Raw genomic sequence first — 115,070 nt, 5'->3', positions numbered from 1 at the left:
GCACACTAGTGAGCCCAGGGCGGTGTGATGGTGTTGCCGTCAGCCAGTTTGGCGGTGAGCCCGACACGTGTGGTGACCCACATGTGGGCGGGCTGGTCGGTGGTGTTGGCGACCGCCAGTTCGGAGCCTGCAGGTGCCACTGCCGCGTCACCTGCGCGGAGTTCGGCGCTCTCACCATCGATGGTGAGTCGGAGGCGACCGGAGAGGACGTAGAAGGTCTCCTCGTCGCTGATCGTGTGGGTCGGCCCCACCATTGCGGCCGGGATCTCGACGCGCCAGGCGGCGAGGTTCCGGCTGCCGGTGTCCGGACGGACGTAGGAAACGAAACGGCCGCCGTGAATGTCGTGTACGACGGCCTCGTCACTGCGGATGAACGGCATACCCCAGCCCTCCTTAGACAAGCTTCTTGTCTAGATAGACAAGCGGCTTGACGAGTTATAGTCAAGCCCATGGACGACGCCCTGGCCTTCTCCGCACTCGTGCTGGCACTCTCCGGACAGCTGGTGCAGGAAATCCACACCAGCGTGTCCCAGCAGGGATTCGAAGACCTACGACCCGCACACGGCTTCGCCTTCGCCCGCATCTCTGTAGGCGGTGCCACCACGGCCGACCTGGCCGAGCACCTGGGGGTGACCAAGCAGGCCGCCGCCCAGCTGGTCGAGGAGCTGGTCCGAAAGGGGTACGTGGAGCGGCATCCACACCCGCACGATGCCCGCGCCCGCCTCCTGGGACTGACCGAGACCGGCCGGGCCGCCACGCACGCCGCCGACCAGGCGGCCCGGGCTGCCGTCGCACCGTGGCGAGAAGTACTGGGCCAGGCGCGCTTCAGCGAACTCGTCGCCGACCTGACACTCCTTGCACCGCCGGGACCGATCCGCCCTGCCTGGTGAGCCGATGGCCCACCGCCCTGGAGACCGCCGGCCGTGAGCGAACCGTCCGCCAGGGCAACCGGCCAAGTGGAGGACGACACGCGAGCTGCCGTGCCGAGCCCTCCGCGGACCGGTGAACCTTCCCGGTCAGAGCACTCGCCGAGGGCTCGTGCCCCGTGGGCCGGGGTGGCGGCGGCCGGCAGCACGCCGGGGTGCGCCCGGCCCCGGATGGAGGAAGGCGTCACGCTCCGGAGCGTATGAGCAGGACAGCGGCTGCGCGACCGGTAGCCGGGGCCCTGGCGGGCGTACGCGGGGGGCTGGGTGCCCCGCTCGGGGTCGCTCTAGGAGGAAGGCCGGCGGCGGATCTTCGAGCCCAGCCAGACCAGCGGGTCGTACTTGCGGTCCACGGCCCGTTCCTTGAGGGGGATCAGCGCGTTGTCCGTGATCCTGATGCCCTCCGGGCAGACCTCCGTGCAGCACTTGGTGATGTTGCAGTAGCCGAGGCCGTGTTCGTCCTGGGCGGTCCTCTTGCGGTCCAGGCCGGACTCGGCCGCCGCGTCCAGCGGGTGCATGTCCAGTTCGGCCACCCGCATCAGGAACCGGGGACCCGCGAAGGCCTGCTTGTTCTCCTCGTGGTCGCGCACCACGTGGCAGGTGTCCTGGCACAGGAAGCACTCGATGCACTTGCGGAACTCCTGCGGCCGGTCGACGTCCTCCTGCATCATCCGGTACTCGCCCGGGCCCAGCCCGGCGGGCGGCACGAAGGCCGGGACCTGTCTGGCCTTGTCGTAGTTGAAGCCGACGTCCGTCACCAGGTCGCGGATCACCGGGAACGCGCGCAGCGGGGTGACCGTGATCGTCTCGGCCGGGTCGAACACGGACATGCGGGTCATGCACAGCAGCCGCGGCCGTCCGTTGATCTCGGCCGAGCACGAACCGCACTTGCCCGCCTTGCAGTTCCAGCGCACCGCGAGGTCGGGCGCCTGGGTGGCCTGGAGTCGGTGGATGATGTCGAGGACCACCTCGCCCTCGTTCACCTCGACGGAGAAGTCGGCCAGGCCGCCGCCGTCGGCGTCGCCCCGCCACACCCGGAAACGGGCCTCGTAGCCGCTCATTCGTACAGCTCCTCCTCGGCCAGGTACTTGACCAGCTCCTCCTTCTCGAAGAGGGCCAGCAGGTCCGGGCGGATGGGCTCGGTGGTCTCGCGGGTGAGGGTGATCCGGTCGGCGACCGGTTCCGCGGCGGCCAGGCCGGTCTCCTGCCCGGTGAGGCGGCACAGCAGGTTCACCCGGCGCCAGGCGCGGTCCATCGCGGGACAGTCCTCGCGGGTGTGCCCGCCCCGGGACTCGGTGCGCTCCAGCGCCGCCCGCGCCACGCACTCGCTGACCAGCAGCATGTTCCGCAGGTCCAGGGCGAGGTGCCAGCCCGGGTTGAACTGCCGGTGGCCCTCGACGCCCGCCCGCCCGGCCCGCTCCCGCAGCTCGGCCAGCTTCCGCAGCGCCTGTTCCATCTCCTCCCGGCGGCGGATGATGCCGACCAGGTCGTGCATCGTCTGCTGGAGTTCCTGGTGCAGGGTGTACGGGTTCTCCGGGGGCCGTCCGTCGTCCTGCGCCGTCTCCCGGCCCTCGGCGGAGAACGGCCGCAACGCCTCGGCCGCCGCCGTGGCGATCTCCTCGTCGGCCATCCGGGGGCGGGCCGCGGCCAGGCCCGCCGCGTACTCGGCCGCGTGCCGGCCGGCGCGGCGCCCGAAGACCAGCAGGTCCGAAAGAGAATTGCCGCCGAGGCGGTTCGAGCCGTGCATGCCGCCGGCCACCTCGCCCGCCGCGTACAGCCCCGGCACCCCGCGCGCCGCGGCCGTGTCGGACTCGACGGCGATGCCGCCCATCACGTAGTGGCAGGTCGGCCCGACCTCCATCGGCTCGGCCGTGATGTCGACGTCGGCCAGCTCCTTGAACTGGTGGTACATCGACGGCAGCCGCCGCTTGATCACCTCGGCGGGCATCCGGGTCGACACGTCCAGGAACACTCCGCCGTGCGGGGAGCCCCGGCCCTCCTTGACCTCCGTGTTGATCGCCCGCGCCACCTCGTCGCGGGGCAGCAGCTCGGGGGGACGCCGGTTGCGGTCCGGGTCGTCGTACCAGCGGTCGGCCTCGTCCTCGGACTCGGCGTACTTGTCCTTGAAGACGTCGGGGATGTAGTCGAACATGAACCGCTTGCCGTCGGAGTTGCGCAGCACGCCGCCGTCGCCGCGCACCGACTCCGTGACGAGGATGCCCTTCACGGACGGCGGCCAGACCATGCCCGTCGGGTGGAACTGCACGAACTCCATGTTCAGCAGGGGAGCACCCGCGAGCAGCGCCAGCGCGTGCCCGTCGCCGGTGTACTCCCACGAGTTCGACGTCACCTTGAATGACTTGCCGATGCCGCCGGTGGCGATGACGACGGCCGGTGCCTCGACGGCGAAGAACCGGCCGGACTCCCGCTCGTACCCGAAGACGCCCGAGACCCGGTCGCCGTCCTTGAGGACCCTGGTGACCGTGCACTCCTGGAAGACCTTCAGCCGGGACTCGTAGTCGCCGGTCTCCCGGTGGTCCTCCTGCTGGAGCGCGACGATCTTCTGCTGGAGGGTGCGGATCAGTTCCAGGCCCGTGCGGTCGCCGACGTGCGCGAGGCGCGGGTACTCGTGGCCGCCGAAGTTGCGCTGCGAGATCCGGCCGTCCCCGGTCCGGTCGAAGAGGGCGCCCCAGGTCTCCAGCTCCCACACCCGCTCGGGCGCCTCCCGGGCGTGCAGCTCGGCCATCCGCCACTGGTTGAGGAACTTCCCGCCGCGCATGGTGTCGCGGAAGTGGACCTGCCAGGTGTCGTGCTCGTTGGCGTTGGCCATGGCCGCGGCGATGCCGCCCTCGGCCATCACGGTGTGCGCCTTGCCGAACAGCGACTTGCAGATCACGGCCGTACGGGCGCCCCGCTCGCGTGCCTCGACGGCGGCCCGCAGTCCGGCGCCGCCCGCCCCGACCACGACGACGTCCCATTCCTGCCGGTCGACCACGGACATCACAAGGCCCCACTCATTCAGAAGAAGCGCGGATCGTCGAAGACCCCGGACGCGACCAGGTACACGTAGAGGTCGGCGAGCGCCACGCTCGCCAGCGACGTCCAGGCGAGCAGCATGTGCCGGCCGGTGAGCCGCCCCACCAGCTGCCACATGCGGTAGCGCACGGGATGCCGCGAGAAGTGCTTCAGCCTGCCGCCCACGATGTGCCGGCAGGAGTGGCAGGACAGCGTGTACGCCCAGATGAGCACGGCGTTCACCAGGAAGACGACGGTGCCCAGGCCCATGTGGCCCCACGCGTAGTGCTCGTCCCGGAAGGCGAGCACGGTGTCGTAGGTGAGGATCGCGGCGACGGGGAGCGCGGTGTAGAAGAAGTACCGGTGGAGGTTCTGCAGCACCAGCGGGAAGCGGGTCTCGCCGGTGTACTTCTTGTGCGGCTCGGCCACCGCGCAGGCCGGCGGGGACGCCCAGAAGCCCCGGTAGTAGGCCTTGCGGTAGTAGTAGCAGGTCAGCCGGAAGCCGAGCGGGAAGACCAGGATCAGCACGGCCGGGGACAGGCCCCACCAGCTGCCGAAGATCTCCCAGTTCGGGCCGGCCCGCATCGGCTCGCAGTTCTCCGCGAGGCACGGCGAGTAGAACGGCGACACGTACGGCGCCGCGTAGTAGTCGGCGTTGGCGAAGGCCCGCCAGGTCGAGTAGACGACGAAGACCAGCAGACCGGCCACGGTGGCGGCGGGCGCCAGCCACCAGCGGTCGGTCCGCAGGTGCGGGGCGGCGATCGCGGCACGCGCACCGCTGCGCACGCCGCCGCCCGGGGGATGGGGGTCTGTGGCGGGAGGTTGCGTCCCAGTGGCCACGTCTCGCCTCCGGTCGGGGTCGGGGTGCGTGCCGGTCGGGGTCAGGGAGCGCGCCGGTCGCGGGCGCCGAGACCCTCGTCGTCGGAGTCGGTCCACAGCGCCGGGTCGTACGGCGTGTCGGAGATGGTGACCAGCTCGGGCCGTTGCTGCGCGGCCGGGGAGGCCGCGACCGCCCGCAGCAGCGCGACGCTCTCGCGCAGGTGCTCGGCGTCGGTACGGACCCGGCGCATCTCCAGACCGCCACGGCCCAGCTGCTTCTCCAGGCGCCCCACGGACCGGTTCAGGTCGTCGAGGCAGCGCTGGACTGCTATCAGGTCGTCGTGCACGGACATGACTTGCCCTCACTTCCGCGGGTTCTTCCGACCCAAGGCGGCAACGTTCATGCGCCTGAAAGTGTCGCGCGTCACACCTGCCGGTGTGAAGGGACGCGTACGGATTGGCCGAGGCGCGTCCCCGCCGAGTGGCGCGCGCCGTACCCGACGCGCCCCGGGCCCGTTGCGCCGCACGGGTGGGCCTGGGCCCTTTCGCCGTCGTGTCGCCGCGAGCTGCTGAACCCTTTCCTCTTCAGTGGCCGCATACATCTGATGAGATCCATATACCGCCAAAAGTGATCATACCGCCCGCGGCCTCCCGGAGGTACCCAGAGATGTCCCACCACGGCGTCGGACCCAGGCCCTCTCGCCCAACCCCCGGTGGCCGCGCGGTGCCGCGCTCGGTCGCCCTTCTCACCGCGGGCGCCCTCGCGGTGCCCCTGCTGGCCGCCTGCAGCTCCGATGACACGGCCGGCAAGCCGCTCGCCGGGCAGGACATCGCGCCCGCCGCCCGCGCCGACCTCGCCGACGGGGGGATTCTGCGCTGGGCGGTCGACTCGGTGCCGCAGACCCTGAACACCTTCCAGTCGGACGCCGACGCCACCACCTCCCGGATCGCGCAGGCCGTCCTGCCGTCGATGTACCGGCTCGACGGCAACGGCCGCGCCGAGCGCCACCCCGGCTTCCTGGAATCGGCGAAGATCGTCGAGACCGAGCCCAAGCAGGTCGTGCTGTACAAGCTGAACCAGCAGGCCGTCTGGAGCGACGGCCGCGAGATCGGCGCCGCCGACTTCGCCGCCCAGTGGCGCGCCCTGTCCGGCAAGGACAGCGCCTACTGGACCGCCCGCAACGCCGGGTACGAGCGCATCGAGAAGATCCAGCGCGGCTCCGGCGACCTGGAGGTCAAGGTCACCTTCAGCCGTCCCTACGCCGACTGGAAGTCACTGTTCTCGCCGCTGTACCCCAAGGAGGTCATGGGCACCCCGGACGCCTTCAACGACGGGGCCCGCCGGAAACTGGCGGTCACCGCGGGACCGTTCACGGTGAACCGGGTTGACCGCGCGGACGGCCGGGTCACCCTGGTCCGCAACGCGCGCTGGTGGGGCGACCCGGCCAGGCTCTCCGCGATCGAGCTGCGCGCCGTGCCCCGCGACAGGCGCGCCGCCGCCCTGATCGCCGGCACGATCGACCTGGCCGACATCGACCCCGCCACGGCCCGCCGCATCACCGCCGCCGCCCGCGCGAAGACGGCCGGTGCGCCCGCGGCGGACCCCGGCGCCCCGCTGGCCGGCCCCGGCCTCGTGCCCGCCCCCGGACGACACCGCTCCGCCGCCGACGCGCTGCGCTCCTGGGCCGTCGCCCACGGCTCCGACGAGGAGGCCGCCGAGCGGGAGACGGAGGCCCGGCGCGCGCTGCGCGGGGCGGCCGGGAAGCGGGAACGGGGACAGCACGCGCTGCGCCGCTACGAGGTGCGCAAGTCCCTGGAGCCCGCCTACACGCAGCTCGCCCTCAACGGCTCCGGGGGCCCGCTCGCCGACGAGCGGGTCCGCCGGGCGGTGGCCCGCGCCCTGGACCGGGAGGAGATCGCCCGAGCCGTCCTCAAGCCCCTCGGCCTGCCCGCGGTGCCGGTCGGCAGCCACCTCGCGCTCTCCGGCCAGGCCGCCTACGCCGACGGCAGCGGCGCCCTCGGCGGCCAGGACACCAAGGAGGCGCAGGCCCTGCTCGCGGACGCGGGCTGGGAACGCGGTGGCCCCGTCAAGAAGCAGAAGGGCGAGAAGGCCGCCGGGGCCGAGGGCGGGAAGACCGGAAAGGACGCGAAGAAGGACGCCGGGCAGGACTCCGGGGACGACGACGGCACGTACATCGTCGGCGGGGGCGGCAGCGGCGACGGCAAGGCCGACCGCGACCGGCCGCCGCACGGCACGACCGACGAGGAGCGGAGCCGGGACAGCGCGTCCGGCGCCTACGCCCCCAAGGGCACCGCCGCGCCCGCCGCGGCCGGCCGGCTCGCCAAGGGCGGCAAGGCGCTCACCCTCCGCTTCGTCCTGCCGTCGGGCCCGGGCACCGAGTCCCTGCGCAGGGTGGCCGACCGGATCGTCCGCATGCTGGACCGCGTGGGCATCCGCACCACCGTGACCAAGGTGCCCGACGCGAGCTACTTCAAGGACCACATCGCGTCCGGCGAGTACGACCTCGCCCTGTACTCCTGGCCCGCGTCCGCCTTCCCCGCCACCGACGCCCGCCCGATCTTCGCCAAGCCCGTCCCGGCCGCCGACGGCTCGCTGAGCGTCGAGCAGAACTACACCCGCGTCGGCACCGACCAGGTGGACCAGCTGTTCGACCAGGCCGCGGCCACCCTGGACGAGGACGAGGCGCGCTCCCTGATCCGCAAGGCGGACTCCCGCATCTGGGCGGCAGCCGGCTCCATCCCCCTCTACCAGCGCCCCCAGCTGACGGCGGCCCGCAAGGACCTGGCCAACGCGGGAGCCTTCGGCTTCGAGACGCCGGTGTACGAGGACATGGGCTTCCTGAAGAACGACCGCTGAGCTGGAGAGGCCGGGCGGGCGCACCAGCCCGCCCGACGCTCGGGGACGGATCCGCCCGGGCCGGAGCGGGGACCCGGTGGCGGCAGCCCCGGGCGGGGTCGGCACCGGCGCCGAGGGCCGGGAAACCGGGCCGTATTCACCCGGCAGGCCCCAACGGCAGCGGCCCCGTACCATGGGGTGTGGCCGAGGCACGTTCAGCCCGGCAGGGCCCGCGCAACACAGACGTCCGCGCAGGGCATTCCTCACACTCCGGGAGTACGCCGCAATATGGCCACGCGCCACGACATCCGCAACGTCGCCATCGTCGCCCACGTAGACCACGGCAAGACCACCATCGTCGACGGCATGCTCAAGCAGGCGGGCGCCTTCGCCGCCCACCAGCTCGACTCCGTCGACGACCGCATGATGGACTCGAACGACCTGGAGCGTGAGAAGGGCATCACGATCCTCGCCAAGAACACCGCGGTGAAGTACCACCCGAAGGACGGCGGGGACCCGATCACCATCAACATCATCGACACCCCCGGCCACGCCGACTTCGGCGGCGAGGTCGAGCGCGGTCTGTCGATGGTCGACGGCGTGGTGCTCCTCGTGGACGCCTCCGAGGGCCCGCTCCCGCAGACCCGCTTCGTGCTGCGCAAGGCGCTCCAGGCCCGGCTGCCGATCATCCTGTGCATCAACAAGACGGACCGGCCCGACGCCCGTATCGACGAGGTCGTCAACGAGACGTACGACCTCTTCCTCGACCTGGACGCCGACGAGGAGCAGATCGAGTTCCCGATCGTCTACGCCTGCGGCCGGGACGGTGTCGCGTCGCTGACCAAGCCGGACGACGGCACGGTCCCGTCCGACTCCACCAGCCTGGAGCCGTTCTTCTCCACGATCCTGGAGCACATCCCGGCGCCGACGTACGACGAGACGGCCCCGCTCCAGGCGCACGTGACGAACCTGGACGCGGACAACTTCCTCGGCCGTATCGCGCTGCTGCGCGTCCACCAGGGCGAGCTGAAGAAGGGCCAGACCGTGGCCTGGATGAAGCGCGACGGTTCCGTGACCAACGTGCGCATCTCCGAGCTGATGATGACCGAGGCGCTCTCCCGCAAGCCCGCCGAGAAGGCGGGCCCGGGTGACATCTGCGCCGTCGCCGGCATCCCGGACATCATGATCGGCGAGACGCTGGCCGACCCGGAGAACCCGGTCGCGCTGCCGCTGATCACGGTCGACGAGCCCGCGATCTCGATGACCATCGGCACGAACACCTCGCCGCTGGTCGGCCGCGGCGGCACCGGCAAGGGCGCCGACGCCAAGGCCGCCGTCAAGGACCGCAAGGTGACCGCCCGCCAGGTCAAGGACCGCCTGGACCGCGAGCTGATCGGCAACGTCTCGCTGCGCGTCCTGGAGACCGACCGCCCGGACGCCTGGGAGGTGCAGGGCCGCGGTGAGCTGGCGCTGGCGATCCTGGTCGAGACGATGCGCCGCGAGGGCTTCGAGCTGACCATCGGCAAGCCGCAGGTCGTCACCAAGGAGGTCGACGGCAAGATCTACGAGCCCGTCGAGCGCATGACGATCGACGTGCCCGAGGAGCACATGGGCGCGGTCACGCAGCTGATGGGCGTCCGCAAGGGCCGGATGGACAACATGTCCAACCACGGCTCGGGCTGGGTCCGCATGGAGTTCGTCGTGCCGTCCCGCGGCCTGATCGGCTTCCGGACCGAGTTCCTCACCCAGACCCGCGGCACGGGCATCGCGCACTCCATCCACGAGGGGCACGAGCCGTGGTTCGGCCCGCTGCAGACCCGTAACAACGGCTCCCTGGTCGCCGACCGCGCCGGTGCCGTCACCGCGTTCGCGATGACGAACCTCCAGGAGCGCGGCGTGCTGTTCGTGGAGCCGGGCACCGAGGTGTACGAGGGCATGATCGTCGGCGAGAACTCCCGCTCCGACGACATGGACGTCAACATCACCAAGGAGAAGAAGCTCACCAACATGCGGTCGTCCACGGCCGACGTGTCGGAGTCGATCGTCCCGCCGCGCAAGCTGTCGCTGGAGCAGTCCCTGGAGTTCTGCCGCGACGACGAGTGCGTCGAGGTGACCCCGGAGGCCGTCCGGATCCGCAAGGTGAACCTGGACGCCCGGGAGCGCGCCCGCGCCGCGAGCCGCGCCAAGCACGGCTGACGCGTCCCGCACCGGCCTGACACCGGGCACCCCGCTCGTCGCGGGGTGCCCGGTGTCGTCGTAGCGGAGGGTGAAGCGGAGGGTAGGGAAAACCCTCTAATTGTTCGGGAGTCCCGGTGGGGCGTGCGCGCGGCCACTACCCTGCTGCGGAAAGTCACCCGTGTGCCGGTCACGCGGTGTGCGCGGCCGTCCCGAACCGTCCTTCCGCACCGGCGTGTTGAGCGTGTGACAGGTCACTGCGTGGACCGGCCGGCCGGCCGGAACGCCCCCTTGCACGCCGGGGCGTTACGCGCAATCGGTTTTTGCTCCCGTGCGTCCGGAATACGGACGGCTACTACCGATAGATGTGTAACAAGTCCGTTTCGCAGGGATCTTTCACCAAACCCTTTGTCCGGATTTTGGAAGATGTAGACCCTAGCTGTGATCGAACCGAGACCTCAGGAAGGTGGTTCGGTCCTGCCTCTTGGCAGATAGTTAGGCGCGTAGAGCTCGGATGAACGGGGCACGTGCTGCAGGCGGCACCGACTCACGAGCGCGGGGGCACCTGACTCTCTCCGAAACCGGCGACGGGCGGTTGACGGTGACGTGTCGCGTGCTCCCCTTTGCGGTGAACCAATGGACTCATGAGGAGGAACCCATGCGTGGTGCCAAGAGCGCCAAGTGGGTCGCGGGCGCAATAACCGTCGCTCTGGCAGCCACTGCCTGTGGCGGCAGCGACGGTGACAGCGAGGGACAGAAGAAGAAGGGCTCAGGGCTCGCAGGTTACGTCTCGATCGACGTCGGCGAGCCGCAGAAGCCGCTGATCCCGGCCGACACCAACGAGTCCAACGGCTCGTACGTCATTCAGTCCCTGTTCACGCAGCTGCTGGACTTCGACGCCAAGGGCGAGATCGTCTACACGAACGCCGAGTCGGTCGAGACCGAGGACTCGAAGACGTGGACGGTCAAGCTCAAGCAGGGCTGGAAGTTCCACAACGGCGAGGACGTGACGGCCAAGTCGTACGTCGACGCCTGGAACTGGTACGCCAACATCAAGAACAACCAGCAGAACTCGTTCTGGTTCGCGGACATCAAGGGCTACGACGACGTCCACCCGGAGAAGGGTGACCCGAAGGCCGACGCGATGTCCGGTCTGAAGGTCGTGGACGACCACACCTTCACGATCGAGCTGAAGGAACGCGTCCCCTACTTCAACTACAAGCTGGGCTACTCCACCTGGGCCCCGCTTCCCAAGGTCTTCTACGACGACCCGAAGGCCTTCGGCCAGAAGCCGGTCGGCAACGGTCCCTACCAGTTCGAGAAGTGGGACCACAAGAAGCTCATCCAGGTCAAGGCGTTCAAGGACTACAAGGGTCCGAACAAGGCCGCGAACAAGGGCCTGCAGTTCAAGAACTACTCGACCCTCGAGGCCGCCTACAAGGACGTCGTCTCCGGCAACCTGGACATCATCCGCCAGGTCGGCCCGACGGACCTGCCGAAGTACAAGGATGACCTCGGTGACGGCGCCATCGAGCAGCCGTACGCGGCCATCCAGTCGCTGGTGCCGGCGTTCTACAGCAAGACCTTCAAGGACATCGACCCCAAGGTGCTCCAGGGTCTGTCCATGGCGATCGACCGGGAAACGATCACCAAGACCGTCCTGAACAACACCCGCACGCCGGCGACGAGCTTCACCCCGCCGCAGGTCAAGGGCAACCAGGACCTGGGCACGGACGTGTTCACGTTCGACCCGGCGAAGGCCAAGAAGCTCGTCCAGGAGGGTGGCGGCGTCCCGGGCAACAAGTTCACCATCCAGTACAACAGCGACGGCGGCCACAAGGAGTGGGTGACCGCGGTCTGCGAGTCCATCCGCAAGGCCACCGGCGTCGACTGCGTCGGCGACCCGAAGCCCGACTTCGCCACGGACCTCGAGGCCCGTGACAACAACGAGGTCAAGGGCATGTACCGCGGTGGCTGGGTGGCGGACTACCCGGTCAACGTGAACTTCATCAAGGAGCTGTACCACACCAACGCCGAGTCCAACAACGGTCGCTTCTCCGACAAGGAGATCGACGCGCTGATGGCCGAGGGTGACAAGGCCGAGTCCCTGGAAGAGGCCGTGAAGGCCTACCAGGAGGTCGAGAAGAAGCTCCTCGAGAAGATGCCGGCCATCCCGCTCTGGTACTACCGCATCAACGGCGGCCACGGTGAAGCGGTCGACAACGTGAACGTCGACTTCCACGGTGACATCGAGCTCACCGAGGTCACCGTCAAGTAAGAGGTCATGGGCCTCAACGCACTCGGCCGTTGACCGCCGCCGCCCGGGAGGGCGGCGGCGGGAGGCCGATGGGGGCCGTTCCCTCGGGGACGGCCCCCCTTCGGCCGTAGCACACCCCTCACGGAGGCACGCATGGGGCGTTATGTCGCACGACGACTGCTCCAGATGATCCCGGTTTTCATCGGGTCAACCTTGTTGATCTTCCTCATGATGTACGCCCTGCCCGGTGACCCCGTCAGGGCCCTCATGGGAGATCAGGCGTTCGACCCGGCGGTCGTCGCGAACATCAGAAAGGACCTCGGCCTCGACCTGCCCATTTGGCAGCAGTACGCCAACTATCTGGGCGGTCTGGTGCAGGGCGACTTCGGCACGGAGATCGCCAGCCAGCGACCCGTCGCCGACATCATCGCCGACGCGTTCCCGGTCACCATCCGGCTCACGCTGTTCGCGTTCGCCTTCACGGTCCTCGTCGGTGTCGGCCTCGGCATCGTCGCCGGCCTGCGCCCCGACACGCTGCAGGACCGCGGCCTGCTCACGCTGACCCTGATCCTCATCTCGATGCCGTCCTTCGTGCTGGGCTTCCTGATGCAGTACCTGTTCGCCTTCCAGTGGGAACTCACCACGCCCACGGTGCGCGACTCCGAGAACTTCAGCGAACTCCTGCTGCCCGCCATCGTGCTGGGCTCCCTCTCCCTCGCCTACGTGGCGCGTCTGACGCGCACCTCGATGGCGGAGAACCTGCGCGCCGACTACATGCGCACGGCGGTGGCCAAGGGCCTGCCCAAGCGCCGCATCGTCGGCGTGCACCTGATGCGCAACTCCCTGATCCCCGTGGTCACCTTCCTCGGCACCGACATCGGCAACCTGATGACGGGCGCCATCGTCACCGAGGGCATCTTCAACGTGAAGGGCGTCGGCAACGCCATCTACGAGGCGCTCATCCGCCGCGAGGGCGCGACCGTCGTCGGCATCGCCTCCCTGATCGTCCTGGTCTACCTCGCCACCAGCCTGCTCGTCGACCTGCTGTACGCGGTCCTGGACCCGAGGATCCGGTATGCCTGAGAAGACCGCCGAACCCGAGAAGATGCTCACCGGCAAGCCGGTGACCGCCGGCGGCCCCGCACAGACGGCCGTCGCCGAGCCGGACGCCTCGTCCGCGAAGGCGCGCAGCCTGTGGACCGACGCCTGGTACGACCTGCGGCGCCGGCCCATGTTCCTGGTGTCCTCCGCGCTCATCGTGCTGCTGCTGGTCATGTCGATCGCGCCGGGCCTGTTCACCAGCGCCTCGCCGCGCGACGCCGACCTCGCGGCCCACTACCTCCAGCCACCGAACTGGAGCCACTTCTTCGCCGAGGACTGGCTGGGCTACGACGGCCAGGGCCGCTCGATCTACGCCCGCATCGTCTACGGCGCCCGCGCCTCGATCATGGTCGGCGTCGGCGTGACCATCCTGGTGGCCGTGCTCGGCACCGTCATCGGCATGATCGCCGGTTACTTCGGCGGCTGGCTCGACAGCCTGCTGTCCCGCATCACCGACGTCTTCTTCGGCATCCCCTTCCTGCTCGGCGCCCTGGTCGTCCTGACGACCTTCGAGAACCGCACCGTGTGGGTGGTGATCCTGGCGCTGGCCTTCCTCGGCTGGACCCAGATCGCCCGTGTCGCCCGCGGCGCGGTGATCACCGTCAAGCAGGCCGACTACGTCGTCGCCGCCAAGGCGCTCGGTGCCTCCACCAGCCGCATCATGTACCGGCACATCCTGCCGAACGCCCTCGCGCCGATCATCGTCGTCGCCACCATCGCCCTGGGCGGCTACATCGCGGCCGAGGCCACGCTGTCGTTCCTCGGCGTCGGCCTGGCCGAGCCGACGGTCTCGTGGGGCGTGGACGTGTCCACCGGCCGCGAGCAGCTGCGCAACGCGCCGTTCACGCTGATCATCCCGTCGGTGATGGTCTCGATCACGGTGCTCTCGTTCCTCATGTTCGGCGATGCGGTACGCAACGCCCTCGATCCCAAGCTGCGCTGAGGGAGGCGTACGTGACCATCATCGACGAAACGGCCGGCAGCCCCGCGCCGGACGGCGCGCAGGACGCGGACCGTCCACTCCTCGAAGTCCGCGACCTGCACGTCGAGTTCCACACGCGCGACGGTGTGGCCAAGGCCGTCAACGGGGTCAACTACTCGGTCGGCGCCGGTGAGACGCTCGCCGTGCTCGGCGAGTCCGGCTCCGGCAAGTCCGTGACCGCGCAGGCGGTCATGGGCATCCTCGACATGCCGCCCGGCCGCATCCCGAAGGGGGAGATCCTCTTTCGCGGCCAGGACATGCTGAAGATGTCCAACGAGGAGCGGCGCAGGCTCCGCGGCCGCAAGATCGCCATGATCTTCCAGGACGCGCTGTCCTCCCTCAACCCGGTGCTCTCGGTGGGCTACCAGCTCGGCGAGATGTTCCGCGTGCACCAGGGCCTGTCCAAGAAGGACGCCAAGGCCAAGGCCATCGAGATGATGGACCGGGTGAAGATCCCGGCCGCCGCGGCGCGGGTGAACGACTACCCGCACCAGTTCTCGGGCGGCATGCGCCAGCGCATCATGATCGCCATGGCGCTGGCCCTGGAGCCGGACCTGATCATCGCCGACGAGCCCACCACCGCCCTGGACGTGACGGTGCAGGCCCAGGTGATGGACCTGCTCGCGGAGCTCCAGCGCGAGTACCGCATGGGCCTGATCCTCATCACCCACGACCTCGGCGTGGTCGCCGACGTCGCCGACAAGATCGCGGTGATGTACGCGGGCCGCATCGTGGAGCATGCCCCGGTCCACGAGCTGTACAAGCGCCCGGCGCACCCGTACACCAAGGGCCTGCTGGAGTCGATCCCGCGCCTGGACCAGAAGGGCCAGGAGCTGTACGCGATCAAGGGCCTGCCGCCGAACCTGACGCGCATCCCGAGCGGCTGCGCCTTCAACCCGCGCTGCCCGATGGCCCAGGACATCTGCCGTACGGACATCCCGCCGCTGCACCCGGTCACCGAGCCGGACGGGGCCGAACTGGCCGGCCGCGCGTCGGCGTGCCACTTCTGGAAGGAGACGATCCATGGCTGAGCTGGGCAAGACCGGCGAGCCCGGGGACGCCACGCCGAACGTCTCCGAGGTGGAGGTCGTGGGCGCCGCGTCCGAGACCGATGCGGTCGCCGCGATCGAGGCGCCGGTGGAGCGCGGCGAGCCGATCCTCCAGGTGCGCAACCTGGTGAAGCACTTCCCGCTCACCCAGGGCATCCTCTTCAAGCGGCAGATCGGCGCGGTCAAGGCCGTCGACGGGATCTCCTTCGACCTGTACCAGGGCGAGACCCTGGGCATCGTGGGCGAGTCCGGCTGCGGCAAGTCGACGGTGGCCAAGCTCCTGATGAACCTGGAGCGGGCGACGGCCGGCGAGATCTTCTACAAGGGCCAGGACATCACCCGGCTGTCCGGGCGGGCCCTGAAGGCGGTCCGGCGCAACATCCAGATGGTGTTCCAGGACCCGTACACGTCGCTGAACCCGCGCATGACGGTCGGCGACATCATCGGGGAGCCCTTCGACATCCACCCCGAGGTGGCCCCGAAGGGCGAGCGCCGCAAGCGCGTCCAGGAGCTGCTGGACGTCGTGGGCCTGAACCCGGAGTACATCAACCGCTACCCGCACCAGTTCTCGGGCGGTCAGCGCCAGCGCATCGGCATCGCCCGCGGCCTGGCCCTGAACCCCGAGATCATCATCTGCGACGAGCCGGTCTCCGCGCTGGACGTGTCCGTGCAGGCGCAGGTGATCAACCTGATGGAACGGCTCCAGGACGAGTTCAACCTGTCGTACCTGTTCATCGCGCACGACCTGTCGATCGTCCGGCACATCTCGGACCGGGTGGGCGTGATGTACCTCGGCGCGATGGCCGAGATCGGCACGGACGAGCAGATCTACGACCACCCGACGCACCCCTACACCCAGGCGCTGCTGTCGGCGGTCCCCGTCCCGGACCCGGAGGCCCGCGACCACCGCGAGCGGATCATCCTCACCGGTGACGTGCCCTCCCCGGCGAACCCGCCGTCGGGCTGCCGCTTCCGCACCCGCTGCTGGAAGGCCGAGGCCAAGTGCGCCGAGGAGGTGCCGCTGCTGGCGGTGCCGGAGCGCTTCAAGGGCTCGGACTCCCCGGCGGCCCACGAGTCGGCCTGCCACTTCGCGGAGGAGAAGGACGTGGTCCACGCGGTCTGACGCCTCCTCACCCGCCCGGTTCCCGGCCTCCCTCGACGAGGGGCGCCGGGAACCGGCGTTTTCCCCCACGGCTCCCGGCGCGCCCGGCCGGGGGACCCCCCGTACGGCGGGAGTGCATGTGCGGTGTGCACCTTTTGGGTTGATATTGGCCGGAAAGGATCAGTGCTTCGGCGCTGGCGGCAGCACACCCGCACACGTACGAGGAGGCACTCCATGCGCGGAGCCACGCACGCCACATGGGTCGCTTGCGCGGCGGCCGCGGCCCTCGCGGCGACCGCCTGCGGCGGGGGAGGGGGCGGCGGTGCGGGCGACGCCGGGGCGGTGCTCTCCTCCTCCTGGGGCGACCCGCAGAACCCGCTGGAGCCGGCCAACACCAACGAGGTGCAGGGCGGCAAGGTCCTCGACATGATCTTCCGCGGCCTGAAGCGCTACGACCCGGAGACCGGCGAGGCGAAGAACATGCTCGCCGAGAAGATCGAGACGAAGGACTCGCAGACCTTCACCGTCACCGTCAAGGACGGCTGGACCTTCAGCAACGGCGAGAAGGTCACCGCCAGGTCCTTCGTGGACGCCTGGAACTACGGCGCGAGCCTGAGGAACAACCAGAAGAACGCCTACTTCTTCGGCTACATCGAGGGCTACGACAAGGTCCACCCCGAGGACGGGAGCAAGCAGACCGCCGAGACCCTGTCCGGCCTCGAGGTCACCGGTGAGCGCACCTTCACCGTCAGGCTCAGCCAGAAGTTCTCCACGTTCCCCGACACCCTCGGCTACAGCGCCTTCGCCCCCCTCCCGCGCGCCTTCTTCGAGGACCACGACGCCTGGATCAAGAAGCCTGTCGGCAACGGCCCGTACACCGTGCAGTCCTACGCCAGGGGCTCCCAGATGTCCCTGCGCGCGTGGGAGAAGTACCCCGGCAGCGACAAGGCGCGCAACGGCGGCGTCGACCTCAAGGTCTACACCGACAACAACACCGCCTACACCGACCTGATGGCCGGCAACCTCGACCTCGTCGACGACGTGCCCGCCGCGCAGCTGAAGAACGTCAAGAGCGACCTGGGCGACCGGTACATCAACTCGCCCGCCGGCCTCATCCAGACGCTCGCCTTCCCCCACTACGACAAGAACTGGGGCAGGAAGGGCATGGAGAAGGTCCGCCGCGGCCTGTCCATGGCGATCGACCGCGAGCAGATCACCAAGACGATCTACCACGGCACCCGCACCCCGGCCACCGACTGGACCTCCCCGGTCCTCGGCGAGGAGGGCGGCTACAAGGCAGGCCTGTGCGGCGAGGCCTGCGAGTACCGGCCCGCCGAGGCCAAGAAGCTGATCACGGAGGGCGGCGGCCTGCCCGGCGGCCAGGTCAGGATCACGTTCAACGCGGACGCCGGCTCCCACAAGGAGTGGGTCGACGCCGTCTGCAACTCCATCAACAACACCCTCGGCAACGACCGCGCCTGCGTCGGCGACCCCATCGGCACCTTCGCCGACTTCCGCAGCCGGATCACCGACCGGAAGCTGAGCGGCCCGTTCCGCGCCGGCTGGCAGATGGACTACCCGCTCATCCAGAACTTCCTCCAGCCGCTCTACTACACCGACGCCTCCTCCAACGACGGCAAGTGGAGCAACGAAAAGTTCGACAGGCTGGTCGACCGGGCCAACGCCGAGGCCGACACCGCCCGGGCCGTGAAGCTGTTCCAGCGGGCCGAGGAGGTCGTCCGCGACGACATGGCCGCCATCCCGCTGTGGTACCAGAACGGCAGCGCCGGCTACTCCGAGCGGCTGTCCGGCGTGAAGCTCAACCCCTTCAGCGTCCCGGTCTACGACCAGATCACGGTCGGCTGAGGCGGCGCCATGGGACGGTACGTCGTCCGGCGCCTGCTCCAGATGATCCCGGTGTTCGCCGGCGCCACCCTGCTGATCTTCCTGATGGTCAACGTCATGGGCGACCCGGTCGCCGGCCTGTGCGGCGACCGCGAGTGCGACCCGGCCACCGCCGCCCGGCTCCGCACGGAGTTCGGCCTCGACAAGCCCGTCTGGCAGCAATACCTGACCTACATGGCGAACGTCTTCACCGGCGACTTCGGCACCGCGTTCAACGGCCAGAAGGTCACCGAGCTGATGTCGACGGCGTTCCCCGTCACCATCCGCCTGACCCTCGTCGCCGTCGTCCTGGAAGTCGTCATCGGCATCACGCTCGGCGTCGTCACCGGCCTGCGCCGCGGCCGGCCGATCGACACGGCGGTCCTCGTGCTCACCCTCGTCGTGATCTCCGTGCCCACCTTCGTCACCGGCCTGCTGCTCCAACTGCTCCTCGGCGTCGAATGGGCGTGGATCAAGCCCTCGGTGTCCCCGCAGGCCACCGTCGGCGAGCTGATCGTCCCCGGCCTCGTCCTCGCCTCGGTGTCCCTCGCGTACGTGACCCGGCTGACCCGCACCTCCCTCGCCGAGAACCGCCGCTCCGACTACGTCCGCACCGCCGTCGCCAAGGGCCTGCCGCGCCGCCGCGTCGTCACCCGGCACCTGCTGCGCAACTCGCTCATCCCCGTCGTCACCTTCATCGGCACCGACGTGGGAGCCCTGATGGGCGGCGCGATCGTCACCGAGCGGATCTTCAACATCCACGGCGTCGGCTACCAGCTCTACCAGGGCATCCTGCGCCAGAACACCCAGACCGTCGTCGGCTTCGTGACCGTCCTCGTCCTCGTCTTCCTCCTCGCCAACCTCCTCGTCGACCTGCTGTACGCCGTACTCGACCCGAGGATCCGCTATGCCTGAGCCCTACGAGCCGGAACGCGCCATCGCCGGGACGGGCATGGGCGGCGCCATGGACCTCGCCGCGAGCGAGGCGGAGACCCTGGAACGGCAGCCGGCGGCCGCCCCCGGCGGCGGGGCCCCGGGCGGCCCCGAGGGCCCCGGGCAGCGGGACAGGCCGCGCAGCCTGTGGTCCGACGCCTGGCACGACCTGCGCCGCAACCCCGTCTTCCTCGTCTCGGGCCTGCTGATCGTCTTCCTCGTCGTCATCTCCCTGTGGCCCTCGCTGATCGCCTCCGGCAACCCCCTCACGTGCGACCTGGCCAAGGCCCAGGAGGGCTCCCAGCCGGGCCACCCCTTCGGCTTCGACGGCCAGGGCTGCGACGTCTACACCCGCACCGTCCACGGCGCCCGCACGTCCGTCACGGTCGGCGTCCTGGCCACGCTCGGCGTCACCGTCCTCGGCGGCGTCCTCGGCGGCCTCGCCGGGTACTTCGGCGGGGCGTGGGACGCGATCCTGTCCCGGATCACCGACGTGTTCTTCGCGATCCCCGTCGTGCTCGGCGGCCTGGTCCTGCTGTCCGTGGTCACCAGCAGCACCGTCTGGCCCGTCATCGGGTTCATGGTGCTGCTCGGCTGGCCGCAGATCTCCCGCATCGCCCGCGGCGCCGTCATCGCCGCCAAGCAGAACGACTACGTCCAGGCCGCCCGCGCCCTCGGCGCCTCCGGCTCCCGGCTGCTGCTGCGGCACATCACGCCCAACGCCGTCGCGCCGGTCATCGTCGTGGCGACCATCGCGCTCGGCACGTACATCGCCCTGGAGGCCACCCTGTCCTACCTCGGCGTCGGGCTGAAACCGCCCACGGTGTCCTGGGGCATCGACATCTCCGCCGCGTCCCCCCACATCCGCAACGCCCCGCACGCCCTGCTGTGGCCCTCCGGGGCGCTGGCGGTGACCGTCCTCGCGTTCATCATGCTCGGCGACGCGGTGCGCGACGCCCTCGACCCGAAGCTGAGGTGAGCCGCCGTGCTGCTCGAAGTGCGCGATCTGCACGTGGAGTTCCGCACCCGCGACGGCGTCGCACACGCCGTCAACGGCGTCAGCTACGGCGTCGACGCCGGAGAGACCCTGGCCGTGCTCGGCGAGTCCGGCTCCGGCAAGTCCGTCACCGCGCAGGCGGTCATGGGCATCCTCGACATGCCGCCCGGCCGGATCACCCGCGGCGAGATCCTCTTCCGGGGCCGGAACCTGCTGACGCTCAAGGAGGACGAACGCCGCAAGGTCCGCGGCGCCGAGATGGCGATGGTCTTCCAGGACGCGCTGTCCTCCCTCAACCCGGTGCTCTCCGTGGGCGACCAGCTCGGCGAGATGTTCGTCGTGCACCGCGGCATGTCGAAGAAGGACGCCCGCGCCAGGGCCGTCGAGCTGATGGACCGGGTGCGCATCCCGGCCGCGAAGGAGCGCGTCCGGCAGTACCCGCACCAGTTCTCCGGCGGCATGCGCCAGCGCATCATGATCGCCATGGCGCTGGCCCTGGAGCCGGCCCTGATCATCGCCGACGAACCCACCACCGCCCTCGACGTCACCGTCCAGGCCCAGGTCATGGACCTGCTCGCGGAACTCCAGCGCGAGTACCGCATGGGCCTCGTCCTCATCACCCACGACCTCGGCGTGGTCGCCGACGTCGCCGACCGGATCGCCGTGATGTACGCGGGCCGCATCGTGGAGTCGGCGCCCGTCCACGACCTCTACAAGGCGCCGGCGCACCCGTACACGCGCGGCCTGCTGGACTCCATCCCGCGCCTGGACCACAAGGGCCGGGAGCTGTACGCCATCAAGGGCCTGCCGCCCGGCCTCACGCACATCCCGCCCGGCTGCGCCTTCCACCCGCGCTGCCCGATGGCCCGCGAGGTGTGCCGCACCGACGTGCCGCCGCTGTACGAGGTGACCGACTCGGACGCCGCCCGGGGGAGCGCCTGCCACTTCTGGAGGGAGTGCCTGCATGGCTGAGCCGATCCTGGAGGTGAGCGGGCTCGTCAAGCACTACCCGCTCACCCAGGGCGTCCTCTTCAGGAAACAGGTCGGCGCGGTCAGGGCCGTCGACGGTGTCGACTTCACGCTCGGCCGGGGCGAGACGCTGGGCATCGTGGGCGAGTCCGGCTGCGGCAAGTCGACCGTGGCCAGGATGCTGGTCAGCCTGGAACGGCCGACGGCCGGTGCGATCCGCTACCGCGGCGAGGACGTCACCCGGCTGTCCGGGCGGGCCCTGAAGGCGGTCCGGCGCAACATCCAGATGGTCTTCCAGGACCCGTACACCTCGCTCAACCCCCGCATGACCGTGGGCGACATCGTCGGTGAGCCGTACGACATCCACCCGGAGGTGGCGCCCAAGGGCGACCGCCGCAGGCGCGTGCAGGAGCTGCTCGACGTCGTCGGACTGAACCCGGAGTACATCAACCGCTACCCGCACCAGTTCTCGGGCGGCCAACGCCAGCGCATCGGCATCGCGCGCGGGCTGGCGCTGCGCCCCGAGGTGATCGTCGCCGACGAGCCGGTCTCCGCGCTGGACGTGTCCGTGCAGGCGCAGGTCATCAACCTGATGGAACGGCTCCAGGACGAGTTCGACCTGTCGTACCTCTTCATCGCGCACGACCTGTCGATCGTCCGGCACATCTCGGACCGGGTCGGCGTGATGTACCTCGGCCGGATCGTGGAGACCGGCCGGGACGCCGAGATCTACGACCATCCGACCCACCCCTACACCCAGACGCTGCTGTCGGCCGTGCCCGTGCCCGACCCGGAGGCCCGCGAGCACCGGGAGCGGATCATCCTCGCCGGCGACGTCCCGTCCCCGGCGAACATCCCGTCCGGGTGCCGGTTCCGCACCCGCTGCTGGAAGGCGCGGGAACGCTGCGCGGTGGAGGTGCCGGCGCTCGCGGTCCCGGAGGGGTTCCGGCAGGCCGGCGGCCCCGCGGCCCACGACTCGGCCTGCCACTTCGCGGAGGAGAAGCGGGTGGTGCCCCCGGAGCCGACGGACGCATAACCGCACATACATGCATGAACGTCGTTAACACTCAGGCAACTTGGCCGACCCGGTCCCGATATACGGACGGGGCACGCTGTTCGGCGTACGGCCGTGCGGGTGCCGTAAACGGGCCGGGGCGCCATGTCGCCCCGGCCCGTTGCCCCGCCGCGGTGCTACGCCGTCCCCAACGACCGCTTCAGGAAGTCCACCTGAAGCAGCAGCAGGTTCTCCGCGACCTGCTCCTGCGGGGTCATGTGCGTCACGCCGGACAGCGGCAGCACCTCGTGCGGGCGGCCGGCGGCCAGCAGGGCCGAGGACAGCCGCAGCGCGTGCGCGACGACCACGTTGTCGTCGGCCAGGCCGTGCACGACCATCAGCGGCCGGTGCGGCTCGGCGGGGAAGGACAGCCCTTCGTCGGTGACGAGCGAACTGTTCGCGTACGCCTCCCGGTCCGCCACCGGATCGCCCAGGTACCGCTCCGTGTAGTGCGTGTCGTACAGCCGCCAGTCCGTGACCGGCGCGCCCGCGATGCCCGCGTGGAAGACGTCCGGGCGGCGCAGCACCGCCAGCGCGGCCAGCCAGCCGCCGTAGGACCAGCCGCGGATCGCCACCCGGGACAGGTCGAGGGGATGGTCCTCCGCGAGCGCGCGCAGGGCCTCCACCTGGTCGTCCAGAGAAACGGTCAAGTCCCGGTGGAGGGCCTTCTCCCAGGCGGGGGAGCGCCCCGGGGTGCCCCGGCCGTCGGCGACGACCACCGCGAAGCCCTGGTCGGCGAACCACTGCGAGGTCAGGTGCGCGTTGTGCGCCGCCACCACCCGCGCGCCGTGCGGGCCGCCATAGGGGTCCATGAGCACGGGCAGGGGGGTGTCACCGGCGTAGTCCCGAGGCATAAGCAGGGCGCACGGGATACGGCGTGCGCCCCCCTGGGTGAGCAGCAACCGCGGCGACACACCGGGACGCTCGGCGTGCGAGGCGATCACCGCGGCCCTCTTGCCGTCCCGCAGCACCTGCACCCGCGCGCCCGGCCGGTCCGGCGCGGCCGACACCAGCACGGTCACGTCCCCGGAGCGCACCGCCGCGTGCACCCCCGGCTCCTGCGAGAGGCGCTCCACGCCCAGCTCGTTGACCCGGTACACGTGCACCTCGCCGGTTTCCGGCTCGGCCGCCTCCTCGCCCGCCGACGCCTGGACCAGCACGTCGTGGTCGGAGACGTCCAGCACCGCGCGGATGTGCAACTGCGGTCCGGTGAGCGGCCGTTCACCCACCGCGAGGACGCGGGCGCCGCCCTCGTCGGCGATGCGCACGAGCTGTCCGGAAGGGCTCCAGCACGGCACCCCAGCGAAAATTTCCAGCCAACTTGGATCTTCATCCGCGTGCACCATCCGGGTCGCCCCGGACACCGGGTCCACGGCCAGGAACAGCTGGCCGCGCTGGTCGCGCGCCTGCACCAGCAGCAGCGGCGCACCCGCCGCTGACCAGTGCACACGCGCCAGATACGGGTAGCGCGCCCGGTCCCAGGACACCTCCGCGCTCGCCCCGTCCAGGCCGATCACGAACAGCCGTACGTCCGCGTTGCCGGTGCCCGCCGCCGGGTACCGGACGTGGTGTGGCTCACGTTCCGGACGGACCGGGTCCGCGATCCACCAGCGCTGCACCGGCGTGTCGTCCACGCGCGCCACGAGCAGCCGGTCCGACTCCGGAGACCACCAAAAGCCCCGCGAACGCCCCATTTCCTCGGCCGCGACGAACTCCGCGAGACCGTACGTGACGTTGTCCCCGTCCGGTTCCGCCAGGGCCCGGTCGTCCCCGCCCTCGGCTCCCACCACCCGCAGCGCGCCCCGCGCGACATAGGCGACGTGCCGCCCGTCGGGGGAGGGGCGCGGGTCGATCACCGGCCCCGGGACGCGCAGTTCGCGGGCCGTGCCGGCACGCAGCTCGGCCGTGAAAAGCCGCCCCGACAAGGCGAAGGACGCCAGCTCAACGGCCACGTCGGTGGCATAGCCGACGACGCCGGCGCCGCCCTCGCGGCTGCGCTCACGGCGCGCCCGCTCCTCCGGCGAGAGGTTCTCCGAGGCCCCGCCCAGCAGCGCCCGCGGGTCGGCCGCGACGCGCTCCGCGCCGTCCGCCAGGTCGAGCACCCACAGCGAACCGGCCCGGTCCGTACCCGAACCGGAGCGCAGGAACACGACACGTTCACCGTCGGGCGACACGGTGAACGAACGCGGCGCGCCGAGCGTGAACCGCTGAGTGCGGGCGTGCCGTCTGGGGAAGGAGTCAGCCTCGGTCGTCATGCCATGACCATATTGGCCATGCGCCCCCTTGTGTCGCCGTGCGCCGATCGATGCGCACGCACGGATAGTTATGATCAGTGGCGCGCAGTGGGTAAGAACTTGCTTGCCCCACGTATCAATCCCCCGCGTCCCCTGGGTCCTTGGAGGTGAGCCGCCGTGGCACTCTCGATTTCGGCGGTGGTGCTGCTGGCGATCATCGTCTTCCTGCTGATCAAGAAGTCAGGACTGAAGGGAGGTCACGCGGTCGTCTGCATGCTGCTCGGTTTCTATCTCGCCTCCTCGACCGTGGCACCGACGATCAGCGACCTGACGACGAGCGTGGCGAGCATGATCGGCAGCATCAAGTTCTGACACGACCACGCCGCCTGCGTCACCGTCAGCCGGAAGGCCTCAGCCCTTGACCTCGTACGGCGGGAAGCGGGTCCGTGGGGCGGGGCTGAAGGCCGGCCGGGGCCCCGCTGTGTCCTTCGAGTCACGGACGTGGACGGTGCCGGGGCCGGTAGCGATCTCGACACAGGAGTCGGTTTCCGCGTCCCTGCTGTAACAGCTCTTGAACCACGCCAGTCCGGAGGCGTCCCCGGACGAGGTCTTGCGGCTCATGTCTCCCCCAGCCGTTGCTCGAGGAAGGCAGTCGACTCACGTGGCGTGAGGGCCCTGGGGGGGGGCTACCTGGCGCCCGGCGTCGCCGTCTGGCTGGAGCGGGATGTCGCACCCCCGCCGCCGTACGCCGCGCCCTGACCGCGGACCTGCCGGCCGAGGGCGTACCGCACCCCGCGGCCCTCCTGGCCCACCGTCTCGCCGACCGGCTCCCGCCCCCGCCACCGTTCCGGGCACCGGCCACCCCATCGGCACCCCGGTACCCCGATGCGGAAGTGCGACGGCTGTGACCGGGCCCTCCGCTCACCCACCCCGGGAGCCCGCTGCCGCGACTGCCGCGCCGGCCTCCAGGAGGCCGCCCGGCAGGAACGTGACGACCCTTGCCCCCGGGCACGTCACCCTCGGCCATGCCAGGGCGCGATCACCCCCACCCCCGCGCCTCGTAGGCTGGCCCCCATGACCGAACTGCCAGCCCGGCGTCTGCTGCTGGTGCACGCGCACCCGGACGACGAGTCGATCAACAACGGCGTGACCATGGCCCGGTACGCGGCCGAGGGTGCCCATGTGGCCCTGGTCACCTGCACCCTCGGGGAGCGTGGTGAGGTCATCCCGCCGCAGCTCGCGCACCTCACCGGCCCGGCCCTCGGCGAGCACCGGCGGGGCGAACTCGCCGAGGCGATGCGCGCCCTCGGCGTCCGGGACTTCCGGCAGCTTGGCGGCCCCGGCCGCTACCGCGACTCCGGGATGATGGGCCTGCCCGACAACGACGACCCCGGCTGCTTCTGGCAGGCCGACGTCGAGGAGGCCGCCGCGCACCTCCTGGAGGTCATCCGCGAGGTACGCCCCCAGGTCCTCGTCACCTACGACCCCGACGGCGGCTACGGCCACCCCGACCACATCCAGGCCCACCGCGTCGCCATGCGCGCCGCGGACCTGGCCGAGGAGGCGGGCCTGCCCATCGCCAAGATCTACTGGAACCGCGTCCCCCGCGGCGTCGCGGAGGCCGCCTTCGCCCGGCTCGGCGACGACCTGCCCGGCCTGCCCTTCGACAAGGCCGGCGCCCTCGGCGACGTACCCGGCGTCGTCCCCGACGAGCGGATCACCGCCGAGATCGACGGCACCGTACACGCCGCCGCCAAGGCCGCCGCGATGCGCGCCCACGCCACCCAGATCGAGGTGACGGGGGCGTACTTCGCGCTCTCCAACCACCTCGCCCAGCCGCTGTTCACCACCGAGTACTACGAGCTGGCCCGGGGCGAGCGCGCCGCCGGGCTGCGCGAGACCGACCTGTTCGCCGGGACCGGGGAGGCGGCGGCATGAGCGAGCGCACCCCGGCGATGGCCCGGCCGCTGCGCCCGCCGACCGCCGCACGCACCGCCGCCTGCCTGGGACTGTTCCTGCTCGGCGGCGTCGTCGCCGTGGCCGGGGCGCTGGTGCAGCCCGCGTGGTTCCCGGGCGGGCTGCTGCTCGCCCTGGCCGCCGAGGCCGGGCTCTGCCTGGGCGCCGCGCGCGCCGTCGGCAGCCGGGGCGGGGCCGTCGCACCGGCCGGCGGCTGGATGCTCGCCGTCATCCTGCTCACGGCCAGCCGCCCCGAGGGCGACTTCGTGTTCGGCGCGGGCAGCGGCTCGTACCTCTTCCTGCTCGGCGGCATGGCCGTCGCTGTGATGTGTGCCACGCTCGCGCCCGTGCGGCAACGCGGCGGGAGTCCCGCCCGACTTGCCAAGTGACGTACCACTTCGCCGTGACACGCGCGTGGGAGTCCGGTGCGGGTTTCCCCAGCGGTCGGGGGATACGGGCCAGAAGTGGCCAGTATGGTGGTGCGCGCCGCCGAGCTTCCCCCCGGGCTCCCGAGTCCGCTCGGGCAGGGGGAGCCCCCAGCGTGAGGTGACGTGACGGGCGGCGGAGCCAACCGGGAGAACCTGCCTTGAGTCGTGAAACTGACAGTCCGTCCACCGGGCCCAACGGGCGCGGCGGAGCCGCATACCCCTCGGGCACGCCGCCGTACGGCACCCCGACGGGGGCCGACGGCGGTGCGGAGGCGGGCCGTTCGGCCACGCAGCCGGAAGAACGCAAGACCGAGACCCAGCTGACGACCCGGGTCCGGATCAACATTCCCGGGTCCCGGCCGATTCCGCCGGTCGTCGTGCGCAAACCCGTCGGGGAATCCGGCGGCGGGGCCGACCAGGCCGCCGAGGCCCCGGCGCCCGGCCCGGCCCCGGCCGCCGGTTCCGCGGAGCCTCCCGCCGAGCCCGGGCGGCAGGCCGAGGAGAAGACCAGCGACTGGTTCGCCCCCCGCAAGTCCCCGGCGGCCAAGGGCGGTCAGGTCGACGGCGCGGCCAACGGCGCGGGCGGACCCGGCGGTTCCGGTGTGCCCGGTTCCGGCGCGGCGCGGCCCGGCGGCGTGGCGGGCCCGATGAGCGCGCCGGGCGGTTCCCGGCCCGGCGGCCAGGGCGGCACGCTCCCCGGCGGTGCGAACGGCGCCGGGATGTCCGGCGCGACGGGCGGACCCGTGGCGCCCGGGCACGGCGGCGGCACCGGCTCCTTCGACGTGACCGAGGCGCTGGCCGCGGGGCCGCTCGGCAGCAGCCCCCGCCCCGGACCCGAGGGCGACGCACACCGCGACGGCCTGCCGTACTTCGCCGACCACGGCCGGGGCGAGCGGACCGGGCAGCAGCCCCGCCTCGACCACAACGGCATGCCCGTTTACGACGCCCCCCACGACTTCGGTGAGCCGGCCGGCCCGCAGGGCCCCACCGGCGGCCCGGTCACCGGCGACAGCCCGCTCACGCCGCCGCTCGGCACGGGCCCGGGCGGCCCCGGCCCGCTCTCCGGTCCCGGCGCGGCCTCCGGTCCCGGCCTCGGCGGCGGGCTCAGCGACGACACGGCGATCCTCACCCCGCAGAAACCGGCCCCCGAACCGGCCGGCCCCGGCTACGGCAACCCCGGCGACAACGTCTCCGGGCACACCGTCACCAGCGGCATCCCGGTCGTCCCGACCGACCGGAACGCGCCCTACAGCCCCGGCGCGTCCGCCGACGGACCGCTGCCGCACACGCCCCCGCAGCTGCCCGACCCGCTCGCGCCGCAGCCGGCGAGCCCCGCGAGGCCGCCGAAGAAGGGCCGCAACAAGCTCGTGCTGCTCGGCGGCGGCCTGGTCTTCGCCGCCGGGATCGCCTACGGCGCCGGGCTGCTGATGAACCACTCGGACGTGCCCAAGGGCACCACCGTGCTGGGCGTCGACATAGGCGGCGGCACCCGCGACGACGCCGTCGAGAAGCTCGACCGCGCCTTCGAGGACCGCGTGAACAAGCCGCTGAGGCTGACGGTGGGCGGCACGACCGTCGAGCTGACGCCGGACCAGGCCGGGCTGCAGTTCGACATGCAGACCACGGTCGCCGAGGCGGCCAGGAGCGACTACCACCCGGTCTCCGTGATCGGCTCCCTGTTCGGCAACCACCGGGTCGTCGAGCCGGTCATGCCCGTCGACGAGGAGAAGCTGCACGTCGCCCTGGAGGACGCGGCCGGCGGGGCCGGCTCCGTGACCGAGGGCACGATCAGGTTCGAGTCCGGCCGGGCCGTCCCCGTGTATCCCAAGGCCGGCAAGGGTATCCACGTCGGCAGGGCGGCCGACGTGGTGGAGGCGGCGTACCGCGCCCAGGTCGAGACCGGCACCTCCGCCCCGGTGAACGTCCCGACCAGCATCCAGCAGCCCGAGGTCTCCCGGGCCGAGGTCGACCGGATGATGAAGGAGTTCGCCGAGCCGGCCATGTCGGCCAAGGTGACCGTGCAGACCGACGCGGCGCACGCGGTCCCGATGAGCCCCGAGAAGTCCCTGTGGAAGTTCCTCAGGGTCGAGGCCGTCAACGGCAAGCTGGTCGACAAGCCCGATCTGGGCGCCCTGAAGGCGCTCTACGGCCAGGCGTTCGACGACGTGCGCATCACCCGGGGCAACGGCGAGAAGACGCCCGTCACCCCGCAGGACGTGTACGGCGCCCTGCGCCAGGTCCTGACGAGCAGGACGGACCGCGTGGCCGTCATCGAGACCGACCCCAGCTGACGAACCGGCCGCCCCGGGGCACCCCGCACCCGCCGGGTGCCCCGGGGCGGCGGGCGGTCTCCACGGGGGTGCCCGGGGCGACGCGCGGTCGCCGGGCGGCTCAGTTCAGCTTGGCGCGCGCCACCCGCGCCTCCCCGCGCACCTTCTCGGCCGCGTCCTCGTCCACCGCCGCCACGACGTCCGCGTACGCGTCCAGCTCCGCCGCGCCCGCGAGGAACTCGCCCCGCTGCACCAGCAGGACCGCCCGCTCGTAGCGCAGCCGGGCCGGGTGCGCGGGCAGCAGCAGCGACAGGTCCAGCGCCCACAGCGACACGTCGGAGCGCTCCGGCCGCGCGGCCGCCCACGCGCGGATGTTGTTCAGGATCCGCAGCACCACCTCCAGCGGCTGCGCGGGCGCCGGCACCGACGGATCCGGCGCCGCTCCCGTCGCCCCCACGACCAGCAGCTCGGCGTCCGGCCCGGTCAGCACCCGCCCGCCGTCGAACGGGTCCGCGAGCACCTGCTCCCCGGCCGGCCCGAACCCCACGACGAAGTGCCCCGGCAGCGCGACCCCGTACACCGGGGCCCCCGCCCGCCTGGCCACCTCCAGCCACACCACCGACAGCAGGATCGGCAGCCCGCGCCGCCGCTGGAGCACGTGCTGGAGCAGTGACGACTCCAGGCGCTGGTAGTCGCCCGGCGTGCCGTGGAACCCGCATTGCCCGCCGAGCAGGTCCCGCAGCGACTCCGCCCAGGCGCGCGGCCCGCCCGGCCGGTACGGCAGCAGCCCGGCGAGCCGGTCCAGCTCGATCTGGGCGGCGTCGACGCCGGCGTCGTCCAGCGTGCCGTCCGCCGCCGCGCCGATCAGCAGGCACAGCAGCGACAGGTCGGGCCGCTCGGAGCGGGCCTCGGCGGCGAACCGGTCACGCAGCTCGGCGGACCGCTGCGGGGGCGGCGGGAAAGGGGGACGCATAGCAGGCTGGTGCCCTCTCACGGTGTCTCGTACCGGCCGTCGGCACCGGTTTCCGGCGCGCGGTAGTGGTGGTAGGCGTGGTGCACGGTGAAGCCGAGGCGCGTGTAGAGGCCCCGCGCGGCGGCGTTGTCCTCCTCGACCTGGAGCCACGCGGCCGACGCGCCCTCGTCCAGGGCCCGCCGGGCGAGTGCCGCCATCACGGCCGTGGCCAGCCCTCGCCGCCGCAGCGCCGGATCGACCTCGACAGCCGCGAACCCGGCCCACCGCCCGTCCACCACACACCGCCCGACGGCGACGGGCACCCGCCCCCCGACGGCCGCCGGCATCTCCTCTCCGATGTCCGCCGCCCCCTCGCCCCCGCCGGCGCCCGGCACGGACGCGAACCACACCGACGGCCCGCTCCCCAGCACGCGCAGCGCCACCTCGGGCACGCCCTTGCGCTGATAGCGCGCCAGCCACGCCGCGTCCGCCTCCCGCGCCAGCCGCACCCCGGAGGGCTCGGCCAGGTCGGCCACGGGCGCGAGCGCCCCGGTCCACAGCTCCGCGGTCACCTCGCGCACCCAGCCGCGCCGCTCCAGTTCCGCGCACAGCAGCTCCTGGGTGCCCTCGGCGCCGGTCGCGGTCTGGACGTAGGCGGGCAGTCCGCGCTCGCCGTACCAGCGGCGTACGGCGTTCAGCGCCTCGTCGAGGGGCAGGCCCGGGTCGCCGAGCGGCAGCACCGAGTTGGCGCGCCGGGTGAAGCCGTGCGCCGCCCGCAGCTCCCAGCCGCCGAGCCGCTCGCTCTCCACCGGCCGCCAGGCCCGCGCCGAGACCCGGGCCAGCTCCTCGTACGAGGCGGCGGGCCCCCGGCGGCGCGCCGGGGCGGCCGGGACCACCTTGCCCGCCACCAGCGTGGCTTCCGGGATGCGGACACTCTCACCGGACCTGCGTGTGATGTGCAGCACGCCGTCGGTCCATGATGTGAGAACCCCCACCGTGTCAGTGAACTTCCCGGGCGTCCCCCCAGGTACTGTCAAGCACCGCACGGAGACCCGTTTGCCCACGTCAGCAGCGGTGATACGGACCTCAAGGCGCCCGGCGGCAGAGATTTCCACGGGTCAGTTCACCCCTCCTGTTCGGATCGTGCCCAGGAACGGAGATACTAGGGGCGGGCATCGACGACGCCGCGCTCCCGCGCGCCAGGCGGCGGAGCCTGAGGAGGCCCGCCAGCGCCCTATCGAGGAGGAACGACAGCGTGACCTACGTCATCGCGCAGCCTTGTGTCGACGTCAAGGACAAGGCGTGCATCGAGGAGTGCCCGGTCGACTGCATCTACGAGGGCCAGCGGTCCTTGTACATCCACCCGGACGAATGCGTCGACTGCGGGGCCTGTGAGCCGGTGTGCCCGGTGGAGGCCATCTTCTACGAGGACGACACTCCGGAGGAGTGGAAGGACTACTACAAGGCGAACGTCGAGTTCTTCGACGACCTCGGCTCGCCCGGTGGCGCCAGCAAGCTGGGGCTGATCGAGCGCGACCACCCGTTCATCGCCGCGCTGCCGCCGCAGGCTTCCGGCGAGTAATTCCCGCAAGCGGCCCGCCTGCGCGCCGCCTCGGTCCCGTACGGCCTGTTCACCGCGACGGCCGCACGGGACCGAGGCGTTTGCCGTCCGGGCCAGGCCGCCGCACCGCACGAAAGCGAGCCAGAGAACGTGTCCGCAGTCTCCGATCGCCTGCCCGCCTTCCCCTGGGACAAGCTGGCCCCGTACAAGCAGACGGCCGCCGCGCATCGGGACGGAATCGTCGACCTGTCCGTCGGCACCCCGGTCGACCCCGTGCCCGAGCTGATCCAGAAAGCGCTGACGGCCGCGGCCGACTCCCCGGGCTACCCGACGGTGTGGGGCACGCCGGAGCTGCGCGACGCGATCACCGGCTGGGTGGAGCGCCGCCTGGGCGCCCGGGACGTCACGCACCGCCATGTCCTGCCCGTCGTCGGCTCCAAGGAACTCGTCGCCTGGCTGCCGACCCAGCTGGGCCTCGGCCCCGGCGACCGGGTGGCGTACCCGCGCCTGGCGTACCCGACGTACGAGGTGGGCGCCCGGCTGGCGCGCGCCGGCCACGAGGCGTACGACGACCCGACCGAGCTGGACCCGGCCGGCCTGAAGCTGCTGTGGCTGAACTCCCCGTCCAACCCCACGGGCAAGGTCCTGGCCAAGGAGGAGCTGACCCGGATCGTGGGCTGGGCCCGCGAGCACGGCGTGCTGGTCCTCTCCGACGAGTGCTACCTGGAGCTGGGCTGGGAGGCCGACCCGGTCTCGGTCCTGCACCCGGACGTCAACGGCGGCTCCTACGACGGCATCGTCGCGGTGCACTCCCTGTCGAAGCGTTCCAACCTCGCGGGCTACCGCGCCGCCTTCCTCGCCGGTGACCCCGCGGTCCTCGGCCCGTTGCTGGAGATCCGCAAGCACGGCGGCATGATGACGTCGGCGCCGACACAGGCGGCGACGGTCGCGGCCCTGGGCGACGACACGCACGTCCGCGAGCAGCGCGAGCGCTACGCGGCCCGCCGCACGGTCCTGCGCGAGGCCCTGCTGGGGCACGGCTTCCGCATCGAGCACAGCGAGGCCTCGCTGTACCTGTGGGCCACGCGGGACGAGTCCTGCTGGGACACGGTGGCGCACCTGGCGCGGCTCGGCATCCTGGTGGCGCCGGGCGACTTCTACGGGCCCGCGGGCGAGCGGCACGTCCGGGTCGCCCTGACGGCGACGGACGAGCGCATCCGCGCGGCGGCGCAGCGGCTGGCCTCCGCGTAGGGCGCGGCGGCCGGCGTCCGCGCGGGGCGCGCACACAGGCGAGCGGCGGGGCCCAGGAGGGAATCCTGGGCCCCGCCGCTGTGCGTGCGGGGCGGGGAGGGGAGGGGCGCCGCTCCGCGTGCCGGGAGGCCGGGTCAGCTGAGTGGCAGGCCCTTGGTGGGCAGCTCCTGCGTGGGCAGGCCGCCCTTCGTCACCGTGCCGGCGGCGTCGCCCACGACGGTCCCGGCGGAACCGGCCACGTCACCGGCCGCCTTCTGCGCGACGGGGGTGGCCTTCCTGACGGCCTTGCCGCCGGTCTTGCCCGCGGCGGGCACCGCCTTCTCGACCGTCTTCGCGCCGGTCTTCCCGGCGGTCTTGGTGACGTTCTGCGCGGCGCCGTCGACCGTGGCGCCGGCGTTCGCCCCGTCCAGGGCGGTGAGCCCGCCGAGGTTCGGGGTGGCCGGCAGTTCGGGGGCCGCGCTGGCGGAGCCGGCCGCACCGACTCCGGCGGCCGCTCCAGCAGCGACGAGCAGCGCGGCGCGGGCGATCCGGCGGGTCAGGGGGAGGGACATGATGCTCCTTACACGGGAGAGAACGGTGAAGTGTCGTGCCGGACCCGGGAGTTGGCCGACCGACTGGATGCTGATCGTCCGGGCTCGGACGCAGTGACTACCGCTCGAAACCCGCGAAGGTTGCGGCACACCGGCGTAAAGAGTTGGTAATGCGTCGCATAATCGCCTGCGGAGGAAAACGGGCAAATGCCGTCCGGTGTGAAAGTCCGCCGAATCCTTGCAGCCCTTGATTCCCAAGGCTTTCCGGGATTCGGGGGTGGCGCTGCGAAAACCTGAACGCCCCCTCTTTCCACGGCCGGCGGGCAAGCCCCGCGAGTGACGCCTCGTACTACTGCGCGGTCACGATGCGGACCGCGTCCGCGTCCTTTTCCGCGCCCGCGGCGCCCTGGCCGGAGAGCGGACGCCACTGGCTCTCCGTACGCCCCGCGGTCCACTCCCGGCCGGCGTACGTCACCCGCTGGATGTGCAGCGCCGAGGCGTTGGCCACCGCCCAGTGCGCCAGCTGCCAGCCCCGCCGCCCGGGGTCGCGCTCCCCGGCCGGTCCCGGCCCGGCGGTCACCGGCACCACCACCGTGCGCCCCCCGGCCTCGCTCTTCGCGTCCGCCGACGCCGGCGGCCCGGGCGTCGCCGTCCCGGCGCCCACCTCGGCGCCCGCCGGCTGGAGCGCGTCCCGTCCGAAGTCCCGCACCAGCGCCGCACGCACCGCCTGCGGACCCGCGGCCCGGCTGGCGGCCGGCCGTCCCTCGCAGGTCAGCGTGGCCGCCGAACGTCCGGTGAGCGCGGCGGCGAGCAGCGCGGCGTCCGGCTCGTGCTTGGCGTACGCCTGCGGGAAACCGCTGCGCTGCACGCGCTGCGCCGCGACCGTCAGCGGCAGCCGCGTGTACCCGGGCACCTTGACCAGGTGGTCGTAGAACATGGCCGACGCGTACGTCGGGTCCATGATCTCCTTCGGGGTGCCCCAGCCCTGCGAGGGCCGCTGCTGGAACAGGCCGAGGGAGTCCCGGTCGCCGTGGTCGATGTTGCGCAGGGCGGACTCCTGGAGCGCGGTGGCGAGCGCGATCGTCACGGCCCGCTCCGGCAGGCCCCGCGCGGTGCCCACGGCGGTGATCGTCGCCGCGTTCACCGCCTGCTCCGGCGAGAACTCGTACGTCGCCCCGTCGCCCCTCGCGGAGACGACCCTGCACCCCGGCCCGCCCCTGCCTCCGGTGACGTACTGCACGGCGAGATAGCCGGCGATCGCGAGCAGGACCACGAAGGCCGCCCCGAATCGGAAGAGGCGGCCGCGACGCTGGGAAGAGGGGGGCGGCTCTGGCACGCCTACAAGGTACTTGAGGAGGCTGCGGGCCGGTGCCGGGTGTGGACGGTGCCACAGCGGCCGGGACGTGCGGGCGCGGACCGTGCCGGGCAACCGGGGGCGCTAGGGTCGACGGCATGGCCGATACCCCGCTTGACCTCACGCTGGACGCCGCGAAGCTCACCGCCCGGCTTGTCGACTTCCCCTCCGAGAGCGGCACCGAGAAGCCCCTTGCGGACGCGATCGAGACCGCCCTGCGCGCCCTGCCGCACCTCAGGGTCGACCGGTACGGCAACAACGTGGTGGCCCGCACGAACCTGGGGCGGCCGGAGCGGGTGATCCTCGCCGGGCACATCGACACCGTGCCGATCGCCGGGAACGTCCCCTCCCGCCTGGACGAGGACGGCGTGCTGTGGGGCTGCGGCACCTGCGACATGAAGGCGGGCGTCGCCGTCCAGCTGCGCATCGCGGCGACCGTCCCGGCCCCCAACCGTGACCTGACGTTCGTCTTCTACGACAACGAGGAGGTCGCCGCCGACCTCAACGGCCTCAAGCACATCGCCGAGGCCCGCCCCGAGTGGCTGGAGGGCGACTTCGCGGTGCTGCTGGAGCCGTCCGACGGGCAGGTCGAGGGCGGCTGCCAGGGCACGCTGCGGGTGCTGCTGAAGACCAGGGGCGAGCGGGCGCACTCGGCGCGCGGCTGGATGGGCTCCAACGCCATCCACGCGGCGGCGCCCATCCTGGCGAGGCTGGCCGCCTACGAGCCGCGCCGCCCCGTGATCGACGGCCTGGAGTACCGCGAGGGCCTGAACGCGGTCGGCATCACGGGCGGTGTCGCGGGCAACGTCATCCCGGACGAGTGCGTCGTGTCCGTCAACTTCCGGTACGCGCCCGACCGCACGGAGGAAGAGGCGGTGGCCCACGTCCGCGAGGTGTTCGCGGACTGCGGCGTCGAGGAGTTCGTCGTGGACGACCACAGCGGCGCCGCGCTGCCCGGCCTGTCCCACCCCGCCGCTGCGGCCTTCATCGAGGCGGTCGGCGGCACCCCGCAGCCCAAGTACGGCTGGACCGACGTCTCCCGGTTCTCCTCGCTCGGCGTCCCCGCCGTCAACTACGGCCCCGGCAACCCGCACTTGGCGCACAAGCGGGACGAGCGGGTGGACACCGCGAAGATCCTGGCGGGCGAGGAGCGGCTGCGGGCCTGGCTGACGGCCTGACACCCGAAGCCGCCGCGGGCCGGACCGTGTTTACGGCGCTCCGGCGGCGGACATGCGGAGGTCCCTCGGACGTAACCCCGGTGGATCTACGCTGAGGCCGAACGAACGCCGACGGAGGGAGCACACATGGCTACCGGAAACCCCGAGGGGAAGAGGAAGCCGCCCGGGGAGCAGCGCCTGGGGCCGGTCCTCCGCAGGCGGGACCAGGTGCAGGCCAGCACCACGGACCAGCGGCTGCTGGACGAGCGCGCCCCCACCGACTGGGTGCACACCGACCCCTGGCGGGTGCTGCGCATCCAGTCGGAGTTCATCGAGGGCTTCGGCACCCTCGCCGAACTCCCACCCGCGATCAGCGTGTTCGGCTCCGCCCGCACCCCGGCCGACTCGCCCGAGTACGAGGCCGGCGTCCGGCTCGGCCGGGGCCTGGTCGAGGCGGGCTTCGCCGTCATCACCGGCGGCGGGCCGGGCGCCATGGAGGCCGCCAACAAGGGCGCCTGCGACGCGAGCGGCGTCTCCGTCGGCCTCGGCATCGAGCTGCCCTTCGAGCAGGGCCTCAACCCGTACGTCGACATCGGCCTCAACTTCCGTTACTTCTTCGTCCGGAAGATGATGTTCGTCAAGTACGCGCAGGGCTTCGTCGTCCTGCCCGGCGGGCTCGGCACCCTCGACGAACTCTTCGAGGCACTGACCCTGGTCCAGACGCAGAAGGTGACCCGCTTCCCGATCGTCCTGTTCGGCAGCGACTACTGGGGCGGCCTGGTCGACTGGCTGAAGAACACCGTGATCGCCCAGGGCAAGGCCGCCGACAGGGACCTGATGCTGTTCCACGTCACGGACGACGTGGACGAGGCCGTCGCCCTCGTCTCCAAGGAAGCCGGCCGCTAGCCCTTCCTGCCGAGGCCCTCACGCCAGACCCCGGCGGGCCACCGCCGGGGGACGGTGCCCGGCGATCGACGCCACCATGTCCAGCACCTGCCGGGTCTCGGCGACCTCGTGCACCCGGTACACCCGCGCCCCGAGCCACGCGGAGACCGCGGTCGTCGCCAGCGTCCCCAGCAGCCGCTCCTTCACGGGCCGGTCCAGCGTCTCCCCGACGAAGTCCTTGTTCGACAGCGACACCAGCACCGGCCAGCCCGTGGCGACCATCTCGTCCAGGCGCCGCGTCGCCTCCAGGCCGTGCCGCGTGTTCTTCCCGAAGTCGTGCCCCGGGTCGATCAGCACCGACTCCCGCGGCACCCCCAGCGCCACCGCCCGCTCGGCCAGACCGACCGTCACGCGCAGGATGTCCGCCATCACGTCGTCGTACGTCACCCGGTGCGGGCGGGTGCGCGGCTCGGCGCCACCCGCGTGCGTGCAGACCAGACCCACCCGGTGCCGCGCCGCGACCTGCGCCAGCTTCGGGTCGACACCGCCCCACGCGTCGTTCAGCAGGTCCGCGCCCGCCTCGCACACGGCCTCGCCGACCTCGTGCCGCCAGGTGTCCACGCTGATCACGACGTCCGGGAAACGCCGCCGCACCTCCGCCACGAACCCGACCGTGCGCCGCGCCTCCTCCTCGGCGGTCACCTCCTCGCCGGGCCCGGCCTTCACCCCGCCGATGTCGATGATCGCGGCCCCGTCGGCCACCGCCTGCTCCACGCGCGCGAGTGCCGGCTCGTCGCGGAAGGTGGCACCCCGGTCGTAGAAGGAGTCCGGGGTCCGGTTCACGATCGCCATGATCACCGGCTCGTGCGGGTCGAATTCGCGCCTGCCCAGCCTGAGCATCCCCTGTGACCTCTCCTTGTACGTCCCCGTCCACGGCCGCCCGCGACCCCGGCTGTCGGAGTCGCATGGCACGATCGGAGCCTGACACATCCGCATCCGATCCATCCGACGTGGGGGCCCCAGCGATGGTGATGTTCTTGTTCCTGGTCGTGGCGCTCGCCGTCGTGGTCGCCGCGGTGACCCTCGCCGTCGTGGGCGGCGGCGAGCGGCCCCCGCTGCCCGAGGCCGCCCCCGAGCGGCTCCAGGACCACCTGCCGCCGGACCGGCCGCTGGACCGCGCCGACGTGGAGCGCCTGCGCTTCCCGCTCGCCCTGCGCGGCTACCGCATGGCGGACGTGGACGACGCCCTCGGCCGCCTCGGCGCCGAGCTCGCCGAGCGGGACGCCCGCATCGCTGACCTGGAGGCCGCGCTGGCCGGCGCCCGAGCCGCCGCCCACCGTCCCACCCCGGACCAGCCCGCGCGGGAGGCCGAGCGGTGAGCGGGGCCCTCACCGGCCCCGACGGCGCCCCGCGCTGCCCCTGGGCGCTGTCCACCGCGGACTACGTGACCTACCACGACGAGGAGTGGGGCCGCCCGGTCCACGGCGACGACGCCCTGTTCGAGCGGCTCAGCCTGGAGGCCTTCCAGTCCGGCCTGTCCTGGATCACCGTCCTGCGCCGCCGCCCCGGCTTCCGCGCCGCCTTCGCCGGCTTCCACATCGCCGAGGTCGCCGCCTTCACCGACGACGACCGCGCACGGCTCCTGGCCGACCCCGGCATCATCCGCAACCGCGCCAAGATCGACGCCACGCTCGCCAACGCGCGCGTGCTGGCCGACTGGGCCCCGGGCGACCTGGACGAGCTGATCTGGTCCCACGCCCCGGAGCCCGGCCGCCGCGCACCAAAGACCCTCGCGGACGTCCCGGCGCTCACCCCCGAGTCCACGGCCCTGTCCAAGGCCCTGAAGAAGCGGGGCCTGCGCTTCGTGGGCCCGACGACGGCGTACGCGCTGATGCAGGCGTGCGGACTGGTCGACGACCACCTGGAGACGTGCGTGGCGCGGTCCGCCGGGCCCGGCGCATGAGGAGACGGCCGGGGTCCGGTCGGCTCACCGGCCCAGATACTTCGGCTTCTCCTTGTTGACGAACGCCCGCACCGCGATCGCGTGATCCTCGGAGGACCCCGCCCGCGACTGCAGCTCCTCCTCCTTCTCCAGCGTCTCCTCCAGCGAGTGCGTCAGCCCGTACGCCACGGACTCCTTCAGCGCCGCGTAGGCGACCGTCGGCCCCGCGGCCAGCGCCCGCGCCACCTTCTCCGCCTCGGCGCGCAGCTCCGCGGCCGGCACGACCCGGTTGGCGATGCCCAGCTCGTACGCCTCCTGCGCGCCGATGCTCCGGGGGAACAGCAGCAGGTCGGCGGCCCGGCCCGGACCGACCACCCGGGGCAGCGTCCAGGAGATGCCGGAGTCGGCGGTCAGCGCCACCCCCGCGAAGGACGTGTTGAACGCGGCCGTGTCCGCCACCAGCCGGTAGTCCGCCGCCAGGGCGAAACCGAAGCCCGCCCCGGCCGCCACGCCGTTCACCGCGGCGACCACCGGCTTCGCGGCACCGGCCAGCGCCCGCACGATCGGGTTGTAGTGCTCGCGCACCGTGCTCATCGTCTGCCCCGAGCCGGATTCCCGGTCCGCGGCCAGCAGCCCGATGTGCTCCTTGAGGTCCTGGCCCACGCAGAACGCCCGCTCCCCGGCGGCCGTCAGCAGCACCGCCCGTACGGCGTCGTCGTCCGCCGCGGACCGCACCGCGTCCCGCAGGGCGACCTTGGCCTCGACATTCAGCGCGTTCATCGCCTCCGGGCGGTTCAGCGTGATCGTCGCTAGCCCGTCGCTCACCTCGTAGAGCACCGTGTCGGCCATGGCGTATCCCCTCCGTGTGGCGGTTGTCTGCCAGACAGCATGGCGGAGATCAACGACAGCGGAACGGACCGGCCGTGTGAGCTGCGTCAAAGAATTCCGGGCGGTTTCCGTTCGGCGGAAGTGTGTACGGGCGCGCAGTATCGCAGTCACATCGCCGAATTGAGTGGTTTTGCTCGTGTGCGTTGCCCAAGCGATGCCGACCGATGTTGGTCATCGGGTCCTGCGATGCGGGATAATGGCTGGGAAGCAATGTGTTCGATGCCGGTGTCGCGCGCGTGCCCGTTCCGGACCGTGCGTGCCCTTCAGGGGGCCGTCGGCTTTGACGATGAGCTGGTTTCAGGAAGGGGAACGAGCATGGCGGCCATGAAGCCGCGGACGGGTGACGGCCCGCTCGAGGTGACCAAGGAGGGGCGGGGCATCGTCATGCGCGTTCCGCTCGAAGGCGGCGGTCGGCTCGTCGTTGAGCTGACCCCGGACGAGGCCGACGCGCTCGGCGACGCTCTCAAGAAGGTCGTCGGCTGACGCGCAAGCGACCGTACCCTTTCAGTGGCCCCGGCACCGTATGTGGTGCCGGGGCCGTTGCTTTACCAGGGGCTCTCTCGGAGGTTTTCCCGGGTTTTCCGGCGAATCCGGAGGCGCCTCAGCGCTTTACCGCGCACAGCAGGCCGTCGCCCACCGGCAGCACCGACGGCACGAGTTCCTGGCTCTCGCGGACCGTGCGCAGCAGGTCGCGCAGCCGCAGCACCTCGGTGGGCTGGGGCCCCGAGTCCAGGGTCCGTCCGTTGGCGAAGACGCCCTCGAAGACGACCAGCCCGCCGGGGCGCAGCAGACGCAACGATTCGGCGAGATAGTCGAGGTACTCGAGCCGGTCGCCGTCGCAGAACACGAGGTCGTAGCCGGCGTCCGCGAGCCGCGGCAGCACGTCCAGGGCGCGGCCCGGGATGAAACGGGCCCGGTTGCTGGCGAAGCCCGCGGTCCGGAAGGCCTGGCGGGCGAACTGCTGGTGCTCCGGTTCCGGGTCGACCGTGGTGAGGACCCCGTCCGGCCGCATGCCGTGCAGCAGATGGATCCCGGAGACGCCGCAGCCCGTCCCGATCTCGGCGACGGCCTTCGCGTCCACGGCGGCGGCGAGCAACCGCAGCGCGGAACCCGTGCTGGGCGCCACCGAGCGCAGCCCTGCCTGACGGGCCCGGTCACGGGCCCAGTGCAGCGCGTCGTCCTCGGCGACAAAGGCGTCGGCGAACGCCCAGCTCGTCTGCCGGTTGCCGGTAATGACCCTCTCCTGTCCCCGTGGTTGCCTGGGCGTGACTGTATCCGTTGGCGTCGGGAACCCGCAGATGGGACCGGGCGTTTAACGGGATGAGCCAGGGGCGGATGCCGTGACGGGGGGTGGCGGATGGACCGGGACGCCAAGCAAGTGCTGACGCAGCCGTACGAGCCGTGTCAGCCCCGATCAATTTCTCGTAAAACCGCTTATCCGGAGCTAACGGGCGAGGTGGCTATGGTAGGGGCTCCACTGGACACCACCAGAGCCGACAGGGGAGGTGCGGCTGCACCTGTGGATCGCAGAGGGGCGCTGCGGCGCTTCCTCGGATCGGCGGGCAGGCCGAAATCCGTGAACGACACCGCTGCTGACCCCAGCCACGCCGCTGACCACCCGCAGACCGCGACGTTCTCCACCGACGCGGACGGGTCGGCGTGGACTCCTCCCACGTGGGAGGAGATCGTCAGCACGCACAGTGGCCGGGTCTACCGCCTCGCCTACCGCCTCACGGGCAACCAGCACGACGCCGAGGACCTCACCCAGGAGGTCTTCGTCCGCGTCTTCCGATCCCTGTCGACGTACACGCCGGGGACCTTCGAGGGCTGGCTGCACCGCATCACCACGAACCTCTTCCTGGACATGGTCCGCCGCAAGCAGCGCATCCGTTTCGACGCGCTCGGCGAGGACGCGGCCGAGCGGCTGGCCAGCCGGGAGCCCACCCCGCAGCAGATCTTCAACGACGCGCACTTCGACGCGGACGTCCAGCAGGCCCTCGACACGCTCGCCCCCGAGTTCCGTGCCGCGGTCGTGCTGTGCGACATCGAAGGGCTGTCGTACGAGGAGATCGCCGCGACCCTCGGCGTCAAGCTCGGCACGGTCCGCTCCCGGATCCACCGCGGGCGCTCCCAGCTGCGCAAGGCCCTCGCGCACCGCTCGCCGGAGGCCCGGGCCGAGCGCCACTCCTTCATGGCCCGCGTGCCGGCACTGGGAGGAGGGGGCGCGAGCGCGTGAGCGGGTCACGGCCGAAACCCGTCGAGGGACACCTCGCGGAACAGCATCTGGGAGACCGACTCGCCGCCCTGGTGGACGGTGAGCTCGGTCATGACGCGCGCGAGCGCGTACTGGCGCACGTCGCCACCTGCCCGAAGTGCAAGGCGGAGGTGGACGAGCAGCGCCGGCTGAAGAACGTCTTCGCGGAGACGGCCCCGCCGCCGCCCTCGGAGAGCCTGCTGGCCCGCCTCCAGGGGCTGCCCGGCTGCGACCCGGACGGCGGTTCCCCGCGACTGGGTTCCCCGCGGCTCGGCGACGGCGGTCTCGGCGGACTGCCCGGCCGGTTCGGGACGTCCGGGGTCTTCGGCGCGAAGCGCGACCACCGCCTCGACTTCGGTTACGCCCCCGCCGCGTCGCACGCCGCGGTGCTGCCGTCCTCCCCGGGCCGCGGCTTCGCCCTCCACGACGTCGGCCGCCACGACTCCGACCGGCCGCCCTCGCGCGGGCTGCGGTTCGCGTTCGTCGCCGCCGGGGCCGTGTCGCTGGCCGCGATCGCGCTCGGCGGGGTCACCACCGGCACGACGGCCGACACGTCGGAGTCGCGCGCCGGCTCCGGCAGCAACGTTACGCCGCTGCGCAGCCAGGGCGCCGGGGCCACCGCCACCCCTGAGTCCCAGCGCCGCCGCACGACCGGGTCGGTGCTCGCCCAGGGCGGCCAGCAGGCGATCGGTGACACCCCGGCCGCCCCGACCGGGGTGTCCGCGCCACTGCTGCCCGGCGTGCCGTCCCCGGCCACCGCCCGGCCGTACGTGCCCCCGCTGACCACGCCGGTGGCGCAGGCCGCCGTGTCCCCCCTGATAGGCCCGCTGTCCGCCACGCCGCCGGTCTCCCTGACCTCGTGGTCCACGCCCCCCGGGCTGCTCACCGCCCCCGTCCCCGAGGTCACCCCGGTCCCCACGCCGACGCCCTCCTCCCACCACCTTCCGTGACAGGGCGCCGGGCGCCCGACCCGCGGCCGGGGGAACGGCGCCTGCGCGCCGGCGCGCGGACCTGATTGAATCCGGGGTGGGCCGCGCCCCGCCAGCGTGCCGGGCGCGGAGTCGACGAACTGCGGTCACCGCCGACGGGCCGTGCCGCGGCCGGCGTGGGGGAGAGCATGAACGAGGGGAAGCCCGCACTGGGCCCGTCCGGGCAGCCGGAGACGCCGGGGGACGTGCCGGGGGAGCCGGAGGCACGCCGAGCGGAGACGGCCGGACGGGGAGCGGGGCCCGGCACCGACGGTGACTACGAGCTGGAGCGTCCGGCAGCGGTGGACGCCGTCGATGCCTCTGAGGGCGCTGCGGTTTCCGAGGCGCCCGGTGCTTCGGCCGGCGTCGGGGGGAACCCCACCGGCCTTGACGCCGCTGTCGCCGACGCGGGCCCCAGCTCGCCCGCCAGCCCCACAAGCCCTGTCAGCCCCGCAGGCCCCGCCGGCCCCAGCACCGAGCGGCCCGGGCCCCTGCACGACCCGGACCCCTACAGCACCCCGCCGTACGGCGAGCCGGGCCCCTGGGCCCCCGCCCCGCCCGTCCAGCACCCGGCGACCACACCGGCCCGCGGAACGGCCCTGGCGGCGCCGCCCGGCGCGCCCGTGCCACCGGTCCAGCACCCGGCGCCCGCGCCCGCCCCGGGGACGGGCGTGCCGCCGAGCCAGGTCGCGCCCGGCGTGGCAGCTCCAGGCCCGCACCCGGCGCCCATGCCCGGCCACGAGACGGCCCCCGCCGCCTCCGCTCCCCTCCCCGGGGTCTTTGCCGACGCCCCCGCTCCCGACCCCTGGCGCCGCTACGACCCCTGGGCCGTTTCCAGCGGTGCCGGGGCGGTGCAGCAGAGCGGTGCCGCCGTGCCGAGCGGTGCGCAGCGGCGTCGGCGGGGGCGCAGGGCGCTGCTCGGCGGCATGCTGCTGGTGGCGCTCGTGTCCGGTGGCATCGGCGGCGCCGTGGGCGCACATCTCGAACGCAACGGCGGAGTCGGCGGCGTAGAGCTGCCGCAGGCCGGCAAGGAGGCCCCCGGGCGGGCACCCGACAGCGTGGCCGGGATCGCCGCCCGCGCCCTCCCCAGTGTCGTCACGCTGCACGTCAGCGGCAGCGAGGAACAGGGCACCGGCACCGGCTTCGTCCTCGACGGCCGCGGCCACATCCTGACCAACAACCACGTCGTCGAGCCCGCCGGGTCCGGCGGCGAGATCACGGTGACGTTCCACAGCGGCGACACCGCCAGGGCGAAGATCGTGGGCCGGGACAGCGGCTACGACCTCGCCGTCGTGCGGGTGAGCGGCGTGCGGGGCCTCACCCCGATGCCGCTGGGAAATTCGGACAACGTGCAGGTCGGCGACCCCGTCGTCGCCATCGGCGCACCCTTCGACCTGGCCGGCACGGTCACCTCCGGCATCATCAGCGCCAAGCAGCGGCCCATCACGGCGGGCGGTGAGAAGGGGGACGGCAGCGACGTCTCGTACGTGGACGCCCTGCAGACCGACGCGCCCATCAACCCGGGCAACTCGGGCGGACCGCTGCTCGACACCCGGGGCCGCGTCATCGGCATCAACTCCGCCATCCGTTCCGCCGACAGCGGCGCCGACCTGGACGGCGGCCAGTCCGGCTCGATAGGGCTCGGTTTCGCCATCCCCATCAACCAGGGCAAACGGGTCGCCGAGGAACTGATCGCCACCGGCAAGGCGGCCCACCCCGTCATCGGCATCACGCTCGACATGAACTACGGCGGCGACGGCGCCCGCGTGGGCGCCAAGGGCAACGACGGCGGCCCGCCGGTCACCCCGGGCGGCCCCGGCGCCAAGGCCGGGATCAAGGCGGGCGACGTCATCACCGAGGTCGACGGGCAGCGCGTCCACTCCGGTGAGGAGCTGATCGTCAAGACCCGCGCCCACCGCCCCGGCGACCGCCTCGAACTGACCCTGAAGCGCGACGGCGAGGAGCGCACGGTCTCCCTCGTCCTCGGTTCCTCGCGGGACGGCTGAGATCACCGGGCGACCGGCACGTAACGGGATCGTTCAGGCGAACACTGCGAAAACCGATCGCATACACGCACCCGGACGTCACGGGACGGTACCGGTGGGACGGGATCGGCGGGTACCGTGGATCCGGCCCGGACCACGGAAGACGCGCACAGACCACCGAGGGCCGAGGACCGAGGACATCGCAAGGAGCTTCAGGTGTTCAATGACATAGGACCGCTCGAGCTGGTGACGATCATCGTCCTCGCCGTGCTCGTCTTCGGTCCGGACAAGCTCCCGAAGGTCATCCAGGACGTCATGCGGACGATCCGGAAGATCCGAGAGTTCTCGGAGAGCGCCAAGCAGGACATCCGGCAGGAACTCGGCCCCGAGTTCAAGGACTTCGAGTTCGAGGACCTCAACCCCAAGACGTTCATCCGCAAGCAGCTGGAGAACGACGAACTGGGGATCAAGGAGATCCGCAACGGCTTCGACCTGAAGAAGGAGATGGCCGAGGTCACGGACGCCGTGCACGGCCGCGACACGGACTCCTCCGCGGGCGCGCCCGCGTCGCCGGGCAGTCGCGTGGACATGGCGAAGAAGCCCGAGGAGCCGCGGCGCGACGACCGTCCGCCCTTCGACGCGGACGCCACCTGAGCCCTTCGCCGGCCCCCTCTGAGCCGTCGCGGCGCCCTCTGAGCCGTACGGGGGAGCAATTCACCCTCGCCCGTACGTGACGCGTTTCATACGCGACACATCCGGCACCCGTTCCGTCCAGCCCTTTCGTGTCGTGTGCACGCTGTGTGGCGACGGCGCGGAAGCCCCGCGCGCCCGGCGCTTTCCGGGGAGTGTGCGCGGGTGTGGATATGCTGCCGAGTTGTTGTGCGGACCGGACGAGTACGCCCGAAGGGGGGCGGGCCGGTCGGTCCGAACTAGAGCGAGGAGGCGTCCGGCACATGGAGACGACGAGTAGGGGAGTCGCGCAGGCGCCGGCCGCGGAGGACGGACAACGGGCCGCCTCCGCCCGGCGCACGGTCGACGACTACCTGCGCGCGCCCTTCCCGTGGTACGGCCTCGACGAGGCCTTCACGGGTCGGCGCTGGCTGATGCAGGTCGGTGCCGCCGCCGACGGGGCCGTGGAGCACGGTTCGATCGGGCACGGCGACGAACCCTCGGTGCGCAACGAGTTCACGGCGGGCGGTGACCAGGAGGCCAAGGAGAAGTTCGCGGTCGTCGTCACCGTCGCCGCCAACCCCGTACGGCGCAGCCCGGACGGCACGGGCGTGCTGGAGGCCACATCGGTGTCCTCGGCGGCCTGGCTCGCGGGTGTCGGGCTGCTCACCTGCACATGGCCCGGCCAGGTGGACCACACCCTGCGGGACGACTGGCTGGAGCAGCAGACCGAGACGGCGTGGGCCCTCGCGGACGACCTGTCGGGGCCCGAGTGGTCGACGCTGTCGCTGCCGGTGGACGGGGTGCCGACGCAGTTCCACTACCGGGAGTCCGAGTTCGGCTGGGTGCTGGCCGGTTCCACCGGGGCCGGGGTGCACGTGGGGGCGTACGGGCGCGGCATGAGCGCGTACGGGCTGGGCTTCGCGGCCGTCAAGGACATCGCGCTCTACGCGTGACCGCGCCGTGCGCATGACCGTGCCGTACGCGCGACCGCCCCGTCCGCGTGAGCGCGTCGTCCGCATGACCGCCGCGTCCGCATGAGCGCGTCGTACGCGTGACGCACGGGGCGCCGCAGGACGCGGCGCCCCGGCTGCCGGGTCGGGGTCGTCCTAGAACTTGTTCTTCGGGGTGATTCCCAGGGACAGGCCCGACAGGCCGCGCTGCCTGCCGCCCAGCTTTCCGGCGATCGCGCGCAGGGCCGTGCCGGCCGGGGAGTCCGGGTCGGTCAGGACCACCGGCCGGCCCTCGTCGCCGCCCTCGCGGAGGCGGACGTCGATGGGGATGTTGCCGAGGACCGGGACGTTCGTGCCGGTCGTGCGGGTCAGGCCGTCGGCGACGACCTGGCCGCCGCCCGTGCCGAACACGTCGACCATCTCGCCGCAGTGCGGGCAGGGCAGGCCCGACATGTTCTCCACCACGCCGACGATCTTCTGGTGGGTCTGCACGGCGATGGAACCCGCCCGCTCGGCCACCTCCGCCGCCGCCTGCTGAGGCGTCGTCACCACGAGGATCTCGGCGTTCGGCACCAGCTGGGCCACCGAGATGGCGATGTCGCCCGTGCCGGGCGGCAGGTCCAGCAGCAGCACGTCCAGGTCGCCCCAGTACACGTCCGCCAGGAACTGCTGGAGCGCGCGGTGCAGCATCGGGCCGCGCCACACGACCGGCGCGTTGCCCGGGGTGAACATGCCGATCGAGATGACCTTCACGCCGTTCGCGGACGGCGGCATGATCATGTTCTCGACCTGGGTGGGGCGTCCGTCGGCACCCAGCATGCGCGGCACGCTGTGGCCGTAGATGTCGGCGTCGACCACGCCGACCTTCAGGCCGTCGGCCGCCATCGCCGCCGCCAGGTTCACCGTGACCGACGACTTGCCGACGCCGCCCTTGCCGGACGCCACCGCGTACACGCGGGTCAGGCTGCCCGGCTTGGCGAAGGGCACCTCGCGCTCGGTCTGGCCGCCGCGCAGCGCCGCCGCCAGTTCCTTGCGCTGCTCGTCGCTCATGACGTCGAGGGTGACGTCGACGCGGGTGACGCCCTCGACCCGCGAGACCGCCTCCGTCACCCGCTGCGTGATCGTGTCCCGCATGGGGCAGCCGGAGACCGTCAGGTACACGGTGACCGCGACCGCTCCGTCCGCACCGATCTCCACCGACTTGACCATCCCGAGTTCCGTGATGGGCCGGTTGATCTCGGGGTCGTTCACCGTCGCCAGTGCTTCGCGCACCGCGTCTTCCGTAGCCATGAGGACGATGGTACGGGGCTCGGCACCGGGCCTGGAAAGCCCCGTCAGCGGTCGTCTGCGTCACGTCGGCGCGGGTGGCCCGCCGGGAATACGCCGCGGTCGTGGTGGCCGTTGCCGCGCTCCTCCAGTTCCTTGATCAGGTCGTTGAGCTCGGAGCGGATCCAGTCGCGGGTCGCGACCTCGCCCAGGCCGATGCGCAGGGCGGCGATCTCGCGGGTCAGGTACTCGGTGTCGGCGATCGACCGCTCGTTCTGCTTGCGGTCCTGCTCCAGGTTGACCCGGTCGCGGTCGTCCTGCCGGTTCTGCGCGAGCAGGATCAGCGGGGCCGCGTAGGAGGCCTGGAGGGACAGCATCAGCGTCAGGAAGATGAACGGGTACTGGTCGAAGCGCAGTTCGCGCGGGGCGGCCACGTTCCACACCACCCACATCACGATGGCGACCGTCATCCAGAACAGGAACCGCCCGGTGCCCAGGAACCGCGCGATCCGCTCCGACAGCCGGCCGAAGGCGTCCGGGTCCCACTCGGGCAGGAGCCGGCGGCGCGGCGGGCGGGGCTGGTCCAGACGGGCCCGGGTCCGGCCCGCCGCCGTGGCCCCGGCGGGCGTCCGGTCACGGACCGTCTCGCGCTCAGGAGGCATCCGCACCGGCCTCCTCGTCCAGGTGGAACTCCGTCTCGCGCCAGTCCTCCGGCAGCATGTGGTCCAGCACGTCGTCCACGGTCACCGCGCCCAGCAGCGCCCCGGCCTCGTCCACGACGGGCGCCGCGACCATGTCGTACGCGGCGAAGAACCCGGCGACGACCGGCAGCGCGGCGTCCGGCGCCAGCGGCTGCAGGTCGTCGTCGATGATCGAGCCGACCAGCGTGTACGGCGGGTCGCGCAGCAGGCGCTGGAAGTGGACGGTGCCCAGGTACTTGCCGGTCGGTGTCTCGTCGGGCGGCCGGCAGACGTACACCTGGGCGGCGAGCGCCGGGGACAGGTCGGGGTTGCGGACCCGGGCGAGGGCGTCGGCGACGGTGGCGTCCGGGCGCAGCACGATCGGCTCGGTGGTCATCAGACCGCCCGCCGTGCGCTCCTCGTACGACATCAGGCGCCGCATGTCGGCCGCGTCGCCGGGCTGCATCAGGCTCAGCAGCCGCTCCTGCTCCTCGACGGGCAGCTCGCCCAGCAGGTCGGCCGCGTCGTCGGGGTCCATGGCCTCCAGGACGTCGGCGGCGCGTTCCTCCTGGAGCTTGCCGAGGATCTCGATCTGGTCGTCCTCCGGCAGCTCCTCCAGTACGTCGGCCAGCCGGTCGTCGTCGAGGGCGGCGGCGACCTCGGCGCGGCGCTTGGCGGACAGGTGGTGCAGCACGTTGGCGAGGTCGGCGGGGCGCAGCTGCTCGAAGGTGGCGAGCAGGCTCTCGGCGCTCTGTCCGTGCTCCTCCAGGGAGAAGCCGGTGACGGCGGACCACTCGACGGTCAGCGTCTCGCCCTTGCCGCGCCGGAAGGCGCCGCCCTTCTTGCCCCTGCGGACGAACACCCGGTCGATCACCCACTCGCGCCGGGCCGGGAGCTGCTGCACGGACAGGTCGAGGACGGTGACCTCCTCGTCGGTCTGCACGAGGGTGACGCGCCGGTCGAGGAGTTCGCCGAACACGAGGCGTTCGGTGGCCCGCTGCTCGAAGCGCCGGACGTTGAGCACGCCGGTCGTGATGACCTGGCCGGACTGGATGGCGGTCACGCGGGTCATGGGCAGGAAGATGCGGCGGCGGGTGGCGAGTTCGACCACCAGGCCGAGCAGCCTCGGGGGGCGCCGTCCGACGCGCAGCATGACGACGAGATCGCGTACGCGGCCCACCTGGTCGCCGGTCGGGTCGAAGACGGCGATCCCGGCGAGGTGCGAGACGAAGATCCGGGGCGCGCCGGCTGCCATGTGCCGCGCCTCCTTTCCGTACGGCGTCGCGTCCGTACTGCCGTGAACCGCATGGTCCGTTCCGGTTGCCCGAAGTGCCCGCCCGGTGGGGTTCAGGCTAGCCCGTACCGTTCGGATACGCCCTGGTGGGGGGTCCGGACGGACTGGCTCCGACGGGTGCGCACGGCCCCGGTACCCTGCGGTACGCCGTGCCGCCCGGTCCGCCCCGCAGGACCTGCCGGCTCCGTCACGTCCGTCAGTTCCGCCAGCTCCGTCAGAAAGGCAGCCCCACCAGTGACTGCGATTCCCCAGGGCCGTAACCGCAGGGCCGCGCTGGTGAGCGCGATGTGCGCACTGCTCGTCACGGGGACGGCGCTGACGGGGTGCGGCGAGCAGGACCCGAACGAGGGGACCAACGGGGTCGGCAGGCTCCCGGCCGACAAGATCCAGGCCAAGACCCGGAAGGCGGCCGAGGCCGCCGAGGCGGTACGTCTTCACGGAACAGTGGTCACCAGCGGACGCACGTACAAACTCGACATGCGCCTGAAGTCCGACGGCGGCACCGGCTCGGTCACCGCCAAGGGAATGACGTTCCAGCTGATGAGGACCGGCGAGGAACTGTTCCTCAAGGCGGACGCCGGCTTCTGGAGCGACGCGGACGGCGAGGGAGGCGGTTCCGACGCGGCGGCGGCCGAGAAGCTCAGCGGCAAGTACGTCAAGGTGCCGCAGGGCGACCCCTCGTACAAGAAGTTCAGCGGGTTCACCGACAAGGACCTGCTGCTGGACGGGCTGCTGACCCTGCACGGCACGCTCGCCACCGCCGGGCACCACGAGCAGGCCGGCGTCCGCACCATCCGCATCACCGGCGACGAGGGCTCCGGCGGCACGCTGGACGTGTCCCTGGAGGGCACGCCGTACCCGCTGCGGCTGGTCAGGGCGGGCAGCGCGGGCACGCTGCGCTTCTCGGACTGGGGCACGGACTTCGTCCTGAAGGAGCCGGCGAAGGACGAGATCCTCGACTACGGCAGGCAGTTGCCCTCGTCGTGACGCCGGCACGCTACTTCCGCTTGCGCCGCTTCAGCAGCAGCCGGGGCAGCCCCGCCGGAATCGGCTCCCGGGTCGTGGCGGGCGTCGGCAGCGGCGCCTCGGCCAGCGGACCGTCCGGCAGCGGCGCGACGTCCCCGGTCGGCTCCAGGCGCACGACACGGCACTCGCGCGCCCAGCGCTCCGGCACGGCCTCGCCGTCGGGGGCGTTGAGCCGCTTGCCCTTCAGCTCGGCGACCGCCGCCTGCCACGCCTCGGAACCGGGGCGCAGCTCGGCGACGCGGGCCGTCCAGATGACGAGCCGGCCGCCCTTGTCCTTGCTGCGCACCGTGACCTCGGCCGGGACGCCGTCGGTCAGCCCGTCGAGCGGCTGCTCCCCGGGCCCGTCGCCGACGAGGCACGCCGCGCCCTCGTGCCACACGTGCCACAGCGCGCGGTCCGGGACGCCGGGGGCCTTGACCCAGATGAGGCCGGACTTCTTCGTGGCCTCCTCGACGAGGGCCCGGTCGAGCAGTTGCCTTGTCATGCGCCCAGCCTATCGAGGGCCCGTCAGAGCCAGCCGTTGCGCTTGAGCGTGCGGTGGATGCCCAGACAGATGGCCACCGTGAACCCCAGGACCAGCGGATAGCCGTACTTCCAGCGCAGCTCGGGCATGTGGTCGAAGTTCATGCCGTAGACGCCGCACACCATGGTCGGTACGGCGATGATCGCGGCCCACGAGGTGATCTTGCGCATGTCCTCGTTCTGCGCGACGGACGCCTGGGCGAGGTTGGCCTGGAGGATGGAGTTGAGCAGTTCGTCGAAGCCGATGACCTGCTCCTGCACGCGCGCGAGGTGGTCGGCGACGTCCCGGAAGTACTTCTGGATGTCCGGGTCGATCAGCCGCATCGGCCGCTCGCTCAGCAGCTGCATGGGGCGCATCAGGGGCGACACGGCGCGCTTGAACTCCAGCACCTCGCGCTTGAGCTGGTAGATCCGGCCGGCGTCGGTGCCGCGCGGGGTGCCCTTGCGGCCCGGCGAGAACACCTCGGTCTCGACCTCGTCGATGTCGTCCTGCACCGCGTCGGCGACCGCGATGTAGCCGTCGACCACATGGTCGGCGATGGCGTGCAGCACCGCCGAGGGCCCCTTCATCAGCAGCTCGGGGTCGTCCTGCAGCCGGTGCCGCAGCGCCCGCAGCGAGCCCTGTCCGCCGTGCCGGACGGTGATGAAGAAGTCCCGGCCGGTGAAGCACATCACCTCACCGGTCTCCACGACCTCGCTGTTGGCGTCGAGCTGGTCGTGCTCGACGTAGTGGATCGTCTTGAAGACCGTGAACAGGGAGTCGTCGTAGCGCTCCAGCTTGGGCCGCTGGTGGGCCTGGACGGCGTCCTCCACGGCCAGCGGGTGCAGCCCGAACTCGCCCGCGATACCGGCGAATTCCTCCTCGGTCGGCTCGTGCAGGCCGATCCACACGAAGCCTCCGTCGCGGCGCACCTGGCGCATCGCCTCGGGCGGGCTGAGCGGCGACTCGGCCGGGACGCGCCGGCCGTCGCGGTAGACGGCGCAGTCGACGACGGCGGACGGCGACGCGGGGTCCCGTGTCGTGTCGTAGGTCCCGCCGTCCTTGCGCAGCGACACACGGGACGGACGGACAACGGCGCGCAGGTCGCGGATCATCGACATGAGCGGGCTCCTTCGCAGGCGGGCAACGAAAGGCGCCGACGACGGGTGGAACTGCCCGGAATGGGGACGTCCTGGCTGCGGAGGGTTTGGCACGTCCACAAAGCGGGGAGCACCGCACCGTCGCGGTGGCGGGTTTCGCTACTGATTCAGGTACTGATGTGGATCAGACAGATCAGGCACAACGAAACGAAGTGCTCTTCCGTGGGCACGAATGCGAGGTGGCAGGCAGCCGGCTGAAGCAGAGCAGCTGCGTCAGCGGTCGGAAGAGCGGGTAGTACTGCACGGTCGACTTCGATCCATGACAGCCCCACCTCCTCCGGCCGGTCCCTCTTGAGGGACGATCGCACTCCCTGGGGAGTCTCATCGGCGTCGGGACTGGATACGCGACGCTTCTGCGTGCTGCCCCGACACCGGGCAAGAGTAGCAGCCGACCAGCCTGTCAAGGTGCCGCTTGGCCCGGCCTGGACGAGTTCTATGCTCGCCGCATGGCTGATGTTCTTCCTCTTGTCGAGGCCCGGTTGCGCACTGCCCTGGGCGAGCCCGACGCGCGCGCGGCAGTCACCTTCCTCGGCACCGACCGCATCGAAGTGCCGCGCTTCACCGAGGGGGACGTCGTCCGCTACGCCACGCTCGGCATGTCCGCGCACCCCATGACCGACCCCACGGCCGTGGTCGCCGACCCCGTGCAGGGCCCCCGCGCCGAACTGGTCCTGTCGGTGCGGGCCGGCGCCGCCGACACCGACAAGGTGCTCCGCCCGCTCGCCGTGCTCGCCGCGTCCCCGCAGGTCGAGGGAGTCGTCGTGGCCCCCGGCGCCTCGCTGGACGTCGGTGAACCCCTGTGGCCCGGCGCCCCGTTCACCTCGGTGCTGGTGGCCGAGCCGGGCGGCCTGGTCGAGGACCTGGAGCTGGACGCGCCGCTCGACCCCGTGCGGTTCCTGCCGTTGCTGCCGATGACGCCGAACGAGGCCGCCTGGAAGCGGGTCCAGGGCGCCCAGGCGCTCCAGGAGCGCTGGCTGGCGCACAAGACGGACCTGCGCGACCCGGCCCGCAGGTCCGTCCCGCTCGACTGACGGGGCGCGTGACGGGGCGTGAGGAAACTCACCCCGCGCCCGCCGGGCGTCCGTCACGGCACTCGTGGGGCCCGTCGCCCCCCGGACGGGTGATCGTCCTTGACGTGACGGGGCAGGGGTAGGACCGTGGGGCTCTATGAGGGGCGAACCCAGTTGCCCGAAGTGCGGTGGCCGGGTCAGGGCTCCCGGTCTCTTCGCCGATTCGTGGCAGTGCGATGTCCATGGCGACGTGCACCCGCTGCAGCCGGTGATCCCGCCCAGTGTCGACGCCCTCAACGTCGTCGTGCGCCGTGCGCAGGTCCCGGTGTGGATGCCGTGGCCGCTGCCGGTCGGCTGGCTGTTCACGGGCGTCGCCTGTGCCGGTGACGACCGCAGCGGCGGCCGGGCCACCGCGGTGGCGTGCACCGGGCCCGGCCCGCTCGGCGGGATGGGCGAGATGGTCCTGGTCGCCGAGGAGCTCGGCGTCGGCCTCGGCGCGCGGTACGCCGGCATCGACGGCCCGGACCCGGGCCCCGGCATGAACGTCGAGAAGCCCGCCGAGGCCAAGGTGCTGGCCGCCGGACGCCCCACCCCGCTGTGGCACGTCTCCGGCACGCCGGCCGATCGCGCCGTCTTCGCGGGCGAGGCGCTCGGCCTGTGGCTCTGGGCGGTCGTGTGGCCCGAGCAGTCGGGCCTGCTGATGTACGACGAGCTGGTCCTCGCCGACCTGCGCGAGGCCGGGGCCGAGGTGGAGCTCGTGCCGTGCGGCGCGCTGTCGCCCCGGCTGCTGGAGGCCTGACACCCGCTGACCGGCCCCCGTGGAGGATGTGTAGGGGGCGCCAGGGGTGTACGGGTGTGACAGGTGTGTCCGGATCCCGGTTATCCTTTGAGCGTCCCCGTCCGTCCCGTCACCGCCTGGAGTCAGCGTCGTGCGCATCGATCTGCACAGCCACTCCACCGCCTCCGACGGCACGGACAGCCCCGCCGAGCTGGTCCGCACGGCCGCCGCGGCGGGTCTGGACGTCATCGCGTTGACGGACCACGACACCACGCGCGGCCACGCCGAGGCGCTCGCCGCACTGCCGGAGGGGCTCACCCTCGTCACGGGCGCCGAGCTGTCCTGCCGTGTCGACGGCATCAGCATGCACATGCTGGCCTACCTCTTCGACCCCGAGGAGCCCGCGCTGCTCGCCGAGCGCGAGCTGGTCAGGGACGACCGGGTGCCACGCGCCAAGGGCATGATCGCCAAGCTCAACGCGCTGGGCGTGCCCGTCACCTGGGAGCAGGTGTCCCGGATCGCCGGGGACGGCTCCGTCGGACGGCCGCACGTCGCGTCCGCACTGGTCGAGCTGGGCGTCGTGCCGACCGTGGGCGACGCCTTCACTCCCGAGTGGCTGGCGGACGGCGGGCGGGCCTTCGTGGAGAAGCACGAGACCGACCCCTTCGAGGCGATCCGGCTGATCAAGGGCGCGGGCGGAGTCGCCGTGTTCGCCCACCCGGCCGCCGCCAAGCGGGGCCGTACGGTGCCGGAGTCCGCGATCGCCGGGATGGCCGCCGCGGGGCTCGACGGCATCGAGGTCGACCACATGGACCACGACGCGGACGCCCGGGCGCGGCTGCGCGGCCTCGCCAAGGAGCTGGGCCTGCTGGTGACGGGGTCCAGCGACTACCACGGCAGCCGCAAGACGTGCGTACTCGGCGAGTACACGACCGACCCCGAGGTCTACGGGGAGATCACGCGACGCGCGACCGGAGCCTTCCCGGTCCCGGGGACCGGCGGAGCCTGAGGCGCTGCCCCGCTCCCACTCCCTCCCGCTCACTTCCGGCAAGGCCCTCACCGATGTTCGACGTCGCCGTCTTCGGCTCTCTCTTTCTGACCCTTTTCGTCATCATGGATCCCCCCGGGATCACCCCGATCTTCCTCGCGCTGACCGGCGGCAGGCCCGCCCGGACGCAGAAGCGGATGGCGTTCCAGGCCGTCTGCGTGGCGGCCGGCGTGATCACCGTCTTCGGGCTGCTCGGGCACCAGATCCTCGCCTACCTGCACGTGTCCGTCCCGGCGCTGATGATCGCCGGCGGGCTGCTGCTCCTGCTCATCGCGCTCGACCTGCTCACCGGCAAGACGGACGAGCCGAAGCAGACCAAGGACGTCAACGTCGCGCTCGTACCGCTGGGCATGCCGCTGCTGGCCGGGCCCGGGGCGATCGTGTCCGTCATCCTCGCCGTGCAGAAGGCCGACAGCGCCGCCACGCAGGTGTCGGTGTGGTCGGCGATCCTCGCCATCCATGTCGTGCTGTGGCTGGTGATGCGCTATTCGCTGGTGATCATCCGTGTCATCAAGGACGGCGGCGTGGTCCTGGTGACCCGTCTGGCGGGCATGATGCTGTCCGCGATCGCCGTGCAGCAGATCATCAACGGCGTCACCCAGGTGATCCAGACGGCCTGACACCCGGCCGGGCATGGGCAAAGCCCCGGCACGGCGTGTCCGTACCGGGGCTCCCAAGCGTATGCAGAGGCGTTCCAGCCGCCTATGAGGCCGAGGCTTCGGCCGGGCGGATCCACAGTCGCTGCCCGATGGCTGCGGCCTGCTGAACGATACGGTTGACGGAGGCGGCGTCCACGACCGTCGTGTCCACGGGGGTCCCGTCGACGTCGTCGAGACGCATGATTTCGAAGCGCAAGGGCTTCTCCCTTCGTCTGGTCATCCTCCTGAAGGAGAACTACTGGTGGCGGCCACGGTGCAGGAGTGCCCCGTGTTCCGTCGTAGTCAACGCGATGCGTGTTACAAACATTCCCTACGCTAAAGAAATTTTTCGAACGGCTAATTACTCTCCGGTAAGTAGATCGGTCATGACTAACGCAGCAGCGGGACGGGACTGAACGGGACCAGTTGTGTTCGCAGCGTGACCATCGGGACAATAGAGGCGATGAACGAAGACCACGCGGCCCTCACCGCCCGCATCGACCGCACGAACGAGCTGCTCCAGCGCATGCTCGCCGAGGTGGCCAAGACGCCCTCGACCCATGCGATCTTCGTCGACGCGGGGTACCTGTACGCGGCCGCGGGCCGGCTGGTCGCCGGCACCGAGGACCGGCGGGCCTTCGACCTCGACGCCGAGGGCCTCATCGAGGCGCTCATCGACCGCGCCCGCACGATCTTCGCGGACAGCCGGCTGCTGCGCGTCTACTGGTACGACGGCGCGCGACGCCGCATCCACACCGCGGAACAGCAGTCCATCGCCGAGCTGCCCGACGTCAAGGTCCGCCTCGGCAACCTCAACGCCAACAACCAGCAAAAGGGCGTCGACTCCCTCATCCGCTCCGACCTGGAGTCACTCGCCCGGCACCGCGCCATCAGCGACGCGGCGCTCCTCGGCGGCGACGAGGACCTCGTCTCGGCGGTGGAGGCGGCGCAGGGCTACGGCGCCCGGGTCCACCTCTGGGGCATCGAGGCCCCGGAGGGCCGCAACCAGGCCGAACCCCTGTTGTGGGAGGTCGACAGCCAGCGCACCTTCGACCTCGACTTCTTCAAGCCGTACGTGTCCCGGCGCACGGCCCAGGCCTACGAGGCGACCGCCGCCCGGCCCACCCGCGACGACGTCCGCTTCGTCGGCGCGCAGATCGCGGCGAAGTGGCTCGTGGCGCGGGGCAGGGAAGCGCTGATCGAACTGCTGCCGGGCCACCCCTATCTGCCCGGATCGGTCGACCAGGACCTGCTGGTGGAGGCGGAAGGCCTGCTCCAGTACTCCCTGCGCGGCCAGGCGGACCTGCGGCGCGCGCTGCGGGACGGGTTCTGGGACCACTTGCAGACGCAGTACTAGCCCTGCCGTCGTCCGGACCGGCTCGGCTGCTACCCCCCGGTGCTGTCCCAGAAGTCGGCGAGGGCGCGGGCCGTCGGCAGAGGCCGGTCGGTGTTGGGGGAGTGCTCGGCACCCGCGACGACCGTGCGGCGGGCGCCCAGCCGCCGGGCCATGTCGTCCAGCTCCGGCACCGGCCAGGTGTCGTCGTACGCGCCGGACACCACGTGGAACGGCAGCGGTACGGCGGCGAGTTCCGCCACGCGGTCCGGCTCCACGCACAACTGACCGCCCGTGGCGAGGAGCTGGGCCGGCTTGGTGCCCAGCCAGCGGCGGCGGAGCTCGGCCTGCTTGCCGGGGCCGCGGACCGGGCCGCCGATCTCCTCGGGCGGGCCCATGGCCTGAATCGCGATCCACACCTCGTCCATCGCCATCACGCCGAGCGCGTCCCGCAGCAGCTTCACGCGCTCCCGCTGGCTGTCGGAGATCCGCCCCGGGCCCGAGGACATCAGGGTGAGCGAACGGAACGGGGAGTGGTCCAGCAGCACGGCGGCACGGGCGATCTGCCCGCCGAGGGAGTGCCCGACGAGATGCACCCGGGTGCCGAGGGCGGCGGCCTGCGCGAGGACGTCCCGCGCGAGTTCCTCCTGCGCGTAGGCCGACTGGTCCTCGGCGGGGCCGTCCGACTCGAACTGCCCGCGCCCGTCCACGGCGACGGTCCGGTACCCGCGTGCCGCGAGCGGCTCGTGCAGCAGCGTGAAGTCCTCCTTGCTGCCGGTGAACCCGGGCAGCATCAGCGCGACACCCCTCGCCTCGACGCCGTCGGCCACGGGCGAGTCGACGACGGCGAACTCACCACGCGCGGTACGCAGCGCGTAGGCACGAGCACCGGGGGGCCGCTGGAAGGAGGCGTTCTTGCTCACGGGGGGAGGGTATCGGGTGGGGGGTGAGGGGGCGGCGGCCTGTGCGGAGGGCTGGGTGTGGGGCGGTGGCGTGGCGGGCCGGCTGGGGGATGGGGCGGCGGTCGGTGGGGTGGGGGCGTGGCGCGGCGGGTCTGTCGCCGGCAGGGCGGCGGGCCTCCGGCTCAGGCGGGGTCGGCCGCCACCGAGGCCACCCCGGAGCGGGACATGCCGGACGCCGGCTGGGCGGCACCGTCCCGGGCGCCCGGGACGGCACGGCGCCGGGGGTGACCAGGCAGCGGTGTCCGGGCGGGTGAACGGCAGCGGCCCGGCCCCACGCGATGTGGGGCCGGGCCGTCCGTCTCAGCGGGCTGTCAGCTCTCCGCGTGCTGGGCGGCCGCCGTGGCCTTGCGGGTGCGACGCACCCTCGGCTTCGCCTCCGCGGTGTCGTCGGCCGCCTCGGCGGGAGCCGCCGTCACGGCCTTGCGGGTGCGGCGGCGCGGCGCCGTGGCCTCCTGCGCGGCCTGCGCCGGGATGCCGACGGTCTGACCGGCCTCGGCCGGCTCGGCGGCCTTGCGGGTCCGGCGCGCCTTCGGCTTGGCCTCCGTGCCCTCGGCGGGGTCGACTGCCGTCTCGGCGGTGGCCGCAGCCTTGCGCGTGCGGCGCGGCTTGGTCTCCGTGGCCTCGGCGCCCTCGGTGGCTTCTGCCGTGGCCGCCGTCTTGCGGGTGCGGCGGCGCGGCGCGGTCGGCTCGGTGGCCTCGGCCGCCTGTGCCGCCTCCGTCACCTCCGTGGCGACGGCCGGCTCGGCCGTCTTGCGGGTGCGGCGGGTCTTCGGCTTGGCCTCCGTGCCCTCGGCGGTGTCGGTCGCGGCCTCGGCGGTGGCCGCAGCCTTGCGCGTGCGGCGCGGCTTCGGCTCCGTCGGCTCCTGGGCCTCGGCCGCTGCGGTGGCGCCCTCGGCCGTGTCGAGCGCCGTCTCGGCGCTCTGGGCGGTCGTGGCGGCCTTGCGGGTGCGGCGGCGCGGCTTGGTGGCCGGGGCCTCCGCGACCGGGGCGGCCTCCGCCACCGGGGCGGACTCGGTGGCCGGTGTGGCGGTCACGTCCGCCTCGGCGGGCGTCACCGCTTCCGGCGCCGACGCGGACTTCCGCGTACGGCGGCGACGGGGCTTCTCCGGGGCCTCGGCGGCATCGGCCGTCGTGCCCTCGGCCGTGGCCACGGCGGCCTCGGCGGCCGTCGGCTCAGGGGCCGTCTGCTCGGTGGCCGGCGCCTGCTCCGCCGGAACCCCGCCGCGCATCCGGCGGCGACGGCGTGGCGTACGTGTGGCCGTGGCGTCGTCCGGGGCGGCGACGGCGTCGGTCACCGGGGACTCGGCCGGAGCCGTACCCGTCGACGCGGCCTCGTCCAGCGGGGCCCCGCCGCGCATCCGGCGACGGCGACGCGGCGTGCGCTCCGCGCGCTCCCGCTCGGCGGGGCGGGACTCGGTCCTGGAGTCGGACCGGCCGCCACCCCGCGCACCGCGCCCGCGCGCTCCGCGGCCACCCGGTTCGCCCAGGTCCTCCAGCTCCTCCGCTTCGAGCCCGGCGCGCGTACGCTCCGAGCGCGGCAGGACGCCCTTGGTGCCCTCGGGGATGCCGAGGTCGGCGAACAGGTGCGGGGAGGTGGAGTACGTCTCCGGCGGGTCGGCGAAGCCCAGGTCGAGCGCCTTGTTGATCAGCTGCCAGCGCGGGATGTCGTCCCAGTCGACGAGGGTGATCGCCGTACCCTTCGCGCCCGCGCGGCCGGTCCGGCCGATGCGGTGCAGGTACGTCTTCTCCTCCTCCGGCGACTGGTAGTTGATGACGTGGGTCACGCCCTCGACGTCGATGCCGCGGGCGGCGACGTCGGTGCAGACCAGCACGTCCACCTTGCCGTTGCGGAAGGCGCGCAGCGCCTGCTCGCGGGCGCCCTGGCCGAGGTCGCCGTGGACCGCGCCGGAGGCGAAACCGCGCTGCTTCAGCTGGTCGGCGAGATCGGCGGCCGTCCGCTTCGTACGGCAGAAGACCATCGCCAGCCCACGGCCCTCGGCCTGGAGGATGCGGGCGACCATCTCCGGCTTGTCCATGTTGTGCGCTCGGTAGACGAACTGCGTGGTGTTCGCCACCGTCGCGCCCTCGTCGTCCGGCGCGGTGGCGCGGATGTGCGTGGGCTGCGACATGTAGCGGCGGGCGAGACCGATGACCGCGCCCGGCATGGTCGCCGAGAACAGCATGGTCTGGCGCCGGGCCGGCAGCATGTTGATGATCTTCTCGACGTCGGGCAGGAAGCCCAGGTCGAGCATCTCGTCGGCCTCGTCGAGGACGAGGGACTTGACGTGGTTCAGGTTCAGCTTCTTCTGCCCGGCGAGGTCGAGCAGCCGCCCCGGGGTGCCGACGACCACGTCGACGCCCTTCTTCAGGGCCTCGACCTGGGGCTCGTAGGCCCGGCCGCCGTAGATGGCGAGGACGCGGACGTTGCGTACCTTGCCCGCGGTCAGCAGGTCGTTGGTGACCTGCGTGCACAGCTCGCGCGTGGGGACGACGACGAGCGCCTGCGGGGCCTCGGTCAGGTCCTCGGGCTTGGCGCGGCCGGCCTCGACGTCGGCGGGGACGGTGACGCGCTCCAGGAGCGGGAGGCCGAAGCCCAGCGTCTTGCCGGTGCCGGTCTTGGCCTGGCCGATGACGTCCGTGCCGGAGAGGGCGACGGGGAGGGTCATCTCCTGGATGGGGAACGGGGTGACGATGCCGACTGCTTCAAGGGCCTCGGCGGTCTCGGGGAGAATCCCGAGCTCTCGGAACGTCGTAGTCAGGGTGCTGCCTCTTCTGTGTGCGCGGTGCGAGGCGAGCGCGGGGGTCGTGTCGGACCGTGCCAGGTCGTCGGCCGCCGTACGGTCGGGCCGTAGGCACGGGACCACTGCTGACGCTCTAGCGCTCGTACCGCTGAGGTGTCCCTCCGGTCGTCGTGCGCACTGGGGCGTACGGCCACGGAAGGCTGTCGGGTCGGAGCCGATCGGGCCACCGACCGGGCATCCTCATGCGTGCGCCCCGTCGAGATGCCTCTGAATGCCACTGAGTACTCGGCAGGCGCATTACCACCATACCCCGGATTCCCGCACACGCCATGGCCGATTTGGTCACGTAGTCGTCGTCACACTGGTTGACCAGGGACTTCCAGGGGCCGGAGAGCGGGCTATTGTGCGCTTCATGACGACCCCTGACAACGCCTCCGACGCGTCCGCCGCACCCACCGGAGTCGCCGCCGAGGACTGGGCGACGGCCTCAGCCGACCCGCAGTACCGCGCCGCGATCGTGGACCTGCTCGGCGCGCTCGCGTACGGGGAGCTGGCGGCGTTCGAGCGGCTCGCGGAGGACGCCAAGCTGGCGCCGACCCTGGAGGACAAGGCCGAGCTGGCGAAGATGGCGTCGGCGGAGTTCCACCACTTCGAGCGGCTGCGTGACCGGCTCACGGAGATCGGCGAGGAGCCCACCCGCGCGATGGAGCCGTTCGTCACGGCACTGGAGAGCTTCCACAAGCAGACGGCGCCCTCGGACTGGCTGGAGGGGCTCGTCAAGGCGTACGTCGGTGACTCGATCGCCAGCGACTTCTACCGCGAGGTCGCCGCCCGGCTCGACTCCGACTCGCGCCGGCTGGTGCTGGCCGTGCTCGACGACACGGGCCACGCCGGGTTCGCCGTCGACCGGGTGCGTGCCGCGATCGAGGCGGACCCGCGCGTGGGGGGCCGGCTCGCGCTGTGGGCCCGGCGGCTGATGGGCGAGGCCCTGTCGCAGTCGCAGCGGGTGGTCGCCGAGCGCGACGCGCTGTCGACGATGCTCGTGGGCGGCGTCGCGGACGGTTTCGACCTCGCCGAGGTCGGGCGGATGTTCTCCCGGATCACCGAGGCGCACACGAAGCGGATGGCGGCGCTGGGGCTGGCTGCCTGAGAACCGTCATTCCGTGGCGGTGGAGGCGTCCGCGGTGGGGCGGTGTCCGCTCAGGCCGTCGCCGAGCGTCCGCGCAGTCTTCCCGAGGGGCGCAGCAGCAGCGACAGGGAAGCGGCCGAGACGGCCACCGATCCCACGAGGGGCAGCAGGATGCCTCCGGCGTCGAGCGCGCTGTGCGTGAGGAAGGCGCCGAAGAGGGCTCCGGCGACACCGGTCGACAGCACGAGCGGGCGGGCCGGGAACCGGTGGGGCAGGCGGTGCGCCACCGTCCAGGCGAGGACGAGGCCGAGCACTGCGGCGCCGAGCGCTTCCAGGATCACGTCGGGGTCCCTCCCACATGGCCGACTCTGCCCAAAACGGTCCACGCCCGTCTTACCCCTGACCTGCGGAATTCAACCCTCCTTCACGGCGGGATGTGCTCCATTGGTGAAGAACCCGGTGAGAGCCGGGCCGGTGGAGGGCCCGCCCCTCACCGGGTTCGGGCCCGGTGGAGGGCCCGCTGGCACGGCGAAGAGCCCGGCGGTCTGCGCGACCGCCGGGCCCTCATGCCTGCTGCGCTGACTACAGCGCGCCGAAGCCCACCTTGCGCGGGGCCGGCTCACCGAGCTCGACGTACGCGAGGCGGTCGGCCGGGACCAGGACCTTGCGGCCGTGGTCGTCCACGAGGCTCAGCAGCTGCGACTTCCCGGCCAGCGCCTCGGACACCGCGCGCTCGACCTCCTCGGCACTCTGACCGCTCTCCAGAACGATCTCGCGCGGCGCGTGCTGCACGCCGATCTTGACCTCCACGGCTATGTCCCTCCGACGGTCAGTGAAGTGCGCGACCTTGCGCGCCGTACGCAGCACACATTAGCCCGGTGAGGGGACGTACACGCTGCGGCCGAGAACGCCAGGAGCGAACAGCGGGCGGGAATGCCCGGCGGGCCGCCGCCGGTCAGTGCTGCTGGTCGGTGCCGTGCAGCGGGAAACCGGCGATGCCCCGCCACGCCAGCGACGTGAGCAGCTGCACCGCCTGGTCGCGCGGCACGCTGCGGTCGCTGTGCAGCCACGAGCGGGCCACCACCTGCGCGAGCCCGCCCAGGCCGGAGGCGAGCAGCATCGACTCGGCACGCGACAGGCCGGTGTCCTCGGCGATGACGTCGCAGATCGCCTCGGCGCACTCGTTCGTCACCTTGTCCACGCGCTCGCGCACGGCGGGCTCGTTCGTCAGGTCCGACTCGAAGACCAGGCGGAACGCGCCACCGTCGTCCTCGACGTACGCGAAGTAGGCGTCCATCGTCGCGCGCACGCGCTGCTTGTTGTCGGTCGTCGACGCGAGCGCGTTCCGCACGGACTGGATCAGCGACTCGCAGTGCTGGTCCAGCAGCGCGAGGTAGAGGTCGAGCTTGCCGGGGAAGTGCTGGTAGAGCACCGGCTTGCTGACACCGGCGCGCTCGGCGATGTCGTCCATCGCGGCCGCGTGGTAGCCCTGCGCCACGAAGACTTCCTGTGCGGCGCCCAGCAGCTGGTTGCGTCGGGCACGACGCGGCAGGCGCGTGCCCCGCGGGCGTACCGCCTCTGTCTGCTCGATGGCTGTCACGCCGCCTCCCACTCGATCGTCCATGTGCGGTGTGCGCCGCGCCGCCATCGTACTTTTCGGTAACCGTGCTGTGCGCGGTGCGAGCGCAGAATTTCACGTACCGGACGGTGGCGACACCCGCGCGGACCGTTTCGAACAAGCCCGGAAGGGGCAGGGCACGGCCTTCCCCGCGGCGCCCCGGCTCAGCGGTAGTCGTCCTCGTCGAGCGCGACGATCCGGGCCTGCTCGACCAGGTCGGCCTCGTTGGCGCGGTCCGGGTTCACGCCGGTCAGCGGGTCGTCGCGGTGCGGAGTGACGTCCGTGCGCTGCTCCGCCGCGTCGACCTCCGGGGCCTCCACGCCGAACTCCTCGACTTCCTGCTCGTCGCCGTCCTCGAAGGTCTCGGGGTCGGTGGGATCAACAGCCATGACGGGCTCCCTTTCTTACGAACGTCCCTGGGAATGCAGGGGCCACACGCGGGTGCCCTCTGCACGAGCCTAGGAGACACCCGGTCCGCACACCATGCGATCCGCGTCCGGGGCGTTACGCGCTGCGCACGCCGAGGTCCGTGCGGATGAGTACCCACGGACGGGCCGGGTTCTCGCCACCCTGCCGATTCTGTGACCGCCAACACGTGAATCGGCACGTGATCGTCTCGTAACATTGCCGCATGTCTCCGACCGATCTCCCCTCCGACCCTCCTTCCGTGCAGGCACCCCAGGTCCTCCCCAAGGTGTCGCCGGTCAGGGTCGCGGAGGGTGAGCGGCTCAGGTCGGTCGAGCTGCCCGGGGTCACGCTGACGATCCGTTCGAGGCCGGCGGAGCGCACGGGAGCGCCGCCCGCGCTGTTCGTCCACGGGCTCGGCGGTTCCTCGCTGAACTGGTCGACGCTGATGCCGCTGCTGGCCGACGTGGTCGACTGCGAGGCCCTCGACCTGCCGGGCTTCGGCGACTCCCCGCCGCCGGACGACGGCGACTACTCGATCACCGGTCACGCCCGCGCGGTCATCCGCTACCTCGACGCGGCCGGACGCGGCCCCGTGCACCTGTTCGGCAACTCGCTCGGCGGCGCGATCACCACCCGGGTCGCCGCGGTACGGCCCGATCTCGTACGGACCCTCACGCTCGTCTCGCCCGCGCTGCCGGAGATCCGCGTCCAGCGCAGCGCCGTGCCGACCGGGCTGCTGGCGCTGCCCGGCGTCGCCGCGCTGTTCACGCGGATCACCCGGCAGTGGACGGCGGAGCAGCGGGTGCGGGGCGTTCTCGCGCTCTGCTACGGCGATCCCGGGCGGGTGTCGCCGGAGGGCTTCCGCAACGCCGTGGAGGAGATGGAACGGCGGATCAGGCTGCCGTACTTCTGGGACGCGATGGCGCGTTCCGCGCGCGGAATCGTCAACGCGTACACCCTCGGCGGGCAGCACGGGCTGTGGCGCCAGGCCGAGCGGGTCCTCGCCCCGACGCTGCTCGTCTACGGCGGCCGGGACCAGCTCGTGGGCTTCCGCATGGCCCAGCGGGCCGCCCGCGCCTTCCGCGATTCCCGGCTGCTGACGCTCCCCGAAGCGGGCCACGTGGCGATGATGGAGTACCCCGAGACGGTGGCGATGGCGTTCAAGGACCTCCTCGCGGACACCGAAGGCTCTAGCGTGGGTACGGACGCGTCCGCCGACCCGGACGCACGCGACGATGCGGACGGGGTGACGGGGGTGGCTGAAGTGGCCGGAGGGGCCGAGGGGGACGAAGTGGTCGAGAACGCCGGTGGGCCGGAGGTCGGCGCGGACGGCGCCGACGCGAGCGCGAGGGGCTGAGGCGCGAGGTGGGACGCCACAGCCGTCGCGGGCCCGTTCCCAAGGGCGGCACCGCGGACACGACGGGAACACGCACGGGCAGACCGTCCGCCGCCGACGCCGGCCGCTCCCATGCGGTCCCGACCGCCCAGGGCGGTCTGCGGCTCCCGGACGGCACGCCCGCGCGTGGCGTCCCCCGGCTCCCGGAGACCGGCCTGCCCGGCCTCGGCGTCCCCGGCCCGGCCGCCGGACTGTGGGGGCAGGGGAGCGGGGGCCCACGGATGCCGGGCGGGACGCCGACGGGGGGCGTGCCGTGGTCTCCTGACGGGACGCCTGCCCATGGTGTGCCGCGCTTTCCCGCTGGGACCCCTGCCGGTGGTGTGCCGCGGCTTCCCGAGGGGACGCCGGCTCATGGGGTTCCGCGCTTCTCCGACGGCACCCCGGAGCAAGGGAGGCCGCGGTCTCCTGACGGGACTCCGGCTCGTGGTGTGCCCCGTTTTCCGGACGGGATCCCGGCGCGAGGGGTGCCGCGTTTCCCCGACGGCACGCCGGCCCACGGTGTCCCCCAAGTGCGTGGTGGCCATCCCGAGCAGCGTGAAGGCGGCGGAGGATGGGGAGACCTGGGAGGGCGGGCCGGTGGCGGGTCCGGCGCCCCGGGTACTCCTGGCGTGCCGATTCCGCAGCAGCGGCAGGCGCCCCCGGCCGGACCGCGGCCGGAGTACCTCGACGCCTTCGACGAGGACGACGACGTGTTCGCACCCACTGCGTCCCGCACCCCCCGCTCTCCCGCCGACGGGGACACCACCGAGCCCCGTGCCCCCCTCACCGACGCCGACGCCGATGACGACGACGCGCCGCCGACCGGCGAGTCCGCGCAGGCCAAGGCCGGCAAGGGGCGGACGTTCACCGGCATCGCCGCCGCGGCCGTGACCACCGTGCTGGCGGTCGTCGTGGCCGGCCAGGTCGCCGACGGGCCCGACGGTTCCGAAACGCAGTCCCGGTCGGCCGCCGAGCAGTCCCGGGACACGAGCGACGCCGCCTCCCGCGGCGACGCACGGCCGGCGCCCTCCGCCGCCGTGCCCGCGCCGCTGACGTACGAGCAGAAGATGGGCAGGACGTACCCGCTCAGCGCGACGCTGAAGGCTTCCGGGGAGTTCGAGGCCGTCCCCGGGGTCGCCAAGGCGCCCGGGAAGGGGCAGAAGTACACCTATCGCGTGGACGTCGAGAAGGGGCTCGGGCTCGACGGCCGGCTCTTCGCCGAGGCCGTGCAGAAGACGCTGAACGACGACCGGAGCTGGGCCCACAACGGCGCCCGTACCTTCGAACGCGTCTATTCGGGCGAGGTCGACTTCGTGATCACCCTCGCCAGCCCCGGCACCACCGCCCACTGGTGCGCCAAGTCCGGCCTCGACACCACCGTCGACAACGTCTCCTGCGACTCGGCGGCCACCCAGCGCGTGATGATCAACGCCTATCGGTGGGCGCAGGGTTCCACGACGTACGGCGACAAGATCCACGCCTACCGGCAGATGCTGATCAACCACGAGGTCGGCCACCGCCTCGGCTACGGCCACGTGACGTGCGACAAGAACGGCGACCTCGCGCCGGTCATGCAGCAGCAGACGAAGTTCCTGGAGTACAACGGCATCCGCTGCCGGCCCAACGCGTGGCCCTATCCGGTCCGTTGACCGCCTGGCCGTATCCGGCCCGTTGACCGCCGGGCCGAACCGGGGTGTGGCCGGGGGCGTCGGCGTGCCTGCGGGCGTTGGCCGTGGCGTCACCCGGAGTATCCAGTCGATCTCTTAGCGCTACGGAACGCGACCCGCACGGGAAAGTTACGAGCGTTCACCCCTTCTGGTGGCGCGACGGACAACCGTCCGGCGCGGCGCCACCTCGTCCGCATACGTTCGTCCCGCTGCGAGCCGTCGGGTCAACGGCGGCTCCCTGGACGGAGATCGGGGGTGCACTCGTGCGCATCGGACTGCTTACCCACGGTGGCTACCCGTATGCGAATGGTGACGCCAGGCGCTGGTGCGAACGGCTCGTGCGCGGGCTCGGGCAGCACGAGTTCGACGTCTACGCACTCAGCCGCAGCCGGCGCCAGGAGGACGAGGGCCGGGTTCCGCTGCCGCCGCACGTCGGCCGGGTGCGCACCGCGCCCCTGTGGGCTGCCGAGGACGACGGGGTGGTGTACGGGCGCCGTGCGCGCCGGCGCTTCGCCGAGTGCTACGGCGCACTGGCGTCGGCCGTCTGCGCGCCGGGCGCCGTCGGCGGCCCCGCGGAGCCGCCCGCCCCTGAGGCGGACCGTTTCGGCACGTTCGCCGACGGGCTCTACGGCCTTGCCGAACTCGCCCGCGAGGAAGGCGGTCTCGTCGGCGCCCTCCGCTCGGAGACCGCCGTACGCGCCCTGGAGCGTGCCTGTCGTGCGCCCGGCGCCCAGCAGGCGGCGCGCGAGGCGCGCGTCCCTGATCTGCTCGCCGTCGCCGCGCACCTGGAACGCGCCCTGCGCCCCCTCTCCCTCGACTGGTACGAGGGCGACGGGCTCGGCGCGGTCGACCTGTGCCACGCGGCCTCCGGCGCCGCCGCACTCCCCGGGCTGCTCGCCGGGCACTTCCACGGCGTACCGCTGCTGGTGACCGAGTACGGGGTGCACCTGCGGTCGCACTACCTGACCACCGGCCAGGCCCCGCCCGCCGTACGGTCCCTGCTCGCCGCCTTCTACGGCCGGCTCGCCGCCGAGACCTACCGGCGCGCCGCGCTCATCACGCCCGGCAACACGCACGCCCGGCGCTGGCAGGAGCGCTGCGGCGCCGACCGCGCGAAGCTCCGCACCGTCTACCCGGGCATGGACGCCGGACCGTTCGCCGAGGTCGGCGAGGCGGCGGACGGCGCGGACCCGGACACGCTGGTCTGGGTCGGCCGGGTGGAGCCGGCGAAGGACCTGGTGTCCCTGCTGCACGCCTTCGCCGAGGTCCGCAGGGAGGAGCCGAAGGCCCGGCTGCGGATCGTCGGGGCCCCCGCCGGTGCCGAGGGCGCCGCCTACCTCGGCCACTGCCGGACGCTGGCCGCGCAGCTCTTCCCCGACGAGGCGGACGGGCCGCACTCCGTCGGCCGCAACCCCGTGTCCTTCGAGGAGATCGGCGGACCGGAACTGCCCACCCCTGCCGACGCGTACGCCTCCGGTGCCGTCGTCGTCCTGTCCAGCGTGGTCGAGGGCTTCCCGGTCGGCCTGGTCGAGGCCATGCTCTGCGGGCGCGCGACGGTGTCCACCGACGTCGGCGCGGTCGTGGAGGTCATCGGCGGTACGGGGCTCGTCGTACCGCCGCGCAATCCGCGGGCGCTCGCGGAGGCGTGCGGGACGCTGCTGCGCGACCCGGAGCGCCGTGCGCGCCTCGGCGCCGCCGCACGCGCCCGCGCGCTGGAGCTGTTCACCGTCGAGCAGAACGTCGCGGCCTTTCACGGCATGTATGTGGAGATCGTCTCGCACACCCCGGTCCGGCGTGTCCTCCTCGACGACGCCGGGGACCCGCTGCCGTTCGCCGCGCCGGCCGAGTCCCATGTGCCTGGCCGCTGGACCGTGCCGACGGCTCGGGTCGCGGCTCGCGCTGCGGCACGGGGTGGGCCGGGGTGGGTGTCGGTGGGTGGCGCGGGTCCGGTATCGGCTTCCGCTCCGGAGGGAGTGCGATGAGCGGTCTGGGAGAGCTGGACCTGCCCGGTACCCCGGACAGCCCCGGTGCGTGGGACGAGCGGTCGAGGGAGGCGATGAGGGAGAGGGGTATACCGGATGAATCGGCCGCCGTTCCCGTCGCCCGTGAGGCCGACTCGGCCTCGGGCGGCCCGCGGCGGGGCCCCGTCCGTCGCGCCGCCGCCGACCCGGTGAAGGCCCTGATGCACCGCCACCGCGAGCTGTGCCAACGCGCCGTCGACGCCCTGGAGATCGCGGCGGGCCTGGAAGCCCACGGCGTCACCGACCGGACGGCGGCACGCTTCCGTCACCGGGACGTCTTCTCGCTCGCCGAGGAGATGTACGCCCGTGTGCCGCGCGAGGCGAAGACGCCGCCGCCGCGCCCCGTCCCCCCGGCCGCCCCCGTGGCCCGCGCCCGCTGGGCAGTCGTCACCCTGCTCACCCTGTTGCCCGGGGCGCTGTGCGCGGCGGCCGTGGCCGCGCTCCGGATCACGGACGGGCAGGCCCGGCTGATCGCGGCCGCGGCGGGCACCCTCGCCGTCGTCCTGGGCCTGCGCACGGCACTGAAGCGTGGCCCGCTCAGCCGCGCGGGCCGGGGAACCCCGGTCGGCCGGCCCCGACACGGCACCGCTGCCTGGACCTGCTGGCTCGTCGGTTACGCCCTCCTCGGCGACGGTCTGCTGGCCGCCGCCGTCGTGGGCGGCCCCGACACCCTGCCCACCGGAGACACCGACGGCCCCTGGCCGCTCACGCCGGCGCCCGTCCTGGCCCTCGCCCTCGGCTGCGCGCCCGCCGCCTGGAGCGCCCACCTCTTCGCCTCGGGCGCCCGGCGCAGACTGGCGGCCAGCCGTGGCCTGGAGGAGTTCGCCGCCTCCGTACGGCCGTTGCTGTTCGGCGCGTTCGGGCTGTTCCTGGGCGCGCTGGCCGCCCTCGTCGCCCTGTGCGGCATCGCCCTGGGCGAACCCGCCGCCCACGCCGGGGCCCTCACCCTGGGCGCCCTGCTGTTCCTCGCCCGGCTCCTCACGGTTCACGGTTCCACTCACGCCCCGGGGCTGGTCCTCACCGCCGCCGCCTCGGCCGAAGGGCTGGCCCTCGCCACCGTGTTCGCCGGCCGCCTGCCCGGCTGCGGCGTGCTCGCCGTCCCCGTGGACACCCTCGTCACCGCCTGGGGCCTGTCCGCCGTACCCGCCCTGGCCTGCGGTGCGGCGGCCCTGACCCTGCTCATCCACGCGAACCGGACCCTGACCCGCGCCTCGGCGCACGCCACTGCGGAGCGCCCATGCTGACGCGCCCCACCGAGGCCGCCCCGCATCCGTCGCCCCCGCCGCGCCGGGTCCCGCGTACGGACCCGTCCGGCCAGGTCACCCGCCCCCCACCGCGACGAACCCTCGGCGGATCCCCACCGCCGCAGGGCGCGTAGGGCCTCGTCACCCCACCCAGGCAAGCAGACGGTCCTCCCGGCACCATCCCTTCGCCCCACCCCTTTGAAGGAGACCACCACATGACCACCTCCCGACCCGGCGCCCCAGCACTCGTCGGCGCACGCACCCCGGGAGCCGCACGATGAGGGTTCTACTGATCGGAGCAGGCGGCTACATCGGCCGCTACGTCGCCGACCGCCTGCTCGCCGACCCGGCCGTCCAGCTCACCGCACTGGGCCGTGGCGACGACGCCGACGTCCGCTTCGACCTCGCGTCCGGCAGCCCCGGCGCGCTCACCCGCTTCCTCGACGCCGTCCACCCCGGCGTCGTCATCAACTGCGCGGGCACCACCCGGGGCGGCGCCCGCGAACTCACCCGGCACAACACCGTCGCCGTCGCCACCGTCTGCGAGGCCCTGCGCCGCAGCGGCTGCGGCGCCCGCCTGGTGCAGATCGGCTGCAGCGCCGAGTACGGCCCCAGCCAGCCCGGCTCGTCCACGGCCGAGGACGCCGTGCCCCGCCCCGGCGGCCCGTACGGCGTGAGCAAGCTCGCCGCCACCGAACTCGTCCTCGGCTCCGGCCTGGACGCGGTGGTCCTGCGCGTCTTCTCGCCCGCCGGCCCCGGCACCCCCGCGGGCTCGCCCCTCGGCCGCCTCGCCGAAGCCATGCGCCGCGCGATGCAGTCCGGCGACGGCGAACTCAAGCTCGGCGGCCTCGGCGCCCAGCGGGACTTCGTCGACGTCCGTGACGTGGCCCGTGCCGTGCACGCCGCCTCCCTCTCCGCCGCGCAGGGCGTCATCAACATCGGCTCCGGCCGCGCCGTCCGGCTGCGCGACGCGGCCACGGTCCTCGCCCGCGTGGCCGGCTACGGCGGCGCCCTGCACGAACTCGACGGCCCGCCCGGCGGCCACCTCCGGCCGACCATCGGGCACCCCCGCAGCGACCCCGACCACGCGGCCCCCGTCGCCTATCCCTACCCCGACGGCTGCGGCAGCTGGCAGCAGGCCGACGTGCGCACCGCACGCGACCGGCTCGGCTGGCGGCCCCGTATCAACCTCGAAGAGTCCCTCGCCGACATCTGGATGGAGGCGGCATGCCGTATCTGACCAGCACCAGAACGGGCGCCGCGAGCACCGGCGTCCGCACCGGCCTCGGTGTCCCCGGCTATGCGCACCCGTTGCTCGCCCCGACCGAGTGGGCCCGGCTCACCCGCTCCGGCGCCCCCCTGGACTGGGTCGTCCTCAACGTCGCCGACGGCCCCGGCGAGCAGCCCGACCCGCACTGCCTGGAAGCCGCGGGCCGGCTGCGCAACGCGGGCGTCCGCGTCCTCGGCCACCTCGACGCGGCCCACGGGGCCCGCTCCTTCGGTGACCTGGTCTCCGAGGCGCACCGCTACCTCGGCTGGTACCAGGTCGACGGCTTCCTCCTGGACCGCTGCCCCACCGAGCGCGACGCCCTCCCCGAGGTGCGCCGCACCGTCACCACACTCCGCGCCATCCGTGACGATGCCCACATCGTCCTCGGCCACGGCATCCACCCGTACCCCGGTTACGCCGAGAACGCGGACCAGCTGGTCACCTTCTGTGGCCCCTGGAGCGACTACCGCTGGTCCCAGGTCGCCGAGTGGACGGAGGATCATCCGCCCGAGCGCTTCTGCCACTTCGTCCACGGCCTGCCCGGGCCCCACCTGGACGAGGCACTGCGCGTCGCCCGCTGGCAGGGCGCCGCGACGATCTTCTTCACCGACCGGACCCGCACCCCCCGCGGGCTCGCCGACCACGGCGGACACACCGAGCCCTTCGAGACCATGCCCGGCTACTGGGACGACATCGTCTCGCGCATCGGAACGGGTGTCTCGGAATGAAAAAACCCATGGCAGTGTTACCGGGAGAACAACTGTAGTGATTGACCGACCAACGGAGTCCCCGTGTCGCTGCCACCCCTGGTCGAGCCGGCTGACGAGCTCACCGTAGACGAGGTCCGCAGGTACTCCCGCCACCTGATCATCCCCGATGTGGGGATGGACGGGCAGAAGCGGCTGAAGAACGCCAAGGTGCTCTGTGTGGGCGCCGGCGGCCTGGGCTCGCCGGCGCTGATGTACCTGGCCGCCGCGGGCGTCGGCACGCTCGGCATCGTGGAGTTCGACGAGGTCGACGAGTCGAACCTGCAGCGCCAGATCATCCACAGCCAGGCCGACATCGGCCGCTCCAAGGCCGAGTCCGCCCGCGACTCGGTCAAGGGCATCAACCCGTACGTGAACGTGGTCCTTCACCAGGAGCGGCTCGAGGCCGACAACGTGATGGACATCTTCAGCCAGTACGACCTCATCGTCGACGGCACGGACAACTTCGCGACCCGCTACCTGGTCAACGACGCGTGCGTGCTGCTCAACAAGCCCTACGTGTGGGGTTCGATCTACCGCTTCGACGGCCAGGCCTCCGTGTTCTGGTCCGAGCACGGCCCGTGCTACCGCTGCCTCTACCCCGAGCCCCCGCCCCCCGGCATGGTCCCCTCCTGCGCCGAGGGCGGCGTCCTGGGCGTGCTGTGCGCGTCCATCGGCTCCATCCAGGTCAACGAGGCCATCAAGCTGCTCGCCGGCATCGGCGAGCCGCTGGTCGGCCGCCTGATGATCTACGACGCCCTGGAGATGCAGTACCGCCAGGTCAAGGTCCGCAAGGACCCCAACTGCGCGGTCTGCGGCGAGAACCCGACCGTCACCGAGCTCATCGACTACGAGGCCTTCTGCGGCGTCGTCTCCGAGGAGGCCCAGGCGGCGGCCGCCGACTCCACGATCACTCCGAAGCAGCTCAAGGAGTGGATCGACGACGGCGAGAGCATCGAGATCATCGACGTACGCGAGCCGAACGAGTACGAGATCGTCTCCATCCCCGGTGCCCGTCTCGTCCCGAAGAACGAGTTCCTCATGGGCACCGCCCTCGAGGGCCTCCCGCAGGACAAGAAGATCGTCCTGCATTGCAAGACGGGTGTCCGCAGTGCGGAAGTCCTCGCGGTCCTGAAGTCCGCGGGCTTCGCCGACGCCGTGCACGTCGGCGGCGGCGTGATCGGCTGGGTCAACCAGATCGAGCCGCACAAGCCGGTGTACTGACCGGCCCTCCCGGCCGGCCCGCCCGGCAGAACAGGCCCACGGTTCCGACGAGTTCGGACGCCGTGGGCCTCTGCCGTTGCCGACGGGGCCCGCCGAGAGCACGGTTGCCGACCGGCCCGTGTGCGGCCGGGAGTGGTCTCTCAGCGCAGGGTGAGGGCGGTCTCGGATTCGACGCGGGTCAGTTTCTCCGGGTTGCGGACGTAGTAGAGGCCGGTGATGCGGGAGCCCTCGACGTGGACCGCCAGGACGCCGTCCATCTCGCCGTCCAGACGGGCTATGAGCGCCGGGTTGCCGTTGACCACGGTGGGCACAGTGGTGACCTCGCTCTCGGTGCTGTCCAGGACACTGGCGAAGAAGCGGGCCACCTTCTCGGCGCCGACGACCGGCCGCAGCGCGGCATGCTTGTGTCCGCCGCCGTCGCTCACCAGGACGACGTCGGGGGCGAGCACGTCGAGCAGCCCCTGCAGGTCCCCGGTTTCCAGCACCCGCTGGAACGATTCCAGAGCCGCCCGGGTCTCGCCCGGGGAGACCACCTCGCGCGGGCGGCGGGCATCGACGTGCCGACGGGCGCGGTGGGCGATCTGGCGCACGGCCGCCGGGCTCTTGCCGACCGCCGCCGCGATCTCGTCGTAACTGACGTCGAAGGCCTCGCGCAGGACGAAAACGGCGCGTTCGGTCGGCGACAGCGTCTCCAGGACAAGCATCAGCGCCATGGACACGCTCTCCGCGAGTTCGACGTCCTCGGCGACGTCCGGCGCGGTGAGCATCGGCTCCGGCAGCCAAGGGCCGACGTACGCCTCCTTGCGGCGCTGCATCGTGCGCAGCCTGTTGAGCGCCTGCCGGGTGGTGATCCGGACCAGGTAGGCGCGCGGGTCGTGCACCTTGTCCAGGTCGACGTCCACCCACCGCAACCACGTTTCCTGCAGGACGTCTTCCGCGTCGGCCGCCGAGCCGAGCATCTCGTAGGCGACGGTGAAGAGCAGGTTGCGGTGGGCGACGAACGTCTCGGTCGCCAAATCAGTGACGTGGTCGATCATGTCTCGACTTCTCTCCTCGCTGCCGACCGACCTCGAACGCCAAGCTAGGCCGCCGGCCCGGCGGTGGCCGCTGCCCCGCCGTGCCGGGCCGCCAGCAACTGGCGGCGCTTGTCGTCCTTGTTCCATGTGAACGAACCGGGCTTGCGTGCCTCGTCCGCCAGTTGCTTGAGGGTGTGCCTGCAGATGACCTCCTTGAGCTTCGCGCCGGTACGCCCGCCGAGGTAGAGCCTCTTCGCGGTGTCGTCCCTGGAGGCGAACTGGAAGATGCCGGCGCGACGCCCCAGGCTGATGCACTGGCCGGCGAACCCGACGTTGACGGGTGCGGGCTCGTGAGCCGCGATCCTGCTGAGCACCGTGTCGGCGGCCTGCGCGCCCAGCGGACCGGCGGCCTGGCAGCTCATCCGGAACGGCAGGTCCGACGGCGCCGCCGCATCCCCGGCCGCGACGATGCGCGGGTCGTCCACGCTGGTCAGCGTCTCGTCCGTGAGGAGGCGGCCCAGGGCGTCGGTGCTCAGCCCGCTGCGGCCGGCCAGGTCCGGCACACCGAATCCGGCGGCCCAGATCGTCACGTCGCTCGCCACCTCGCGGCCGTCGCTGAGCTGCACGGCATCACGTGTCACGGCCGTCACCTGCGAGTCGGGGCCGTCGATCACGCTCACGCCGAGTTCTACCAGCCGCTTGGCAACCGAGCGCCTGCCACGAGGGTGCAGGTACGGGCCGAGCACCCCGCCGCACACCAGGGTCACCGTGCGGCCCGTCTCCGCCAGCTCGGCGGCGGTCTCGATACCGGTCGAACCGGCTCCCACAACCGTCACCGCGGCCGTCGCGGGCGCGGCGGCGACGACCGGCCGCAGCCGCTGCGCCTCCTCCAGGCCGGCGCTGGGGTGGGCGAACTCGGCCGCTCCGGGCACAACCGGGTCGGCGCTGCCGCTGCCCACCGCGTAGACCAGGTAGTCGTAGCCGAGAGAGCCGCCGCTCGACAGCGCCACGGCGCGCTCGGCCGCGTCGATCCGTGTCACGGTGTCGGTCACCAGGCGGACGCTGTCGGCCAGGACCTCCCCGAAGTCGACCACGGCGTCGTCGGACCCGCCCACCAGTTGGTGCAGGCGGATCCGCTCGACGAAGGCCGGGCGCGGGTTGATCAGGGTCACCGCAACGTCGTCGCGCTGCGTCAGCCGATTGGCCGCCATCACGCCCGCGTATCCGCCGCCGACCACGATCACGTCGGTGCTCTCAGCCATCGTCTCTCCCGTTGTTTCCTGGCGCCCGAACCTAAAGACACCGCCGGATCGATCTCTGTGACAGCAAGTGGGGCAGATCACGTCGCCCGCGCGGGCGGCCGACGGCGTCCGGGCGGAGGGCCCGCCGCCCTCATGGGCAGACCTTGCCGTCCTGGGGCACCGTGCCCCTGAGCAGGTAGGCGTTGACCGTGGAGTCGACGCAGGCGCTCCCGCTGCCGTAGGCGCCGTGGCCCTTGCCCTTCCAGGTGAGGACCACTCCGACGCCCTCGCCGAGCTCGTCCGCCATCTTCCGGGCCCCCTCGAACGGGGTCGCCGGGTCGCCCGTGTTGCCGACGACCAGGACGGGTGCCGCGCCGGGTGCGCTCACCTCCGGGTTGTCGTGCTGCCCGGACACGGGCCAGTCGTGGCACCAGCCGGCCGTGTCCCAGGCCAGGAACTCACCGAAGACGGGCGAGATGGCCTTGAAGCGCGGCAGCAGCTTCCTCGTCTTCTCGGCCGTCGGCCGCTGCTTGTCGTCCAGGCACGATATGACCCGCTGGGCGTGCGTCGTCGTGCCGTAGTGCCCCGACGGGTCACGGTCGTTGTACTGGTCGGCGAGCGCCAGCAGCTTGGAGCCGTCGCCCTCGTCAGCGGCATCGAGGGCAGCGGTCAGCTGCGGCCAGAAACTCTCGCTGTACATGGCGAGGGCTATGCCCGTCACCGCGAGGGTCTGCGTCAGCTTCCGGTCGGAGCCGGACGTCCCCATGGGCTGTGCGTCGAGCCGGTCCAGCAGTGCCGCGATCTCCCGCGTGCCCTGTCCGGGGTCCCGCCCGGTGGACTTCAGGTAGTCGTGCAGGGCGCGCTGGAAGCCCCGGGTCTGGTTCTCGGCGTGGCCCACCGTGTCGGCGGTCGGGTCGACCACCGCGTCGAGGACCAGGCGCCCGACGCGCTTCGGGAACAGGTGGGCGTAGACGCCGCCGAGTTCGGTGCCGTAGGAGACGCCGAAGTAGTGCAGCTTTTCGTCGCCGAGGACCTGGCGCATCAGGTCCAGGTCGCGGGCGGTGTCGGTGGTCGAGACGTGAGCCATCAGCCGGCCGGCGGACTTCTGGCAGCCCTTGCCGAAGTCCGCGGCGTCACCGAGGTACGTCCGCTCCTCCGTCGGGGTGTCCGGGGTGGCGTCCACGGACTCGGCGGCCCGGATCTCCTTGTCGCTGCGGCAGCGGACCCCCTCGCTGGCGGCCACTCCCCGCGGGTCCCAGCTCACCAGGTCGTACGTGTCGTGCAGAGCGGCGACGGTGTCGCCGTACGACGGCAGCGCGGACACGCCCGAGCCGCCGGGGCCGCCGAAGTTGAACAGCAGGGAGCCCAGGCGCTTTTCCCCGCGCGCCTTCGAGCGGATCAGGGCGAGGTCGATCGTCTCTCCGTCCGGTTTCGACCAGTCCAGTGGCGCCTTGAGCGTCGCGCACTGCCAGTCGCCGCCCGGGGCGGGGGAGTCAGCGGTCGACCTGCAGCGCCCCCAGTCGAGCCGTTGCTCCGTCAGCGGCCCGCTCGTCTTCTCCTTGTCGGACGCCTTCTCCTCGTCGGACGTGCCGTTGCAGCCCGCCGTCAGCAGTGCCGCGGCGGCCATCAGCGCCGTCCACCGTGCACAACGCCCCATTCCGTGTCCCCCCTCACAGGCCGGCCCGCATCGTGCAGCGGATGGCTTTCCCGTCATCGTAGACGGATCGCCCGAAGACCGTCGGAGCTTGTGGATAACGTTCTGACCTGCTCATTTGTCGTCATCCTGAGGGCCCGACCCGTTCAGGAGCAGACCGTGCCCGCCTTCGGCACCTTCCCGTCCAGCAGATAACCGTGCACGGCGTCCTGCACGCACGTGTTCTTGCTGTCGTACGCGCCGTGCCCCTGGCCCTTGTACGTCAGCTCGACCCCGACCCCCTTGCCGAGCGCCTCCGCCATCCTCCGCGCCCCCTCGTACGGTGTGGCCGGGTCGCCGGTGTTGCCGATCACCAGGATCGGCGCCGAACCGGGAGCGCTCACGTCGGGGTGGTCGGCGGCCCCCGGCACGGGCCAGTCGGTGCAGCCGAGCATGCCCCAGGCGAGGTAGTCGCCGAACAGCCCGGAGGCGGAACGGAATTCGGGGAGCTTCTGTGCCACGTACTCGGGGCTGTAACGGGGCTTGTCGTCGGCGCAGTTGACGGAGACGTTGGCCGCGGTGATGTTGCTGTACTCGCCGTTCTCGTTGCGCCCGTTCATCGAGTCGGACAGCAGCATCAGCACCTGGCCGTCACCGTCGTACGCCTGCTGGAGGCCCTCGGTGAGGTACTCCCAGAAGTCCTTCGAGTACAGCGCCTGCGCGATGCCGTTGGTCGCGGCCGTCTGGGTCAGCTCGCGCGGGAAGATGCCCGGCAGCGGCTTGCTGTCGAGGTCCTTCAGCAGCTTGGCGATGCGGTCCTCGACGTCCTGGGCGGTGTCCCCGACGGGGCAGTCCTCGGCCTTCGACACGCAGTCCTCGGCGTAGTTGCCGAGGGCGAGCTGGAAGCCCCTGGCCTGGCCGAGCGAGCCCTCCTCGGGGGTCTGTGTCGGGTCGACGACGGCGTCGAAGACGGCTCGGCCCACCTTCTTCGGGAACAGGTGGGCGTAGACCCCGCCGAGTTCGGTGCCGTAGGAGATGCCGAAGTAGTGCAGTTTCGCGTCGCCGAGGACCTGGCGCATCAGGTCAAGGTCGCGGGCCGCGTCGGTGGTCCGCACGTGCGGCAGCACCTTCTCGGAGTTCTTCTCGCAGGCCTCGTTGAACTCCTCGGTGTTCTCCAGGAGTTCGGTGCGCTCGGCGCGGTCGTCGGGCGTGGCGTCCTGCTGGAAGTACACATCGAGCTGCTGGTCGTCCTGGCACACCACGGGCGCGCTGCGGCCGACCCCGCGCGGATCGAAGCTGACCAGGTCGTAGCGGGTGCGCAGCTTCGCGTAGTCCGCGCCGAAGGCGGGCAGGGCGGTGATGCCCGAGCCGCCCGGGCCGCCGAAGTTGAAGACGAGCGAGCCGATCCGCTTCCTTTCGTCGCCGCTCGCCCTCGCCCTGATCAGGGCCAGGTCGATCGTTTCGCCCTCGGGTTCGTCCCAGTCGAGCGGGGCCTTCATGGTGGCGCACTGCCACTCGTCGCCGCCCGGCAGTGGTGACGGGCCGTCGCCCCCGCCCTGCTCCTGCGACGGCGCCGGGCAGTCCCTCCAGCTGAGTTTCTGGCCCTCCAGGTCCTCGTCCCCGGCGTCGTCGCCGCCGCATCCCGCGGCCAGGGCGCAGAGCAGCACGGCGGTGGCGGTCGGGGCAGCGGTGCGCATCCAGGACGGCTTCGGCATGATTCCATCCTGCGCTCGCGCCGGTCGCCTCGCTCGGGACGCGGGCCGGACGAGCTACAGCGCCGCCCGCGGTGCTACAGCGCGCCCTTGCGCGTGAGGTGGTTGAACGCCAGCCAGCCCGGCAGCACCGGCAGCCACAGCGTCAGCAGCCGGAACAGCAGCACGGCAGGGGCCGCGACCTCCTTGGGCAGGCCGACCGCGATCAGACCGACCGTCAAGGTGGCCTCCACGGCGCCGACACCACCCGGCGTCGGGGCCGCCGAGCCGAGCGCGTTGCCCGCGAGGAAGACGACGGCGACGCTCGCGATGCTGATCGAGGTCGTCTCGTCGCCGAAGGCACGGATCGAGGCGTCCAGGCACATCACGAAGCAGGCGGTCAGCAGCAGCATGCCGCCGATGCCGGTGACCAGCTTCTGCGGCCGCTGCAGCACGTCCAGCATGCGGGGCACGACACCCGCGAAAAGTGACCGCACGCGCGTGATGACGAATTTCCGCAGGAACGGCACCGACGTCACCACGAGCACCAGCACGGCCACCGTCAACAGGCCGCCGATCACCGTGCGGGAGGGCGACAGCGACGGCGTCTTCTCGGTGCCGGTCAGGTAACCGAAGGCCAGCAGCATCAGGATGTGGCAGCCGAGCCCGAACAGCTGCGAGGCACCGACGCTCGCCACCGCGAGCCCCGGCCGCACGCCCGCGCGCTGCAGGAACCGCGTGTTCAGGGCGACGCCACCGACCGCCGCCGGTGCGACGATCTTCACGAACGATCCGGCGACCTGCGCCGCGACCGTCCGCAGGAACGGCACCCGCTCGGGCACGAATCCCAGCAGCGCCATCGCCGCCGCGAAATAGCTGGCCGCCGAGAACAGCACCGCCGCGGCGACCCAGCCCCACTCGGCGTTCGCGACGAGCGGCCCGAACTCGATGTGCGTCAGCTGCGTCAGCAGGAAGTACGCACCGATGGCGCCGGCGATGAAACTGATCAGCGTGCGCGGCCGCACCCGCTCCAGACGGGCCGGCTCCACCGGCGCCTGCGGCCTGATGCGCAGCACCTCGTAGCGGATCTGGGTGAGCAGATCCTCCTCGCGCGCCTCGTCCAGGGCCTCGTCGATGGCCCGCTTCTCGGCCCGCGCCTCGGCCCGCTCGGTCTTCTTGTCCGGCTTCTCCAGCACGGGCCGCGCGGTGTCGTCGGCCGCCGCCAGGCGGGCCTCCTTGGCCTGCCGGGACGCCTCCAGCACCGCCTCGCGCTCGCGCTGCGTCCGCTCCCGGGCCAGCCTGCGCAGCGTCGCGCGCGTGGAGCGGCTCAGCGCGATGGGCTGGAGCATCGGCAGACAGTCCGCGACGGCGTCGGGGCCGAGGACGCTCACCGCCGAGGCCACCGCGCGCTCGGCGCCCACCCGCAGCCCGAGCGTCACCAGCAGCTGGGAGATGTCCATGCGCAGCAGCAGGTCGCCGGCCGCGATCTCGCCGATCCGCAGGTCGGTGAGGATCACCGTGCCGGAACGATCCACCAGGATGGCGTCGCCGACCAGCCTGCGGTGCGCGATCCGCCGGGACTGCAGCGCCCGCACCTGGTCCCAGGTGTCGCGCAGCAGATCGTCGGTGATCTCCTCGTCCGGCAGCGAGTCCAGGGAGCGCCCGCCGGAGTGCTCGTAGACGAGCATCACCGCGTCCGGGCCGAGCTCGGAGGTGGCGATCAGCTTCGGCGCGTTGGCGCCGGCCGCGATGGCCGCGTACGCGAGCAGCGCCTCCTGCTCCAGTGCCTGGCGCAGGGACTGCAGGCTGCTGCGGGTGGCGAAGCCGCGCAGGGTGAGATTGCGCCACGCGCGGTAGAAGAAGCCCTGCGCCTGCTGCTCCCGGTCGACGACCGTGACGTCCAGGGGTGGGCCGTCCTCCAGGGTGACGAAATAGCGCCGCCCACGGTCGCCGCTCTCGGCCGCGTCCGGGGCCTCCTCGCGGGAGGCGCTCACCGGGCGGAAGCCGACGGTCCGCAGGCCCGCCATCAGGGTCCGGCCGGTGGGACGGACGTTGGGCGAGCCGACCGCGTACAGCGTGCCGTAGGCGACGCTCCAGCCGATCAGCACCGTCAGGATGATCGAGAACGGCGTCGTGTAGCCGGTGACGAGCATCGAGAAGGCGTCCAGCAGCAGCACGATCCACAGCACCGCGCGCCAGCGCGGCCGGCGCGACATCCCGACGGCCGTCATGTACGCGATCACGGGCGCCAGATAGCCGTGCACCGGGTCGGTGAGGGCGGTGATGTCGCCGGGGGAGGGCTGGGTCAGCGCCTCCTGGATGGAGTCCGGGGCGGCCTTGGCGACCCACAGGTCCGTGGCGAGGGTCACGCCGTGCGCGAGGACGGCGGCGAGCACACCGTCGGCGATGCGCAGCCCGTCGCGTTTGATCAGCCGCTCGATGGCGAAGGCGACCGGCACCAGGAGGATCGCGATGCTGGACGCCAGCCCCGCGATCTTGATGAGCAGGTCGGGTGCCTGGCCGGTGCCCTTGTTGATGTCCTGTTCGAGGCCGGAGGTCGTGCCGTGCGCGAACGCGGCGATGGCCAGCAGGACGACCACGGCGAGGACGCCCACCAGCAGCCGCATGAGGTCCGAGGGGCGGTGCACGCGCGCGGGGAGCAGCGGTTCGTCGCCCTCGACCTCGCCGCCCTCGACTTCGTCGATACGGCCTTCGCCGGCCTCGTCGCCCTCGACCTCGTCGATGTGGCCCTCGTCGGCGTGCCGCCGGTCCGGCCCGGTGTCGGTGTCGTCGGCTCTCCGCGCGGTGTCAGGGCGCGACGAGGCGTCGGAGGAACCCTCCGGGCCGTCGGGGTGCGCACCCTGATGCTTCATCGTCTCTTCTTGGTCTCGTATCACCGGTCACCGCCCGCACGATGGTGGCATGCCGCACCGACACACGGGGGCATCAGGGTGCACATGCGGGGGCGGACAGTCTGCCCGAAGCGCCGCCCCCGGGCGAGGTGCCCGTCCGGGCGGGAGCGCTTCGGTTGTCGGTGGGGTGGGGCAGGATGGGGCGGATGAGCGAGGAGAGTCTTCCCGACGACATCGGCCCGGCGCACGCGGACGCGCTGCCCGAGTATGCCGAGCGGGTGCTGGATGTCACCGAGCTGATTCCACCGGGTCGCGTCATGACCTACGGGGACGTCGCCGAGTGGCTGGGCGAGGGCGGGCCCCGTCAGGTGGGCCGGGTGATGTCCCTCTACGGGAGCGCCGTGCCGTGGTGGCGCGTCGTCCGCGCGGACGGACTGCTGCTGCCGGGCCACGAACTTCAGGCGCTCGGCCACTACCGGGCGGAGGGCACGCCGCTGAAGGGCGCGAGCCGGGCCGCCGAGGGCCATCTGCCGCGCGTCGACCTGAAGCGGGCGCGGTGGGAGGGCGGCGAGCACGCGGAGGGTCACACCTGACAGCTTCCGCCTTCCGGCGGGCCCGGGAACGGCCTGTGACCCGTATGGGGGAAACCGGGGACGTCCGTGGCATGACGTACGTTCGTGGGACAAGGGGCGCCAGCGCCGCGAGCGCCGCCGGGGAAGAATCGGAAGCCCTGCTTCCGTGCCGTCCCGCGGCGTAGCGTCGGCCGCGGGTGCCCCGCAGACCCCGCCACCACCGCCGTGCACGCGGTGGTGTGCCAACCCGTACACCCACCAGGACCGGCGAACCACGTGAGCTCCTCTTCCTCCACCAGGCGCCTGCCGCACCCCGAGGTGCGACAGGGGAACCGTGGCGCTTACCGACTGGTGCGTACCCCACCGGCCCGGCCGGATCCCCCTCGTCTTGACGCCGCGCAGCGCGCCGTGGTTGACCACGTGACCGGACCGTTGCTCGTCCTCGCGGGCCCGGGCACCGGAAAGACCACCACGCTCGTGGAGTCCGTCGCCGCGCGGACAGCCGGCGGCACCGACCCCGAGCGGATCCTGGTGCTGACCTTCAGCCGCAAGGCCGCCGTCGAGCTGCGCGACCGCATGGCGCTGCGCATCGGGGCGGCGCGCGCCCCGCAGGCGACCACCTTCCACTCGTTCAGCTACGCGCTGGTCCGCGCGCATCAGGACAGCGACCTCTTCGTGGAGCCGCTGCGCCTGCTGTCCGGCCCCGAGCAGGACGTCACCGTGCGTGAGCTGCTCACCGGGCAGACGGACCTGGAGCGGCTCGGCCTCGCGCACGTGCGCTGGCCCGACGAGCTCCGCGCCTGCCTGACCACCCGCGGCTTCGCCGACGAGGTCCGCGCCGTCCTCGCCCGCAGCCGCGAACTCGGCCTGGACCCGGCCTCCCTGGACGCCTTCGCCCGCCGCATCGGCCGCCCCGACTGGCGGGCCGCCGCCGCGTTCCTCGCCGAGTACCTCGACGTGCTCGACCTGCAGGGCGTCCTCGACTACGCCGAACTCGTCCACCGCGCGGTGCTCCTCGCCCGCCGCCCCGAGGCCGCACGGCGGCTCGCCGCCCAGTACGACGCCGTGTACGTCGACGAGTACCAGGACACCGACCCGGCCCAGGTACGGCTGCTGCGCGCCCTCGCCGGCGGCGGGCGCACGCTGGTCGCCTTCGGCGATCCCGACCAGTCGATCTACGCGTTCCGGGGCGCCGACATGAACGGCATCCTGGACTTCCCGCACGCCTTTCCGCGCGCGGACGGCCGGCCCGCGCCCGTGGAGGTGCTGCGGACCTCCCGCCGCTCCGGCGCCGCGCTGCTCGCCGCCACGCGCCTGCTGACCCAGCGCATGCCGCTGCCCCGGCTGCCCGCCGACAAGGTGCGTGCCCACCGCGAGCTGACGCCGGTACGGGACGGCGGACGCGTCGAGGTGTACACGTACCCGACGCCCGGCACCGAGCTGGACAACGTCGCCGACATCCTGCGCCGGGCGCATCTGGAGGACGGCGTTCCCTGGAGTGACATGGCCGTCCTGGTGCGCGCGGGCTCGCGCACCATCCCGGTGGTCCGCCGCGCGCTCACCTCGGCCGGGGTCCCGCTGGACATCGACGGCGACGACCTGCCGCTGCGGCACGACCCGGCGGTCGCGCCACTGCTGACGGCACTGCGGGCGGTCGCCACGGCGGAGGCGGCGCGGGGCGGCAGCGTCGAGGCCGAGGCCGGGCGTGGTGACGGGGAGGGCGCCGCGCGCGCGGACGGGGAGTGCACCGCGCGCGCGGACGGTGTGGAAGCCGGCCGCGATGCCGCAGAAGAGGCCGCCCGCCGCGGCGCCGCCCAGGAATCCGAGCCCGGCGGCGTCGGGCCCGGGGCCGGGCGTGGTGGCGGCGGTGAGGCTGAGGCCGCTCGGGAACCCGATCCCGCCGATCCCGTCGACCCCGCCGACGCGGCGCCGGACGGCGAAGCCTGCTGGCTCGACACCGAGACCGCTCTCACCCTGCTCACCTCGCCGCTCGCCGGAATGGACGCCGCCGACCTGCGCCGTCTCGGGCGTGCCCTGCGCGACGAGGAACGGGCCGCGGGCAACCCGGTGCCGCCGCCGTCGGACGTACTGCTCGCGCGGGCACTCGCCGAGCCGGAACGCCTGGCCGTGCACGACCCCGCGTACGCGCGCGGTGCGCAGCGGCTCGGCGCGCTGCTCCGCAGGGCACGCGAGCGCCTGGCGAACGGCGGCACCGCCGAGGAGGCGCTGTGGGACCTGTGGGAGGGCACGCCCTGGCCCGGTCGCCTGGAGCGCGCCGCCCGCCGCGGTGGGGCCGCCGGACGCAACGCCGACCGCGACCTGGACGCCGTGTGCGCCCTGTTCGCGACCGCCGCGCGCGCGGAGGAGCGCACGGGCGGACGCGGCGCCCTGAACTTCCTGGAGGAGATCGACGCCGAGGACATCGCCGCCGACACCCTCACGCGGCGTGCCGTGCGCCCCGACGCCGTACGCCTGATGACCGCGCACCGCTCCAAGGGCCTGGAGTGGCGCCTGGTCGTCGTCGCCGGAGTCCAGGAGGGCCTGTGGCCGGACCTGCGCCGCCGCGGCTCCCTGCTGGAGGCCGACCGCATCGGCCGCGACGGACTCGCCGAGCCGCTCACCCCGGGCGCGCTGCTCGCCGAGGAGCGCCGCCTGTTCTACGTCGCCGCCACGCGCGCGCGTGAACGCCTGGTCGTCACCGCCGTACAGGCAGCCGCCGACGACGGCGACCAGCCGTCCCGGTTCCTGACCGAACTCGGCGTGGAGCCCAAGGACGTCACCGGGCGTCCGCGCCGCCCGCTGTCCGTGGCCGCGCTCGTCGCCGAGCTGCGGGCGACGACTGTCGACCCGCGCGTGTCGGACGCCCTCCGGGAGGCCGCCGCCCGCCGCCTCGCCCGCCTCGCCGCGCTCGCCGACGAGGACGGCCGCCCACTGGTGCCGGCCGCGCACCCGTACCGCTGGTGGGGCCTGTTCGAGCCGACCGAGTCCAAGGTGCCGCTGCGCGACCGTGACCAGCCAGTCGTGATCTCCGGCAGCGCCCTGGACCAGCTCGCCAACACGTGCTCCCTGCAGTGGTTCCTGGGACGAGAGGTGAAGGCCGACGCGCCCGCGACCGCCGCCCAGGGCTTCGGCAACGTCGTCCACGTCCTCGCCGACGAGGTCGCCTCCGGGCACACCCCGGCGGACCTCGCCGTGCTCATGGAGCGCCTGGACTCCGTGTGGAACGCGCTCGCCTTCGACGCGCCGTGGAAGTCGCAGCAGGAGAAGGAACACGCGCGCGTGGCGCTCGAACGCTTCCTGAAGTGGCACGTCATGGACCGTGCGGGCCGCACCCCGGTCGCCGGCGAACACGACTTCGACGTCACCCTGGCGGCGGGCGACTACGAGGTCCGCATCCGCGGCCAGATGGACCGGGTCGAGGCCGACGGCGAGGGCCGCGCCTACGTCGTCGACTTCAAGACCGGCAAGCAGGCGCCCACCGCCGCCGAGACGGCCCGCCATCCGCAGCTCGCCGTGTACCAGCTCGCGGTGCGCGAGGGGGCCGTGGACGAGCTGTTCGACGGTGTGCGCCCCGAACCGGGCGGGGCCGAACTCGTCCAGCTGCGGCAGGGCGCCGCCCAGCGCGACGGTGGCGAGATGCTGCCCAAGGTGCAGGCGCAGCAGCCCCTGGAGGGGGAGTGGGTCGGCGAACTGCTCGCCACGGCCGCCGGCAAGGTCCTCGACGAGCGGTTCACCCCGACGGCGGGCCAGCACTGCACGCACTGCGCGTTCCGGGCGTCGTGCAGCGCCCGGCCCGAGGGACGGCACGTCGTGGAGTGAGCGCACTGGTGTGACCGGTGTGGAGTGAGCTCACTGCTGTGATCGGTCGCACCACCCGTGCCGACCTGCGCTTCTCCCGGCCCGGCGGCCGATGGCGTCATCCGTTGTCAGTGCCCGCCGCTAGCCTCTCTCGGGTGCCCGCTCGTATCACCGACCCCGAACAGCTCAAGGAGCTCCTCGGCATCCCGTTCACCCCGGAGCAGACGGCGTGCATCACCGCGCCGCCCGCCCCGCAGGTGATCGTGGCCGGCGCCGGGTCGGGCAAGACCACGGTGATGGCGGCGCGCGTCGTCTGGCTCGTCGGCACCGGCCAGGTCGCCCCCGAGCAGGTGCTCGGCCTCACGTTCACCAACAAGGCCGCCGGCGAACTCGCCGAACGCGTCCGCAAGGCCCTGGTCAAGGCCGGTGTCACCGACCCCGACGCCATCGACCCGGACAACCCTCCGGGCGAGCCGGTGATCTCCACGTACCACGCCTTCGCGGGCCGTCTCCTGACCGACCACGGCCTGCGCATCGGCCTGGAGCCGACGTCCCGCCTGCTCGCCGACGCCACGCGCTACCAGCTCGCGGCGCGCGTCCTGCGCGAGGCCCCCGGCCCCTACCCGGCCCTGACCCGCTCCTTCCCGGACCTGGTGAGCGACCTCCTCGCCCTCGACTCCGAACTCGCCGAACACCTCGTCCGGCCCGAGGACCTGCGCGCCTGGGACGCCGGGCTGCTGCGGACCCTGGACGGCGTGAAGCTCAGCAACGCCGATCTGCGCAAGGTCCCCGAGGCCGCCGCCGCCCGGCACGAACTCGCCGACCTGGTGATGCGCTACCGCGCCGCCAAACGGGAACGCGACCTGCTCGACTTCGGCGACCAGATCGCCCTGTCGGCGACCCTCGCCCGGACCCGCCCCGAGGTCGGCGAGATCCTCCGCGACGAGTTCCGCGTCGTGCTGCTGGACGAGTACCAGGACACCTCGGTGGCCCAGCGCCTGCTGCTGGCCGGCCTGTTCGGGGGCGGCACCGGCCACCCGGTGACCGCCGTCGGCGACCCCTGCCAGGCGATCTACGGCTGGCGCGGCGCCTCCGTCGCCAACCTGGACGACTTCCCCGAGCACTTCGCCCACGCCGACGGCCGCCCCGCCACCCGCCAGGCCCTCAGCGAGAACCGCCGCAGCGGCGGACGCCTCCTGGACCTCGCCAACGGCCTCGCCGAACCGCTGCGCGCCATGCACGCGGGCGTGCAGGCCCTCCGCCCGGCCCCCGGCGCCGAACGCGACGGCCTGGTCCGCTGCGCCCTGCTGCGCACCCACACCGAGGAGATCGACTGGGTGGCGGACTCCATCGCCCACCTCGTCCGCACCGGCAAGGCACCCGGCGAGATCGCCGTCCTGTGCCGCACGGCGGCCGACTTCGCCGAGATCCAGGCCGCACTCGTCGCCCGGGACGTCCCCGTCGAGGTGGTGGGCCTGTCCGGGCTGCTGCACCTGCCCGAGATCGCCGACCTCGTCGCCGTCTGCGAAGTGCTCCAGGACCCCGGCGCCAACGCCGCCCTGGTGCGGCTGCTGACCGGGCCGCGCTGGCGCATCGGCCCGCGCGACCTCGCCCTCCTCGGGCGCCGCGCCCGGCTGCTCGTGTCGCACACGCGTGTGGACGACGACCCGGACCGGCGGCTCGCCGCGGCCGTCGAGGGCGTCGACCCCGCCGAGGTGACCTCGCTCGCGGACGCCCTCGACACGTTCCTGGAGACGCCGTTCGACGGCCGCGGAGACGACGACGGGCTGCCGTTCTCGCCGGACGCGCGCGTGCGCTTCGCCCGGCTCGCCGCCGAACTGCGCGACCTGCGCCGCTCCCTGTCCGACCCGCTGATGGACGTCCTGCACCGCGTCCTGACCGTCACCGGACTGGAGGTCGAGCTGTCGGCGTCGCCGCACGCGCTGGCCGCCCGCCGCCGCGAAACCCTGTCGAACTTCCTCGACGTCGCCGCCTCCTTCGCCGCGGGGGACGGCACGGCGACCCTGCTGGCCTTCCTGGGTTTCCTGCGCACCGCCGCGCAGTACGAGAAGGGCCTCGACAACGCCCTGCCGGGTGGCGAGAACACCGTGAAGGTGCTCACCGCGCACAAGTCCAAGGGTCTGGAGTGGGACGTCGTGGCCGTACCCGGCCTGGTCACCGGCGCCTTCCCCAGCTCCAAGGGCCGAGAGAAGTGGACGGCGCAGGGCAAGGTGCTGCCGCACGAGCTGCGCGGCGACGCCGACACGCTGCCCGACGTCGCCTCCTGGGACGCGCGCGGCCTGAAGGACTTCCAGCAGGCCATGAAGGAGCACCAGCACACCGAGGAACTCCGCCTCGGATACGTCACCTTCACGCGGCCCCGCTCCCTGCTCCTCGGCTCCGGCCACTGGTGGGGGCCCACCCAGAAGAAGCCGCGCGGACCGTCCGCGTTCCTGCGGGCCCTGTACGACCACTGCGCCGCCGGGCACGGCGAGATCGAGGCCTGGGCCGACGAACCCGCCGAGGACGAGGAGAACCCGGCCCTGCACCGGGCGACCGCCGACCAGGTGTGGCCGCTGCCCCTGGACGCGACGGCGCTGGCCAGGCGCAGGGCGGCCGCCGAGACCGTACTGGCCCACCTCGAAACCCTGGCGGCCTCCCACGACGAGGGCCACCCCGCGGCCACGCACGATCCGGACACATACGACGACCCCGACTGGCCCCCGCCGCCGGACGACGACGTTCCGGTCACGGACGAGGACCCCTTCGCGGACACCTCCGCAGGCCCCTTCGAGGGCTCTTTCGCCGGCGACCCCTACGAGGAGGACCCGGCCGACTGGGAGACCTGGACGACGGACCGCCCGGCCGTCCCCCACCAGGCGACGGCACCGGAGGCCACCGGCTCACCCGAGGACGAACGGCCCCGTCCGCCGCGGCCCGCCCATGGGCCCGAGCGGCCCGCCGACGGGCTTCCCCGCCCCGCCCATGCCCCTTCGCGGCCCGCCGACGGACTTCCCCGGCCCGCCGATGAGCCCGGGCGGCGGGCGGACGAGGCACCGCAAGCCGTCGGCCGCTCCTCGCTCACCCCCGAGGAGGCCCGCGTCGTCGCCTCCTGGGACCGCGACCTCGACGCCCTCGCCGGTGAACTCCTGCGCGCCCGCGCGTCCGTCACCGACGTCCCCCTCCCGGCCTCGCTCACCGCCTCCCAGCTGCTGCGCCTGGCCGCCGACCCGGACGGCCTGGCGCAGGAGCTGGCCCGCCCCATGCCGCGCCCGCCGCAGCCCGCCGCCCGCCGCGGCACCCGCTTCCACGCCTGGGTCGAGGCCCGCTTCGAGGAACTGACCCTGCCCATGCTGGAGCCGGAGGACCTGCCCGGCAGCGAGGCCGAGATCGCCGACGAACGCGACCTCGAAGCCCTCAAGGACGCCTTCGAACGCACCGAGTACGCGCACCGCACGCCCTACCGCGTGGAGGCCCCCTTCCAGCTCGCCGTCGCCGGCCGGGTCGTCCGCGGCCGGATCGACGCCGTCTACAAGGAGGGCGACGGGCAGGACGCGACGTACGAGATCGTCGACTGGAAGACCGGCCACGGCCGCACCGCCGACCCGCTCCAGCTCGCGGTGTACCGGCTCGCCTGGGCCGAGCAGCAGGGCGTGCCGCTGGAATCCGTCACGGCCGCGTTCCTGTACGTGCGCACCGGAGAGGTCGTACGCCCGGACGATCTGCCCGACCGGGCGGCCCTGGAGCGGCTGCTGCTCGAGGAGCCGTCCGGTGAGGAACCGCACTCCGAGGATGTCGGTGCGGGCCGATAGGCTCGTGACCATGAGCCAGACCCCGGACAGCGCCGTCCGTACGTACATCGAGCAGCACCGCACGGCCTTCCTCGACGACCTCGCCGAGTGGCTGCGCATCCCGTCCGTGTCGGCCCAGCCCGGCCACGCGGCGGACGTACGGCGCAGCGCCGACTGGCTCACCGCGAAGCTGAAGGAGACCGGCTTCCCGACGGTCGAGGTCTGGGAGACGTCGGGCGCCCCGGCCGTGTTCGCCGAGTGGCCCTGCGCCGACCCCGGGGCGCCCACGGTCGTCGTCTACGGCCATCACGACGTGCAGCCCGCCGCCCGTGAGGACGGCTGGGACAGCGACCCCTTCGAGCCCGTCGTCCGCGGAAACCGCCTCTACGCGCGCGGGGCCGCCGACGACAAGGGCCAGGTGTTCTTCCACACCCTCGGCGTCCGCGCCCACCTCGCCGCCACCGGCCGCACCGCCCCCGCGGTCAACCTGAAGCTGCTGATCGAGGGCGAGGAGGAGTCCGGCTCGCCGCACTTCCGGGCCCTCGTCGAGCAGCACGCCGACCGGCTCGCCGCGGACGCCGTGATCGTCTCCGACACGGGCATGTGGTCCGAGGACACCCCCACCGTGTGCACCGGCATGCGCGGCCTCGCCGAGTGCGAGATCCGGCTGTACGGCCCCGACCAGGACATCCACTCCGGCTCCTTCGGCGGCGCCGTCCCCAACCCGGCGACCGCCGTCGCCCGCCTGGTCGCCGCCCTGCACGACGAGCACGCACGCGTGGCGATCCCCGGCTTCTACGACGGCGTGGTCGAACTGACCGACCGCGAGCGGGAACTCTTCGCCGAGCTGCCCTTCGACGAGCGGCGCTGGCTCACCACCGCCAAGTCCCACGCCACCCACGGCGAGGCCGGACACACGACCCTGGAGCGCGTCTGGGCCCGCCCCACCGCCGAGGTCAACGGCATCGGGGGCGGCTACCAGGGCCCCGGCAGCAAGACGATCATCCCGTCCTCCGCGATGGTGAAGCTGTCCTTCCGGCTGGTCGCCGGCCAGGAGCCCGGCCACATCGAGAAGGCCGTCCGCGCCTGGGCCGAGGGACAGGTGCCCGCCGGAATCCGCTGCGACATCACGTTCGCCGCGGCCACGCGCCCGTGCCTGACCCCGCTCGACCACCCGGCGCTGCAGTCCGTGGTGCGCGCCATGGGCCGGGCCTTCGAAAAGCCCGTCCGCTACACGCGCGAAGGCGGCTCGGGGCCCGCCGCCGACCTCCAGGAGGTCCTCGGCGTCCCGGTGCTCTTCCTGGGCATCTCGGTCCCCTCCGACGGCTGGCACGCCCCGAACGAGAAGGTGGAACTCGACCTCCTCCTCAAGGGAGCCGAGACGAGCGCGTACCTGTGGGGCGACCTCTGCGAGCACTGGAGGCACGAGCCCTGACCGCCCCGAACCGTCCGGAGCGGCATCCCGCGCGGGGCACACCGGGAGGGCCGCCCCGCCCGACCGGACCCGCTCAGGCCCGGGCCGCCTCCCGCCGAACCGCCTGCTGAACCGCCGCCGACACACACCGTTCCACCGGGGGAGATGGAAGCACCCGTGACCACCTGGACCGACCACACCGCCGACCGCCCCATCTCACTCACCGCCCCGAGCGGCATCGACCGGGCCGCCCACCACCGGCTCGACGAGGCATGGCTCGCGGCGGCGTGGAGCCACCCCACGACGCGCTGCTTCGTCGTCTCCGGCGGCCAGGTCCTCATCGACGAGACACCGGACGGCCGCACCGAACTCGTCATGACCCCGTCCTTCGAGGCCCCCCTCACCGAGGCACACCGCTACTTCCTCGGCATCGACGAGGACGGCGTGCGGTACTTCGCCCTCCAGAAGGACTCGCTGCCCGGGCGCATGGACCAGTCCGCGCGCCCCGCCGGCCTGCGCGAGGCGGGCCTGCTGCTGTCGCCGCGCGACGCCGGCCTGATGGTGCACGCCGTCGGCCTGGAGAACTGGCAGCGCACGCACCGCTTCTGCTCCCGCTGCGGCGAGCGCACCGTCATCGCCGCCGCCGGACACATCCGCCGCTGCCCCGCCTGCGGCGCCGAGCACTACCCCCGCACCGACCCCGCCGTGATCATGGCCGTGACCGACGAGGACGACCGCATCCTGCTGGGCCGCCAGGTGCACTGGCCCGAGGGCCGCTTCTCGACGCTCGCCGGTTTCGTCGAACCAGGCGAATCCGTCGAGCAGTCGGTGCGCCGCGAGGTCTACGAGGAGGCCGGCGTCACCGTCGGCCCCGTCGAGTACGTCGCCAGCCAGCCCTGGCCGTTCCCGTCCAGCCTCATGCTGGGCTTCATGGCCCGCGCCACGTCCACCGACATCGACGTCGACGGGGACGAGATCCACGAGGCCCGCTGGTTCTCCCGCGACGAACTCACCGCCGCCTTCGCATCCGGCGAGGTCCTCCCGCCGTACGGCATCTCCATCGCGGCCCGCCTGATCGAGCTCTGGTACGGCAAGCCGCTGCCGACCCGGAGCGTCTGACACGCACGCCCGGCGCGCGGGAAGGCCCCGGCCGGCTGTCTCCGGCCGGGGCCTTCCCGCTGCGCGTCCCGGTGCGGTCAGGCGCCGAGCGCCTGCTTCACCTGCGCCAGGCTCGGGTTCGTCATCACGACCTCGTCGCCGCCGGCCTTGGGCAGCACCCGGACCGTCGGAACGGTCTGGTTCCCGCCGTTCGCCTTCTCCACGAAGGCCGCGGACTCCGGGTCCTGCTCGATGTTGATCTCGGTGTACGCGATGCCCTCGCGGTCCAGCTGGCTCTTCAGCCTGCGGCAGTAGCCGCACCACGTGGTGCTGTACATCGTCACAGTGCCCGACATGTCTTCTTGCGCTCCTTCGGCGGCTCGGGGATGCGTGGTCGCAGTGGAGGAACGTACGAGAGGGCGCGGCCATTCCCGCCCGGCGACGGGACGGGACGCTGCGTGACGTGACACCTGCCGCATCAGCGAACCTGCCGTATGAGGTGACGCCTGCCGCATTGATACGACTGCGAGGCCAAGCCTGTGGACAACCGGCTCACCCGTCTCTGGCGACCTGGCAGCATGGCGGTGTGACAGCAGCAACGCACTCCCCTCTCTTCCCGCAGGTACCGGAGACGGCCGACGCGGTGCTCGAAGGGCTCGACCCCGAGCAGCGCGAAGTGGCCACCGCCCTGCACGGACCGGTCTGCGTCCTGGCGGGCGCCGGCACCGGCAAGACCCGGGCGATCACCCACCGCATCGCCTACGGCGTCCGCGCCGGAATCCTCCAGCCCTCCAGCGTGCTCGCCGTCACCTTCACCAACCGCGCCGCCGGGGAGATGCGCGGCCGGCTGCGCCAGCTCGGCGCCCACGGCGTCCAGGCCCGCACGTTCCACTCGGCGGCGCTGCGCCAGCTCCAGTACTTCTGGCCGAAAGCGATCGGCGGCTCCATGCCCCGGCTCGTCGACCGCAAGATCCAGCTCGTCGCCGACGCGGCAGCCGCCTGCCGCATCCGCCTCGACCGCGGCGAGCTGCGCGACGTGACCGCGGAGATCGAGTGGTCCAAGGTCACCCAGACCGTCCCCTCCGACTATGTGCTCGCCGCCGCCAAGGCCGGCCGTGAGGCACCCCGCGCCCCGGCCGAGATCGCCCAGCTCTACGCCGCCTACGAGGACGTCAAGCGCGAGCGCGCCGTCATCGACTTCGAGGACGTCCTGCTGCTGACGGTGGCCGTCCTCCAGGACCGGGACGACATCGCCGACCAGGTCCGCTCCCAGTACCAGCACTTCGTGGTGGACGAGTACCAGGACGTCAGCCCTCTCCAGCAGCGCCTGCTGGAACTGTGGCTCGGCGACCGGGACAACCTGTGCGTGGTCGGCGACGCCAGCCAGACGATCTACTCGTTCACGGGCGCAACCCCCGACCACCTCCTCGACTTCCGCAACCGCCACCCCGGCGCCACCGTCGTCAAGCTGGTCCGCGACTACCGCTCCACCCCCCAGATCGTCCACCTCGCCAACGGCCTGCTCGCCCAGGCCCGTGGCCGCGCCGCCGACCACCGACTGGAACTCGTCTCCCAGCGCGCCCCTGGGCCCGATCCCGTCTACACCGAGTACACCGACGAACCCGCCGAGGCCGAGGGCGCCGCCCGCCGCATCCGGGAACTCGTCGCGTCCGGAGTGCCGGCCGGCGAGATCGCCGTCCTGTTCCGCACGAACTCCCAGTCCGAGACCTACGAACAGGCCCTCGCCGACGCCGGGGTGCCCTACCAGCTGCGCGGCGCCGAGCGGTTCTTCGACCGGCCCGAGGTGCGCAAGGCCGGTGTCGCCCTGCGCGGCGCGGCCCGCTTCGGCGGCAACGACTCCCTCCTGGACGACGCCGTCGACCTGCCCTCCCAGGTGCGCGCCGTCCTGTCGGGAGAGGGCTGGACGTCCGAGCCGCCGGCCGGTTCCGGTGCCGCCCGAGAGCGCTGGGAGTCCCTGACCGCTCTCGTGAACCTCGCCCATGACTTCGCCGCCGCCAGACCCGGCGCCACCCTGAGCGACTTCGTCGCCGAACTCGACGAGCGGGCGAGCGCCCAGCACGCCCCGACCGTGCAGGGCGTCACCCTCGCCTCCCTGCACTCGGCCAAGGGCCTGGAGTGGGACGTGGTGTTCCTGGTCGGCGTCGCGGAGGGCATGATGCCGATCACCTACGCAAAGACCGACGAGCAGATCGAGGAGGAGCGCCGCCTCCTCTATGTGGGCGTCACCCGAGCCCGCGAGCGCCTGCACGTGTCCTGGGCGCTGGCCCGCTCGCCGGGCGGGCGGGCCGGCCGCCGGCCCAGCCGCTTCCTCGCCGGACTGCGCCCCGGCTCGACGGGGACGGCCGGCTGCGGCGCCGCGGCCGGGACGGGCGGCGTCGAGCGAGGCTCCACGCCTGCCGCCGACGCCGCACCCCGGCGCACCCGGCGTACCCCGGCCCGCTGCCGGGTCTGCGGCCGCACCCTCACCGACGCCGGTGAGATGAAGCTGATGCGCTGCGAGGACTGCCCCTCCGACATGGACGAGGGCCTCTACGAGCGGCTGCGCGAGTGGCGGGCCGTCCAGGCGCGGCGCAGCGGGCAGCCCGCCTTCTGCGTCTTCACCGACAAGACCCTCATGGCCATCGCCGAGACGGCCCCCGAGGACGAGTACGAGCTGGCGCGCATCCCGGGAGTCGGCATGCGCAAGCTCAACCGCTACGGCGCCGACGTCCTCGCCCTGTGCGCAGGTCAGGACCTCGCGTCCGAGGACGAGGACGACCAGATGACGACTGATGCGAACTCGTCGAAAAAATAGTTTGCGCCTGCCCCAGCAAGCCCCATAGGTTCTTAGGCACGGGAACAGCGGCCTTCTCGGAGGCCCTGAATCCGTGTTGTACTTGCATATCCGCGGACTGGTTCACCCCAGTCCCCCGAGACGCCGAGAGGAGGCGATTCCAGTGATCAGCATCAACACCAGCTCCTTCAGCACCGTGAAAATGACCGATCCCTCGGTCGTCGCCTCCCTGTGCCTGCTCGGCGCCTCGAACCCGGGCACCGGTCTGTCCGGCATTCGTGCCGTCCGTCCGGCGTCCGCCGTGTCTCCTGCGGGTCTTCCCGTCCGTGAGCGCGATGAGCGACCGACCAAGGCACTGGAAGCTGCAGTAGTGGCACAGGCGCAGGCCTATGCCTTTACGGCGACCGGTGCCGGATTCCGGAAGCAGACGACGCAGCACCACCTGATGTGGGCCTTCCGTGGGCCAGAACCCTGGAGTGATCCAGCCTGATCTCGATCAGGCCGGCGCCTTCAGGGCCGCGGAACCCCACCCGGGATCCGCGGCCCTTCTGTTTGTCCGCGAACGTGGACAGCGGAGCGAAGGAGCCTCGGGACAAGAAGAGAACCCGGTACCCAGCCGACCCCGGCCGACCCCGGCCGGAACGAACAGACGAGGAAGACGATCCGTGCAACTCGAAGCGCACGCCCCGTCCGTACCGCCTTCCGACACGATCCCCAAGCCCGGCCTCACGGAGGACTCCACCTTGACTCCGCTCACCGCGCTCACCGCGCTCGACGACGCCATCGAGAACCTCGGCGTACCCGTCCCCTGCCGTTCCTACGACCCGGAGGTCTTCTTCGCGGAGTCGCCGGCCGATGTCGAGTACGCCAAGTCGCTGTGCCGCACCTGCCCGCTGATGGAGGCCTGCCTCGCCGGCGCGAAGGAGCGGCGTGAGCCGTGGGGCGTCTGGGGTGGCGAGCTGTTCGTCCAGGGTGTTGTCGTCGCCCGGAAGCGGCCGCGTGGCCGCCCGCGCAAGAACCCGGTCACGGCATGAACACCGCAGGAACGATCGACCGTCCCCTCACGCACGACCCCAAGAAGCAGGCCCCGATGAAGCCGTCCACTTACGAGCCCGCAGGCTCCGCTACCGAAGACGTCAACCTCAGTGACGCGAAGGACTCGCGTCAGAACAGGACCCGAGAAATGCAACTCATCCCAGAAGCCCTGGCACGTGCGCATATGCACGAGCGCCTGCACGAGGCCGAGGCGGAGCGTCAGGCCGTGCGCCTGGCTGCCGCCCGTCGGATGCAGCGTCGGGCGGAGCGTGCCTCCCTGCGCGCCCGCCGTGCGCTCGCCATGGCCGTCATGCAGTAACCATGCACGCCTGAAGCGGTGACCTCCCGGTGCGGGAGGTGAGCTTTCCCCGCGGGGGTCGGTCCGGCCGAACGGACCGGCCCCCGCGGCGCGTTGAGCCCTGTCGGCCTGTCGGCCTGTCGGCCTGTCGGCCGTGCTGGCCATCGCCGCTGATCTCGTCAGCCGTCGCCGGCCTCGCGGGTTATCGCGTCGGCGTCACGCCGGTGCGGCCGACTCCTCCTCGTCGGTCTCCTCCACGAAGCCCGGCAGCCACTCCTCCAGTTCGTCCCGCATCCGCACCGTCGCGCCCAGCTGGCACAGCACGCCGATCGTGCTCAGCGTCACCCGGTGGATCAGGAGGTAGGCCGGGGGGAGGTTGAGCTGCTTGGCCAGCTGGTAGGCGGGGGAGCGGGGGTCGGCTATCCGGGCCGCCTGGCCGCGCATCCAGCCCCGGCTGAAGGTGAACGCCTCGGCCTGCGTCGGCTCGATGATCGGCAGCAGGTAGTCGAGGACGGCGTCGGGGTCCAGCTTTATGTGCTCCTTGACGAAGCCCTCGGCGCAGAGCATCTCGTAGACGGCCTCCGCCTCGCCGTCGAGTGTCATCCGCAGTGACTCGCCGATCGTCGGCGGCAGGCCGCCGGGCAGGCGGTCGACCGTGCCGAAGTCCAGGACGCCGAGGCGCCAGTCGTCCTCGCCGCCGGGGCCGCCGGGCAGCAGGCGGAAGTTCCCGGGGTGGGGGTCGGCGTGCAGCAGGCCGGTCCGGGCCGGGCCGGAGAACAGGAAGCGGGTCAGAAGCTGGCCCGCCCGGTCGCGCTGCTCGTCGGTGCCGTCCGCGATCACCTCGGACAGCGGAACGCCGTCCATCCACTCGGTGACCAGGATCTGATCGCTCTGGTGCACCACGGCAGGCACCACGATGTCCGGGTCGCCCGCGAACTCCTCGGCATGCGTCTGCTGGGCCTGAGCCTCCAGGCCGTAGTCCAACTCCTCGGAGACCCGGTCCTTCAGCTCCGCGATCAGCGGCTTGATGTCCATGCCGGGCACGAGCGGGCCCAGCAGGCGGGCGAAGCGGCTCAGCTGGTTCAGGTCGGACAGCAGGGCCTCGCCCGCGCCCGGGTACTGCACCTTGACGGCCACCTCGCGGCCGTCGTGCCACACCCCGCGGTGCACCTGGCCGATGGACGCTGCCGCCGAGGGCTTGTCCTCGAACTCCAGGAACAGCTCGCGCCAGTCCGCGCCGAGCCGCTCCTGAAGCACCGCGTGCACCGTACGTGTCGGCATCGGCGGCGCCGCGTCCTGGAGCTTGGTCAGCGCCGCGCGGTAGGGACCGGCGACCTCCTCGGGCAGGGCGGACTCGAAGACGGACATCGCCTGTCCGAACTTCATCGCGCCGCCCTTGAGCTCACCGAGCACCTTGAAGAGCTGGTCCGCGGTGCGCTGCTGGAGCTCACGGCCGACGAGCTCCGCCGACTCGCCGACGATGCGCTTGCCGAGCCCCCAGGTGGCACGGCCGGCGAAGCCGAGCGGGAGCGCGGCGAGCTTGGCGGTCCGGGTGACCGCCTTGCGGGGAAGATCAGACATGCGCCCTCCAGGTCCCAGCCAGCCGCGCAGCGTCTGCCTGACGATGAAGCTCTTCTGACGGCTGTTGCTCTGCCATTGTCTCGTGCGATGCGCCGTTCTCAGGGGTGTGTTCCTGGTTACCTTTCTCCGCCGCTGCGCACGGGCACGCGGTGTGCGCCCGAACCGGCCGCGCACGCCAGTGCAGGTCCGGTGCGGACACCTCCCAGCGTGCGCCGGCAGCCGACGGTACCCGGCCGTCCAGGAAGGCCAGCGCGTGAGCCGCCGCCAGCCCCGCGACCGCTGTCGCCAGGGCCAGATCGCAGGCCCGCACCTGACGCGGCCTCGCCGACCGCCACTGGGCGAGCAGGCGCGGCCAGGCCTGGTCCCGGTCGGTGCGCTCCTCCTGCAGACAGCCGGCGCAGGCCGTCTCACCGGGCAGGACCAGCGGGCCGGCGACGCCCGTCCCCTCCACGACGCCCGCGTAGAGATGAGGCGTGCCGGATGCCATGAGCGGCTCCGCGGTCGCCGGGTCGGGCGCGTACACGGCGACGTCATCCCGCGGGGCGACGATCACCAGGGAGAAGCCCGGCTCGGGATCCTCCAGCCGCGACCGAGAGACCCGGCGTGCCGGGCGGTCCGGGGCGGCATCGCGCACCACACGCCTGGCCGCCTCGTCCCTGCGGTCGCCGACGGCCTCGGCCGGCAGTCCGCCCGGCGCGACGTCCCACGGCTCGACGCGTCCGCAGTCCCGCACGTCGACCTCCCCGACGCCGGCGCCCGACAGCAGCCCGGCCAGCACCGCGCCGACCCGGCCCGCGCCCCGCACCTGCACCCGCAGCGAGGCGCGCGCGGCCAGCAGTCTCATCGCGTCGCCCGGCTCCGGCGTGATCAGCGACAGTGAGGCCAGATCGGGGGACAAGCGGTCCAGGACGTCCGTCTTCTCCCGCAGGGCGGCGGCAGCCGGTCCGCCGCCCTGGGCGTCGTCGAGCAGCCCGGCCCGTGTCAGCCGCGCCACCAGCCGGTCGACATGGCCGTCCGGCAGATCCATCCGCCGCCCCTCCTTGCGCAGCAGGGGGAGCCCCCGGGTGCCGTTGAGCAGCTCCAGGAAGCTGCCCGTCGCCGTGTCGACCGGGCCGAGCGTCAGCGCGTGCGCCGGGCTCATCCCGAACTGCACCGTATTGAGATCACGCCAGCCGCGCCTGAGCGCGGGTTTCACCACTGGATGCATCGCAGGCCCCCGTATGCCACTGAACGTCCCCGTGCGCCGGGCGGGCTCGGTCGAAGCCGCCCCGGCAAGAGCCAGCATGCCCGACCCGGCCGCGAGGGCGTCGAGAGTTGTCCACAAGGAGACGTGATTAGTCGTACGAATCAAGCGGTCGGTGGGGATCGGGGCGGAAGGCCGCCCGGAGCCGGGACTTCCCCCACGCGGGACGGGTACGGTCGGGGCGTGTCCGCCGACCCACTGCACCGCGCCGGAACCCCACAGCGCAGCACGACGAGCCCGCCGCCCAGCGGCTCGAAGGCGAGCGCGATCGAGGTGCGCAGGAGTTCCCGTCGACGCAGGACGGTCTCCGCGTACCGGGAGGGCGATCGCACCGTCGTGCTCATCCCCGCCCGGATGTCCGAGGCGGAGGAGCAGCGCTGGGTGAGCGTCATGCTGGACAAACTCGCCGCCCAGGAGAGCAAACGGCTGCTCGGCGACGCCGAGCTGGCCCAGCGCGCCCAGCGGCTGTCGGAGCAGTACTTCGGCGGCCGTGCCAGGCCCGTCTCGGTCCGCTGGGTCACCAACCAGAACACCCGATGGGGCTCGTGCACCCCGGCGCAGGGCAGCATCCGCCTGTCGCACCGGTTGCAGGGCATGCCCGAGTACGTCGTCGACTACGTCCTCCTGCACGAACTGGCGCACCTTCTGGTGCCCGGGCACGGGCCGCGGTTCTGGCGACTGCTGGACGCGTATCCGCGCACCGAGCGGGCCCGCGGCTACCTCGAAGGGGTCGTGGCGGCCGAGCGGCTGCCGCACGTGCCCGGCCCGCCCGGCGAGTGATCAAGCCCTCCCCGGAGGCGGGTCCGGCACGGCCGGGCGAGGGTTGTGTACCGGGTCTGTACCGACATCGTCCGGTGTCCGAGTTTGCCGTTAGCCTGGCGCGACGCACTCACTTCCGGATGGGGGACGGTCGTTACGCATGGCCAGGGAATTCCAACGCGGCCACAAGGCCAGGGTCAGTGATCTCACCGCGGGGACGGATCTGTACGTGGGCGTGCAGATCTCGGGGCCCGGGCTGAGCTTCGACATCAGCTGCTTCGGTCTCGACGCGAGCGAGCGGCTCTCGGACGACCGGTACTTCATCTTCTACAACCAGCCGAAGTCGCCCGAGGAGTCCATCCAGCTCCTCGGTGCGCAGGCCGGTGACACCGAGTCCTTCCGCGTCACCCTCGACCGGATCCCGCCCCAGATCCAGAAGCTGTCCTTCACGGCGACGATCGACGGCGCCGGGCAGATGTCGCAGATCGGTCCCGGCTATCTGCGCATCGTCGCGGGCGGCGAGGAAGTGGCGCGCTACCCGTTCAGCGGCTCGGAGTTCAGCACCGAGCGCGCCGTGATGCTGGGCGACTTCTACCTGAAGGACGTGTGGCGGTTCGCCGCCGTCGGCCAGGGCTTCGACGGCGGCCTCGACGCGCTGCTGAAGAACTTCGGCGGCGAGGTGGCCGAGGAGGAGACGCCCGCCGCGCCGCAGCCGCAGGCCGGTGCCAACCCGGGGTTCGCGCCCCCCGGCGGTGTCCCCGCGGTGCCGCCCGCGTTCGGAGCCCCCGCGCCGCAGAACTCGGGCACGCCCGCTCCCGCCCCCGCGCCCGTCCCGCAGGCCTTCGCACCCCCGCCGGCTGCCACGCCCCCGCCGCAGAACGTGACGCCGCCCGTGCACACGGCGCCGACCGTCGTCGCGCCCCTGCACACCCCGCCCGGCGGCTCCCCGGTGCCGCCCCCGGCACCCGCCCCCTACGGGCAGCCCGGCCAGCAGCCGCCGCCGTACGGCCAGGCCCCGGGCCCCAGCGCCCCGCCGCCCCCGGGCTACGCCCAGCCGCAGGCACCGCAGGCACCGCAGGCACCGCAGGCACCCGCCCCGCCGCCCGGCTACGGGCAGCCGACTCCGCCGCCCGGCTACGGGCAGCCGACCCCGCCCCCCGGGTACGGACAGCCGGCCCCGCCGCCCGGTTACGGCCAGCAGCCGCCGTACGGCCGGCCGCCCGGTGACCCGGGCCGGCAGGCGCCCTACGGAGCACCGCAAGGTGTTCCTCAGAGTGTTCCCCAGGGCGCACCGCAGGGTCCCGGCGTGGCCGCCGCGCTCCAGCAGTTCCGGGAGACGCCCACCGGGCAGCGCTGGACGCAGCAGAACCGCAAGATGGTCCGCGTCGACCTCGGCATCGGCGGGCAGCCCGTGCTGGCTCGGCAGGGCAGCATGGTGCTCTACCAGGGCAAGGTCGACTTCAGCTACAAGGGCGCCGGATTCTCCGGCCGGGTCGTGGGCAACGCGACCGGCCAGGAGATGCAGCTGATGCGCTGTACCGGCCAGGGCCAGGTGTTCCTCGCCGAGAACTCGACGATGCTGCACCCCATCGAACTCCAGGGCGACGCCGTGTGCGTCTCCGCCGAGAACGTCCTCGCGTTCGACGAGACCCTCCAGTACGAGGTCCGCCGCATCGAGGGGCACGGCATTCCCGGCGGCGCGCTGTTCACGATGCAGTTCCAGGGCACCGGCACGATCGTGGTCAAGACGCACGGCACGCCCGTGGTCCTGCCCGTCACGCCCACCACGTTCGCCGACTGCAACGCCGTGGTCGCCTGGTCGGCCGCCGCGCAGGTGGTCGTCTCCAGCCAGGTGCGGATGCGCCGCAACGCCTACCCCGGCGACACCGGGGAGAGCGTGAACCTCCAGTTCCGGGCGGCGCCCGGCAACTTCGTCATCGTCCAGCCCTACGAGATCTGAGGGAGAGCCCGTTCATGAACCAGCCGCTCGCGGGCTACGCCCCCGCACCCGTCGCCGCCCGCATGGAGAACCACGGCAACCACATGCTGAAGGTCGCCATGCAGACCGGGCACGACCTCCTCGCGCGCGTGGGCTCGATGGTCGCCTACGAGGGGTTCGTCCAGTACGAGCCCAACCCGCCGGCCGTGCGCCAGATCGCCCGTGACTGGGTCACCGGCGAGGGCGCGCCCCTGATGAAGTGCTCCGGCGACGGGCTGCTCTACCTCGCCGACTACGGCGCGAACGTCGTCGTGATCAACCTCAACGGCGACGGGATCTCCGTCAACGCCACCAACCTGCTCGCCTTCGACGCCCACCTCCAGTGGGGCGTGGAGCGGGTCAAGGGCCTGGCGAAGTTCGCCGGGCAGGGCCTGTGGAACACCAGGATCTCCGGGCAGGGCTGGGTCGCGCTGACCTCCCGGGGCAAGCCCATCGTGGTCGACTGCGGCGGCGGCGAGGACGAGACGTACGTCGATCCCGACGCGCTCGTCGCCTGGTCCCCGAACCTCAAGGTGAAGGGCAAGCGCAGCTTCAAGGCGCAGTCGCTGATCGGCCGCGGCAGCGGCGAGGCCTACCAGATGGCCTTCTCCGGTCAGGGCATCGTCGTCGTCCAGCCCAGCGAGGACAGCACCGACCGTCTCCGGGTCCGGGGCTGAGGGGGAGCACCACACCATGCAGAGCCCGATTTTCGCCTACAACGACCAGCAGTCCCAGGAGCGCTGGAGCCTGCAGAACAAGCAGATGCTCCGCGTCACCCTGGAGGGCCACGACGACATCCTCGCCCGCAAGGGCACGATGGTCGCCTATCAGGGCCTGGTCGAGTTCGACGCCGAGTACCAGGGCAACGGCCAGGCACACACGCGTGCGCACACGGGAGAGGGCCTGGACCTGATGCGCTGCCACGGGCAGGGCACGGTCTACCTCGCCAACCTCAAGCAGCACGTGCACGTCGTCGACGTCGACCACGACGGCCTCACCGTCGACAGCAGCTACGTGCTGGCGATGGATTCCGGGCTGCACCACGACGTCGTCGCCGTGGACAGCCTCTACGGCATCTCCGGCTCGGGGAAGTACCAGCTCAACATCACCGGCCGCGGCAAGGTCGCGCTGATGACCTCGGGCATGCCGCTGATGCTGCGGGTGACGCCCGACAAGTACGTCAACTGCGACGCCGACGCGATCGTGGCCTGGTCCACGAGCCTGCGGGTGCAGATGCAGGCGCAGACGCACTCCTCGGGCGTGTGGCGGCGCCGCGGCAGCACCGGTGAGGGCTGGGAGCTGAGCTTCATGGGCTCCGGTTTCGCCCTCGTCCAGCCCAGCGAGCTGCTGCCGCCGCAGAACGCCCAGGCCGGGTCGGGCGTCGCCGCCCAGTACGGCATGGGACAGCAGGGGGCGCGCGGCCAGAACCAGGGCAACGTCTGGAACTGACCGCCCGGCCGGTCGAACGGACGACCGCCCGACCGGCCATCCGGAAAGCAGACGGACGGCACACGTAAGGGGCGCCCGCCAATGGCGGACGCCCCTTACGCGTGCCGATGAGCCCCGGGCTCACAGCCGCCGGCGCGTCGCCTCCAGCAGCCGTACGACCGAGTCGTCGGCCACGTCCGCGACCTCGGCGTACGGGAACCAGCGCAGGTCCAGGGATTCGTCGCTGATCGCCTCGACGGCCCCGGGCGCGGCCAGCGCGGCGTACTGCACGTCCAGGTGCCAGGCGCAGGGCGTGCGGTGCCGGTCCAGGCGCACCGGGCCGCCCGCGACCAGCGTCAGGCCCTCGATGCCGGACTCCTCGGTCGCCTCGCGCAGGGCAGCCGCCGTCAGCGTCGCGTCGCCCGGCTCGCAGTGGCCGCCCATCTGGAGCCACATGCGGAGCTTCTTGTGCAGGGTCAGCAGGACCCGCTCCCGCGAAGGGTCGACCACCAGGGCGCTGGCCGTGATGTGAGCGTCCGGGCAGGCCTTCCACATGCCGTCCGGGTGGGCGGCGAGATAGTCCAGGTAGACCTGGCGCAGCTCCGGCTGGTCCTCGTAGGCCTTCAGTACGAGAACCGCGTCGTCGTGCAGGCTCACTCGTCGCCCTTGCCGTCGCCCTCGCCGTGGTCCTTGCCGTCGGTCTTGCCCTCGGCCCGGTCGTGCTTCGTCAGGTCGGGCTTGCCGGCCGCCTCGCCGAGCATCTTGTCGAGCTCGGAGAAGTCGATCTGCTCGCGGTGCACGAAGCCGTCCGGGTCGTCCAGGTCGGTCGCCGTCGGCAGCATGTCCGGGTGCGCCCACAGGGCGTCCCGGCCGTCGACACCGCGCGCGTCCGTCAGCGACGCCCACAGCCGGGACGCGTCGCGCAGCCGCCGCGGGCGCAGCTCCAGGCCGATCAGCGTGGCGAACGTCTGCTCCGCGGGTCCGCCCGAGGCGCGGCGGCGGCGCAGCGTCTCGCGCAGCGCGTCCGCCGAGGACAGCCGCGGTTTGGCCGCGGCGTGCACGACGGCGTCCACCCAGCCCTCGACGAGGGCCAGCGCGGTCTCCAGTCGGGCCAGGGCGGTCTTCTGCTCCGGCGTGTCCTCCGGCTGGAACATGCCCTGCTGGAGCGCTTCCTGGATCTGCTCGGGGTTCTGCGGGTCGAACTGGCCGACCACGTCCTCCAGCTTCGCCGTGTCGACCTTGATCCCGCGCGCGTAGCCGTCGACCGCGCCGAACAGGTGCGACCGCAGCCACGGAACGTGCGCGAACAGGCGCTGGTGGGCGGCCTCGCGCAGCGCGAGATACAGCCGCACCTCCTCCTGGGGCACGCCCAGGTCCTTGCCGAACGCCTTGATGTTCACCGGCAGCAGGGCGGCGCGGCCGGCCGGGCCGAGCGGCAGGCCGATGTCGGTGGAGCCGACGACCTCGCCCGCGAGCACGCCGACGGCCTGCCCGATCTGCGTGCCGAACATGGCGCCGCCCATCGAGCGCATCATGCCGATCAGCGGGCCGGCCATGGCCTGCATCTCCTCGGGCAGCACGTCGCCCATGGCGGTGCCGACGCGCTCGGCGACCGGGTCGACCAGTTCCTGCCACGCGGGCAGGGTCGCCTCGACCCACTCCGCGCGGCTCCACGCCACCGCGGAGGCGGCGCCGGAGGGCAGGGACGTCGCGTCGTCCAGCCACAGGTCGGCCAGGCGGACGGCGTCCTCGACGGCGCTGCGCTCGGCCGGGCCGATGCTCGCGTCCTTGACGCCGTCCGGCGTGCCCTGGGAGACCGTCTGGCGGGCGATCTGCTTGGCCATGTCCCAGTTCACCGGGCCTCCCTCGTACGAGAGCATCTGGCCCAGCTGCTGGAACGCGGCGCCCAGGTCGGTGGGGTTCAGCGAGCCGAACATGGCAGCGAACGGATTGTCCGCGCCGGGGCCTGCGAAGCCCCCGGCTCCGGGCAGCCCGAAACCGAACGGGTTGGCCGGGTCCTGACCACCACCGTTCTGCTGGTCCTTCTTCTTGCCCTCGTCGCCGTCGTCCGGCTCCTCCGGCGGAAGGCCGAATCCGAATGGGGTGTCACTCACGGGGTTCCTCGGCTGGTAGGGCCGCCGGTTCTTTCCGGCGGCACGGCTGCCCGACAACACCACCCAGCGTAGACACCCGGGGCCGATCGGGCCTCGGTGCTTCGCCGACTGACCGCCTGGGGCAGGATGGATGCCACCTGGTACGTGCGCGTAGCGCGTGTTCGTACTGAAGACAACCGCTGGAGACGCCCGGTGAGTTCCCCAGATCCGCAGGTTCGCGCAGCGCGAAACCAGTCAACCAGTCCCCCGCGCAGAGGGCCCGTCGTGGCGGTCACCGGAGCCGCGTCCGGCATCGGTGCCCTGCTCACCGAACGGCTCGCCGCGTCGGACGAGATCAAGCAGGTCGTCGCCATCGACGAACGGCGCGGCGACTGCGAGCAGGCCCAGTGGCACATCCTCGACGTGCGGGACCCGGCCATCGCCGACAAGCTCCGCGGCGCCGACGTGGTGGTGCACCTCGCGCTCGACCTCGATCTGGAGACGGACGCTGCCGCCCGAACGGCCTACAACGTCCGGGGGACGCAGACGGTCCTGACGGCCGCCGCGGCGGCCGGCGTCCACCGGGTCGTGCTGTGCACCTCCGCCATGGTGTACGGCGCGCTGCCGGACAACGAGCTGCCGCTGTCGGAGGACGCCGAGCTGCGGGCCACGGCGGAGGCCACCGGCGTGGGCGACCTGCTGGAGATCGAGCGGCTGGCCCGGCGCGCGCCCCGGGCGCATCCGGGGCTCAACGTCACCGTGGCCCGTCCCGCCGTCCTGGTCGGCGGGACCGACACCGCCCTGACCAGGTACTTCGAGTCGCCCCGTCTGCTGGTGGTGGCCGGGTCGCGGCCCGCGTGGCAGTTCTGCCACGTCGAGGATCTGTGCAGCGCCCTGGAGTACGCCGTCCTGGAGAAGGCCGAGGGGGAACTCGCCGTCGGCTGCGACGGCTGGCTGGAACAGGAGGAGGTCGAGGAACTCAGCGGCATCCGGCGCATGGAACTGCCGTCGACCGTCGCCCTGGGGGCCGCGGCCCGGCTGCACCGGATCGGGCTCACCCCGTCCCCGGCCGGGGACCTGGCCTACACGATGTACCCCTGGGTGGTGAGCGGCAGCAGGCTGCACGACGCGGGGTGGCGGCCGCAGTACACCAACGAGGAAGTGCTCGCGCAGCTGCTGGAGGAGGTCGCCGGGCGGCACACCGTCGCCGGGCGGCGGCTCGGGCGCAAGGACGCGACGGCCGCCGGTGCCGCGGGAGCCACCGTGGCGCTGCTGGGCGCCGCCGCGGTGGTGCGGCGCGCGCGGAAGGCGCGCCGGCGGATCTGAGGCGCACCGCCCGCCGCTTCCGGCGTCCGCCTGTTGTAGGAGGCTCCAAACTGGCACGCGTGCGTGCCGGGGGATGGCGCTATTCCGCGTTGTCGGTGGGGTGGGGCACGATGGGGGCATGGCACCCACGAACGACCACCCCGGTGAGCAGGCGGCGCAGGACCCGATCAAGCTGATCGCCATCCGGGACAGCGCGCTCTCGCTGGACGAGGTCTTCCGCGCGGTGGGGGACGACGCCGCGGGCGGCACGGCCCTGTTCGTCGGCACTGTGCGCAACCACGACGGCGGCGCGGACGTCGACGAGCTCGGCTACTCGTGCCACCCCAGTGCCGAGGCCGAGATGCGGCGGGTCGCCGAGAAGGTCGCCGCGGACTACCCCGTGCGCGCCCTGGCCGCCGTCCACCGGGTGGGCGAGCTGGCGGTCGGGGACCTCGCCGTGGTCGTCGCCGTGTCCTGCCCGCACCGCGGGGAGGCCTTCGAGGCCTGCCGGAAGCTGATCGACGACCTCAAGCACGAGGTGCCCATCTGGAAGCACCAGAAGTTCTCCGACGGCACCGAGGAGTGGGTCGGCGCCTGCTGAAGCCGGCTGCCCACCGGATGCCTCCGGTTGCGTAACCGCCCCCCTGGCGTGAGCGTTGTCACTGCGGATGGTTAATCTGCTGATCAGTCAGTTGCGGACGCGCGACGGAATTGGGGAGGTCGGCATGGCGGCGCTTGCCTGGTTGCTGATTCCGCTGGTGGCTGCGATCGGCGCGGGCCTGTGGGGCAGTTGGGCCAACAGGACCCGCAGGGTGCGCAGCGACGGGCCCGAGCTGATCGGGTACGCCCGGTTCCGCGAGGCCATGGAGAAGACCGGCCCGAGGAGCTGAGCGCTGCCGGGTGCTCGTGCGGACGGCCCTGACGGTCACCTGACAGAAGCGTCCCGTACTGTCGTTCCATGCCACGCCGCACCGCGACGATGCTCGCCTCCACCCTGATGCTGATCGCGCTCCTGTGCGTCGGAGTGTTCATCCCCGTGCCGTACGCGGAGATGTCCCCGGGGCCGACGGTGAACACCCTCGGGCAGCACGACGGCGAGCCGGTTCTGCAGATCTCCGGACGGAAGACCTACGGGACGAGCGGGCACCTGAACATGACCACGGTGCGCGTGACCAGCGCCGACTACCGGATGAACCTCGTGGAGGCCGTGTACGGCTGGCTCGCGCACGACAACAAGGTCGTGCCGCACGACACCCTCTACCCGGACGGCAAGACGGAGGAGGAGTCCACCCAGGAGAACGCCGAGGAGTTCAGCCAGTCCCAGGAGAGCGCCAAGGTCGCCGCCCTGAAGGAACTCGGCATCCCGGTGAAGTCCTGGGTGATCGTCTCGACGGTCGTGAAGGACTCCCCGGCCGAGGGCCGGCTGCACGCCGGTGACGTGATCAAGGCCGTCGACGGCACGGCGGTCAAGCGGCCCGCGGACGTCGCCGAACTGGTGACCAAGCACAAGCCGGGCCAGGACGTCGTCTTCACGATCGTGCCCGCCAAGGAGCAGGCCGCGGCCGAGAAGGAGAACCGGGCGACGGCGAAGACGGAGGACGTCACCATCACCACCGCGGCGTCCGACGACGACGGCGAGAAGCGGGCCGTCGTCGGGATCTCCGCCGGGACCGATCACACCTTCCCGTTCACCATCGACATCAAGCTCGCCGACGTCGGCGGTCCCAGCGCCGGTCTGATGTTCGCGCTCGGCATCTACGACAAGCTCACCCCGGGCAGCCTGACCGGCGGCGCGTTCGTGGCCGGCACCGGGACGATCGACGACGCGGGCAAGGTCGGGCCGATCGGCGGCATCGAGATGAAGACCCTCGGAGCCCGCGACAAGGGCGCCCAGTACTTCCTCACGCCCGCGGACAACTGCGCGACCGCCGCCAGGGACGTCCCCGACGGCCTCTCCCTCGTCAAGGTGGACACCATCGACGACGCCCTCGACGCCCTGAAGGACATCCGCGCCGGGGACACCGCCGACCTGCCGGCCTGCTCGGCCAAGGGCTGACCCCGGCCCGCCGGCCGACAGCCGCCCGCACGTGGCCGGGGGCGCCCCGCACCGAGCGCGGCGCCCCCGGCCACGTGAAGGACAGCCGGACCGCTCAGTCCTCGAACGTCGCCGCCAGCGCCTCCGCCAGGCCCGGCACCAGGTCGGACCCGGTGAGGACCTCCGTCGGGGAGTCCTTCTCACGCAGCCGCAGGGCCGACTCGCGGGCGCCGTCGCGCAGCACCGCGACCGTCATCCGGACCTCCTGACGCTCGGGGTGCTCGGCCACCCACTTCGTCAGCTGCGCCTCGCTCAGGTCCGTGGGGACCTGCGCCTCGGCGGACGGCGGCAGCATCAGGCGCTCCACGGAGAGCGCGCAGCCCACCACCGCGTCGGGCCAGGCGATGGTGCCCAGGAACTCGTCGAGCGGCTTGTCCGTTGCAAGTTCGTCCTGCTCGATCGGGGTGAGACCGGAGGACTCCTGCTCATCCGTGAGACCGAGCCGGTCCGCGAGCGTGGGCTGCTCGGCCCGCAGCCGTGCGGTGTCGACAAGGGCGAAGAGGCGGGCGGGCTGGTCCCAGCCGAGACCGGAGACGTACTCGTCGATCTCCAGGACGGCCCGGGTGAGCGGGCTCGCCGCCATGGGGGTGTTGGACATGGTCACAATCCTGCCTCGTTCCCGCCCCGAATCGGGAACCGAGTAAAGGGTGAGTAAGTTGCATAGGTGTGGGGCCCAGATCAGGGGCCCGCACACACGGTCCACGAACACGCGGGCCTGACGGATCAACAGCGACTTCGAGGTGCGCACCTTGGCTTTCCAGATGCCGGACCGCGGCGGAGGCCCGACGGGGCCACGGATCAGAGTGGGCCGCCCGTCCCGGCGGGTCCGGACCCTGCTCATGACGTTGGGCGTGCTCGCCGTGCTTCTCATGGCGTTCACGATGTTCGCGGGCTTCTGGGCCGACTGGCTGTGGTACCGCTCCGTGGACTACTCGTCGGTCTTCACGACGACCCTGTGGACCAAGATCGGACTCTTCTTCGTCTTCGGCCTGCTGATGGCCGTCGCCGTCGGGCTCAACATCTGGCTGGCCCACCGGCTGCGGCCTCCGCTGAGCGCCATGTCGGCCGAGCAGCAGAACCTCGACCGCTACCGGATGGGCATCGCCCCGTACAAGACGTGGCTGCTCCTCGGGATCACCGCCCTGGTGGGTCTCATCGCCGGCGCCTCCGCCTCCAGCCAGTGGCGGACCTGGCTGATGTGGGTCAACGGCGTGCCCTTCGGCGAGAAGGACCCCCAGTTCCGGCTGGACGTGTCCTTCTACGCGTTCGACCTGCCGTGGTACCGGTTCCTGCTCGGCTTCGGCTTCGCCGCCGTGATCCTGTCCGTGATCGCCGCCGCGCTCACGCACTACCTGTACGGCGGCCTGCGCGTCACCAGCCCGGGCGCCCGCGCCACCGCCGCGGCCACCGGCCACCTCTCGGTGCTCATCGGTGTGTTCGTCGCCCTGAAGGCGGTCGCCTACTGGCTCGACCGGTACGGGCTGGCGGTCAAGTCCAGTGACTTCAAGGCCACGGACAACTGGACCGGCCTGAGGTACGTCGACGCGAACGCCTATCTGCCGGCCAAGACGATCCTGTTCTGCATCGCCGTCATCTGCGCGCTGCTGTTCTTCGCCACGCTGTGGCGGCGCACCTGGCAGCTGCCCGTGATCGGTCTCGGCCTGATGGTGCTGTCCGCGGTCCTGATCGGCGGCCTGTACCCGGCGATCGTCCAGAAGTTCCAGGTCCAGCCGAACGAGCAGGCCAAGGAAGCCCCGTACGTCGAGAAGAACCTCAAGGCCACGCGGGACGCCTACGGCATCGACGGCACGAAGGTCACCGACTACCCCGGGACGAGCCAGACCGCGGACAAGACCCGGCTGCGGGACGACGTCGACGCCACGGCGAGCATCCGCATCCTCGACCCGAACATCGTGTCCCCGACGTTCCAGCAGCTCCAGCAGATCAGGAACTACTACGCGTTCCCGACCAACCTGGACGTCGACCGGTACAGCAAGAACGGCGAGGACCAGGACACGGTCATCGGTCTGCGCGAGCTGAACCTGAACGGCATCCCGAAGAACAACTGGATCAACGACCACTTCCGCTACACCCACGGCTACGGCGTCGTCGCCGCCGAGGGCACCACCGCCGACTCCGAGGGCCGTCCGAAGTTCATCGAGTCGGACCTGCCGTCCAAGGGCGACCTCGGGACGTACGAGCAGCGGATCTACTACGGCGAGAAGACCACCTCGTACTCGATCGTCGGCGGTCCCCAGAAGGAGATCGACTACTCCGACGACAGCGGTGAGAAGACCTACAGCTACAAGGGCGACAGCGGGGTCAACCTCTCCAGCCCGGTCAACCGGGCCGCGTACGCGGTGGCGTTCAGCGAGCCGCAGATCCTCTACTCGGGTGCCATCGGCGAGGGGTCGCGGATCCTGTACAACCGCACGCCGAAGGAGCGCGTCGAGGCGATCGCGCCGTGGCTGACCATCGACGGCGATGCCTACCCGGCGGTCGTGGACGGCCGCATCCAGTGGATCGTGGACGCGTACACGACGACGAACGGCTACCCGTACTCGTCGCGGACGACGCTCGGCGACACCACGGCCGACTCGCTGACCGCCACCAACGACAACCGGGCGGTGGTGGCCCAGCAGAACCAGGTCAACTACATCCGCAACTCGGTGAAGGCGACCGTCGACGCGTACAGCGGTGAGGTCAAGCTCTACGAGTGGGACACCAAGGATCCCGTCCTGAAGACGTGGATGAAGGCGTTCCCCGGCACGGTCGAGCCCAAGGCCGACATCTCCGACGCGCTGATGGCCCATCTCCGGTACCCGCAGGACCTGTTCAAGGTGCAGCGCGAGCTGCTGACCCGCTACCACGTCAAGGACGCGCAGACGTTCCTGAGCGGCAGCGAGGTGTGGCAGGTGCCGGACGACCCGACCAACAAGGCGGGCAACGCGGTTCCGCCGTACTACCTCAGCATGAGGATGCCCGACCAGAAGTCCCAGGTGTTCTCCCTGACGACGACGTTCACGCCCAACGGGCGTGACAACCTGAGCGCGTTCATGGCGGTCGACGCCGAGGCGGGCACCAGCGGCTACGGCGCCATCAGAATCCTGAAACTGCCGACGAGCACCACGGCCGCCGGACCCAAACAGGTGCAGAGCCAGTTCAACTCCGAACAGGACATCGCCGAGACGATCAGGCTGCTGAGAGGCGGCGACTCCGACGTCGAGTACGGCAACCTCCTGGCCGTCCCGCTCGACGGCGGACTGCTCTACGTGGAGCCGGTCTACGTGCGCGGCGGCGGGCTGAAGTACCCCCTGCTGCGCAAGGTGCTGGTCACCTACGGGGGCAACACCGCCTTCGAGGACACGTTGGAGGAGGCCCTCGACAAGGTCTTCGGAGCCGCGGGCGCTCCGACCCAGCCGCCGCCGGACGAGGGCGGGGGGGAGACGCCGCCTCCGCCGAGGTCCGACAACCCGACGGTCCAGGAAGCGCTCGACGACGCCCAGAAGGCCTTCGAGACCGGCCAGGAAGCCCTGAAGAGGGGCGACTGGGAGGCGTACGGCAGGGCGCAGAAGGACCTGGAGGACGCGCTGAAGCGCGCCGAGGACGCACAGTCCCGGGCCGCGCGGGGCGGCGGCGCCGCTGGGGACGGCAAGGGCGACAGCAGCCCGAAACCGTCCGGCAGTCCGTCGCCGAAGCCCTCCGGCAGTCCGCAGAACAGCTGAGCCGACTGCCCACCCCGCGCCGTGATACGGTTGCAGAACAACGGCGCGGGGTGGAGCAGCTCGGTAGCTCGCTGGGCTCATAACCCAGAGGTCGCAGGTTCAAATCCTGTCCCCGCTACTGGAGTCGACGGTTTCGGCCGCACGACCACAAGGCCCGGATCCTTCAAGGATCCGGGCCTTTGTGCGTGTGCGAACTCATGTGCCCGGCCCTCCGACGGCCGCGCCGCCATGGGGAGTTGGGCGATCTGTGTTTGACTTGTCTCTCTGTGGGCATGTCGACAAAACGCTGAAGTGACCTCACTGGCTGCGGTATACCAGGTGTACCCGGGTTGCAGGTGGTGCGACGATGGACGTTATGGGGGACAAGGCAACTCTGTACGAGACAGGGCGATTTGTGCAGCCGTCCGGCGGGGACGAAGCCGGCGACGAAGCGGGTGAGGCGGCCGAGGAGCTGCGTCTCAGACTCGCCGCCGAGGTCGGCGACGTCGAGGCGATGAGCGTGCTCGGGGCCATGCTGCTGCGCCGCGGCGACCTCGACGGAGCCGAACCCCATCTGCGTGCCGCCACCGCCGCGGGTGACCGCGCCGCCGCCAACAACCTCGGCGTCCTCCTCCACCAGCGCGGCTACGCCGAGGAGGCCGCCAGCTGGTGGAGGATCGCCGCCGTGGCCGGATCCGCTGCCGCCGCGCACGCGCTCGGCCGCCACCACCGCGAGCGGGGCGACGAGCCCGCGGCCGAGTACTGGCTGCGCCAGTCCGCGGAACAGGGACACGTCCTCGGTGCCTACGCACTCGCCGACCTGCTGGAACACCGGGGCGACAGCGGCAGCGTGCGGTGGATGAGAGCCGCGGCGGAGCGCGGCCACCGCGAGGCCGCGTACCGGCTCGCCCGCACCCTGGACCGCAGAGCGACACAGGACACAGACGGCGGCGGCCCGGAGGCGGCGAAGGAGGCCGAGCAGTGGTACCGGCAGGCCGCCGCGCGCGGACACCGGCGGGCCGCGCTGCACCTCGGCGCGATCCTGGAGAAGCGCGGCGAACTCAAGGAGGCGGGGCGCTGGTACCTGACCTCGGCCAAGGACGGGGAGGCGCGGGCCGCCTGCGCGCTCGGCTTCCTGCTGCGCGACGCGGGCGACACCGAGAACGCCGCCGCGTGGTGGCTGAAAGCCGCCCAGGACGGCGACGGCAACGCCGCGAACGCGCTGGGTGCGCTGCACGCCGAGCGGGGCGAGACGCAGACCGCCGAGCGGTGGTACCGGGCGGCCATGGACGCCGGGGACGTCAACGGGGCGTACAACCTCGGGCTGCTCTGCGCGGAGCAGGGGCGGACCACGCAGGCCGAGCAGTGGTACCGGCGCGCCGCGTACGCCGGGCACCGCGAGGCGGCGAACGCGCTGGCCATCCTGCTGCTGCACGGCGGGGACGAGACCGGCGCCGAGCCGTGGTTCTCCAAGGCCGCCGAGGCCGGCAGCGTGGACGCCGCGTTCAACCTGGGAATCCTGTACGCCGGGCGCGGCGAGGAGAAGGCGGCGCTGCGCTGGTACGAGCGTGCCGCGCGCGCCGGGCACACCGAGGCGGCGCTCCAGGTCGGCATCGCGCGGCTGAGAGACGGCGACGAGCAGGAGGCGGAGCGGTATCTGCGCTGCGCTGCGGGGGGCGGCAGCGCGGAGGCCGCGTACCGGCTGGCCACGGTGCTCGACGCGCGCCGGCCGCCCGCGCCCGCGCACGAGCTGGGCGAGGCGGTGCACCAGAAGACCGAGTGCGAGGAGTGGTACGAGCGCGCGGCCTCGCAGGGGCACCGCCGGGCGCAGGTGCGGGTCGGCATGCTGGCCGCCGCGCGCGGTGACGTGGTCGAGGCGGCCCGGTGGTACCGCGAGGCGGCGGAGGCCGGGTCGCGCAACGGCGCCTTCAACCTGGGGCTGCTGCTGGCCAGGGAGGGCAGCGAGCCCGAGGCGGCGATGTGGTGGACGCGGGCCGCCGACGCGGGGCACGGGCGGGCGGCGCTCCGGCTGGCCCTGGTCTACGCCCGCCGGGGAGAGCTGGCGGAAGGGCAGCGCTGGGCGGACCGGGCGGCGTCGCTGGGGCCGGGGGCGGTCGCGCAGCGGGCGGAGCGGCTGCGGGACGCGCTGCGCGAGGA

General features: G+C 72.3%; 99 protein-coding genes, 1 tRNA gene and 1 pseudogene (1 of these 101 only partly in view). 64 read left to right on the top strand and 37 right to left on the bottom strand.

Annotation, left to right across the window (positions count from 1 at the left end):
• Positions 1-5: 5 nt before the first annotated feature.
• The gene (locus AB0M97_RS06775) at positions 6-380 is read right to left on the bottom strand and encodes a cupin domain-containing protein (RefSeq protein ID WP_365959648.1); all 375 of its coding nucleotides are present in this window, start codon (positions 378-380) and stop codon (positions 6-8) included.
• Positions 381-449: 69 nt separating this feature from the next.
• On the opposite strand from AB0M97_RS06775, the gene AB0M97_RS06770 reads away from it, so the two are divergent.
• Entirely contained in the window at positions 450-890 is a 441-nt protein-coding gene (locus AB0M97_RS06770; RefSeq protein ID WP_365959647.1) for a MarR family winged helix-turn-helix transcriptional regulator, read from the top strand.
• Between the two features lie 320 nt (positions 891-1,210).
• On the opposite strand, the gene AB0M97_RS06765 is transcribed toward AB0M97_RS06770, so the two are convergent.
• The 4 genes from AB0M97_RS06765 to AB0M97_RS06750 are packed head-to-tail and all read right to left on the bottom strand — an operon-like array spanning position 1,211 to position 5,110.
• Positions 1,211-1,984: a succinate dehydrogenase/fumarate reductase iron-sulfur subunit gene (locus AB0M97_RS06765; protein ID WP_365959646.1), complete on the bottom strand. Its 774-nt coding sequence runs from the start codon at positions 1,982-1,984 to the stop codon at positions 1,211-1,213.
• Positions 1,981-3,924 carry a fumarate reductase/succinate dehydrogenase flavoprotein subunit gene (locus AB0M97_RS06760; RefSeq protein WP_365959644.1) on the bottom strand — a complete coding sequence of 648 codons (1,944 nt, stop codon included), beginning with the start codon at positions 3,922-3,924 and terminating at the stop codon, positions 1,981-1,983. The genes AB0M97_RS06765 and AB0M97_RS06760 overlap by 4 nt, the downstream gene beginning before the upstream one ends.
• Positions 3,925-3,941: 17 nt before the next feature.
• Positions 3,942-4,778, bottom strand: a complete 837-nt coding sequence (locus tag AB0M97_RS06755) for a hypothetical protein (protein WP_365959643.1) — start codon at positions 4,776-4,778, stop codon at positions 3,942-3,944.
• 41 nt (positions 4,779-4,819) lie between these two features.
• The gene (locus AB0M97_RS06750) at positions 4,820-5,110 is read right to left on the bottom strand and encodes a hypothetical protein (protein ID WP_365959642.1); all 291 of its coding nucleotides are present in this window, start codon (positions 5,108-5,110) and stop codon (positions 4,820-4,822) included.
• A gap of 314 nt (positions 5,111-5,424) precedes the next feature.
• On the opposite strand from AB0M97_RS06750, the gene AB0M97_RS06745 reads away from it, so the two are divergent.
• The 12 genes from AB0M97_RS06745 (at position 5,425) to AB0M97_RS06690 (ending at position 22,099) form a co-directional block, all read left to right on the top strand.
• Complete coding sequence (locus tag AB0M97_RS06745; RefSeq protein WP_365959641.1) at positions 5,425-7,635, top strand: ABC transporter family substrate-binding protein; 2,211 nt, start codon at positions 5,425-5,427, stop codon at positions 7,633-7,635.
• A 267-nt stretch (positions 7,636-7,902) separates the two neighbouring features.
• Positions 7,903-9,810: a translational GTPase TypA gene (gene typA, locus AB0M97_RS06740; protein WP_365959640.1), complete on the top strand. Its 1,908-nt coding sequence runs from the start codon at positions 7,903-7,905 to the stop codon at positions 9,808-9,810.
• Between the two features lie 637 nt (positions 9,811-10,447).
• Entirely contained in the window at positions 10,448-12,067 is a 1,620-nt protein-coding gene (locus AB0M97_RS06735) for an ABC transporter substrate-binding protein (RefSeq protein WP_365959639.1), read from the top strand.
• Positions 12,068-12,199: 132 nt separating this feature from the next.
• Positions 12,200-13,129, top strand: coding sequence for an ABC transporter permease (locus tag AB0M97_RS06730; protein WP_365959638.1), 930 nt, complete (start codon positions 12,200-12,202; stop codon positions 13,127-13,129).
• Positions 13,130-13,151: 22 nt separating this feature from the next.
• Complete coding sequence (locus AB0M97_RS06725) at positions 13,152-14,090, top strand: ABC transporter permease (protein ID WP_365959667.1); 939 nt, start codon at positions 13,152-13,154, stop codon at positions 14,088-14,090.
• Positions 14,091-14,107: 17 nt separating this feature from the next.
• Positions 14,108-15,160 carry an ABC transporter ATP-binding protein gene (locus AB0M97_RS06720; RefSeq protein ID WP_365959666.1) on the top strand — a complete coding sequence of 351 codons (1,053 nt, stop codon included), beginning with the start codon at positions 14,108-14,110 and terminating at the stop codon, positions 15,158-15,160.
• The gene (locus tag AB0M97_RS06715; protein ID WP_365959637.1) at positions 15,153-16,301 is read left to right on the top strand and encodes a dipeptide ABC transporter ATP-binding protein; all 1,149 of its coding nucleotides are present in this window, start codon (positions 15,153-15,155) and stop codon (positions 16,299-16,301) included. The genes AB0M97_RS06720 and AB0M97_RS06715 overlap by 8 nt, the downstream gene beginning before the upstream one ends.
• A 213-nt stretch (positions 16,302-16,514) precedes the next feature.
• Positions 16,515-18,146 carry an ABC transporter substrate-binding protein gene (locus tag AB0M97_RS06710; protein WP_365959636.1) on the top strand — a complete coding sequence of 544 codons (1,632 nt, stop codon included), beginning with the start codon at positions 16,515-16,517 and terminating at the stop codon, positions 18,144-18,146.
• A 9-nt stretch (positions 18,147-18,155) separates the two neighbouring features.
• Positions 18,156-19,079, top strand: coding sequence for an ABC transporter permease (locus tag AB0M97_RS06705; protein ID WP_365959635.1), 924 nt, complete (start codon positions 18,156-18,158; stop codon positions 19,077-19,079).
• Entirely contained in the window at positions 19,072-20,076 is a 1,005-nt protein-coding gene (locus AB0M97_RS06700; RefSeq protein WP_365959634.1) for an ABC transporter permease, read from the top strand. Before AB0M97_RS06705 ends, AB0M97_RS06700 begins: the two co-directional genes overlap by 8 nt.
• A gap of 6 nt (positions 20,077-20,082) precedes the next feature.
• Positions 20,083-21,066, top strand: a complete 984-nt coding sequence (locus AB0M97_RS06695) for an ABC transporter ATP-binding protein (protein ID WP_365959632.1) — start codon at positions 20,083-20,085, stop codon at positions 21,064-21,066.
• The gene (locus AB0M97_RS06690; protein ID WP_365959631.1) at positions 21,059-22,099 is read left to right on the top strand and encodes a dipeptide ABC transporter ATP-binding protein; all 1,041 of its coding nucleotides are present in this window, start codon (positions 21,059-21,061) and stop codon (positions 22,097-22,099) included. The genes AB0M97_RS06695 and AB0M97_RS06690 overlap by 8 nt, the downstream gene beginning before the upstream one ends.
• Positions 22,100-22,254: 155 nt before the next feature.
• Here the strand turns inward: AB0M97_RS06690 and AB0M97_RS06685 are convergent, their stop codons facing one another.
• Entirely contained in the window at positions 22,255-24,372 is a 2,118-nt protein-coding gene (locus AB0M97_RS06685; protein ID WP_365959630.1) for a prolyl oligopeptidase family serine peptidase, read from the bottom strand.
• A 156-nt stretch (positions 24,373-24,528) separates the two neighbouring features.
• On the opposite strand from AB0M97_RS06685, the gene AB0M97_RS06680 reads away from it, so the two are divergent.
• Positions 24,529-24,723, top strand: coding sequence for a hypothetical protein (locus AB0M97_RS06680; protein ID WP_279548410.1), 195 nt, complete (start codon positions 24,529-24,531; stop codon positions 24,721-24,723).
• 39 nt (positions 24,724-24,762) lie between these two features.
• On the opposite strand, the gene AB0M97_RS06675 is transcribed toward AB0M97_RS06680, so the two are convergent.
• Entirely contained in the window at positions 24,763-24,972 is a 210-nt protein-coding gene (locus AB0M97_RS06675; RefSeq protein ID WP_365959629.1) for a DUF397 domain-containing protein, read from the bottom strand.
• Positions 24,973-25,038: 66 nt separating this feature from the next.
• On the opposite strand from AB0M97_RS06675, the pseudogene AB0M97_RS06670 reads away from it, so the two are divergent.
• The 4 genes and pseudogenes from AB0M97_RS06670 to AB0M97_RS06655 form a co-directional block, all read left to right on the top strand.
• Positions 25,039-25,329 (top strand): annotated as a pseudogene (locus AB0M97_RS06670) (helix-turn-helix domain-containing protein); the annotation flags it as partial.
• Positions 25,330-25,425: 96 nt separating this feature from the next.
• Positions 25,426-26,289, top strand: coding sequence for an N-acetyl-1-D-myo-inositol-2-amino-2-deoxy-alpha-D-glucopyranoside deacetylase (gene mshB, locus AB0M97_RS06665; protein ID WP_365959665.1), 864 nt, complete (start codon positions 25,426-25,428; stop codon positions 26,287-26,289).
• Positions 26,286-26,696 carry a DUF6113 family protein gene (locus AB0M97_RS06660; protein WP_365959628.1) on the top strand — a complete coding sequence of 137 codons (411 nt, stop codon included), beginning with the start codon at positions 26,286-26,288 and terminating at the stop codon, positions 26,694-26,696. The genes mshB and AB0M97_RS06660 overlap by 4 nt, the downstream gene beginning before the upstream one ends.
• A 197-nt stretch (positions 26,697-26,893) precedes the next feature.
• Positions 26,894-29,026 carry a hypothetical protein gene (locus AB0M97_RS06655; RefSeq protein ID WP_365959627.1) on the top strand — a complete coding sequence of 711 codons (2,133 nt, stop codon included), beginning with the start codon at positions 26,894-26,896 and terminating at the stop codon, positions 29,024-29,026.
• 100 nt (positions 29,027-29,126) lie between these two features.
• Here the strand turns inward: AB0M97_RS06655 and AB0M97_RS06650 are convergent, their stop codons facing one another.
• On the bottom strand, positions 29,127-29,978 hold the full coding sequence (locus AB0M97_RS06650; protein ID WP_365959626.1) for a transglutaminase-like domain-containing protein: 852 nt from the start codon (positions 29,976-29,978) through the stop codon (positions 29,127-29,129).
• Positions 29,979-29,995: 17 nt separating this feature from the next.
• On the bottom strand, positions 29,996-31,072 hold the full coding sequence (locus tag AB0M97_RS06645) for a GNAT family N-acetyltransferase (RefSeq protein ID WP_365959625.1): 1,077 nt from the start codon (positions 31,070-31,072) through the stop codon (positions 29,996-29,998).
• A gap of 140 nt (positions 31,073-31,212) precedes the next feature.
• On the opposite strand from AB0M97_RS06645, the gene fdxA reads away from it, so the two are divergent.
• Positions 31,213-31,539, top strand: a complete 327-nt coding sequence (gene fdxA, locus AB0M97_RS06640) for a ferredoxin (RefSeq protein WP_365959624.1) — start codon at positions 31,213-31,215, stop codon at positions 31,537-31,539.
• A gap of 129 nt (positions 31,540-31,668) precedes the next feature.
• A complete protein-coding gene (locus AB0M97_RS06635; protein ID WP_365959623.1) occupies positions 31,669-32,769 on the top strand; it encodes a bifunctional succinyldiaminopimelate transaminase/glutamate-prephenate aminotransferase in 1,101 nt (366 codons plus the stop codon).
• Positions 32,770-32,903: 134 nt separating this feature from the next.
• Here the strand turns inward: AB0M97_RS06635 and AB0M97_RS06630 are convergent, their stop codons facing one another.
• Entirely contained in the window at positions 32,904-33,320 is a 417-nt protein-coding gene (locus AB0M97_RS06630) for an ATP-binding protein (RefSeq protein WP_365959622.1), read from the bottom strand.
• Between the two features lie 328 nt (positions 33,321-33,648).
• Entirely contained in the window at positions 33,649-34,635 is a 987-nt protein-coding gene (locus AB0M97_RS06625; protein WP_365959621.1) for a heavy metal transporter, read from the bottom strand.
• Between the two features lie 116 nt (positions 34,636-34,751).
• Here AB0M97_RS06625 and dapE point away from each other — a divergent pair, with 116 nt between their 5' ends.
• Both dapE and AB0M97_RS06615 read left to right on the top strand, forming a co-directional pair.
• On the top strand, positions 34,752-35,831 hold the full coding sequence (dapE, locus tag AB0M97_RS06620) for a succinyl-diaminopimelate desuccinylase (protein WP_365959620.1): 1,080 nt from the start codon (positions 34,752-34,754) through the stop codon (positions 35,829-35,831).
• Between the two features lie 126 nt (positions 35,832-35,957).
• On the top strand, positions 35,958-36,716 hold the full coding sequence (locus AB0M97_RS06615) for a TIGR00730 family Rossman fold protein (RefSeq protein WP_365959619.1): 759 nt from the start codon (positions 35,958-35,960) through the stop codon (positions 36,714-36,716).
• Positions 36,717-36,734: 18 nt separating this feature from the next.
• Here AB0M97_RS06615 and folP read toward each other — a convergent pair whose 3' ends face one another.
• On the bottom strand, positions 36,735-37,595 hold the full coding sequence (folP, locus tag AB0M97_RS06610) for a dihydropteroate synthase (RefSeq protein ID WP_365959618.1): 861 nt from the start codon (positions 37,593-37,595) through the stop codon (positions 36,735-36,737).
• A 125-nt stretch (positions 37,596-37,720) separates the two neighbouring features.
• Between folP and AB0M97_RS06605 the strand changes: the two genes are divergently transcribed.
• Together AB0M97_RS06605 and AB0M97_RS06600 are read left to right on the top strand one after the other, a co-directional pair.
• Positions 37,721-38,074: a DivIVA domain-containing protein gene (locus AB0M97_RS06605; protein WP_365959617.1), complete on the top strand. Its 354-nt coding sequence runs from the start codon at positions 37,721-37,723 to the stop codon at positions 38,072-38,074.
• Positions 38,071-38,658 (top strand): DNA-3-methyladenine glycosylase I, encoded by a 588-nt coding sequence (locus tag AB0M97_RS06600; protein WP_365959616.1) that lies wholly within the window; start codon positions 38,071-38,073, stop codon positions 38,656-38,658. The genes AB0M97_RS06605 and AB0M97_RS06600 overlap by 4 nt, the downstream gene beginning before the upstream one ends.
• Before the next feature lie 24 nt (positions 38,659-38,682).
• On the opposite strand, the gene AB0M97_RS06595 is transcribed toward AB0M97_RS06600, so the two are convergent.
• Positions 38,683-39,486 carry an enoyl-CoA hydratase-related protein gene (locus AB0M97_RS06595; RefSeq protein WP_365959615.1) on the bottom strand — a complete coding sequence of 268 codons (804 nt, stop codon included), beginning with the start codon at positions 39,484-39,486 and terminating at the stop codon, positions 38,683-38,685.
• A 354-nt stretch (positions 39,487-39,840) separates the two neighbouring features.
• Here AB0M97_RS06595 and AB0M97_RS06590 point away from each other — a divergent pair, with 354 nt between their 5' ends.
• The gene (locus AB0M97_RS06590) at positions 39,841-40,008 is read left to right on the top strand and encodes a DUF3117 domain-containing protein (protein ID WP_003966491.1); all 168 of its coding nucleotides are present in this window, start codon (positions 39,841-39,843) and stop codon (positions 40,006-40,008) included.
• Positions 40,009-40,126: 118 nt separating this feature from the next.
• Here the strand turns inward: AB0M97_RS06590 and AB0M97_RS06585 are convergent, their stop codons facing one another.
• Positions 40,127-40,825: an O-methyltransferase gene (locus tag AB0M97_RS06585; protein WP_365959664.1), complete on the bottom strand. Its 699-nt coding sequence runs from the start codon at positions 40,823-40,825 to the stop codon at positions 40,127-40,129.
• Positions 40,826-40,987: 162 nt separating this feature from the next.
• Here AB0M97_RS06585 and sigE point away from each other — a divergent pair, with 162 nt between their 5' ends.
• The 5 genes from sigE to AB0M97_RS06560 all read left to right on the top strand — a co-directional run bounded on the left by sigE (position 40,988) and on the right by AB0M97_RS06560 (position 46,357).
• Positions 40,988-41,761: an RNA polymerase sigma factor SigE gene (sigE, locus tag AB0M97_RS06580; RefSeq protein WP_365959614.1), complete on the top strand. Its 774-nt coding sequence runs from the start codon at positions 40,988-40,990 to the stop codon at positions 41,759-41,761.
• Positions 41,758-42,729, top strand: coding sequence for a zf-HC2 domain-containing protein (locus tag AB0M97_RS06575; protein WP_365959613.1), 972 nt, complete (start codon positions 41,758-41,760; stop codon positions 42,727-42,729). Before sigE ends, AB0M97_RS06575 begins: the two co-directional genes overlap by 4 nt.
• Positions 42,730-42,896: 167 nt before the next feature.
• Positions 42,897-44,753, top strand: a complete 1,857-nt coding sequence (locus AB0M97_RS06570; protein WP_365959612.1) for a trypsin-like peptidase domain-containing protein — start codon at positions 42,897-42,899, stop codon at positions 44,751-44,753.
• A 195-nt stretch (positions 44,754-44,948) separates the two neighbouring features.
• Entirely contained in the window at positions 44,949-45,386 is a 438-nt protein-coding gene (locus AB0M97_RS06565; RefSeq protein WP_365959611.1) for a sec-independent translocase, read from the top strand.
• A gap of 299 nt (positions 45,387-45,685) precedes the next feature.
• Positions 45,686-46,357, top strand: coding sequence for a hypothetical protein (locus AB0M97_RS06560; RefSeq protein WP_365959610.1), 672 nt, complete (start codon positions 45,686-45,688; stop codon positions 46,355-46,357).
• Positions 46,358-46,510: 153 nt separating this feature from the next.
• Here AB0M97_RS06560 and AB0M97_RS06555 read toward each other — a convergent pair whose 3' ends face one another.
• From AB0M97_RS06555 to AB0M97_RS06545, 3 genes are read right to left on the bottom strand one after another with little or no spacing between them, the layout of a single operon-like run.
• The gene (locus AB0M97_RS06555) at positions 46,511-47,644 is read right to left on the bottom strand and encodes an Mrp/NBP35 family ATP-binding protein (RefSeq protein ID WP_365959609.1); all 1,134 of its coding nucleotides are present in this window, start codon (positions 47,642-47,644) and stop codon (positions 46,511-46,513) included.
• A 44-nt stretch (positions 47,645-47,688) separates the two neighbouring features.
• Positions 47,689-48,282, bottom strand: coding sequence for a DUF1003 domain-containing protein (locus tag AB0M97_RS06550; protein ID WP_365959608.1), 594 nt, complete (start codon positions 48,280-48,282; stop codon positions 47,689-47,691).
• Complete coding sequence (locus AB0M97_RS06545) at positions 48,272-49,555, bottom strand: CBS domain-containing protein (protein ID WP_365959607.1); 1,284 nt, start codon at positions 49,553-49,555, stop codon at positions 48,272-48,274. Before AB0M97_RS06545 ends, AB0M97_RS06550 begins: the two co-directional genes overlap by 11 nt.
• Before the next feature lie 273 nt (positions 49,556-49,828).
• On the opposite strand from AB0M97_RS06545, the gene AB0M97_RS06540 reads away from it, so the two are divergent.
• Entirely contained in the window at positions 49,829-50,581 is a 753-nt protein-coding gene (locus AB0M97_RS06540) for a hypothetical protein (RefSeq protein ID WP_365959606.1), read from the top strand.
• A gap of 10 nt (positions 50,582-50,591) precedes the next feature.
• Here AB0M97_RS06540 and AB0M97_RS06535 read toward each other — a convergent pair whose 3' ends face one another.
• Both AB0M97_RS06535 and AB0M97_RS06530 read right to left on the bottom strand, forming a co-directional pair.
• Positions 50,592-51,104 (bottom strand): hypothetical protein, encoded by a 513-nt coding sequence (locus AB0M97_RS06535; protein WP_365959605.1) that lies wholly within the window; start codon positions 51,102-51,104, stop codon positions 50,592-50,594.
• Positions 51,105-51,127: 23 nt separating this feature from the next.
• On the bottom strand, positions 51,128-52,243 hold the full coding sequence (locus AB0M97_RS06530) for a magnesium and cobalt transport protein CorA (protein WP_365959604.1): 1,116 nt from the start codon (positions 52,241-52,243) through the stop codon (positions 51,128-51,130).
• Between the two features lie 485 nt (positions 52,244-52,728).
• Between AB0M97_RS06530 and AB0M97_RS06525 the strand changes: the two genes are divergently transcribed.
• From AB0M97_RS06525 to AB0M97_RS06510, 4 genes are all read left to right on the top strand, one after another.
• On the top strand, positions 52,729-53,313 hold the full coding sequence (locus tag AB0M97_RS06525; RefSeq protein WP_365959603.1) for a suppressor of fused domain protein: 585 nt from the start codon (positions 52,729-52,731) through the stop codon (positions 53,311-53,313).
• A 136-nt stretch (positions 53,314-53,449) separates the two neighbouring features.
• Positions 53,450-54,091 (top strand): DUF6758 family protein, encoded by a 642-nt coding sequence (locus tag AB0M97_RS06520; RefSeq protein WP_365959602.1) that lies wholly within the window; start codon positions 53,450-53,452, stop codon positions 54,089-54,091.
• A gap of 130 nt (positions 54,092-54,221) precedes the next feature.
• The gene (locus AB0M97_RS06515) at positions 54,222-55,079 is read left to right on the top strand and encodes a PHP domain-containing protein (RefSeq protein WP_365959601.1); all 858 of its coding nucleotides are present in this window, start codon (positions 54,222-54,224) and stop codon (positions 55,077-55,079) included.
• Between the two features lie 53 nt (positions 55,080-55,132).
• Positions 55,133-55,738, top strand: a complete 606-nt coding sequence (locus AB0M97_RS06510; protein WP_365959600.1) for a MarC family protein — start codon at positions 55,133-55,135, stop codon at positions 55,736-55,738.
• Between the two features lie 82 nt (positions 55,739-55,820).
• Here AB0M97_RS06510 and AB0M97_RS06505 read toward each other — a convergent pair whose 3' ends face one another.
• Positions 55,821-55,973, bottom strand: a complete 153-nt coding sequence (locus tag AB0M97_RS06505) for a hypothetical protein (RefSeq protein WP_110630288.1) — start codon at positions 55,971-55,973, stop codon at positions 55,821-55,823.
• Between the two features lie 246 nt (positions 55,974-56,219).
• Here AB0M97_RS06505 and AB0M97_RS06500 point away from each other — a divergent pair, with 246 nt between their 5' ends.
• Entirely contained in the window at positions 56,220-57,113 is an 894-nt protein-coding gene (locus tag AB0M97_RS06500) for an NYN domain-containing protein (RefSeq protein WP_365959599.1), read from the top strand.
• Between the two features lie 29 nt (positions 57,114-57,142).
• Here AB0M97_RS06500 and AB0M97_RS06495 read toward each other — a convergent pair whose 3' ends face one another.
• On the bottom strand, positions 57,143-58,012 hold the full coding sequence (locus AB0M97_RS06495; protein ID WP_365959598.1) for an alpha/beta hydrolase: 870 nt from the start codon (positions 58,010-58,012) through the stop codon (positions 57,143-57,145).
• 350 nt (positions 58,013-58,362) lie between these two features.
• Positions 58,363-60,717: a DEAD/DEAH box helicase gene (locus AB0M97_RS06490; protein ID WP_365959597.1), complete on the bottom strand. Its 2,355-nt coding sequence runs from the start codon at positions 60,715-60,717 to the stop codon at positions 58,363-58,365.
• A gap of 487 nt (positions 60,718-61,204) precedes the next feature.
• Between AB0M97_RS06490 and AB0M97_RS06485 the strand changes: the two genes are divergently transcribed.
• Positions 61,205-61,942, top strand: a complete 738-nt coding sequence (locus AB0M97_RS06485; protein ID WP_365959596.1) for a ferritin-like fold-containing protein — start codon at positions 61,205-61,207, stop codon at positions 61,940-61,942.
• Positions 61,943-61,992: 50 nt separating this feature from the next.
• Here the strand turns inward: AB0M97_RS06485 and AB0M97_RS06480 are convergent, their stop codons facing one another.
• The 4 genes from AB0M97_RS06480 to AB0M97_RS06465 form a co-directional block, all read right to left on the bottom strand.
• On the bottom strand, positions 61,993-62,262 hold the full coding sequence (locus AB0M97_RS06480) for a hypothetical protein (RefSeq protein WP_365959595.1): 270 nt from the start codon (positions 62,260-62,262) through the stop codon (positions 61,993-61,995).
• Between the two features lie 241 nt (positions 62,263-62,503).
• The gene (locus AB0M97_RS06475) at positions 62,504-62,731 is read right to left on the bottom strand and encodes a DUF3107 domain-containing protein (protein WP_365959594.1); all 228 of its coding nucleotides are present in this window, start codon (positions 62,729-62,731) and stop codon (positions 62,504-62,506) included.
• Between the two features lie 145 nt (positions 62,732-62,876).
• Positions 62,877-63,521, bottom strand: a complete 645-nt coding sequence (locus tag AB0M97_RS06470) for a TetR/AcrR family transcriptional regulator (protein WP_365959593.1) — start codon at positions 63,519-63,521, stop codon at positions 62,877-62,879.
• Between the two features lie 182 nt (positions 63,522-63,703).
• On the bottom strand, positions 63,704-63,928 hold the full coding sequence (locus tag AB0M97_RS06465) for a hypothetical protein (protein ID WP_365959592.1): 225 nt from the start codon (positions 63,926-63,928) through the stop codon (positions 63,704-63,706).
• Between the two features lie 242 nt (positions 63,929-64,170).
• On the opposite strand from AB0M97_RS06465, the gene AB0M97_RS06460 reads away from it, so the two are divergent.
• From AB0M97_RS06460 to moeZ, 7 genes are all read left to right on the top strand, one after another.
• The gene (locus tag AB0M97_RS06460; RefSeq protein ID WP_365959591.1) at positions 64,171-65,304 is read left to right on the top strand and encodes an alpha/beta hydrolase; all 1,134 of its coding nucleotides are present in this window, start codon (positions 64,171-64,173) and stop codon (positions 65,302-65,304) included.
• An 8-nt stretch (positions 65,305-65,312) separates the two neighbouring features.
• Positions 65,313-66,971, top strand: coding sequence for a DUF3152 domain-containing protein (locus AB0M97_RS06455; RefSeq protein ID WP_365959590.1), 1,659 nt, complete (start codon positions 65,313-65,315; stop codon positions 66,969-66,971).
• A 281-nt stretch (positions 66,972-67,252) separates the two neighbouring features.
• Positions 67,253-68,971 (top strand): DUF3492 domain-containing protein, encoded by a 1,719-nt coding sequence (locus AB0M97_RS06450; protein ID WP_365959589.1) that lies wholly within the window; start codon positions 67,253-67,255, stop codon positions 68,969-68,971.
• Complete coding sequence (locus AB0M97_RS06445) at positions 68,968-70,254, top strand: hypothetical protein (RefSeq protein ID WP_365959588.1); 1,287 nt, start codon at positions 68,968-68,970, stop codon at positions 70,252-70,254. Before AB0M97_RS06450 ends, AB0M97_RS06445 begins: the two co-directional genes overlap by 4 nt.
• Before the next feature lie 277 nt (positions 70,255-70,531).
• On the top strand, positions 70,532-71,494 hold the full coding sequence (locus tag AB0M97_RS06440) for an NAD-dependent epimerase/dehydratase family protein (RefSeq protein ID WP_365959587.1): 963 nt from the start codon (positions 70,532-70,534) through the stop codon (positions 71,492-71,494).
• Complete coding sequence (locus AB0M97_RS06435; protein WP_365959586.1) at positions 71,482-72,252, top strand: spherulation-specific family 4 protein; 771 nt, start codon at positions 71,482-71,484, stop codon at positions 72,250-72,252. The genes AB0M97_RS06440 and AB0M97_RS06435 overlap by 13 nt, the downstream gene beginning before the upstream one ends.
• Before the next feature lie 63 nt (positions 72,253-72,315).
• The gene (gene moeZ / locus AB0M97_RS06430; RefSeq protein WP_365959585.1) at positions 72,316-73,494 is read left to right on the top strand and encodes an adenylyltransferase/sulfurtransferase MoeZ; all 1,179 of its coding nucleotides are present in this window, start codon (positions 72,316-72,318) and stop codon (positions 73,492-73,494) included.
• A 140-nt stretch (positions 73,495-73,634) separates the two neighbouring features.
• Here moeZ and AB0M97_RS06425 read toward each other — a convergent pair whose 3' ends face one another.
• From AB0M97_RS06425 to AB0M97_RS06405, 5 genes are all read right to left on the bottom strand, one after another.
• Entirely contained in the window at positions 73,635-74,531 is an 897-nt protein-coding gene (locus AB0M97_RS06425; RefSeq protein WP_365959584.1) for an RNA polymerase sigma-70 factor, read from the bottom strand.
• 44 nt (positions 74,532-74,575) lie between these two features.
• Entirely contained in the window at positions 74,576-75,772 is a 1,197-nt protein-coding gene (locus tag AB0M97_RS06420; protein WP_365959583.1) for an FAD-dependent oxidoreductase, read from the bottom strand.
• 130 nt (positions 75,773-75,902) lie between these two features.
• A complete protein-coding gene (locus tag AB0M97_RS06415) occupies positions 75,903-77,408 on the bottom strand; it encodes an alpha/beta hydrolase (RefSeq protein ID WP_365959582.1) in 1,506 nt (501 codons plus the stop codon).
• A 143-nt stretch (positions 77,409-77,551) separates the two neighbouring features.
• Complete coding sequence (locus tag AB0M97_RS06410; RefSeq protein WP_365959581.1) at positions 77,552-79,099, bottom strand: alpha/beta fold hydrolase; 1,548 nt, start codon at positions 79,097-79,099, stop codon at positions 77,552-77,554.
• Positions 79,100-79,173: 74 nt separating this feature from the next.
• Positions 79,174-81,948 carry a lysylphosphatidylglycerol synthase domain-containing protein gene (locus tag AB0M97_RS06405; RefSeq protein ID WP_365959580.1) on the bottom strand — a complete coding sequence of 925 codons (2,775 nt, stop codon included), beginning with the start codon at positions 81,946-81,948 and terminating at the stop codon, positions 79,174-79,176.
• A gap of 185 nt (positions 81,949-82,133) precedes the next feature.
• On the opposite strand from AB0M97_RS06405, the gene AB0M97_RS06400 reads away from it, so the two are divergent.
• The 5 genes from AB0M97_RS06400 to nudC all read left to right on the top strand — a co-directional run bounded on the left by AB0M97_RS06400 (position 82,134) and on the right by nudC (position 92,621).
• A complete protein-coding gene (locus AB0M97_RS06400) occupies positions 82,134-82,520 on the top strand; it encodes an MGMT family protein (RefSeq protein ID WP_365959579.1) in 387 nt (128 codons plus the stop codon).
• A gap of 255 nt (positions 82,521-82,775) precedes the next feature.
• Complete coding sequence (locus tag AB0M97_RS06395; protein WP_365959578.1) at positions 82,776-86,318, top strand: ATP-dependent DNA helicase; 3,543 nt, start codon at positions 82,776-82,778, stop codon at positions 86,316-86,318.
• Positions 86,319-86,452: 134 nt separating this feature from the next.
• Positions 86,453-90,109: a UvrD-helicase domain-containing protein gene (locus AB0M97_RS06390; protein ID WP_365959577.1), complete on the top strand. Its 3,657-nt coding sequence runs from the start codon at positions 86,453-86,455 to the stop codon at positions 90,107-90,109.
• Between the two features lie 10 nt (positions 90,110-90,119).
• A complete protein-coding gene (locus AB0M97_RS06385) occupies positions 90,120-91,523 on the top strand; it encodes a dipeptidase (RefSeq protein ID WP_365959576.1) in 1,404 nt (467 codons plus the stop codon).
• A 144-nt stretch (positions 91,524-91,667) separates the two neighbouring features.
• Positions 91,668-92,621, top strand: a complete 954-nt coding sequence (gene nudC, locus AB0M97_RS06380; RefSeq protein WP_365959575.1) for an NAD(+) diphosphatase — start codon at positions 91,668-91,670, stop codon at positions 92,619-92,621.
• Positions 92,622-92,698: 77 nt separating this feature from the next.
• Here the strand turns inward: nudC and AB0M97_RS06375 are convergent, their stop codons facing one another.
• Positions 92,699-92,956, bottom strand: a complete 258-nt coding sequence (locus AB0M97_RS06375) for a mycoredoxin (protein ID WP_365959574.1) — start codon at positions 92,954-92,956, stop codon at positions 92,699-92,701.
• A 230-nt stretch (positions 92,957-93,186) separates the two neighbouring features.
• Here AB0M97_RS06375 and AB0M97_RS06370 point away from each other — a divergent pair, with 230 nt between their 5' ends.
• The 4 genes from AB0M97_RS06370 to AB0M97_RS06355 all read left to right on the top strand — a co-directional run bounded on the left by AB0M97_RS06370 (position 93,187) and on the right by AB0M97_RS06355 (position 96,748).
• The gene (locus tag AB0M97_RS06370; protein WP_365959573.1) at positions 93,187-95,415 is read left to right on the top strand and encodes an ATP-dependent DNA helicase UvrD2; all 2,229 of its coding nucleotides are present in this window, start codon (positions 93,187-93,189) and stop codon (positions 95,413-95,415) included.
• A gap of 142 nt (positions 95,416-95,557) precedes the next feature.
• On the top strand, positions 95,558-95,884 hold the full coding sequence (locus AB0M97_RS06365) for a hypothetical protein (RefSeq protein ID WP_365959572.1): 327 nt from the start codon (positions 95,558-95,560) through the stop codon (positions 95,882-95,884).
• A 175-nt stretch (positions 95,885-96,059) separates the two neighbouring features.
• Complete coding sequence (locus AB0M97_RS06360; protein ID WP_019754617.1) at positions 96,060-96,428, top strand: WhiB family transcriptional regulator; 369 nt, start codon at positions 96,060-96,062, stop codon at positions 96,426-96,428.
• A complete protein-coding gene (locus AB0M97_RS06355; protein ID WP_365959571.1) occupies positions 96,425-96,748 on the top strand; it encodes a hypothetical protein in 324 nt (107 codons plus the stop codon). The genes AB0M97_RS06360 and AB0M97_RS06355 overlap by 4 nt, the downstream gene beginning before the upstream one ends.
• 195 nt (positions 96,749-96,943) lie before the next feature.
• Here AB0M97_RS06355 and AB0M97_RS06350 read toward each other — a convergent pair whose 3' ends face one another.
• Together AB0M97_RS06350 and AB0M97_RS06345 are read right to left on the bottom strand one after the other, a co-directional pair.
• Entirely contained in the window at positions 96,944-98,308 is a 1,365-nt protein-coding gene (locus tag AB0M97_RS06350) for an AarF/ABC1/UbiB kinase family protein (protein WP_365959570.1), read from the bottom strand.
• Positions 98,301-99,515, bottom strand: a complete 1,215-nt coding sequence (locus AB0M97_RS06345) for a ThiF family adenylyltransferase (RefSeq protein WP_365959569.1) — start codon at positions 99,513-99,515, stop codon at positions 98,301-98,303. Before AB0M97_RS06345 ends, AB0M97_RS06350 begins: the two co-directional genes overlap by 8 nt.
• Positions 99,516-99,734: 219 nt before the next feature.
• On the opposite strand from AB0M97_RS06345, the gene AB0M97_RS06340 reads away from it, so the two are divergent.
• The 4 genes from AB0M97_RS06340 to AB0M97_RS06325 all read left to right on the top strand — a co-directional run bounded on the left by AB0M97_RS06340 (position 99,735) and on the right by AB0M97_RS06325 (position 103,737).
• Positions 99,735-100,331 (top strand): M48 family metallopeptidase, encoded by a 597-nt coding sequence (locus tag AB0M97_RS06340; protein WP_365959568.1) that lies wholly within the window; start codon positions 99,735-99,737, stop codon positions 100,329-100,331.
• A gap of 139 nt (positions 100,332-100,470) precedes the next feature.
• Positions 100,471-102,270: a TerD family protein gene (locus AB0M97_RS06335; protein WP_365959567.1), complete on the top strand. Its 1,800-nt coding sequence runs from the start codon at positions 100,471-100,473 to the stop codon at positions 102,268-102,270.
• 14 nt (positions 102,271-102,284) lie between these two features.
• A complete protein-coding gene (locus tag AB0M97_RS06330; protein WP_279548604.1) occupies positions 102,285-102,965 on the top strand; it encodes an AIM24 family protein in 681 nt (226 codons plus the stop codon).
• A gap of 16 nt (positions 102,966-102,981) precedes the next feature.
• The gene (locus AB0M97_RS06325; RefSeq protein ID WP_365959566.1) at positions 102,982-103,737 is read left to right on the top strand and encodes an AIM24 family protein; all 756 of its coding nucleotides are present in this window, start codon (positions 102,982-102,984) and stop codon (positions 103,735-103,737) included.
• Between the two features lie 120 nt (positions 103,738-103,857).
• Here the strand turns inward: AB0M97_RS06325 and AB0M97_RS06320 are convergent, their stop codons facing one another.
• Both AB0M97_RS06320 and AB0M97_RS06315 read right to left on the bottom strand, forming a co-directional pair.
• The gene (locus AB0M97_RS06320) at positions 103,858-104,373 is read right to left on the bottom strand and encodes an NUDIX hydrolase (RefSeq protein WP_365959565.1); all 516 of its coding nucleotides are present in this window, start codon (positions 104,371-104,373) and stop codon (positions 103,858-103,860) included.
• Positions 104,370-105,830, bottom strand: a complete 1,461-nt coding sequence (locus tag AB0M97_RS06315; RefSeq protein ID WP_365959564.1) for a zinc-dependent metalloprotease — start codon at positions 105,828-105,830, stop codon at positions 104,370-104,372. The genes AB0M97_RS06320 and AB0M97_RS06315 overlap by 4 nt, the downstream gene beginning before the upstream one ends.
• A 192-nt stretch (positions 105,831-106,022) precedes the next feature.
• Here AB0M97_RS06315 and AB0M97_RS06310 point away from each other — a divergent pair, with 192 nt between their 5' ends.
• From AB0M97_RS06310 to AB0M97_RS06295, 4 genes are all read left to right on the top strand, one after another.
• Entirely contained in the window at positions 106,023-107,135 is a 1,113-nt protein-coding gene (locus AB0M97_RS06310; protein ID WP_365959563.1) for an SDR family oxidoreductase, read from the top strand.
• A gap of 118 nt (positions 107,136-107,253) precedes the next feature.
• Positions 107,254-107,715, top strand: a complete 462-nt coding sequence (locus AB0M97_RS06305) for a molybdenum cofactor biosynthesis protein MoaE (protein WP_365959562.1) — start codon at positions 107,254-107,256, stop codon at positions 107,713-107,715.
• A 124-nt stretch (positions 107,716-107,839) separates the two neighbouring features.
• A complete protein-coding gene (locus AB0M97_RS06300) occupies positions 107,840-108,004 on the top strand; it encodes a hypothetical protein (protein ID WP_365959560.1) in 165 nt (54 codons plus the stop codon).
• 68 nt (positions 108,005-108,072) lie between these two features.
• A complete protein-coding gene (locus AB0M97_RS06295) occupies positions 108,073-109,170 on the top strand; it encodes a PDZ domain-containing protein (RefSeq protein ID WP_365959559.1) in 1,098 nt (365 codons plus the stop codon).
• 94 nt (positions 109,171-109,264) lie between these two features.
• Here the strand turns inward: AB0M97_RS06295 and AB0M97_RS06290 are convergent, their stop codons facing one another.
• The gene (locus tag AB0M97_RS06290) at positions 109,265-109,807 is read right to left on the bottom strand and encodes a PPA1309 family protein (protein ID WP_365959557.1); all 543 of its coding nucleotides are present in this window, start codon (positions 109,805-109,807) and stop codon (positions 109,265-109,267) included.
• 163 nt (positions 109,808-109,970) lie between these two features.
• On the opposite strand from AB0M97_RS06290, the gene AB0M97_RS06285 reads away from it, so the two are divergent.
• The 3 genes from AB0M97_RS06285 to AB0M97_RS06275 all read left to right on the top strand — a co-directional run.
• Positions 109,971-112,934, top strand: a complete 2,964-nt coding sequence (locus AB0M97_RS06285; RefSeq protein ID WP_365959663.1) for a UPF0182 family protein — start codon at positions 109,971-109,973, stop codon at positions 112,932-112,934.
• 44 nt (positions 112,935-112,978) lie between these two features.
• A tRNA-Met gene (locus tag AB0M97_RS06280) sits at positions 112,979-113,052 on the top strand.
• Positions 113,053-113,280: 228 nt separating this feature from the next.
• Positions 113,281-115,070: the 5' portion of a tetratricopeptide repeat protein gene (locus tag AB0M97_RS06275; protein WP_365959555.1), read on the top strand. 13 nt of this gene lie beyond the right edge of the window; the window shows 1,790 of its 1,803 coding nt (coding positions 1-1,790); the start codon lies at positions 113,281-113,283; the stop codon falls past the right edge of the window.

The sequence above is a fragment of the Streptomyces sp. NPDC051207 genome (genome assembly GCF_040682395.1).
GTDB lineage: Bacteria > Actinomycetota > Actinomycetes > Streptomycetales > Streptomycetaceae > Streptomyces.
The sequence above is the reverse complement of the archived record's forward strand: the minus strand, read 5'-3'. Positions and strand labels throughout refer to the sequence as shown.

Excerpts from the sequence above, each read along its gene's own strand:
- AB0M97_RS06775 (WP_365959648.1), bottom strand. The coding sequence starts at position 380 with ATGCCGTTCATCCGCAGTGACGAGGCCGTCGTACACGACATTCACGGC.
- AB0M97_RS06770 (WP_365959647.1), top strand. The coding sequence starts at position 450 with ATGGACGACGCCCTGGCCTTCTCCGCACTCGTGCTGGCACTCTCCGGA.
- AB0M97_RS06765 (WP_365959646.1), bottom strand. The coding sequence starts at position 1,984 with ATGAGCGGCTACGAGGCCCGTTTCCGGGTGTGGCGGGGCGACGCCGAC.
- AB0M97_RS06760 (WP_365959644.1), bottom strand. The coding sequence starts at position 3,924 with ATGTCCGTGGTCGACCGGCAGGAATGGGACGTCGTCGTGGTCGGGGCG.
- AB0M97_RS06750 (WP_365959642.1), bottom strand. The coding sequence starts at position 5,110 with ATGTCCGTGCACGACGACCTGATAGCAGTCCAGCGCTGCCTCGACGAC.
- AB0M97_RS06745 (WP_365959641.1), top strand. The coding sequence starts at position 5,425 with ATGTCCCACCACGGCGTCGGACCCAGGCCCTCTCGCCCAACCCCCGGT.
- typA (WP_365959640.1), top strand. The coding sequence starts at position 7,903 with ATGGCCACGCGCCACGACATCCGCAACGTCGCCATCGTCGCCCACGTA.
- AB0M97_RS06735 (WP_365959639.1), top strand. The coding sequence starts at position 10,448 with ATGCGTGGTGCCAAGAGCGCCAAGTGGGTCGCGGGCGCAATAACCGTC.
- AB0M97_RS06730 (WP_365959638.1), top strand. The coding sequence starts at position 12,200 with ATGGGGCGTTATGTCGCACGACGACTGCTCCAGATGATCCCGGTTTTC.
- AB0M97_RS06725 (WP_365959667.1), top strand. The coding sequence starts at position 13,152 with ATGCTCACCGGCAAGCCGGTGACCGCCGGCGGCCCCGCACAGACGGCC.
- AB0M97_RS06715 (WP_365959637.1), top strand. The coding sequence starts at position 15,153 with ATGGCTGAGCTGGGCAAGACCGGCGAGCCCGGGGACGCCACGCCGAAC.
- AB0M97_RS06710 (WP_365959636.1), top strand. The coding sequence starts at position 16,515 with ATGCGCGGAGCCACGCACGCCACATGGGTCGCTTGCGCGGCGGCCGCG.
- AB0M97_RS06705 (WP_365959635.1), top strand. The coding sequence starts at position 18,156 with ATGGGACGGTACGTCGTCCGGCGCCTGCTCCAGATGATCCCGGTGTTC.
- AB0M97_RS06700 (WP_365959634.1), top strand. The coding sequence starts at position 19,072 with ATGCCTGAGCCCTACGAGCCGGAACGCGCCATCGCCGGGACGGGCATG.
- AB0M97_RS06690 (WP_365959631.1), top strand. The coding sequence starts at position 21,059 with ATGGCTGAGCCGATCCTGGAGGTGAGCGGGCTCGTCAAGCACTACCCG.
- AB0M97_RS06685 (WP_365959630.1), bottom strand. The coding sequence starts at position 24,372 with ATGACGACCGAGGCTGACTCCTTCCCCAGACGGCACGCCCGCACTCAG.
- AB0M97_RS06675 (WP_365959629.1), bottom strand. The coding sequence starts at position 24,972 with ATGAGCCGCAAGACCTCGTCCGGGGACGCCTCCGGACTGGCGTGGTTC.
- mshB (WP_365959665.1), top strand. The coding sequence starts at position 25,426 with ATGACCGAACTGCCAGCCCGGCGTCTGCTGCTGGTGCACGCGCACCCG.
- AB0M97_RS06660 (WP_365959628.1), top strand. The coding sequence starts at position 26,286 with ATGAGCGAGCGCACCCCGGCGATGGCCCGGCCGCTGCGCCCGCCGACC.
- AB0M97_RS06650 (WP_365959626.1), bottom strand. The coding sequence starts at position 29,978 with ATGCGTCCCCCTTTCCCGCCGCCCCCGCAGCGGTCCGCCGAGCTGCGT.
- AB0M97_RS06630 (WP_365959622.1), bottom strand. The coding sequence starts at position 33,320 with ATGTCCCTCCCCCTGACCCGCCGGATCGCCCGCGCCGCGCTGCTCGTC.
- dapE (WP_365959620.1), top strand. The coding sequence starts at position 34,752 with ATGGCCGATACCCCGCTTGACCTCACGCTGGACGCCGCGAAGCTCACC.
- AB0M97_RS06615 (WP_365959619.1), top strand. The coding sequence starts at position 35,958 with ATGGCTACCGGAAACCCCGAGGGGAAGAGGAAGCCGCCCGGGGAGCAG.
- folP (WP_365959618.1), bottom strand. The coding sequence starts at position 37,595 with ATGCTCAGGCTGGGCAGGCGCGAATTCGACCCGCACGAGCCGGTGATC.
- AB0M97_RS06605 (WP_365959617.1), top strand. The coding sequence starts at position 37,721 with ATGGTGATGTTCTTGTTCCTGGTCGTGGCGCTCGCCGTCGTGGTCGCC.
- AB0M97_RS06595 (WP_365959615.1), bottom strand. The coding sequence starts at position 39,486 with ATGGCCGACACGGTGCTCTACGAGGTGAGCGACGGGCTAGCGACGATC.
- AB0M97_RS06590 (WP_003966491.1), top strand. The coding sequence starts at position 39,841 with ATGGCGGCCATGAAGCCGCGGACGGGTGACGGCCCGCTCGAGGTGACC.
- sigE (WP_365959614.1), top strand. The coding sequence starts at position 40,988 with ATGGTAGGGGCTCCACTGGACACCACCAGAGCCGACAGGGGAGGTGCG.
- AB0M97_RS06570 (WP_365959612.1), top strand. The coding sequence starts at position 42,897 with ATGAACGAGGGGAAGCCCGCACTGGGCCCGTCCGGGCAGCCGGAGACG.
- AB0M97_RS06560 (WP_365959610.1), top strand. The coding sequence starts at position 45,686 with ATGGAGACGACGAGTAGGGGAGTCGCGCAGGCGCCGGCCGCGGAGGAC.
- AB0M97_RS06555 (WP_365959609.1), bottom strand. The coding sequence starts at position 47,644 with ATGGCTACGGAAGACGCGGTGCGCGAAGCACTGGCGACGGTGAACGAC.
- AB0M97_RS06550 (WP_365959608.1), bottom strand. The coding sequence starts at position 48,282 with ATGCCTCCTGAGCGCGAGACGGTCCGTGACCGGACGCCCGCCGGGGCC.
- AB0M97_RS06545 (WP_365959607.1), bottom strand. The coding sequence starts at position 49,555 with ATGGCAGCCGGCGCGCCCCGGATCTTCGTCTCGCACCTCGCCGGGATC.
- AB0M97_RS06535 (WP_365959605.1), bottom strand. The coding sequence starts at position 51,104 with ATGACAAGGCAACTGCTCGACCGGGCCCTCGTCGAGGAGGCCACGAAG.
- AB0M97_RS06530 (WP_365959604.1), bottom strand. The coding sequence starts at position 52,243 with ATGTCGATGATCCGCGACCTGCGCGCCGTTGTCCGTCCGTCCCGTGTG.
- AB0M97_RS06525 (WP_365959603.1), top strand. The coding sequence starts at position 52,729 with ATGGCTGATGTTCTTCCTCTTGTCGAGGCCCGGTTGCGCACTGCCCTG.
- AB0M97_RS06520 (WP_365959602.1), top strand. The coding sequence starts at position 53,450 with ATGAGGGGCGAACCCAGTTGCCCGAAGTGCGGTGGCCGGGTCAGGGCT.
- AB0M97_RS06510 (WP_365959600.1), top strand. The coding sequence starts at position 55,133 with ATGTTCGACGTCGCCGTCTTCGGCTCTCTCTTTCTGACCCTTTTCGTC.
- AB0M97_RS06500 (WP_365959599.1), top strand. The coding sequence starts at position 56,220 with ATGAACGAAGACCACGCGGCCCTCACCGCCCGCATCGACCGCACGAAC.
- AB0M97_RS06490 (WP_365959597.1), bottom strand. The coding sequence starts at position 60,717 with ATGACCCTCCCCGTCGCCCTCTCCGGCACGGACGTCATCGGCCAGGCC.
- AB0M97_RS06485 (WP_365959596.1), top strand. The coding sequence starts at position 61,205 with ATGACGACCCCTGACAACGCCTCCGACGCGTCCGCCGCACCCACCGGA.
- AB0M97_RS06465 (WP_365959592.1), bottom strand. The coding sequence starts at position 63,928 with ATGGCTGTTGATCCCACCGACCCCGAGACCTTCGAGGACGGCGACGAG.
- AB0M97_RS06460 (WP_365959591.1), top strand. The coding sequence starts at position 64,171 with ATGTCTCCGACCGATCTCCCCTCCGACCCTCCTTCCGTGCAGGCACCC.
- AB0M97_RS06445 (WP_365959588.1), top strand. The coding sequence starts at position 68,968 with ATGAGCGGTCTGGGAGAGCTGGACCTGCCCGGTACCCCGGACAGCCCC.
- AB0M97_RS06440 (WP_365959587.1), top strand. The coding sequence starts at position 70,532 with ATGAGGGTTCTACTGATCGGAGCAGGCGGCTACATCGGCCGCTACGTC.
- AB0M97_RS06435 (WP_365959586.1), top strand. The coding sequence starts at position 71,482 with ATGCCGTATCTGACCAGCACCAGAACGGGCGCCGCGAGCACCGGCGTC.
- AB0M97_RS06425 (WP_365959584.1), bottom strand. The coding sequence starts at position 74,531 with ATGATCGACCACGTCACTGATTTGGCGACCGAGACGTTCGTCGCCCAC.
- AB0M97_RS06420 (WP_365959583.1), bottom strand. The coding sequence starts at position 75,772 with ATGGCTGAGAGCACCGACGTGATCGTGGTCGGCGGCGGATACGCGGGC.
- AB0M97_RS06415 (WP_365959582.1), bottom strand. The coding sequence starts at position 77,408 with ATGGGGCGTTGTGCACGGTGGACGGCGCTGATGGCCGCCGCGGCACTG.
- AB0M97_RS06410 (WP_365959581.1), bottom strand. The coding sequence starts at position 79,099 with ATGCCGAAGCCGTCCTGGATGCGCACCGCTGCCCCGACCGCCACCGCC.
- AB0M97_RS06405 (WP_365959580.1), bottom strand. The coding sequence starts at position 81,948 with ATGAAGCATCAGGGTGCGCACCCCGACGGCCCGGAGGGTTCCTCCGAC.
- AB0M97_RS06400 (WP_365959579.1), top strand. The coding sequence starts at position 82,134 with ATGAGCGAGGAGAGTCTTCCCGACGACATCGGCCCGGCGCACGCGGAC.
- AB0M97_RS06385 (WP_365959576.1), top strand. The coding sequence starts at position 90,120 with ATGAGCCAGACCCCGGACAGCGCCGTCCGTACGTACATCGAGCAGCAC.
- nudC (WP_365959575.1), top strand. The coding sequence starts at position 91,668 with ATGGAAGCACCCGTGACCACCTGGACCGACCACACCGCCGACCGCCCC.
- AB0M97_RS06375 (WP_365959574.1), bottom strand. The coding sequence starts at position 92,956 with ATGTCGGGCACTGTGACGATGTACAGCACCACGTGGTGCGGCTACTGC.
- AB0M97_RS06355 (WP_365959571.1), top strand. The coding sequence starts at position 96,425 with ATGAACACCGCAGGAACGATCGACCGTCCCCTCACGCACGACCCCAAG.
- AB0M97_RS06350 (WP_365959570.1), bottom strand. The coding sequence starts at position 98,308 with ATGTCTGATCTTCCCCGCAAGGCGGTCACCCGGACCGCCAAGCTCGCC.
- AB0M97_RS06345 (WP_365959569.1), bottom strand. The coding sequence starts at position 99,515 with ATGCATCCAGTGGTGAAACCCGCGCTCAGGCGCGGCTGGCGTGATCTC.
- AB0M97_RS06335 (WP_365959567.1), top strand. The coding sequence starts at position 100,471 with ATGGCCAGGGAATTCCAACGCGGCCACAAGGCCAGGGTCAGTGATCTC.
- AB0M97_RS06330 (WP_279548604.1), top strand. The coding sequence starts at position 102,285 with ATGAACCAGCCGCTCGCGGGCTACGCCCCCGCACCCGTCGCCGCCCGC.
- AB0M97_RS06325 (WP_365959566.1), top strand. The coding sequence starts at position 102,982 with ATGCAGAGCCCGATTTTCGCCTACAACGACCAGCAGTCCCAGGAGCGC.
- AB0M97_RS06305 (WP_365959562.1), top strand. The coding sequence starts at position 107,254 with ATGGCACCCACGAACGACCACCCCGGTGAGCAGGCGGCGCAGGACCCG.
- AB0M97_RS06300 (WP_365959560.1), top strand. The coding sequence starts at position 107,840 with ATGGCGGCGCTTGCCTGGTTGCTGATTCCGCTGGTGGCTGCGATCGGC.
- AB0M97_RS06295 (WP_365959559.1), top strand. The coding sequence starts at position 108,073 with ATGCCACGCCGCACCGCGACGATGCTCGCCTCCACCCTGATGCTGATC.
- AB0M97_RS06290 (WP_365959557.1), bottom strand. The coding sequence starts at position 109,807 with ATGTCCAACACCCCCATGGCGGCGAGCCCGCTCACCCGGGCCGTCCTG.
- AB0M97_RS06285 (WP_365959663.1), top strand. The coding sequence starts at position 109,971 with ATGCCGGACCGCGGCGGAGGCCCGACGGGGCCACGGATCAGAGTGGGC.